At 64.3% G+C, this 110268-nt stretch carries 124 protein-coding genes and 1 tRNA gene (2 of these 125 only partly in view); 68 read left to right on the forward strand and 57 right to left on the reverse strand.

Translation table 11 applies throughout. The features are described from left to right. The 11 genes from ABT375_RS11495 to ABT375_RS11545 all read right to left on the reverse strand — a co-directional run. Positions 1-434: the 5' portion of an SIR2 family NAD-dependent protein deacylase gene (locus ABT375_RS11495; RefSeq protein ID WP_416462503.1), read on the reverse strand. Its footprint begins 427 nt before the window's first position; only the first 434 of its 861 coding nucleotides appear in the window; the start codon lies at positions 432-434; its stop codon lies off the left edge, out of view. Beyond that, positions 434-1510 carry a DUF262 domain-containing protein gene (locus ABT375_RS11500; protein WP_416462504.1) on the reverse strand — a complete coding sequence of 359 codons (1077 nt, stop codon included), beginning with the start codon at positions 1508-1510 and terminating at the stop codon, positions 434-436. Before ABT375_RS11500 ends, ABT375_RS11495 begins: the two co-directional genes overlap by 1 nt. 2 nt (positions 1511-1512) lie before the next feature. After that, the gene (locus ABT375_RS11505; protein WP_416462505.1) at positions 1513-1968 is read right to left on the reverse strand and encodes a hypothetical protein; all 456 of its coding nucleotides are present in this window, start codon (positions 1966-1968) and stop codon (positions 1513-1515) included. Then, a complete protein-coding gene (locus tag ABT375_RS11510; RefSeq protein ID WP_416462506.1) occupies positions 1968-4046 on the reverse strand; it encodes an AAA family ATPase in 2079 nt (692 codons plus the stop codon). The genes ABT375_RS11505 and ABT375_RS11510 overlap by 1 nt, the downstream gene beginning before the upstream one ends. A gap of 3 nt (positions 4047-4049) precedes the next feature. Further along, the gene (locus ABT375_RS11515) at positions 4050-4277 is read right to left on the reverse strand and encodes a hypothetical protein (RefSeq protein ID WP_137785133.1); all 228 of its coding nucleotides are present in this window, start codon (positions 4275-4277) and stop codon (positions 4050-4052) included. Between the two features lie 6 nt (positions 4278-4283). Further along, positions 4284-6458, reverse strand: coding sequence for a DEAD/DEAH box helicase family protein (locus ABT375_RS11520; protein WP_416462507.1), 2175 nt, complete (start codon positions 6456-6458; stop codon positions 4284-4286). Beyond that, on the reverse strand, positions 6455-7291 hold the full coding sequence (locus tag ABT375_RS11525; RefSeq protein ID WP_416462508.1) for a phosphoadenosine phosphosulfate reductase family protein: 837 nt from the start codon (positions 7289-7291) through the stop codon (positions 6455-6457). The genes ABT375_RS11520 and ABT375_RS11525 overlap by 4 nt, the downstream gene beginning before the upstream one ends. Further along, positions 7288-10617, reverse strand: coding sequence for a hypothetical protein (locus tag ABT375_RS11530; protein WP_416462509.1), 3330 nt, complete (start codon positions 10615-10617; stop codon positions 7288-7290). The genes ABT375_RS11525 and ABT375_RS11530 overlap by 4 nt, the downstream gene beginning before the upstream one ends. Beyond that, the gene (locus ABT375_RS11535) at positions 10614-11537 is read right to left on the reverse strand and encodes a DUF4007 family protein (RefSeq protein WP_416462510.1); all 924 of its coding nucleotides are present in this window, start codon (positions 11535-11537) and stop codon (positions 10614-10616) included. Before ABT375_RS11535 ends, ABT375_RS11530 begins: the two co-directional genes overlap by 4 nt. Next, a complete protein-coding gene (locus ABT375_RS11540; protein ID WP_416462511.1) occupies positions 11488-12759 on the reverse strand; it encodes a cysteine desulfurase family protein in 1272 nt (423 codons plus the stop codon). The genes ABT375_RS11535 and ABT375_RS11540 overlap by 50 nt, the downstream gene beginning before the upstream one ends. Before the next feature lie 101 nt (positions 12760-12860). Continuing rightward, on the reverse strand, positions 12861-14042 hold the full coding sequence (locus ABT375_RS11545) for a Fic family protein (RefSeq protein ID WP_416462512.1): 1182 nt from the start codon (positions 14040-14042) through the stop codon (positions 12861-12863). A gap of 145 nt (positions 14043-14187) precedes the next feature. Here ABT375_RS11545 and ABT375_RS11550 point away from each other — a divergent pair, with 145 nt between their 5' ends. The 14 genes from ABT375_RS11550 (at position 14188) to ABT375_RS11615 (ending at position 27321) form a co-directional block, all read left to right on the forward strand. Then, a complete protein-coding gene (locus ABT375_RS11550; RefSeq protein ID WP_416462513.1) occupies positions 14188-15186 on the forward strand; it encodes a nucleotidyltransferase domain-containing protein in 999 nt (332 codons plus the stop codon). Positions 15187-15347: 161 nt separating this feature from the next. Next, positions 15348-17372 (forward strand): conjugal transfer protein TraG, encoded by a 2025-nt coding sequence (locus ABT375_RS11555; RefSeq protein ID WP_416462514.1) that lies wholly within the window; start codon positions 15348-15350, stop codon positions 17370-17372. Positions 17373-17379: 7 nt separating this feature from the next. Next, the gene (locus tag ABT375_RS11560; protein ID WP_416462515.1) at positions 17380-17784 is read left to right on the forward strand and encodes a CopG family transcriptional regulator; all 405 of its coding nucleotides are present in this window, start codon (positions 17380-17382) and stop codon (positions 17782-17784) included. After that, positions 17784-18800, forward strand: a complete 1017-nt coding sequence (gene trbB, locus ABT375_RS11565) for a P-type conjugative transfer ATPase TrbB (RefSeq protein WP_416464890.1) — start codon at positions 17784-17786, stop codon at positions 18798-18800. Before ABT375_RS11560 ends, trbB begins: the two co-directional genes overlap by 1 nt. A gap of 1 nt (position 18801) precedes the next feature. Further along, positions 18802-19137, forward strand: a complete 336-nt coding sequence (locus ABT375_RS11570; RefSeq protein WP_062731517.1) for a TrbC/VirB2 family protein — start codon at positions 18802-18804, stop codon at positions 19135-19137. Further along, positions 19134-19394: a conjugal transfer protein gene (locus tag ABT375_RS11575; protein ID WP_416462516.1), complete on the forward strand. Its 261-nt coding sequence runs from the start codon at positions 19134-19136 to the stop codon at positions 19392-19394. Before ABT375_RS11570 ends, ABT375_RS11575 begins: the two co-directional genes overlap by 4 nt. Further along, entirely contained in the window at positions 19388-21826 is a 2439-nt protein-coding gene (gene trbE / locus ABT375_RS11580; RefSeq protein WP_416462517.1) for a conjugal transfer protein TrbE, read from the forward strand. The genes ABT375_RS11575 and trbE overlap by 7 nt, the downstream gene beginning before the upstream one ends. 5 nt (positions 21827-21831) lie before the next feature. Then, entirely contained in the window at positions 21832-22578 is a 747-nt protein-coding gene (gene trbJ, locus ABT375_RS11585) for a P-type conjugative transfer protein TrbJ (protein WP_416462518.1), read from the forward strand. Between the two features lie 111 nt (positions 22579-22689). Further along, positions 22690-23994, forward strand: a complete 1305-nt coding sequence (trbL, locus tag ABT375_RS11590) for a P-type conjugative transfer protein TrbL (RefSeq protein ID WP_416462519.1) — start codon at positions 22690-22692, stop codon at positions 23992-23994. Between the two features lie 19 nt (positions 23995-24013). Continuing rightward, complete coding sequence (gene trbF / locus ABT375_RS11595) at positions 24014-24814, forward strand: conjugal transfer protein TrbF (protein WP_416462520.1); 801 nt, start codon at positions 24014-24016, stop codon at positions 24812-24814. Then, entirely contained in the window at positions 24811-25668 is an 858-nt protein-coding gene (gene trbG, locus ABT375_RS11600; protein ID WP_416462521.1) for a P-type conjugative transfer protein TrbG, read from the forward strand. Before trbF ends, trbG begins: the two co-directional genes overlap by 4 nt. Continuing rightward, complete coding sequence (locus ABT375_RS11605) at positions 25665-26900, forward strand: TrbI/VirB10 family protein (protein WP_416462522.1); 1236 nt, start codon at positions 25665-25667, stop codon at positions 26898-26900. The genes trbG and ABT375_RS11605 overlap by 4 nt, the downstream gene beginning before the upstream one ends. Before the next feature lies 1 nt (position 26901). Then, positions 26902-27117, forward strand: coding sequence for a DUF2274 domain-containing protein (locus ABT375_RS11610; protein WP_416462523.1), 216 nt, complete (start codon positions 26902-26904; stop codon positions 27115-27117). Positions 27118-27123: 6 nt separating this feature from the next. Then, a complete protein-coding gene (locus ABT375_RS11615) occupies positions 27124-27321 on the forward strand; it encodes a helix-turn-helix domain-containing protein (protein WP_416464891.1) in 198 nt (65 codons plus the stop codon). Here ABT375_RS11615 and ABT375_RS11620 read toward each other — a convergent pair. Further along, entirely contained in the window at positions 27318-28553 is a 1236-nt protein-coding gene (locus ABT375_RS11620; protein WP_416464892.1) for a tyrosine-type recombinase/integrase, read from the reverse strand. The two genes, ABT375_RS11615 and ABT375_RS11620, sit on opposite strands and share 4 nt — an antisense overlap. A 173-nt stretch (positions 28554-28726) precedes the next feature. Beyond that, a tRNA-Leu gene (locus ABT375_RS11625) sits at positions 28727-28813 on the reverse strand. A 130-nt stretch (positions 28814-28943) separates the two neighbouring features. Here ABT375_RS11625 and ABT375_RS11630 point away from each other — a divergent pair. The 3 genes from ABT375_RS11630 (at position 28944) to ABT375_RS11640 (ending at position 30917) form a co-directional block, all read left to right on the forward strand. After that, a complete protein-coding gene (locus ABT375_RS11630) occupies positions 28944-29711 on the forward strand; it encodes an alpha/beta hydrolase (RefSeq protein WP_224546339.1) in 768 nt (255 codons plus the stop codon). Further along, positions 29711-30583 carry a tetratricopeptide repeat protein gene (locus ABT375_RS11635; protein WP_416462524.1) on the forward strand — a complete coding sequence of 291 codons (873 nt, stop codon included), beginning with the start codon at positions 29711-29713 and terminating at the stop codon, positions 30581-30583. The genes ABT375_RS11630 and ABT375_RS11635 overlap by 1 nt, the downstream gene beginning before the upstream one ends. Positions 30584-30671: 88 nt before the next feature. Continuing rightward, positions 30672-30917 (forward strand): hypothetical protein, encoded by a 246-nt coding sequence (locus ABT375_RS11640; RefSeq protein WP_235955024.1) that lies wholly within the window; start codon positions 30672-30674, stop codon positions 30915-30917. Between the two features lie 21 nt (positions 30918-30938). Here the strand turns inward: ABT375_RS11640 and ABT375_RS11645 are convergent, their stop codons facing one another. Next, complete coding sequence (locus ABT375_RS11645) at positions 30939-31646, reverse strand: SIMPL domain-containing protein (RefSeq protein WP_416462525.1); 708 nt, start codon at positions 31644-31646, stop codon at positions 30939-30941. A 104-nt stretch (positions 31647-31750) separates the two neighbouring features. Here ABT375_RS11645 and ABT375_RS11650 point away from each other — a divergent pair, with 104 nt between their 5' ends. The 3 genes from ABT375_RS11650 to ABT375_RS11660 are packed head-to-tail and all read left to right on the forward strand — an operon-like array spanning position 31751 to position 33379. Further along, complete coding sequence (locus ABT375_RS11650; protein WP_416462526.1) at positions 31751-32185, forward strand: VOC family protein; 435 nt, start codon at positions 31751-31753, stop codon at positions 32183-32185. Positions 32186-32190: 5 nt separating this feature from the next. Beyond that, entirely contained in the window at positions 32191-32925 is a 735-nt protein-coding gene (gene gloB / locus ABT375_RS11655) for a hydroxyacylglutathione hydrolase (protein ID WP_416462527.1), read from the forward strand. A gap of 52 nt (positions 32926-32977) precedes the next feature. Beyond that, the gene (locus tag ABT375_RS11660) at positions 32978-33379 is read left to right on the forward strand and encodes a hypothetical protein (RefSeq protein WP_261935972.1); all 402 of its coding nucleotides are present in this window, start codon (positions 32978-32980) and stop codon (positions 33377-33379) included. A gap of 6 nt (positions 33380-33385) precedes the next feature. Here ABT375_RS11660 and ABT375_RS11665 read toward each other — a convergent pair whose 3' ends face one another. From ABT375_RS11665 to rpmF, 5 genes are all read right to left on the reverse strand, one after another. Beyond that, entirely contained in the window at positions 33386-33736 is a 351-nt protein-coding gene (locus tag ABT375_RS11665; RefSeq protein WP_224546354.1) for a MerR family transcriptional regulator, read from the reverse strand. 82 nt (positions 33737-33818) lie between these two features. Then, positions 33819-34115, reverse strand: coding sequence for an integration host factor subunit alpha (gene ihfA, locus ABT375_RS11670; protein WP_224546356.1), 297 nt, complete (start codon positions 34113-34115; stop codon positions 33819-33821). Between the two features lie 107 nt (positions 34116-34222). Then, positions 34223-35191: a beta-ketoacyl-ACP synthase III gene (locus ABT375_RS11675; protein WP_261935971.1), complete on the reverse strand. Its 969-nt coding sequence runs from the start codon at positions 35189-35191 to the stop codon at positions 34223-34225. Then, on the reverse strand, positions 35188-36246 hold the full coding sequence (gene plsX / locus ABT375_RS11680) for a phosphate acyltransferase PlsX (RefSeq protein ID WP_416462528.1): 1059 nt from the start codon (positions 36244-36246) through the stop codon (positions 35188-35190). Before plsX ends, ABT375_RS11675 begins: the two co-directional genes overlap by 4 nt. Positions 36247-36279: 33 nt before the next feature. Then, positions 36280-36459 (reverse strand): 50S ribosomal protein L32, encoded by a 180-nt coding sequence (gene rpmF, locus ABT375_RS11685; RefSeq protein ID WP_066606737.1) that lies wholly within the window; start codon positions 36457-36459, stop codon positions 36280-36282. A gap of 245 nt (positions 36460-36704) precedes the next feature. Here rpmF and ABT375_RS11690 point away from each other — a divergent pair, with 245 nt between their 5' ends. Beyond that, complete coding sequence (locus ABT375_RS11690; RefSeq protein ID WP_224546362.1) at positions 36705-37136, forward strand: MAPEG family protein; 432 nt, start codon at positions 36705-36707, stop codon at positions 37134-37136. Here ABT375_RS11690 and ABT375_RS11695 read toward each other — a convergent pair whose 3' ends face one another. From ABT375_RS11695 to ABT375_RS11715, 5 genes are all read right to left on the reverse strand, one after another. Continuing rightward, positions 37137-37796: an MBL fold metallo-hydrolase gene (locus tag ABT375_RS11695; RefSeq protein ID WP_416462529.1), complete on the reverse strand. Its 660-nt coding sequence runs from the start codon at positions 37794-37796 to the stop codon at positions 37137-37139. 38 nt (positions 37797-37834) lie between these two features. Further along, positions 37835-38263 carry an RrF2 family transcriptional regulator gene (locus tag ABT375_RS11700; RefSeq protein ID WP_088184139.1) on the reverse strand — a complete coding sequence of 143 codons (429 nt, stop codon included), beginning with the start codon at positions 38261-38263 and terminating at the stop codon, positions 37835-37837. Between the two features lie 86 nt (positions 38264-38349). Continuing rightward, a complete protein-coding gene (locus ABT375_RS11705) occupies positions 38350-39393 on the reverse strand; it encodes a glycerophosphodiester phosphodiesterase (protein ID WP_261935968.1) in 1044 nt (347 codons plus the stop codon). Further along, positions 39390-39746, reverse strand: coding sequence for an ArsC family reductase (locus ABT375_RS11710; protein WP_224546372.1), 357 nt, complete (start codon positions 39744-39746; stop codon positions 39390-39392). The genes ABT375_RS11705 and ABT375_RS11710 overlap by 4 nt, the downstream gene beginning before the upstream one ends. Before the next feature lie 15 nt (positions 39747-39761). Then, on the reverse strand, positions 39762-40142 hold the full coding sequence (locus tag ABT375_RS11715) for a RidA family protein (RefSeq protein WP_416462530.1): 381 nt from the start codon (positions 40140-40142) through the stop codon (positions 39762-39764). A 154-nt stretch (positions 40143-40296) separates the two neighbouring features. On the opposite strand from ABT375_RS11715, the gene ABT375_RS11720 reads away from it, so the two are divergent. Next, positions 40297-40593 (forward strand): hypothetical protein, encoded by a 297-nt coding sequence (locus ABT375_RS11720; protein ID WP_287386391.1) that lies wholly within the window; start codon positions 40297-40299, stop codon positions 40591-40593. Between the two features lie 175 nt (positions 40594-40768). Beyond that, complete coding sequence (locus ABT375_RS11725; RefSeq protein WP_416462531.1) at positions 40769-41290, forward strand: thermonuclease family protein; 522 nt, start codon at positions 40769-40771, stop codon at positions 41288-41290. Positions 41291-41297: 7 nt separating this feature from the next. Here the strand turns inward: ABT375_RS11725 and ABT375_RS11730 are convergent, their stop codons facing one another. The 6 genes from ABT375_RS11730 to ABT375_RS11755 all read right to left on the reverse strand — a co-directional run bounded on the left by ABT375_RS11730 (position 41298) and on the right by ABT375_RS11755 (position 44506). Continuing rightward, on the reverse strand, positions 41298-41912 hold the full coding sequence (locus ABT375_RS11730; protein ID WP_416462532.1) for a glycine zipper 2TM domain-containing protein: 615 nt from the start codon (positions 41910-41912) through the stop codon (positions 41298-41300). Between the two features lie 294 nt (positions 41913-42206). Then, positions 42207-42398, reverse strand: coding sequence for a hypothetical protein (locus ABT375_RS11735; RefSeq protein WP_416462533.1), 192 nt, complete (start codon positions 42396-42398; stop codon positions 42207-42209). A gap of 35 nt (positions 42399-42433) precedes the next feature. Beyond that, positions 42434-42700: a hypothetical protein gene (locus tag ABT375_RS11740; protein WP_416462534.1), complete on the reverse strand. Its 267-nt coding sequence runs from the start codon at positions 42698-42700 to the stop codon at positions 42434-42436. Positions 42701-42767: 67 nt separating this feature from the next. Continuing rightward, positions 42768-43301, reverse strand: a complete 534-nt coding sequence (locus ABT375_RS11745) for a hypothetical protein (protein ID WP_416462535.1) — start codon at positions 43299-43301, stop codon at positions 42768-42770. Beyond that, positions 43298-43438, reverse strand: coding sequence for a hypothetical protein (locus tag ABT375_RS11750; RefSeq protein WP_416462536.1), 141 nt, complete (start codon positions 43436-43438; stop codon positions 43298-43300). Before ABT375_RS11750 ends, ABT375_RS11745 begins: the two co-directional genes overlap by 4 nt. 15 nt (positions 43439-43453) lie before the next feature. Next, complete coding sequence (locus ABT375_RS11755; protein WP_416462537.1) at positions 43454-44506, reverse strand: ribonucleotide-diphosphate reductase subunit beta; 1053 nt, start codon at positions 44504-44506, stop codon at positions 43454-43456. 102 nt (positions 44507-44608) lie between these two features. On the opposite strand from ABT375_RS11755, the gene ABT375_RS11760 reads away from it, so the two are divergent. Continuing rightward, a complete protein-coding gene (locus ABT375_RS11760) occupies positions 44609-44854 on the forward strand; it encodes a DUF2171 domain-containing protein (protein ID WP_416462539.1) in 246 nt (81 codons plus the stop codon). A 46-nt stretch (positions 44855-44900) separates the two neighbouring features. Here the strand turns inward: ABT375_RS11760 and ABT375_RS11765 are convergent, their stop codons facing one another. After that, the gene (locus tag ABT375_RS11765) at positions 44901-46841 is read right to left on the reverse strand and encodes a ribonucleoside-diphosphate reductase subunit alpha (RefSeq protein WP_416462540.1); all 1941 of its coding nucleotides are present in this window, start codon (positions 46839-46841) and stop codon (positions 44901-44903) included. A gap of 502 nt (positions 46842-47343) precedes the next feature. On the opposite strand from ABT375_RS11765, the gene ABT375_RS11770 reads away from it, so the two are divergent. From ABT375_RS11770 to ABT375_RS11805, 8 genes are all read left to right on the forward strand, one after another. Then, the gene (locus ABT375_RS11770) at positions 47344-47988 is read left to right on the forward strand and encodes a glutathione S-transferase family protein (RefSeq protein ID WP_416462542.1); all 645 of its coding nucleotides are present in this window, start codon (positions 47344-47346) and stop codon (positions 47986-47988) included. Positions 47989-48077: 89 nt separating this feature from the next. Then, on the forward strand, positions 48078-49598 hold the full coding sequence (locus tag ABT375_RS11775) for a fumarate hydratase (protein ID WP_416462544.1): 1521 nt from the start codon (positions 48078-48080) through the stop codon (positions 49596-49598). 51 nt (positions 49599-49649) lie between these two features. Then, complete coding sequence (locus tag ABT375_RS11780) at positions 49650-50084, forward strand: hypothetical protein (protein WP_416462546.1); 435 nt, start codon at positions 49650-49652, stop codon at positions 50082-50084. Between the two features lie 139 nt (positions 50085-50223). Beyond that, on the forward strand, positions 50224-50460 hold the full coding sequence (locus tag ABT375_RS11785) for a hypothetical protein (RefSeq protein ID WP_261935962.1): 237 nt from the start codon (positions 50224-50226) through the stop codon (positions 50458-50460). 54 nt (positions 50461-50514) lie between these two features. Next, a complete protein-coding gene (locus tag ABT375_RS11790) occupies positions 50515-51570 on the forward strand; it encodes a DUF3667 domain-containing protein (protein ID WP_416462548.1) in 1056 nt (351 codons plus the stop codon). Positions 51571-51601: 31 nt separating this feature from the next. Then, positions 51602-52519, forward strand: a complete 918-nt coding sequence (locus tag ABT375_RS11795; protein ID WP_416462550.1) for a DMT family transporter — start codon at positions 51602-51604, stop codon at positions 52517-52519. 97 nt (positions 52520-52616) lie between these two features. Beyond that, a complete protein-coding gene (locus ABT375_RS11800; RefSeq protein ID WP_416462552.1) occupies positions 52617-53978 on the forward strand; it encodes a methyl-accepting chemotaxis protein in 1362 nt (453 codons plus the stop codon). A gap of 781 nt (positions 53979-54759) precedes the next feature. Continuing rightward, entirely contained in the window at positions 54760-55977 is a 1218-nt protein-coding gene (locus ABT375_RS11805; protein ID WP_416462554.1) for an MBL fold metallo-hydrolase, read from the forward strand. Between the two features lie 3 nt (positions 55978-55980). Here ABT375_RS11805 and ABT375_RS11810 read toward each other — a convergent pair whose 3' ends face one another. The 6 genes from ABT375_RS11810 to ABT375_RS11835 all read right to left on the reverse strand — a co-directional run bounded on the left by ABT375_RS11810 (position 55981) and on the right by ABT375_RS11835 (position 59214). Next, on the reverse strand, positions 55981-56508 hold the full coding sequence (locus tag ABT375_RS11810) for a hypothetical protein (protein WP_416462556.1): 528 nt from the start codon (positions 56506-56508) through the stop codon (positions 55981-55983). A gap of 65 nt (positions 56509-56573) precedes the next feature. Next, positions 56574-57080 carry a DUF3617 domain-containing protein gene (locus tag ABT375_RS11815; protein ID WP_224546394.1) on the reverse strand — a complete coding sequence of 169 codons (507 nt, stop codon included), beginning with the start codon at positions 57078-57080 and terminating at the stop codon, positions 56574-56576. A 99-nt stretch (positions 57081-57179) separates the two neighbouring features. Then, positions 57180-57473 carry an HNH endonuclease gene (locus ABT375_RS11820; RefSeq protein WP_224546395.1) on the reverse strand — a complete coding sequence of 98 codons (294 nt, stop codon included), beginning with the start codon at positions 57471-57473 and terminating at the stop codon, positions 57180-57182. Continuing rightward, positions 57451-58365, reverse strand: coding sequence for a hypothetical protein (locus ABT375_RS11825; protein ID WP_416462558.1), 915 nt, complete (start codon positions 58363-58365; stop codon positions 57451-57453). Before ABT375_RS11825 ends, ABT375_RS11820 begins: the two co-directional genes overlap by 23 nt. Before the next feature lie 8 nt (positions 58366-58373). Further along, the gene (locus tag ABT375_RS11830) at positions 58374-58922 is read right to left on the reverse strand and encodes a DUF3617 domain-containing protein (protein ID WP_416462560.1); all 549 of its coding nucleotides are present in this window, start codon (positions 58920-58922) and stop codon (positions 58374-58376) included. Positions 58923-58995: 73 nt separating this feature from the next. Further along, positions 58996-59214, reverse strand: a complete 219-nt coding sequence (locus ABT375_RS11835) for a hypothetical protein (RefSeq protein WP_416462562.1) — start codon at positions 59212-59214, stop codon at positions 58996-58998. Between ABT375_RS11835 and ABT375_RS11840 the strand changes: the two genes are divergently transcribed. The 5 genes from ABT375_RS11840 to ABT375_RS11860 all read left to right on the forward strand — a co-directional run bounded on the left by ABT375_RS11840 (position 59173) and on the right by ABT375_RS11860 (position 62657). Beyond that, complete coding sequence (locus ABT375_RS11840) at positions 59173-59439, forward strand: DNA/RNA non-specific endonuclease (RefSeq protein ID WP_416464893.1); 267 nt, start codon at positions 59173-59175, stop codon at positions 59437-59439. The two genes, ABT375_RS11835 and ABT375_RS11840, sit on opposite strands and share 42 nt — an antisense overlap. A gap of 195 nt (positions 59440-59634) precedes the next feature. Then, entirely contained in the window at positions 59635-59853 is a 219-nt protein-coding gene (locus ABT375_RS11845; RefSeq protein WP_315975795.1) for a hypothetical protein, read from the forward strand. Positions 59854-59893: 40 nt separating this feature from the next. Then, positions 59894-62077, forward strand: coding sequence for an excinuclease ABC subunit UvrB (uvrB, locus tag ABT375_RS11850; protein WP_416462564.1), 2184 nt, complete (start codon positions 59894-59896; stop codon positions 62075-62077). A 110-nt stretch (positions 62078-62187) separates the two neighbouring features. After that, positions 62188-62439, forward strand: a complete 252-nt coding sequence (locus tag ABT375_RS11855; RefSeq protein ID WP_416462566.1) for a type II toxin-antitoxin system HicA family toxin — start codon at positions 62188-62190, stop codon at positions 62437-62439. Beyond that, entirely contained in the window at positions 62436-62657 is a 222-nt protein-coding gene (locus ABT375_RS11860) for a type II toxin-antitoxin system HicB family antitoxin (RefSeq protein ID WP_416462568.1), read from the forward strand. Before ABT375_RS11855 ends, ABT375_RS11860 begins: the two co-directional genes overlap by 4 nt. A 122-nt stretch (positions 62658-62779) precedes the next feature. On the opposite strand, the gene ABT375_RS11865 is transcribed toward ABT375_RS11860, so the two are convergent. The 3 genes from ABT375_RS11865 to ruvA all read right to left on the reverse strand — a co-directional run bounded on the left by ABT375_RS11865 (position 62780) and on the right by ruvA (position 66344). Beyond that, positions 62780-64522: an AMP-dependent synthetase/ligase gene (locus ABT375_RS11865; protein WP_416464894.1), complete on the reverse strand. Its 1743-nt coding sequence runs from the start codon at positions 64520-64522 to the stop codon at positions 62780-62782. Positions 64523-64716: 194 nt separating this feature from the next. Beyond that, positions 64717-65739: a Holliday junction branch migration DNA helicase RuvB gene (gene ruvB / locus ABT375_RS11870; protein WP_224546401.1), complete on the reverse strand. Its 1023-nt coding sequence runs from the start codon at positions 65737-65739 to the stop codon at positions 64717-64719. Beyond that, positions 65736-66344 carry a Holliday junction branch migration protein RuvA gene (gene ruvA / locus ABT375_RS11875; RefSeq protein WP_224546402.1) on the reverse strand — a complete coding sequence of 203 codons (609 nt, stop codon included), beginning with the start codon at positions 66342-66344 and terminating at the stop codon, positions 65736-65738. Before ruvA ends, ruvB begins: the two co-directional genes overlap by 4 nt. A 141-nt stretch (positions 66345-66485) precedes the next feature. Between ruvA and ABT375_RS11880 the strand changes: the two genes are divergently transcribed. Beyond that, positions 66486-67061, forward strand: coding sequence for a peptidase S14 (locus ABT375_RS11880; protein WP_224546403.1), 576 nt, complete (start codon positions 66486-66488; stop codon positions 67059-67061). A gap of 40 nt (positions 67062-67101) precedes the next feature. After that, a complete protein-coding gene (locus ABT375_RS11885) occupies positions 67102-67728 on the forward strand; it encodes a DUF1345 domain-containing protein (protein WP_224546404.1) in 627 nt (208 codons plus the stop codon). 3 nt (positions 67729-67731) lie between these two features. Here ABT375_RS11885 and thiL read toward each other — a convergent pair whose 3' ends face one another. Genes thiL through mnmA form a run of 6 tightly spaced genes read right to left on the reverse strand, consistent with a single transcriptional unit; the run spans position 67732 to position 72481 of the window. After that, on the reverse strand, positions 67732-68646 hold the full coding sequence (gene thiL, locus ABT375_RS11890) for a thiamine-phosphate kinase (protein ID WP_224546405.1): 915 nt from the start codon (positions 68644-68646) through the stop codon (positions 67732-67734). Positions 68647-68699: 53 nt separating this feature from the next. Further along, a complete protein-coding gene (gene nusB / locus ABT375_RS11895) occupies positions 68700-69146 on the reverse strand; it encodes a transcription antitermination factor NusB (protein WP_224546407.1) in 447 nt (148 codons plus the stop codon). A 9-nt stretch (positions 69147-69155) separates the two neighbouring features. Next, positions 69156-70451 carry a histidinol dehydrogenase gene (gene hisD / locus ABT375_RS11900; RefSeq protein ID WP_416462572.1) on the reverse strand — a complete coding sequence of 432 codons (1296 nt, stop codon included), beginning with the start codon at positions 70449-70451 and terminating at the stop codon, positions 69156-69158. Beyond that, the gene (hisG, locus tag ABT375_RS11905) at positions 70441-71103 is read right to left on the reverse strand and encodes an ATP phosphoribosyltransferase (RefSeq protein WP_416462574.1); all 663 of its coding nucleotides are present in this window, start codon (positions 71101-71103) and stop codon (positions 70441-70443) included. Before hisG ends, hisD begins: the two co-directional genes overlap by 11 nt. A gap of 55 nt (positions 71104-71158) precedes the next feature. Then, positions 71159-71326, reverse strand: coding sequence for a hypothetical protein (locus ABT375_RS11910; RefSeq protein WP_416462576.1), 168 nt, complete (start codon positions 71324-71326; stop codon positions 71159-71161). 33 nt (positions 71327-71359) lie between these two features. Further along, entirely contained in the window at positions 71360-72481 is a 1122-nt protein-coding gene (mnmA, locus tag ABT375_RS11915; RefSeq protein ID WP_416462578.1) for a tRNA 2-thiouridine(34) synthase MnmA, read from the reverse strand. Positions 72482-72644: 163 nt separating this feature from the next. Here mnmA and ABT375_RS11920 point away from each other — a divergent pair, with 163 nt between their 5' ends. The 3 genes from ABT375_RS11920 (at position 72645) to ABT375_RS11930 (ending at position 73823) form a co-directional block, all read left to right on the forward strand. Beyond that, positions 72645-72941 (forward strand): hypothetical protein, encoded by a 297-nt coding sequence (locus ABT375_RS11920; protein WP_224546416.1) that lies wholly within the window; start codon positions 72645-72647, stop codon positions 72939-72941. A gap of 106 nt (positions 72942-73047) precedes the next feature. After that, entirely contained in the window at positions 73048-73347 is a 300-nt protein-coding gene (locus ABT375_RS11925) for a DUF1153 domain-containing protein (RefSeq protein WP_056690643.1), read from the forward strand. A 221-nt stretch (positions 73348-73568) separates the two neighbouring features. Then, on the forward strand, positions 73569-73823 hold the full coding sequence (locus ABT375_RS11930; RefSeq protein ID WP_224546418.1) for a GlsB/YeaQ/YmgE family stress response membrane protein: 255 nt from the start codon (positions 73569-73571) through the stop codon (positions 73821-73823). A gap of 60 nt (positions 73824-73883) precedes the next feature. Here the strand turns inward: ABT375_RS11930 and ABT375_RS11935 are convergent, their stop codons facing one another. Further along, a complete protein-coding gene (locus ABT375_RS11935; RefSeq protein WP_261936675.1) occupies positions 73884-74132 on the reverse strand; it encodes a GlsB/YeaQ/YmgE family stress response membrane protein in 249 nt (82 codons plus the stop codon). 242 nt (positions 74133-74374) lie between these two features. On the opposite strand from ABT375_RS11935, the gene ABT375_RS11940 reads away from it, so the two are divergent. From ABT375_RS11940 to ABT375_RS11950, 3 genes are all read left to right on the forward strand, one after another. Then, positions 74375-75547 carry an efflux RND transporter periplasmic adaptor subunit gene (locus ABT375_RS11940; protein ID WP_416462581.1) on the forward strand — a complete coding sequence of 391 codons (1173 nt, stop codon included), beginning with the start codon at positions 74375-74377 and terminating at the stop codon, positions 75545-75547. 147 nt (positions 75548-75694) lie between these two features. Next, positions 75695-78859 (forward strand): efflux RND transporter permease subunit, encoded by a 3165-nt coding sequence (locus ABT375_RS11945; protein WP_416462583.1) that lies wholly within the window; start codon positions 75695-75697, stop codon positions 78857-78859. Between the two features lie 56 nt (positions 78860-78915). Continuing rightward, the gene (locus tag ABT375_RS11950) at positions 78916-80181 is read left to right on the forward strand and encodes a DUF445 domain-containing protein (protein WP_416462585.1); all 1266 of its coding nucleotides are present in this window, start codon (positions 78916-78918) and stop codon (positions 80179-80181) included. 124 nt (positions 80182-80305) lie between these two features. On the opposite strand, the gene ABT375_RS11955 is transcribed toward ABT375_RS11950, so the two are convergent. Further along, positions 80306-80890 (reverse strand): hypothetical protein, encoded by a 585-nt coding sequence (locus ABT375_RS11955; protein ID WP_416462586.1) that lies wholly within the window; start codon positions 80888-80890, stop codon positions 80306-80308. A gap of 214 nt (positions 80891-81104) precedes the next feature. Between ABT375_RS11955 and ABT375_RS11960 the strand changes: the two genes are divergently transcribed. The 7 genes from ABT375_RS11960 (at position 81105) to ribH (ending at position 86336) form a co-directional block, all read left to right on the forward strand. Continuing rightward, positions 81105-81809, forward strand: coding sequence for an energy transducer TonB (locus ABT375_RS11960; RefSeq protein ID WP_261936674.1), 705 nt, complete (start codon positions 81105-81107; stop codon positions 81807-81809). A 30-nt stretch (positions 81810-81839) separates the two neighbouring features. Beyond that, positions 81840-82238 carry a hypothetical protein gene (locus ABT375_RS11965; protein ID WP_261935938.1) on the forward strand — a complete coding sequence of 133 codons (399 nt, stop codon included), beginning with the start codon at positions 81840-81842 and terminating at the stop codon, positions 82236-82238. A 48-nt stretch (positions 82239-82286) separates the two neighbouring features. Beyond that, the gene (locus ABT375_RS11970) at positions 82287-82799 is read left to right on the forward strand and encodes a hypothetical protein (RefSeq protein WP_261935937.1); all 513 of its coding nucleotides are present in this window, start codon (positions 82287-82289) and stop codon (positions 82797-82799) included. Next, a complete protein-coding gene (ribD, locus tag ABT375_RS11975) occupies positions 82796-83803 on the forward strand; it encodes a bifunctional diaminohydroxyphosphoribosylaminopyrimidine deaminase/5-amino-6-(5-phosphoribosylamino)uracil reductase RibD (protein WP_261936673.1) in 1008 nt (335 codons plus the stop codon). The genes ABT375_RS11970 and ribD overlap by 4 nt, the downstream gene beginning before the upstream one ends. Positions 83804-83935: 132 nt before the next feature. Continuing rightward, the gene (locus ABT375_RS11980) at positions 83936-84550 is read left to right on the forward strand and encodes a riboflavin synthase (RefSeq protein WP_416462589.1); all 615 of its coding nucleotides are present in this window, start codon (positions 83936-83938) and stop codon (positions 84548-84550) included. A gap of 70 nt (positions 84551-84620) precedes the next feature. Next, positions 84621-85901 (forward strand): 3,4-dihydroxy-2-butanone-4-phosphate synthase, encoded by a 1281-nt coding sequence (gene ribB, locus ABT375_RS11985; RefSeq protein ID WP_224546429.1) that lies wholly within the window; start codon positions 84621-84623, stop codon positions 85899-85901. A 12-nt stretch (positions 85902-85913) separates the two neighbouring features. Next, the gene (gene ribH / locus ABT375_RS11990) at positions 85914-86336 is read left to right on the forward strand and encodes a 6,7-dimethyl-8-ribityllumazine synthase (protein WP_169572860.1); all 423 of its coding nucleotides are present in this window, start codon (positions 85914-85916) and stop codon (positions 86334-86336) included. A 57-nt stretch (positions 86337-86393) separates the two neighbouring features. On the opposite strand, the gene ABT375_RS11995 is transcribed toward ribH, so the two are convergent. Then, positions 86394-87488, reverse strand: coding sequence for an alkene reductase (locus ABT375_RS11995; protein ID WP_416462591.1), 1095 nt, complete (start codon positions 87486-87488; stop codon positions 86394-86396). A 68-nt stretch (positions 87489-87556) separates the two neighbouring features. Between ABT375_RS11995 and ABT375_RS12000 the strand changes: the two genes are divergently transcribed. The 5 genes from ABT375_RS12000 (at position 87557) to ssb (ending at position 91972) form a co-directional block, all read left to right on the forward strand. Then, positions 87557-88438: a DMT family transporter gene (locus ABT375_RS12000; RefSeq protein WP_416462593.1), complete on the forward strand. Its 882-nt coding sequence runs from the start codon at positions 87557-87559 to the stop codon at positions 88436-88438. A gap of 9 nt (positions 88439-88447) precedes the next feature. Then, positions 88448-89110 carry a COQ9 family protein gene (locus ABT375_RS12005; RefSeq protein ID WP_416462595.1) on the forward strand — a complete coding sequence of 221 codons (663 nt, stop codon included), beginning with the start codon at positions 88448-88450 and terminating at the stop codon, positions 89108-89110. Positions 89111-89197: 87 nt separating this feature from the next. After that, positions 89198-89467, forward strand: a complete 270-nt coding sequence (locus tag ABT375_RS12010; RefSeq protein WP_224546436.1) for a FeoA family protein — start codon at positions 89198-89200, stop codon at positions 89465-89467. Beyond that, entirely contained in the window at positions 89464-91323 is a 1860-nt protein-coding gene (feoB, locus tag ABT375_RS12015; protein ID WP_416462597.1) for a ferrous iron transporter B, read from the forward strand. Before ABT375_RS12010 ends, feoB begins: the two co-directional genes overlap by 4 nt. Before the next feature lie 67 nt (positions 91324-91390). Beyond that, a complete protein-coding gene (gene ssb, locus ABT375_RS12020; RefSeq protein ID WP_416462599.1) occupies positions 91391-91972 on the forward strand; it encodes a single-stranded DNA-binding protein in 582 nt (193 codons plus the stop codon). A gap of 76 nt (positions 91973-92048) precedes the next feature. Here ssb and ABT375_RS12025 read toward each other — a convergent pair whose 3' ends face one another. The 3 genes from ABT375_RS12025 to ABT375_RS12035 form a co-directional block, all read right to left on the reverse strand. After that, complete coding sequence (locus ABT375_RS12025) at positions 92049-92924, reverse strand: UTP--glucose-1-phosphate uridylyltransferase (RefSeq protein ID WP_416462601.1); 876 nt, start codon at positions 92922-92924, stop codon at positions 92049-92051. A gap of 169 nt (positions 92925-93093) precedes the next feature. Then, positions 93094-93522 (reverse strand): hypothetical protein, encoded by a 429-nt coding sequence (locus tag ABT375_RS12030; RefSeq protein ID WP_066607502.1) that lies wholly within the window; start codon positions 93520-93522, stop codon positions 93094-93096. 199 nt (positions 93523-93721) lie between these two features. Beyond that, positions 93722-93895 carry a DUF1674 domain-containing protein gene (locus ABT375_RS12035; protein WP_082679177.1) on the reverse strand — a complete coding sequence of 58 codons (174 nt, stop codon included), beginning with the start codon at positions 93893-93895 and terminating at the stop codon, positions 93722-93724. Between the two features lie 88 nt (positions 93896-93983). Here ABT375_RS12035 and htpX point away from each other — a divergent pair, with 88 nt between their 5' ends. The 6 genes from htpX to ABT375_RS12065 all read left to right on the forward strand — a co-directional run bounded on the left by htpX (position 93984) and on the right by ABT375_RS12065 (position 99605). Further along, the gene (htpX, locus tag ABT375_RS12040) at positions 93984-94913 is read left to right on the forward strand and encodes a zinc metalloprotease HtpX (protein ID WP_416462603.1); all 930 of its coding nucleotides are present in this window, start codon (positions 93984-93986) and stop codon (positions 94911-94913) included. Between the two features lies 1 nt (position 94914). Further along, positions 94915-95229, forward strand: a complete 315-nt coding sequence (locus ABT375_RS12045) for a hypothetical protein (RefSeq protein ID WP_224546443.1) — start codon at positions 94915-94917, stop codon at positions 95227-95229. A 25-nt stretch (positions 95230-95254) separates the two neighbouring features. Then, positions 95255-96547, forward strand: a complete 1293-nt coding sequence (locus tag ABT375_RS12050) for an RsmB/NOP family class I SAM-dependent RNA methyltransferase (RefSeq protein WP_224546444.1) — start codon at positions 95255-95257, stop codon at positions 96545-96547. A gap of 51 nt (positions 96548-96598) precedes the next feature. After that, the gene (locus ABT375_RS12055; protein ID WP_224546445.1) at positions 96599-97090 is read left to right on the forward strand and encodes a diguanylate cyclase; all 492 of its coding nucleotides are present in this window, start codon (positions 96599-96601) and stop codon (positions 97088-97090) included. 89 nt (positions 97091-97179) lie between these two features. Continuing rightward, the gene (rpe, locus tag ABT375_RS12060) at positions 97180-97842 is read left to right on the forward strand and encodes a ribulose-phosphate 3-epimerase (protein ID WP_261935930.1); all 663 of its coding nucleotides are present in this window, start codon (positions 97180-97182) and stop codon (positions 97840-97842) included. Beyond that, positions 97839-99605, forward strand: a complete 1767-nt coding sequence (locus ABT375_RS12065) for a heparinase II/III family protein (protein WP_224546447.1) — start codon at positions 97839-97841, stop codon at positions 99603-99605. The genes rpe and ABT375_RS12065 overlap by 4 nt, the downstream gene beginning before the upstream one ends. 57 nt (positions 99606-99662) lie before the next feature. Here the strand turns inward: ABT375_RS12065 and ABT375_RS12070 are convergent, their stop codons facing one another. Both ABT375_RS12070 and ABT375_RS12075 read right to left on the reverse strand, forming a co-directional pair. Next, a complete protein-coding gene (locus ABT375_RS12070) occupies positions 99663-99872 on the reverse strand; it encodes a hypothetical protein (RefSeq protein ID WP_416462606.1) in 210 nt (69 codons plus the stop codon). Between the two features lie 186 nt (positions 99873-100058). Then, entirely contained in the window at positions 100059-102017 is a 1959-nt protein-coding gene (locus ABT375_RS12075) for a S9 family peptidase (RefSeq protein WP_416462608.1), read from the reverse strand. A gap of 156 nt (positions 102018-102173) precedes the next feature. On the opposite strand from ABT375_RS12075, the gene purH reads away from it, so the two are divergent. The 5 genes from purH to ABT375_RS12100 all read left to right on the forward strand — a co-directional run bounded on the left by purH (position 102174) and on the right by ABT375_RS12100 (position 108114). After that, on the forward strand, positions 102174-103763 hold the full coding sequence (gene purH / locus ABT375_RS12080) for a bifunctional phosphoribosylaminoimidazolecarboxamide formyltransferase/IMP cyclohydrolase (RefSeq protein ID WP_416462610.1): 1590 nt from the start codon (positions 102174-102176) through the stop codon (positions 103761-103763). Positions 103764-103938: 175 nt separating this feature from the next. Then, entirely contained in the window at positions 103939-104271 is a 333-nt protein-coding gene (locus tag ABT375_RS12085; RefSeq protein WP_224546454.1) for a UrcA family protein, read from the forward strand. A 180-nt stretch (positions 104272-104451) separates the two neighbouring features. Beyond that, positions 104452-105975, forward strand: coding sequence for an NAD(P)/FAD-dependent oxidoreductase (locus tag ABT375_RS12090; RefSeq protein ID WP_416462612.1), 1524 nt, complete (start codon positions 104452-104454; stop codon positions 105973-105975). A 5-nt stretch (positions 105976-105980) separates the two neighbouring features. After that, positions 105981-106379 (forward strand): GtrA family protein, encoded by a 399-nt coding sequence (locus tag ABT375_RS12095; protein ID WP_416462614.1) that lies wholly within the window; start codon positions 105981-105983, stop codon positions 106377-106379. Further along, positions 106357-108114, forward strand: a complete 1758-nt coding sequence (locus ABT375_RS12100; protein ID WP_416462616.1) for a hypothetical protein — start codon at positions 106357-106359, stop codon at positions 108112-108114. The genes ABT375_RS12095 and ABT375_RS12100 overlap by 23 nt, the downstream gene beginning before the upstream one ends. On the opposite strand, the gene msrB is transcribed toward ABT375_RS12100, so the two are convergent. The 3 genes in view from msrB to ABT375_RS12115 are tightly spaced (at most 19 nt apart) and all read right to left on the reverse strand, a layout consistent with a single transcriptional unit that may run on beyond the window. Then, positions 108101-108577, reverse strand: coding sequence for a peptide-methionine (R)-S-oxide reductase MsrB (gene msrB / locus ABT375_RS12105; RefSeq protein ID WP_416462618.1), 477 nt, complete (start codon positions 108575-108577; stop codon positions 108101-108103). The two genes, ABT375_RS12100 and msrB, sit on opposite strands and share 14 nt — an antisense overlap. Positions 108578-108596: 19 nt before the next feature. Then, positions 108597-109787: an ABC transporter permease gene (locus tag ABT375_RS12110; RefSeq protein WP_416462620.1), complete on the reverse strand. Its 1191-nt coding sequence runs from the start codon at positions 109785-109787 to the stop codon at positions 108597-108599. After that, positions 109784-110268 carry the end of an ABC transporter ATP-binding protein gene (locus ABT375_RS12115; protein WP_416464895.1) on the reverse strand. 505 nt of this gene lie beyond the right edge of the window, so 485 of the gene's 990 nt are visible here — the last part of the coding sequence; its start codon lies beyond the right edge, outside the window; the stop codon is at positions 109784-109786. The genes ABT375_RS12110 and ABT375_RS12115 overlap by 4 nt, the downstream gene beginning before the upstream one ends.

Raw genomic sequence — 110268 nt, forward strand, 5'->3', positions numbered from 1 at the left:
TCCTTGAACGTACACACGGTAACATCCGGATCGTTCTTGCGGAACGTCCGTTCGATCAAAGTGTCATAGTTGGTGGTCAAAACAAATTGGAGCTGAGCTAGCTTGGCCATAGCCTCGTGCAACTCGGTCGGAGCGGGCTTCGAGTCGACAAAGACGCGCCGAATGAAGCCGGCAAAAAAGCTGCCGAGATCGGTCTTGAGGCCGGATGCCGCCATCAAGTAGCGGCCCTGATCAATCAGGGACTCATAGTCGGAAACTTTCTCATCGGAGATACCGACATTGTCTTTTGCTTCCGCGACCATTTGACGAAGAAGGTCGCCCCATTGCGGCAAGCCCGCTCCGACTGACGCGCCAGCACCGACGAGCAGGCCGCAACGCCCCTTGGCATATTCCTGCAGGAGTGAGCCGGGGATAGTGCCAGGGTCGAAAGCCACTATCGCACCTCCACACGTCGGAAGAACTTCGCGAGCGCCTTGTTCCGCTTTTGAAGGCTGGCGGCCTTGGCGCCTTCGGTTCGGAAGGCGTAAAGATAGTCATAGAGCGCACGATCGTTGGGCGCAGCGTCGCGCCTCCGACCGTTCAGAAGCAGATCGGGTTCGGACGTATATTGCTGCCGCCGCTCCTCGAATGCGTCATAGGCAATCGTAAATCGAGTGATGTCGATCGCCTTGCCGGCCGCCTGATACTGCATGATCAGCAAGAGCAGATCGACGAAGATCCATTTTCTGATGATTCGATAACCGGTCTCCTGATCGACTTCGGCCAAGATGTTGAGCGCCGCGCCCACCTTGGCCGACAGTGCCGTGATCTCGTCCATCGGCTTGGCGTTATATTCGCGCTGTAGTTCGCGCAGATCAGGCGATTTCATGTCGCGGGTACCATTGCTGGCGCCGATCGCAAATGCGTAGGTCGCGAAATCGAAGTGGCGGGTTCGATCGTCCTTGATCCTGGTGCCAGTGAAGAATTCGTGAGAGGTCGCCATTAGCTGGATCACGTTGCGCATTGGACCCAGATCGGCATTGCGCAGCTCGGCTGGGTTGAGCGGCATACCCATTTGCAAACGTGCGAACAGTACCGTGATCTCGTCATTTGTGGATTCGACGATCTCTCCGACACCGATCTTGAACGCCTTGAACCGATCGCTCAGTGGCTTCTCGAGCTTGGCGAGTGTCTTTCCAGCGATCGCGCATCCGCCAACCGGTGGCAATGCGTCGGGACTATTCAGCGCGAAAGCCTTGGACTTGTCCGCTGCTATTGGCGCGGCAGCGAAGTCCCAAATGGCACGGAGGCGCTGCTGGCCATCGACGGCCTCATATTTGAAAAGTCCGCCTGCTGGGAGCTTGCGGAGATAAATTTTCGGGACGTCCATGTCTCGCAGGATCGAGTCGATAAGCAGGACGCGGCGTGCATCCTTCCACGCAGGGCCACGCTGCCATGCCGGATTCAAATTGATCTCCGCCTTCAGGCCTATCAGCTTTTCAATAGTCCATAGCCGCTGTTCGACTTTCATCGTCAGGCAGCTTTCTTGGTACGAAGCATGCCTTCGATTGATTCGCTGAGATAATCCAATGCGGTGTCACCTTCTCGTTCGTTGAGCAGCGCCAACAGTTCAGGCAGGCCCGCCATTGCGTATCCGCTGGCAATGCGCAGCATTTCTCCTGGCCGATCGACGATCGACACGTCACCTGTTTCACCGATCGCAAGCAGCGTCAGTGCCGTTGGCCTCCAGGGATCGGCGTTGAGAACGACGCCCTCTGCGGCTTTGTAGGACTTGCCGGCATGCGTGGTCGGTGTGAGGCCTTTCTTTACCGCTAGACAGATCGCGAAAAACCACATGTCGATATTTCGACCGAATGGCTGATGGATCGGCTGTGCGCTTTTTCCCTCTTTCTTTTGGACGAACGAGTCAAAATGCTCGCGGAAATCGTCGGGAATCATGATATCGCTGCCGGCGAATGGGTTGTGCATTACGCAGCCTCCAGCTCGGCTGCGCCGGCCGGTAGGCGCTCGCATTCGTCGCACACGGACCGATGATCGCAGGCACATTGGATCGCTCGCGCGTCCGTCGTGCCAGGGTCATTCTTGAGCATACGCGGGTAGTGCATTGGGTTAGTGATCGTGAGCACCTTTCCTGCGCGTGCGTCTAGGATCGCTTCGCAGCCGTTGATCTCGTCATGAGTGAGAAAGAGGATCAATTGGGAGCTGGCTTCTGAGGCGACGCGCACGACCTCGGTTTTGACGAACCCGCTCATCATGCCTAGCGGCGTATCGATGACATTGGGCGCTTCGACGCCACTTACTTCCGTGAGAGCCAGCACAAACGCGATAGTCAGCGCGCGGCGCGAAGCGCCGTTCAAGTCCATCGAAGGATCAAGCTTCTTATCGTTGCGTCCGTGCACGACGATGTGAAATTCAGGAGTAATCTCGGCGCGCTGGATCAGGGCATTGTCGGGATGGGCGCCGATCATTCGCCGGAAATACTGGTTCATCTTCTGCGAGACCGCCTCGACCTCGCGGGTCTTCATGATCTCCAGCGCACGCTCGACGACGCCACGAATATCGCGCGCGACGACCAACTCGCAAGTGAAGCGGCGGGCCTTATCCTCACGGGCGGACAGGGCCTGAAACTTTCGATCGAGTTCGACACGCCTTTCCCGGCGATCGCGGATTTGGTGATCAAGGCGCGCCGCGAGCGGTATTTTCTCGTCGAGACGCTGACGATAGGTATCGCGCATATCCCGTGCGCGCTGGACGTTGTCATCCTTGACCTTATCGAGGCGTGCCTCAAGGTCGGCCTCTGCTTGGCCGAGCTCTTCATAGGTCCGCTGTTCGTTGTTCCGGTCACCAAAGGCAGCTGTATACTCGTCTATCCAGGTCGATGCGGCCGGAATGAACAGCTCGCGGCCTTCGAAATACAGATCCGACACCTTGGATTTCAGCGCGTCGGCGTCCCGACTGTCCTCGATCAGCTGCTGGATATGCGCGCGACGCCGGGCACCGTCGGTCTGAGCCGCATCGAGACTCTCGCCACATATGCAATCGCTATGCTGCAGTCGGTCCTCAAGAATCGGAATGGTCTTGTTGGGGATCGCGCCCTTTTTCCGAAGATCATCCAACAGCGCACCGGCGGCTCTGAACTTGTCACCGAGCATTTCGCGCGCGAACCCTTTGCTCGAAAGAAGTGCGGCCTGGCGAAGTTCTGCCGCCCTGATTCGACCTTCGGAAGCAATCCGCTGCTTCTGAGCGCGCGCCAGTTCGATGGCGATCTCCTCGCGATTGCCGCGCTTCAACGCCTCCTGCAACTCCCGGTCGGCCTTGGTGTGAAGGTCAGTGAGATTGGCGATCTCTTCCTGCGCTTCCTTCAGCTTGCCTTCGAGTTCCGGGATCGATTGATCGATCGACTCAAGCTCGACGCGGATACGTCGCAGTTCGTCGCTCCCGGCGGCGGCGTCGGCCTTGGCGCGGACGTCACGTTCGACCTTCTTTACGTGATCGACCGCTTCTTCAAGCATCGGCAAGCCCATCAACTGCTCGATGGCCTTCTTCACTCGACGCTGCTGCTCGGTGCGAAGCCCTTCGATGAAGCTGAGCGCCCGGTCCCCGTCGGTGAAAAATACTTCGCGCAGCTCCCCGGGCATATGCACCGCAAGGTGGGCTTCGACATTCGGTACTTCCTTGGCGCCGCTGGGCAGGATTTCGTAAAGTTGCGGCACGGATCGGCTTCGGACAGCCGATCCGACATGCTCCGTCAGGCTTCGGATCAGGCGAAAGCGCTTGGCTCCAGTCTTGCCGCTTACCTCGTATATTACTTCGCAAACGGTATCAGACAGCTCGCCCGGCTTCTTGTCCATCGAGTGGGGGCTGTATCCCGATGGGAGCGCGTCCTCGCCAAACAGGCACCATTGAAGGGCGGTCAGCATCGTCGTCTTGCCGCTTTCATTCGCGGCGCGGATGACGGTAATGTTCTTGTCTGGATCGTTCGAGAATTCGAAGTCGATACCGTCGAGCAAGCGAAAGCCTTCGAAACGAGCGCGGATCAACCTCATAGCTTATCCCTCACTCGGCAGTGTGTCGCGATCGAGAAAGGTGCCGACGCGACCCACCAGGTCCCCGATCTTGGACACGATGTTCGTTCGGGCAAACTGATGCTGGCGCTCAGCTTGGAGAATCTCGGCTAGGGCTTGTTGCACCTCATCACGATAGCCCGGGCAGCGCTCTTCGACACTGCCAAGCTGCTCCATTATGATCGTGACGATCTTTTCGTCCTTATATGCCATCCTGCCTCACCCCTTCAAAAGCGCACGAAGCTCCTCGACCTTTGCGAATGGTCCCCCGGTTGCCGCCCCGTTTCGACTGAGCCGCGCGAACTCCCAGGCGCGATCCAGTTCGGAGTTAACAATCTTTTTCGCCTCCGAGTCCAGGGTTCCGCCTTCATAAGCTTCCGGCGGCAGCGCCACGAGATCGTGAATTACCGCATGTGTCTTGCCAATGGCTTTACAGGTGCGAAGCAATCGCCCGCGCCTCTGAACCCACTGGCGCCTGACTGTTGTGCTCGCGAGGATGAAGGCGCGCTCGATCTGCGGTACGTTGACCCCTTCATCGAGAACGCGCTTGGCTGTCAAAACTTGAAGATCACCACTTTGGAAGCGGCTGAGGATTCGCTGCGTCCTGACCTTGTCACCACTCTCTTCGGCAGTCAGTTGATGGAAAAGGATGCGCCGTTCATTGAGGGCAGCATTTACTTGATCGAGCTGCGCGGGATCTTTGTCGGTCGCATAGATGAGCGTGTATCGCAACGCCCTCGCATTCTCTTCGTCCAGTAATTCTCCGAGTTTGTCGAGCTTGGAGCGCGCGGTCTCCAGCACGCGCCGTCGTTTCAGAAACAAATTGTTGAGCCGATCGTCCTTTATGCCCGCCTGAATCTTCCAGGCTAGCTTCGCGATCTGTTCGCTCAGGTCACGCCAATCGGCCATTTCATCGGCACTGAGGGGGACAAAGTGGACGTGATAGTCATAAGGCGTGAGACAACGCCCGATCGCCTGCTCGAGTAGAAAGCTAAAGCAGGGATCACCGAAGAAATCGAACAGAGCTGCAGTGCCCACGTCGTCATATTGCCGGACAGGCGTCGCCGACAGTCCGAGCCGATAGTCGAAGAAGGTCGGTGGATTAGCCATAAAGCCAGCAGCGCCAAGGTTGTGACACTCGTCGGCGATCAACAGCTTTGGCCCATCATGTTTGGCGATTTGCGCGGCAAACTCGTGTGTGCAGAGGGTGTCGTTGGAGACCACGAGCGCTTCTGAAGGGCTGAGGCCCAGCCTAAGTCGTCGGCGGGCGTTGGCGATCACGCGTTCTCTGCCCTTGGCGCCGGCCTCGGCCGTGAGATCGACCGCTTTCAAGCCGAACAGGCCGATCTCGCCGCACCATTGTTGGACAAGAACCTTGTACGGGGCTGCTACCACGATCAACAACGGCCCGACTTCGGCATGAAGTTGATGCGCCCCGATCATCGCTGTCAGCGTCTTACCCGACCCTGTGCACATTTCGAGGACGCCGCGCCACCCGGTTGCGCGCCAGGCATCGACCGCTTCTCCCTGGTGGGCATATTCGCCTACGCGATATTCAAGCCACTCAGGGATCGCGAAGCGCAGAGGTTCGCGCGAGTCACTGGCCGCCAGCTCGGCCACAGACTCCTCGGGTAGTCCATGGGCCTTTCTCCAGAGCCGCCGACAATCATCTTCATCTGGCAGACGCTCGGATTTGTAATCACGCAGTAGCTGCTCTTCGAGCGCTTTGGGCAGATCTACGATCACGCAATCATTATCGCCGCCGCGCCAGAGCATTTCGAATTCTTCGGACAGGCGAGCGCAGGTTCGCGCGCCGTCGTCGCTCATCCAAGAGCGCGAAAGGCTGAGCTGCTCCCGATTTTTTCCTAAACCGGCTCCCGTCATATTGGCCGAGCCATGAAGGGCGGCGACGTCGTCGCCATCGCGGAATAACCAGACCTTTGGATGGAAGAGAGCGTCCCGCATCAGCGCGATCTGCATCTGGAGACGCCCTTGCGCGACCAACCAAGCTAGGCAGGACAATGTATGGCGGCTCAAAGCATCGGCGTCGGGCAGGCTGTCGATAATCTTCGCGCTCGCCAAACTTTCTGACGGCATCGTGCCAGCGGCTAATGCCAATTGGTCGGCGGCGGTCAGATAGGGGCTGACGATCAGCCGGAGCGGCGCCTGGGTCGAACGGAGATAGGTTGCAAGGCCCGGCGCGATTTCCGCCAGCGATTGACTTGCGAAAAAGCCGATCATTACGTCGGCACTATTGCACGAGGACAAGGCCGGCGAGATGACCCCGTTCGCCACGTCGTCTTTTGGGAGAAGATAGATGGGTTCACCGGCGCGTAGCGCATCACTCAGTCCGCGCGAGGCTGGCGTTTCATCGGTGAGTGGAAGGACGCTCACTTGTGACAAATCACGCAGCCCGCACTGACCTCGTCCACACCATAGACGTCGTCAATCGATACTTCGAGGCCATCCCGCAGGGGATTGAGCCGGCGCTTGCGACGCAATCGCTCAAGACGCTTGTCATAATCGCTTTCGATCTGCGCGACGCGTTCGGGCTGCGATAGTTCTTCAAGACTCTCGGCATCGGACCAGGTGAACGGTGATCCATGTTCGACCGCATTTTTCTCATAGGCCTTCGCTTCGGCAAATGAGTCTGGATGTTCTCGCATGAGGCGAACCCATTCGATCTTCTGCTGGAAGAAGCAGAAGGTGCATCCCGAGCGCGAGCGCCAGCTATAATAAGCGGGCTCGCCCACGCCAGACGAATCGAGCAACTCGATGACACCGGTCTTGTCGATCCCCGCCTCCCGAAGCGGGAAATGGACAACCATGTTCGCGTGCGTGGCCTGATATCCGGCTCGGTCTTCGTCCGCGCGGATGGCAACATAAGAATGGACCTTGACGCCAGCATCGAGGCTTGGGCGCAGCCATTGCTCCAGCGGCCGCAATTTCAACTGGCGTGTACACCAGCGCGTACGCGGCGAAGGCAGAAAGCTCTTATACTCGCGAAGCCAAAAGTCGAAGTCGCGGTCGGGATTGAGACGCAGAATCGGACGGCCGAGATAACCTTCGAGCCGGTCGAGGAATTCATGGACTTCCGGAAGTTCCTTACCGGTATCGGTAAAGAAATATTCTAGTTCCACCTCGGGGCGGTTCTCACGCATCCAGATCGCAAGCGAAGCAGAATCGCGCCCACCGGAGAGGCCGAGAATATGGCGTTCTATGGTCATTCAGCGGCCTCGCAATCGCCAGGCTGCGCCAGCTCAAGCCGCCTGAACGCCTCGGCAAGTGCTGCGAACTGGACACGGTAGTCGATATCATCGAGGCGAGACATAAGGTCGTCTGCCAACGCTTTTGCTTGGATGGATTCGTCGGCATTGATGTCGAAGCTGTGCACGACGGGCTCACCGCCCCGTCCCGCCACAACTAAGCTCAGCGCTTCGGCACCGGTCGAACGGCCGCGTGCGACCGCCATGGCTTCAGCTTCACGCATGCGGCGGGCAAAGCGCACGAGTTCGGCATGCGCCTTGTCGACATCCTGATCAGTCCATTGCTGGGCGGGCTTGTGTATTAGAAAGCTGCCCAGCCCCTCGACTTCCGCATAGGGATCCTGCCCGATTTCAAGCGCACCCACACGCTGGGCAAAGGCATCGAGGCGCAAGTCGCCTGACACACCTTGGACGGCTGCAGCGCGGCGCTGCAATCCCGCGAAGGATGCGATATCACAACCCAAGGCGACGGCTAGCGCTCGGCGCAATCCGTCAAGCATCGCATGATAGCCGACATCGAGTTCCAGCAGGGCTGCATGCACTGCCGCGACGCGTGCAGTAGGCGTTTTGCCCAAGAAGGTGAGGTCTTTGAAAAGCAGGCGGTGGGGGTCGTCGGCATGGAGGAGAAAGTCACGCAGTTTACGCGTATTCGCCTCGATCGAACGCGTCCGCTGCGTCCATTTCGGCAGGCTGGCAACGATGCGGACTAAGCCCTTCGCGACAAGAAGCGGGCTAGCCTCTGCGGTCGCGAGCCCGCGCTGCCTCAGAATGGACGCAAGGCCGTTCAACAACACATCCTTTTCACGGCCCATTTCGATGCGCCGCACCGTCAGTGCTTCGGGCGTCTGCAGGAGACGATCCGCCACCAATTCGTCGATCACCGGCACGAAATAGCCGTCAAGATAGACAGCAGTGCTGGATTCATTAGCCAACATCCAAGCGAATGCGAGCAGAGGCATGGCCCCTGCGCGCATGCCGATCGGCGCCTTGCTCCAGATCTCGTACAAGTCGGCGATCGTCGCATCCATCGGGAGTGCCTGCGCGGCTTCCCATACGGGCACGTAGCTTCGGCCCACTTCACTTTCATCGGGCGCGCAGAACACCCATTCATCATTATTCCCGATCCGGTGCAGTCCCGCCTGCTCCAACACTGTCGCATAAAGAGCATATTCTGGTGGGAAATTTACGAGCCCAAGCCGCGCGACGTCACGCTGACTGGTCATGGCGTGAAGCAGGGCACGAACTGCAGCCATCGCATTTGACGATGGGCGCTCGCGGTTGATCAGCTCGTTTCGGATAAGCGGAGTCTCGATGAACAGGGCGTCCGCCTCTGCTGACGCGATCGCGCTGAGTGGTGCGCCATCATATTGCCTAGCGCGGGAGCCCTGTGCATACCATTTGGCGCGATCGAAGGCGCGATGCACTTCCTGTTCGAGCGCGCTCCCGACTTCGGAGACCCGAGCAGCTACTTCGCGGCGGGCAATCATATCTCCTTCGAGCTGCGGGTTCTGCCGCGCGACACGTTCAAGTGCATCAAGCTCTGCGGCCAGTTCTCGGATCATATAGCTCGATTTGGGCAATCCGATTGTGACGCTGGCATGCTCGTCACGTCGGGCAAGCGCGATGGCGATGGCCTCAGCTTCGGCCTCCGACATCTCAGGCGGCTTAACGCCGAGGACGAGCGTTGGGTTTTTGCGCCGTGACCCGCGCCATTCCGCAAAGGCCGCAATATGGGCGCTGGCGAACGCCGCCACACGATCGCCGCGACTGGCCTCGACTGTCAATTCAATCTCGGGCAGCGGATAAATCGCCACGTCGGACCAGCGCAAATTTCCGGTGCGGTAATAATGGCGTTTAGCGACAATCGCGGGCAGGGCGAGCCGGTCGGCTAAGTCCGCGCGGCCTGATTGTGTTCTCTCAGCGGAAACGGCGGCATCGAGATCGAAATCTGATCCAGAGTATATGACAAATGCGCCCTGGTGCCGACGGTGGATCAGCACCGACCAGGCAACGAGATCCTCAAGTGCGCCTGCTACCTCACGTTCCGACATGGCGGGAACGCATGCCGCAAGCAGCAGATCGCTTCCGATTAGCCCAGTACCGGCGCCGAACAGCTCTATGACCGCAGCAGATTTTGCGACCGCGATGTGCAATGGCCCACCGCGTGCGGCCGCCCTATCGACCGCGTCCAGACTGGTCGAGAAGCGGTGGCCTTCGCTTGAGGCAAGAATGGCCGGTCCGAGATTGGAGACGAGATAATCAAAGAGCATTGCGGGATCGTAGACGCCGCCACGCGGCTGCTCATCTGCCCCAAGAAATTCCTGAAAACCAAACGGCTCTGCTGATCCAAGAAAGCCGAATACGCTCCGTTCATTCTGCCCAAAACGATGGCGCGCCAGTTGTCCGAGGAGCAACGCGACGACCGGGTGAAGCGGCCAGCATTGCTCAAGCGTGGTGGCAAGATTGGGGGACGCACTGCCACGACGCTGGAGCACTTCATGGGCGACGCGCGAAGCTAAGGGCGCCGCCGCAACGGGCGGAGCCTTGGCTGTAATCGCCTTGGAAATGAGATCGAGGGTCTCATCGGTGGCGCTTGCCAGCGGAATGTCCTGGAACCGGCCTTGGATTTTAGCCCACTCGTCTCGGGCCATGCGCGAGAGCTTGGCGGCGTAACGCTCAAATGATTGATGCAATATGCCGACGATCAAGAGGCGGCCTTGGCTGCGAGCCGAAAGTTCCGCTAGATCTTGAAGTATATGCGCGTCGCCACCGTCCAAAGCGGCGTGCTCAAGATACTTGCCAAGCTCGTCGATTATAATGACGAGACCATCAGCATCCTTGCTTAGGGCAGCTACACCGATCTGACTGACCAACCTGTCGCCATTAGGGAGATCAAACGCCTGCGCTATATCCTCGGCAAGGGCTGCGCGCCGTCCTGAGAGCGCAACGACGCGCCACCCGCGCTTTGTTCTGGGCAGGCAGGCGCCAACAATCTCAAGCGCGTCATTGTCAAATAGCGCGACCGCCGATGCCTGCGCCGCCGGGCTCTTTCCTAACAAGCCGGCGAGAACGAGCGCCGCTGACGATTTGCCACCGCCATAGGGGCCCGTCCATGTAAATGCCCCTTGGCCCGCCTGCTTAAAGGATTGCGCAAGCGTGATGAATGCTTGTCGAACAGAGGGCTGCAGGACATAGCCGTCGAGTGCCTCCGCTTTGCCGATATCAGCATCGACCCGCGCCGAGCGTGCAAAGCGGCGGGTGACGCCAACGGTTTCGGCAAGCTTCATGCCGCGCGCCTCCGGATTCCAAAGGCGTGCTGAAGTACCGCCACCTCATCGATGGCGCGGTGTCGGACGACCTGCTTCAATCCAGCGGTTTCCGACCATGCTAACGCACCGCCGGTTGTCTCACCGATACGGATCATTCGCTCGATCACACTGTCTTCGTCGAGTTTAAAGACACGCCCGGGCGAGCCGCGCCCATAACACGCAGCTTCCGCCGAGAGCGTTGCTGCCTCGCGATGGGCATCACGCCAGAAGCGATCAAGGGCGATCACGAAGACTGCGTCGGGCAGGCTAGCTTTTGGGCCGCGCACGAATTCAAAGGCATCTCCGATGGGCGATGGACGGATCAGACCAAGCTCAACGAGGATAGGTTCGATCGCATCCTCGGTCGCTCCGCCGCGTGAACGGGCGACATAGGAGCGAATAAAACAATCAACATCACGTTTGATCGTGACGGGCGCGACACGTTTCCAACCGCGTTCTTGGGCAATATCAAGAAGACCGCGCGTCAGTGCCTCGCGGTCGAATGCGAGGCTCCCGAAGACGTTGAATGCCCAATACCATGTTGTGGACATTTCAGGCGATCCGGCGAGCGCCAAATGGATCAGCCATAACGTGGCCGGATGCTCGAGATAGGGATCAAGACCGCCGTCATTAGCAAAGATTGCTGATCCGAGCGGTGATGGGAGGCATCGCATCTCCACTTCCTCAATAATACCAGTCGCCACGCTCCAATGACGCATCGCTTGCGCCATGTTTTTACCCACACCAAATCGAACGATTGCGTCAGCTGCAACGAAGATATTACGATCGGCGCCGTCTTTTACCGCCTCAAACGCCTTTTTTAGCCAGAGCGTTCTGAGAGGAAAGGTTTCATGTCCCGCAAATTGCGGGCGAAAATCCTTCGCCGTGAACCTTTCCACCGTCGCTACCCCGCTGCTGGACGCCTCCTCCAGTGGGCTTCTCGCATGAGGCTACTGCTTCTGCAAGCAATTTGGCGGCATCAATCGCGTCTGATTCGGTATGGCCTCGTCCAAAACATATGCGGAACGAAGAGGCAACATCTTGATCCGACAGGCCGAGCGCCCGCAACACATGGGATCCCTGAAGCTCGCCCGATTGACAGGCCGATCCGGTCGACAGGTGCAGATCATCGCCAAGACGCAGAACAACATCGTCAGCGTCGACGCCGTCAATCAGCAGGTTCAGACTTCCTGGCAAACGGGGCGAAGGAGCCCCATTGAGGCGCGCCGTGATCCCCAACAATCTGAGATTACTCACAAAAAGATGAGCGATTTCGGTAAGATGCCTGGCATCTGCCTCCATCCGTTCCGCCGCGATCGCTGCAGCTTTACCAAAGCCGACGATCAACGGGACGGCCAGCGTACCCGGTCGCAGCCCTTGCTCCTGTCCCCCTCCAAACATGATCGGTCGAGGCTTTAGCTCGGCTGCGGATGACACAAACAGCGCTCCGATCCCATTGGGACCGTACATTTTGTGACCAGAGAAACTCGCGAGATCGCAGCGGAGGGCAAATACGTCAAACGACACGCGTCCCACCGCCTGCGCGGCATCGACATGGAAAATTGCTCCATAATCCGCAGCTAGTTCGCCAATTTGAGCCAGCGGCTGGATGACACCGATTTCGTTGCTCGCCGCCATAACACTAATGAGGAGGACTTCTTCATCGAGCATTTCGCTCAGGACGGCGAGGTCGATAAGCCCATCTGCGGTTACGGGTATCAGTTCGTGTACGAAGCCGGCACTCGACAAGTGGCCAGCCGCTTCGAGAACGCATTTGTGTTCGATTGTCGAAGTGAGGATGCGCCGCCGAATAGACCCGGAATGGGTCGCGGCCGCTGCCGTACCAAGGATGGCGATATTATTTGCTTCGGTGGCACCAGAGGTGAAGATGATTTCGCTTGGAGCACTTCCAACCAGGTCTGCCACCCGCGCGCGGGCGACGGCCACGGCGCTCGCAGCGATCGCGCCGCCGGCATGTGCAGAATGGGCGTTCCAAGAGGTGTCCGAAAAGAATGGGATCATCGCGGCGACGACCTCAGGCGCGACCGGCGTCGTGGCATGGTAATCCAGCGAGATTGGTCCAACACGGTCTTTGCTGGAATCGCCGCGTATTACACCCATTGCCGCCCTCTTTTTCGAATGCTGTCAGGTAACACAGAGTCGCATGTTTCGCGAGATGAGGTACAATTGCGTTGGCCTGCGATTATCCAATGGCCGGCCGATCAGCCGACGGCCGGGAGGGGCGCGGTGCCCTCGCTCAATATAGCCAAATACCTTCGATAGCCGAAGACGCGGCCTCGCTTTTTGCCCGTGATCTCTTCGACCACACCCAGCCGTTCAAGATCAGCAAGGACAGCATTGACGGTGGGGGCGGATAGGCCAGTCCGCTGAACCAACTGATTGGCGCTGAGAAAGGGATTCTGTTGGAAAAGTTCGTGAACCCGCAGCGCTGAGCTGGCGCGATCGCTGTTCGCAGTGACGTTTTCCCGGTCGTCCTTGAAGAGCTCGACGATGCGCGTGGCCGCATCGAAGGCCTGGTTGGCAGTGTCGGCGACGCCGGCGAGGAAGAAGTCGAGCCAAGCCTCCCAGGCGCCGTTCTCCCGCACTTCTTGCAGCAGTCGATAATATTCGGCGCGGTGTGATTTCAAATAGAGGCTGAGGTAGAGCAGCGGCTTGCGCAGGACGCCGTTGACGCAAAGGTACAGCGTCACCAGCAGACGGCCGATGCGGCCATTGCCATCAAGGAACGGGTGAATTGTCTCGAACTGGACGTGGAGGAGGCCCGCCTTGATCAGTGCGGGCAGGCGAGATTCACTCTCGTGCATGAAGCGTTCGAGAGCATCCAGGCAGCCATCGAGTTCCGTAATCGGCGGTGGCACAAACAGCGCGTTTCCTGGGCGCGTGCCGCCGATCCAGTTCTGCGATCGGCGGAATTCGCCGGGGCTCTTGGTGCCGCCCCGGCCGCTTTGCAGCAGGCGCTCATGCATCTCTCGGATGAGACGGAGCGACAGCGGCAATTCTTCCAGCCGATCGAGCCCGTACATCATAGCGTCGACGTAGTTCGAGACCTCGCGGATATCGTCGATCGGCTGGCCAGCCTGCGCCTCGGTTTCGAAGCGGAGCAGGTCCGACAAGGTCGATTGCGTGCCCTCGATCTGAGAGGACAGCACAGCTTCCTTTCGCACGTACATGTAGAGGAAGAGTTCCTGGCGCGGCAGCAGCATGGTGATGCCGTCGAGGCGCCCCAAGGCGCGCTCGGCCAGACTGAGACGGTCGAGGAGGCCCAGCACGTCGATGGGTGGCGCAGGTGGAAGCGGTGGTGGCACGAAGGCTCGCACAACCTCGTCCGCAACGGGGGTCTCGACGAAGCGGCCCAGCCGCAGATTCGGTTCAGGATCGACCATGCGGACCCAATATGCGGAAAAGCTCTTATTTAAGCAACTGGCACTTGGCTTAATTAGCAAACAAGCTAAGGTAAGCGGGCTTAAATAAGGGAGACGAGGGGGCGATGCGCTGGCGTGTACGATATCTACGAGGATGCGCTCGTGCGTGAGGCGGGACCATCGGCGCGCCCATGCGCGCGGTCAAGGCTTGCCAAGCGCCTGGTCTCTCGCGAGAATCGCCGCCGTGCGCTCTGATGTTGATCATCTGCCCTCGGTCCAGCAAAGCGAACTGGATCGGGTGAAGCAATTGCTGATGGGCGAGTTCGCTGAGGCGACGGCCCGCGCGAACCAGCCTTGGAAAAAGAACGGGCGCATCCTCAAGGTCATCCTGTTCGGCAGCTATGCGCGTGACGATTGGGTCGACGAGCCAGAGAATGGCTATCAGTCCGACTACGACCTGCTGATCATCGTCAGCCATCCCGACCTTACCGACATTGCCGACTACTGGTACGTCGCCGAGGACAAGATCCTACGCGATACCGCGATCGCGCGGCCGGTGAACATCATCGTCCATACCCTGCAGGAGGTGAATCAGGCGCTGAGCCGTGGCGAATATTTCTGGGTCGATATCGCGCGCGACGGGATCGTTCTCTACGAGTTGCCCGGAAGTGCGCTTGCCACGCCTCAACCGCTGACCGCTGCTGATGCCTACGAGATGGCAGGCATATACCTGACAGAATGGCTACCGAGTACTGATCGGGCGTTGGCCACGGCAAAAGAACAGGCGCTGAAAGGGATTGAGGATCTCGGGTGGCGCAAAGAGGCGGCATTCTCACTTCACCAAGCGACGGAGCGGGCCTACATATGCTTCCTGCTCGTCCGCACCCTCTACTTTCCTCGCTCCCACAACATCAAATTCCTGCGGTCACTGGCGGAGTGCAGCGAGGCACGGCTGATCGAAGCATGGCCGCGCGCTACCCGGATTGACCGCCGCCGCTTCGAGCTGCTGAAGCGCGCCTATGTCGAGGCCCGCTATTCGGCGAACTACGAGATCGGCAACGACGACCTCGATGCTCTGGCACAGTCCATTCGCGCCCTTCGCGACATGATCGAGGCCGTTTCGCTCGAGCGCATCGAAACGCTCCGGATAGACGCCGGCCTCTAACAGTCGGACGACGCCTGCCAGATTGGCTCCGGTTCCGGTATCTGACCGGAACGGGCCGACGCGAGCCCATCTGCGCCCATCAGCTCCGTTCCGTTTTTCAGGCCCGTCCCCGAGTCTGAAACCGCCCCAGCCGATCCTGTTCGGCGGGCGGGAGCCTCGACGTGACACCCACCAAATTGCTCATCGGTCAGATCCTTGTCGTCTTCGCGATCGTGATCGCGGGGGTCTGGGCCGCGACGCAGTGGGCAGCGGCGATGCTCGCCTATCAGCCCGAACTGGGCCTGCCGTGGTTCCGGCTCGGCAAAATGCCAATCTACCATCCTTGGGCGCTGTTCGGCTGGTGGTATCACTATGATGCCTATGCCCCCATCGTCTTCGACAAGGCGGGCATGCTCGCCGGCGCCAGCGGCTTTATCGGCTGCGCGGCAGCGATCTTCGGCTCGATATGGCGCGCGCGCCAATCGAGCAACGTCACCACCTATGGTTCGGCGCGCTGGGCAAGCCCCCGCGAGATCGAGCGCGCCGGGTTGCATCGCGACGCCGGCGTCATGCTCGGCATGCTTGGCGGCCGCTATCTCCGCCACGACGGCCCCGAGCACATCATGGCGTTCGCGCCCACGCGGAGCGGCAAGGGCGTGGGCCTCGTCGTTCCGACCTTGCTGTCTTGGACCGGCTCAACCGTTGTCCACGATATAAAGGGTGAAAACTGGACGCTGACCGCGGGCTGGCGCGCACGTTTCTCGCACTGCTTGCTCTTCAATCCGACCGACGCCGCATCGGCGCATTACAATCCACTGCTCGAAGTCCGGCGCGGCATCGACGAAGTGCGCGACGTCCAGAATATCGCGGACGTTCTCGTCGATCCAGAAGGCGCGCTCGAACGCCGCAACCATTGGGAAAAGACCAGCCATTCGCTGCTCGTCGGCGCGATCCTGCACGTGCTGTATGCCGAGGAGGAAAAGACACTGGCCCGCGTCGCGACCTTCCTGTCCGATCCGCAGCGCAGCTTCGTCGCCACGCTCCGCCGGATGATGACCACCAATCATATCGGCGACGACAACAACCCCAGGGTCCATCCGGTCGTCGCCTCGGCCGCGCGGGAGCTGCTCAACAAGAGTGAGAATGAGCGGTCCGGCGTGCTGTCGACCGCCATGTCCTTCCTTGGCCTGTATCGTGATCCAACAGTCGCCGAGGTCACCTCGCGATGCGACTGGCGGATCGTCGACCTGATCGAGGCCGACCAACCGCTGTCACTCTATCTCGTCATTCCGCCGTCGGACATCAGCCGTACCAAGCCGCTGATCCGCCTTGTGCTCAACCAGATTGGCCGCCGTCTCACCGAGCGACTGGACCAGCCCGGTACATCCTCGCGCCGGCACCAACTCCTGATGATGCTCGACGAGTTCCCGGCGCTGGGGCGTCTCGATTTCTTCGAGACCAGCCTTGCCTTCATGGCGGGCTACGGCATTCGTGCCTTCCTGATCGCGCAGAGCCTCAACCAGATCGAGAAGGCGTATGGCGACCACAACGCCATCCTCGACAACTGTCATGTCCGTGTCGCTTTCGCGACCAATGACGAACGCACCGCCAAGCGCATTTCCGATGCGCTCGGCACCGCGACCGAGCAGCGCGCCATGCGCAACTATGCCGGGCACCGGCTTGCCCCCTGGCTCGCGCACGTCATGGTCAGCCGCCAGGAAACCGCCCGCCAACTCCTGACGCCTGGTGAGGTGATGCAGCTTTCGCCCGATGACGAGATTGTTCTCGTCTCCGGGCTCGCGCCAATCCGCGCGCGCAAGCTACGCTATTTCCGCGATCGCAACTTCGCTGCGCGCGTCGCACCCGCGCCGGTGCTGGCATCGGGCCAATATGTCGACCGCCCGAAATCGCGCAGCAACGACTGGTCCGACCAGGTGCGCGGCATCGACGCCCGCCTGCACCAGGCCGAGGATGCCGCAGGGGGCGAGGACGATGGCGGCATGCAGCAGCAACGCCATCCCGGACTTCCTGAACAAGTTTCCAAATCAACCGACGCCGCTGAAACGCGCGATCCCGAGATCGTGCCCGACGACGACGATGTCGCCGCCGACAAGCGCGCCATGGACCAGGCGCAAGGGCAGAACGCCATCGTGCGGGGCCATGCCATCAACGAGGGCGCCAAGCGCGACCTCATACCGGATTTCTGAGGCTGCGATGAAGATCCGCCAGAACCTCTATATCGACCGCGAACTCAGCGACGCGCTGGAGGCGCTCGCCGCCGGTCCGCGCGGCAACAAGAGCCACCTCGTTAATGACGCACTGAAGGACTGGCTGGCGCGCCGGGGGACCAAGGAAGTCGACGACCTCCTGAAGGTTCGCCTCGACCGTCTGACACGCGAACTCGCAGGCGCGCGGCGCGATATTGATGTGCTACTTGAAAGCCTGTCGCTGTTCGTCCGCTACCAGCTGATGGTGACGGCACCGTTGCCCGAAGCTGATGCCGCTGCCCGCGCCATCGGCCGCGACCGGTTCGAGGCGTTCGTCTCGCAGGTCGGCCGCCACATCGCTGGCGGCAAGCGCACACTCGCACCCGTCGAACCCGACGGAGGCGCATCATGATGTCCGCCCAGACGACAAGCGTCTCGGCGGAACGCCGTCGCGCCATGCTACGCACCGCGGTGGGGCCCGCTATTGCCGCCGCGCTCGCCGACCCGCGCGTCATCGAGATCATGGTCAATCCCGACGGCTCGTTGCGCGTCGATATCCTCGGCGAGGGTCGTGTCGATACCGACGTGAAGCTCGATGCGCCCCAGGTCGAGCGGATCATCCGGCTGGTGGCATCCCATGTCCGATCCGAAGTCCATGGCGACAAGCCCATCGTGTCGGCCGAACTGCCTCCCCTCGGCTCCGGCGCCGGGGAGCGGTTCGAGGGAATCCTCCCCCCGGTTTCGACCGCCCCGTGCTTTTCGATCCGCAAGCCGGCGGCCCGCATCTACACGCTGATGGACTATGTGACCGACGGCATCATGTCGGCGGAGGCAGCGCGCCTCCTCTCGCTCGCCGTCGTCGATCGCCGCAACATCCTCGTCGCGGGCGGGACCAGCTCGGGCAAGACGACGCTCGCCAACGCGCTGCTCGCCGAAATGGCGCATCTCGACGAACGGGTGATCCTGATCGAGGATACCCGCGAGCTGCAATCGCCGGCGCGCGACACCGTCGCGCTCAGGACCCGGCCAAGCTCATCCGACAAGAACACCGCCGTCACCATGGGCGATCTCGTGCGCTCGACGCTGCGCCTTCGACCCGATCGCATCATCGTCGGCGAGGTGCGTGGGGGCGAAGCATTGGACATGCTGAAGGCCTGGAACACCGGTCATCCCGGCGGGATCGCCACCGTCCACGCCAACAGTGCGGCGTCCGCGCTCTACCGGATCGAGCAGCTCATCCAGGAAGCCGTGGTCACCGTGCCACGCCGCCTGGTCGCAGACGCCATCGACATCATCGTCTTCATCGCGGGCCGCGGCACCGCGCGGCGCATCGAGACGATCGCCCGCGTCGCCGGGCTCGACCCCGATGGCGGCTACGCCGTCGTCGATCTCACCCCAACCCCAACCCCCAACAATGAAGGAGACTGACATGACCATCGTTCGTATTTCCAACCGCGACCGCTTCTTCCTCACCGGGCTGGTGCTCGGCCTGTCGATCACCATGACCAGCCGCGTCTATGCCAGCGGCGCGGGTATGCCGTGGGAAGAGCCACTCCAGCAGGTGCTGGAGTCGGTCCAGGGACCAGTTGCCAAGATCGTCGCGGTACTGATCATCATTTCCACGGGGCTTGCTCTCGCATTCGGCGAGACCTCCGGCGGCTTCCGCAAGCTCATCCAGATCGTCTTCGGCCTGTCGATTGCGTTCGCGGCGTCGAGCTTCTTCCTGTCCTTCTTCAGCTTCGGCGGCGGGGCGCTCGTCGCGTGAGCCACATCGAGGGATTCGAGGCGCCCATCCACGCCAGCCTAGGGCAAGCCATCCTGCTGGGTGGCGCGCCCCGTGGCATCGCGATCGTCAACGGCACGATCGCCGCCGCGGTCGGGCTGGGCCTGCAGCAATGGCTGGTCGGGATCGGCATCTGGGCGATTGGCCACAGTATCGCTGTGTTCGCGGCCCGTCGCGACCCGGACTTCGTGCCGGTGCTGCTCCGCCATCTGCGCCAGAAAGGATATCTGGCATGCTGAACCTAGCGGAATACCGGTCGCGCGCCGACCGGCTTGCCGACCATCTGCCATGGGCCGCGCTGGTCGCCCCCGGCGTCATCCTCAACAAGGACGGCAGCTTCATGCGGTCCTTCGCCTTTCGCGGTCCCGATCTCGAAAGCGCGACCGAAGCAGAACTGGTTTCGGCCTGCGCACGGGCGAACAATGTGCTCAAGCGGCTCGGCTCGGGCTGGGCGCTGTTTTTCGAGGCCGAGCGGCGGGATGCGCTTGGCTATCCCGAGAGCGCCTTTCCCGACGCAGCGTCCGGGCTCGTCGAGCGGGAGCGGCGCGCCGGGTTCGAAGCCGAGGGCCAGCATTTCGAGAGTGTCTATCACGGCACGCTGGTTTGGTTGCCACCCGCCGACAGCAGCGATGCGGCGGGACGGACGCTGGTCGAGCGGCCCGACGACGCGAAGGGTCGGGACTGGCACGCCAGCCTCGTCGGCTTTATCGCCGAGACCGATCGTGTGCTCGACCTCCTGTCGGGCTTCATGCCCGAGGTGCGGCCCTTAAGCGACGCCGAGACGCTGACCTATCTCCACGGCACCGTTTCCAGCCGCCGCCATCCGGTCGCCGTGCCGGAGACACCGATCTATCTTGATGCGCTGCTAGCCGACACGCCGCTGGTGGGTGGGCTGGAGCCCATGCTCGGCGACCGCCATCTGCGCACGCTGACGGTGCTGGGATTCCCGAACCTCAGCCGGCCCGGCATCCTCGACGTGCTCAACTTGTCAGATTTCGGCTACCGCTGGGTTACGCGCTTTATCGCGCTCGACAAGACAGACGCTACAAGCGCGCTGACGAAGATCAGGCGGCAATGGTTCAACAAGCGCAAATCGATCACCGCGCTGCTGCGCGAGGTTATGTACAACCAGCCCGTCCAGCTTCTCGACACCGACGCCGACAACAAGGTGGTCGATGCCGATCTTGCGCTGCAGGCGCTCGGCGGCGATCACGTCGCTTTCGGCTATCTGACGACGACAATCACGGTGTCGGACGTCGACCGCACCCGCGCCGAGGACAAGGTCCGCGCGGTCGAGCGGATCATCAACGGCCTTGGTTTCACAGCGAAGCGCGAGGGCGTCAACGCGGTCGAGGCGTGGCTGTCGTCGCTGCCCGGCCAGGCCTATGCCAATGTGCGCCAGCCGCTGGTCCATACCCTCAACCTCGCTCATCTCATGCCACTGTCGTCAGTCTGGGCAGGTCCGACGGAAAACAGGCATCTCGGCGGGCCACCGCTGCTCTATGCCCAGACCAGCGGATCGACCCCGTTTCGCCTCTCGACCCATGTCGGCGATGTCGGGCATATGCTCGTCGTCGGCCCGACTGGCGCGGGCAAGTCGGTGTTGCTGGCGCTTATCGCGCTCCAATTCCGGCGCTATCCCGGCTCCCAGCTCTATATCTTCGACAAGGGCTATTCAGCGCGAGCGGCCGTGCTGGCGATGGGCGGTGCGCATCATGCGCTGGGCCTCGGAGCGGACAGCGGCGACACCCTGGCATTCCAGCCGCTGCGCCGAATCGACGATGCCAGCGAACGCAGTTGGGCGGCGGAATGGATCGCGGCGCTGCTGGCCCACGAGAAGGTTATGGTCACCCCCGAGGTGAAGGACGCCGTCTGGTCGGCCTTGGGCAGTCTCGCATCGGCACCCCCGGAGGAGCGCACGCTGACCGGGTTCGCCATGCTGCTCCAATCGAATGCGCTGCGCACTGCGCTCACCGCCTATACGCTCGACGGCCCCTATGGCCGACTTCTCGACGCGGCGGAACAGCATCTCGCACTCGCAGACGTCCAGTGCTTCGAGACCGAGGCGCTGATGGGACAGGCTGGCGTGGTCGCCCCGGTGCTGACCTATCTCTTCCACCGGCTCGAGGAGCGTTTCGACGGTCGGCCAACGCTGCTGGTGCTCGACGAGGCCTGGATCTTCCTCGACCATCCGCTTTTCGCCGCGCGCATCCGCGAATGGTTGAAGACGCTCCGCAAAAAGAATGTCGCGGTGCTGTTCGCGACGCAGAGTCTGGCGGACATCGCCGACAGCAGCATCGCGCCCGCCATCATCGAGAGCTGCCCGCAGCGCATATTGCTGCCGAACGACCGGGCGATCGAACCGCAGTCGCGCGCCGCCTATGAGCGGTTTGGCCTCAACGACCGGCAGATCGAGCTGATCAGCCGCGCCACGCCCAAGCGGCATTATTATCTGCAATCCGCACGCGGCAACCGCCTGTTCGAACTCGGCCTTGGCCCGATTGCGCTCGCGTTGTGCGGCGCGTCCGATCCCGCGACGCAGGTACGAATCGACGCTCTGCTGGCTGAGCACGGCCCCGAGGATTTCGCGGCCCGCTTCCTTGAAGGAGCCGGCCTCGACTGGGCCGCCGAGCTCCTCCCCGACTTTCCCGTCCCCCAAGCCAAGGAGTAAAAGCCATGCCCGCATTTCCCCTCCGCAAATACATCACAGCCGGTGCGCTCGGTATCGCTGCCGCGGGTGCTGGCCTTGTCGGCACCCTGTTGCCGAGTACGCCCGCGCGTGCGATCGTCGTGTTCGATCCCAGCAACTACAGCCAGAACCTGCTCACCGCCGCGCGGACCCTCCAGCAGGTCAACAACCAGATCCGCAGCTTGCAGAACCAGGCACAGAGCCTGATCAACCAAGCGAAGAATCTCACAACGATCAGTTTTCCCGAGATCCAGGCGATCACCCAGACGCTTCAGCAGATCGACCAGCTGATGGGACAGGCGCAGGGCATCCAGTTCCGCGTCGACGGTCTCGACCAGCAGTTCCGTGCATTATTTCCGCAGGGCTTCAACCAAGCGATGACCATGAACGGCCAGGTTGCAGCCGCGCGGACACGGCTCGACACCGAGATGGTAGCCTACAGACAGACGATGGGCGTGCAGGCGCAGGTCGTCGAGAATGTCCAGGATGACGCACAGACCCTAAGCGGCATCGTATCGCGAAGTCAGGGCGCCGAAGGCGCGCTGCAAGTCAGCCAAGCCACCAACCAGCTGCTCGCGCTGACCGCCAAGCAGCAGTTCCAGATCCAGAACCTGATGGCGGCACAATATCGGGCGCAGGCAATCGAGCAGGCGCGCCGCGCACAGGCCGAGATCGACGCGCGCGCCGCAACCACCAAGTTCCTCGGTTCCGGCTCGGCCTACACCCCCCAATAGGCCCGAGCCGGTGCGCGGGCAGCGGCGAATTCGCCTCTTCGCCGCTGCCGCCGCGGGGTTCGGTCCCGCTCCCCAGATCGGACCCCGCGGCTTCATTTCCAGGATTTCCTTATGAACGACCTGAACGTCATCGACCGGTTCCTGCAGACCTTCATCCGCTACATCGACAGCGGGTTTGGGCTGCTGGGCGGCGACGTCGCCTTCCTGACCACGACCCTGATCGGCATCGACATCACGCTTGCCGGGCTATTCTGGGCGATGGGCGGCGAGCAGGATGTGATCGGGCGTTTCCTGCGCAAAATCCTCTATGTCGGCGCGTTCGCCTTCATCCTGAACCGCTTCTCGACCCTGGCCGACATCATCTTCAACTCCTTTGCGGCGGCCGGCCTGACCGCGGGCGGCGGCACGCTCTCGGCGGACGATCTCCTGAAACCCGGCCGCCTTGCTGGCACAGGTTTCTCGGCAGCCTGGCCGCTCCTCGAACAGGTGTCGAAACTGATGGGTTTCACCAGCTTCTTCGACAATTTCCTGACCATCATCGTGCTGCTGTTTGCCTGGGCGATCGTGATCATCGCCTTCTTCATACTCGCCGTGCAGATGTTCGTGTGCATCGTCGAGTTCAAGCTGACGACGCTTGCGGGCTTCGTGCTGGTGCCCTTCGCGCTCTGGAACCGGACCAGCTTCCTCGCCGAGCGCGTGCTGGGCAACGTGGTGAGTTCCGGCATCAAGGTGATGGTTCTCGCCGTCATCGTCGGCATCGGCTCGAATTTCTTCAATGAGTTCACCGCTGCCCTGCAGGGCCAGGAACCCGACATCGGGCAGGCCATGAGCCTCGTGCTGGCGTCGCTCACGCTGTTCGGCCTCGGTATCTTCGGTCCCGGCATCGCCTCGGGCCTTGTCGCCGGTGCCCCGCAGCTCGGCGCGGGTGCAGCGGTCGGCACGACGGTCGGCGCAGCCGGTATCGTCGCGCTGGGCGGCGGCGCCGCCATGGGGGCAGCTCGCGCCGCTGGTGGCGCAGCACTCGGTGCAATCCGGGCCGGCACGACGATGGGGTCGGCGGCCTCCACCTCCTACCAGCTTGGCCAGACCGCGGCCGGATCTTCGAGCGTCGGCGCCGGCATCGGCGGCATGGCACAGGCGGCCGGCAACGCTGCCCGCCAGAAAGCATCGACGGCGCTGGGCTTGGGCCAGGCCGCCGAGCGCGGTCGTGACGCCGCCTGGGCCGCCCTCAACGGCGGAGCCAATTCGAACGGATCATCTTCGGGCACTGCCGCCGACGGCGCTCCCTCCTGGGCGCAGTCGCTGCGCCGCCAACAGGACTCCCGCCACCACCGCCACGTCGCGCTTCAGACGCTGAAGGAAGGCGATCGTGGCGGCGCATCCGCCACTCCAGACATCAAGGAAAGGGAAGATTGAGCCATGATCTTCATACCGCATGTTTTTTAAGCGCGCCGTCCAGCGCTACGCGCAGACGCCTGAACCCGAGACGCCCTATCAACGCGCCGGCCAGGTCTGGGATGACCGTATCGGGTCCGCCCGCGTCCAGGCCCGCAACTGGCGGATGATGGCATTCGGCACACTGTCGTTGTCGACCGCCATGTCAGGTGCCCTCATCTGGCAGTCGCTGCAGAGCCGGGTCACGCCCTATGTCGTCGAGGTCAATCGCCTGGGCGAGGCCCGGGCGGTGACTGAGGCCGAAGCGGGCTATCGCCCCACCGATCCCCAGATCGCCTGGCATCTGGCGAAGTTCATCGAGAATGTCCGTGGAGTCTCGCTCGATCCAGTGCTGATGCGCCGCGACTGGCTCTCGGCCTATGACTTCACCACGACGCGGGGGAGCCAGTTCCTTGGCGACTATGCCCGCGCCGCAGACCCCTTCGCCAGAATCGGCGAGCGCACTGTGTCAGTCCAGGTAACCAGCGTCGTCCGCGCATCCGAACGGTCGTTTCAAGTGAAATGGACCGAGACGGCCTATGAGCGTGGGAGTGAGGCGGGTTCCTCGCACTGGACCGGCATCTTGACGATCCTGACTAAGCCGCCGGTATCGGCCGATACGCTCCGCAGGAACCCGCTTGGCATCTACATCGACGCGATCGACTGGAGCCGCGAACTCGAGCCCGCGGCGTCGACTGCTGCCGCGCGTACCGCGCAACCGCCCAGCAACGTGCCGCTCGGCTCGCCGCTCGACCCGAACCTTGCCGCTCAACCTACCGTCAATACGGAGACCCAGCCATGACCCGAACTCTCACAACCACGTTGCTGTCGCCTTGCTTCATCCTTCTCGCCGGCAGCGCAGGGGCGAGTCCGCCGATCCGCAACGCGTCGCGCGAAGTCGCGCCGGTCGCCATCGCCAACCGCGCGGCGACGATCGAGCCGACCGCGCAGGGGTTCATCAACGCCGTCCAGGTCTATCCTTTCACCGACGGCGCGATCTATCGAGTCATCACCGCACCGGAGAGGGTGACTGACATCGCGCTGCAACCAGGCGAGACGTTGGTCGCTGTGGCAAGCGGAGACACGGTGCGCTGGGTGATCGGCGATACCACCAGCGGGTCGAGCACGGAGAAGCGGACCCATATACTGGTGAAGCCATTCAGTGCCGGCCTGTCCACCAATCTCGTCATCACCACGGACCGGCGCAGCTATCATATCGCGCTTACAACCACGGCGAAGACGGCGATGGCCGCGCTATCCTGGACCTATCCCCAGGATGCGCTGATCGCATTGAAGCGGGCCACCATTGCGGCCGAAGCGGCCGCGCCGGTCGCAGCCGGGATCGAGGTCGAACAGCTTCATTTCAACTATGCCGTATCGGGCGATCGACCGGCCTGGCGGCCGCTTCGTGCTTTCGACGACGGCCGCCAGACCTTCATCGAATTTCCCGCGACGCTGGCCGTCGGCGAGGCGCCGCCGATTTTCCTGGTGGACGGGAAAGGCGAGGCCCAACTCGTCAACTATCGCGTGAAGGGCCACTTTTACGTCGTCGATCGCATCTTCGACGTCGCCGAGCTTCGTCTCGGCACGAAGCACCAGCAGATTGTCCGGATCAGCCGGGTTGCGGACGGCGCGCCCAAGCGGAGGGGATCATGACCGTCGAGGCGGCAGCCCCAACGGCGACCGAGACCCCCGCCGTACCTGGCAAGGTGGACCCGGAAACGCTCGCGCTACGCGCCCAGCCTGCGCGGGCGATCCGCTTCAAGCGGGGCACCGTGGTGGTGATCGCGGCGCTCGGCTCGATCAGCCTGATCGCGACAGCCTGGGTCGCGCTGCGGCCGTCGGCATTGCACCTCGCTGGACAAGCCGACGACCAGACGGTCGTGGCGAAAGCGCCGACCGATACATTGAGCCGCTTGCCGGGCAGCTATGGCGACGTGCCCAAACTCGGACCGCCCCTGCCGGGCGATCTCGGCCGACCCATCCTCAATCATCAGCGTGCGATGGGCATTGAGCCGACGAACGGCGAAGCTGGTCGCGCGGACCAGGCCGCCGCGACCGAACGCGATCGACGGGCTGCGGAGTTAAGGGCGGCGCGGGAATCTGGATTACTGGTGCAATCTGGCATTCGCAACGATCCGACCCGCGTCGCTGATGCGACACTATCTTCTCCCCCGGCAGCGGCAGCGGCTGCGGAGCAGGCGCGGCTCGCGATCGATCCTGATCGTGATCCTAATGCGCAGCAGCGCAAGGCCGACTTTGTCGCGGCGCGCGACACTGGCGGCGATGTTAACGAGCATCGGCTGAGCCCGTCGGCGTCGCCGGACCTGCTGTCCGCTGGTAGTGTCATCGCGGCAAGCCTGATCACCGGGCTCAGGTCCGACCTTCCCGGCCTCGTCACCGCCCAGGTCACAGAGCGGGTTTTCGACAGCGCGACGGGCAGCATTCTTCTCATTCCGCAGGGCGCGCGGCTGATCGGCAATTACGACAGCGTGGTCGCTTTTGGGCAGAAGCGCGCACTGATCGTGTGGCAGCGGATCATCCTGCCGGACGGCAGTTCGATCCGGCTCGACAACGTGCCCGCAACTGACCCTTCAGGCTATGCAGGGCTTGCCGATAAAGTCGATTTCCACACCTGGACGCTACTCAAGGGCGTCGCGATTTCGACATTACTTGGCGTGGGGGCGAATGTCACTTTCTCGGGAGAGAGCGATCTCGTCCAGGCGATCCGTCAATCCACGCAGCAGAATGTGTCCCGCGCAGGAGACCAGATCACATCCCGCAACCTGCAAATCCAACCGACCATCACGGTCCGGCCCGGCGCGGCCGTTCGGCTAGTTGTGCACAAGGATCTCATTCTCGCACCTTGGCGAGAGAAGGAGCGCTGAAATGACCGACCTCAAATTGCCCAAGCTTCCCGATCGCAATCCGGTCAAACTCAGCATTGCTGTCATGCCGGACCTCCATCAGGCCTTGATCGACTATGCCGCGCTCTACGCAAAGACCTATGGTCGTGACGAGCCGGTTGCCGAGCTGATCCCTGCCATGCTCGCGGCCTTCCTCGAAAGTGACAGGAGCTTTGCGCGAAACAGGACGAAGCGGTGATCTATGATGCACAGTAACAATCCCCAAGAAGGGGCTGTCCTCATAGAGCCTCTGACGGTCCGCATCTCTACGGCGGTCCAGCTCACCGGTATCAGCCGCTCACGTCTTTACGAGCTGATCCAGTCTGGTGAGTTGGAAACCGTCAAGGTAGGGCGATCCACGCTGATCCCATATAAGAGCCTGAAAGCCCTGACCGGCGTCTAGCCTGGCGTGCCTCTGCCTTTACCAAAGTTCGGCCGCAGGATTCTCGCGCCGTCCCTCAGCTGGTCGAGATAGTCGGACCAGTGCTGCATCATGCGCACCCGTTCATCCCAATATTCACCGCGAGTGTAAGCACGGCGCACCATCGAAGTGTCGAGGTGGGCCAACTGCTTCTCGATGGCGTCCGGGTTCCAGATGCCCATCTCGTTGAGCAGGGTCGCAGCCATCGCGCGAAAGCCGTGCGCCGTCATTTCTTCCTGGCTATAGCCCAGTCGACGCAGTGCCGCGTTGATGGTGTTTTCCGACATGCACTGGCGTGGTGACCGGAACGACGGAAAAAGATACCTTCCGTCGCCTGTCAGCGGACGGAGTTCTTCCAGTAGCGCCATCGCCTGTTGCGACAGCGATACACGGTGCGGACGGCGCATTTTCATCTTTTCCGCCGGGAGCGACCAGACGGCGTCGTGCGTATTGATTTCCTCCCACTCTGCCTTGCGCAACTCGCCCGGCCGGACGAACAGATGGGGTGATAACCGCAAAGCGATCGCGGTGATTTCGTGACCTGTGTAACCGTCGATCGCGCGCAGGAGCGCGCCAGCCTCCTTGGGCGTCGTGATCGCGGCGAGATGCCGGACCTTCGGGGTGATGAGCGCGCCACGCAGGTCGGCCGCGACATCGCGATCCGCCCGAGCGGTCGCGATTGCATAGCGAAAAACCCGACTGAGCACGCTGCGCATCCGGCGTGCACTTTCGTAGCGGCCGGTCGCTTCTACCTTGCGCAGGACGGCCAGGACTTCCTGCGGTGATATCTTTGAGACAGGAAAGCTGCCGATCATGGGATAGGCCATGCCGAGCAGCCAGCGAATCTTGTCGAGCGTGATCGGCGCGCGACCCTCCCGCTCATTCTTCGCCACCCATTCTTCGGCGATCGTCTTGAATGTGTTGTCTGCGGCCACCTTGCGCGCAAGTGTGTCGCTCCGCTTCTCGGCGGCGGGGTCGAGCCCGGCGGCGATCTGCTCCCTTGCTACGGCGCGCTGCTGACGCGCCATAGCTATCCCTACCTCGGGCCACGCGCCAAAATAGAGCGTCTTCTGTCGACCGAGGTGCCGGTAGTTCATGCGCCAGAGTTTCGTACCGTTCGTCTGGACGATGAGATACAGCCCATCGGAATCGGCCAGTTTATAGGCCTTGTCCCGGGGCTTGGCGTTGGTGATCTGGATATGATTCAGTGCCATGATGGTGCCAGCTCCAAAGGGCTCTCCGGCACCATCAAAAACACCATCATTCTGATGGTGCTGTTGACGGATTCGGGTGGATGAGCCCGGATTCCATTTGGCGATTTTCACTGAAAAAATGCTGTAAAACCAGCTGCTTGCTGGACCTTCCCGGACGTCGCCGGAAAGGCCTCTGGTGCCCAGAAGAGGACTCGAACCTCCACGACCTTGCGATCGCCAGCACCTGAAGCTGGTGCGTCTACCAATTCCGCCATCTGGGCACGGGGTAGGAGGGCGCCTCTAACCGGGTCCCCCAATGCTGTCAACGCATTGTCTCCAATATTTTTCTCGCCATCGCAAAAAGCCGGTCTAAGGCGGAATCGTCGTCGCAAGATCATGAAGGATGCATCCGTGAACGCTATTCCCGCCACCCCGCCCGCGCTGTTCGCCCGGCCTGACGGGCTGCGCCTGGCCTATCGGCGACAGGGTGGCGTCGGACCGACGATCGTCTTCCTGCCCGGCTACATGTCCGACATGGAGGGCAGCAAGGCGGTCGCGCTGGAGCGGTGGGCCACAGAGCAGGGTCGCGCGATGCTGCGGCTGGACTATGCCGGTTGCGGCGCCAGCGAAGGCCGCTTTGTCGACGGGACGCTAGCGAGTTGGCGCGACGATGTGCTGTTGCTGCTGGACGCATTGACGCAGGGGCCGGTGGTGCTGGTCGGATCGTCCATGGGTGGGTGGCTGGCGTTGCTGGTGGCACTTGCACGGCCGAACCGCGTGGTGGGGGTGGTCGGCATCGCCGCCGCGCCCGACTTCACCGAATGGGGCTTTACCGACGCGGACAAGGCGCTGCTGACGACCGAGGGGCGGATCGAGGAGCCGTCACCATATAGCGAAGACCCTTATGTCACGACGCTGGCCTTCTGGCAGTCGGGGCAGGCATTGCGGCTGCTGGAGGGCGAGATCGCGATCGATTGCCCGGTGCGGCTGCTCCACGGTCAGCAGGACAAGGACGTGCCCTGGTATGTGGCGGTGAAGGCGGCGGCGCGGCTGCGTTCATCGGATGTGCAGACGTTGCTGATTAAGGACGGCGACCATCGTCTGTCGCGCGACGGCGACATCGCCCTGTTGATCCGCACCGTCGCCAGCCTGTTGGCCCAAATTGTGGATACCCATTGATGCTCCTTTTCCTGCCGATCCTGCTCCAGGCCTATGATCCCGAGATCGAGGCGGTGATGAACCGCAGCCGCAAGGAGAAGCAGGAAGAGCGCGCCGCTGCAGCGGCGGCGGCGGCGTCTCCTGCGGCGACGGCCCCGGCGCGGGCGGATGGGAAGATCCCCGTTCCCGCCAAATTCGCCGCGCCCTTCCAGGCGTGCCTGGACCAGGCGATCGAATCGCCCGACGCCGGGATCGCCTTCGCCCAGAAATGGCGGATCGACGGCGGCAGCTTCTATGCGCGCCATTGTATGGGCTTCGCCTATGCCCGGGCGGAGCGCTGGACACCCGCGATCGTCGCCTTCGAGCAGGCGGCCGAGGAAGCCGAGCGCAGTGGCGAGATGGTGGAGGCGGCGCGGCTCTGGGCGCAGGCCGGCAATGCCGCGATGGCGAGCGGCGACCTGCCCAAGGCGCGGGGCGATTTCGATGCGGCGCTGGCGCGCGGACTGCCCGACGGGCTGGAAAAGGGCGAGGTCCATCTGGACCGGGCGCGGGCGCTGGTAGCGCTGAACGAGCCGGATGCGGCGCGCGATTCGCTGGACATCGCGCTGGTGCAAGCGCCCAAAGATCCGCTGGCCTGGCTGTTGTCGGCGACGCTGGCGCGCCGGTCGGGCGAGATGAGCCTGGCGCAGGCGCATATCGCGCGCGCGGTGCAATTGTCGCCCGACGATGCCTCCGTGGCGCTGGAGGAGGGCAATATCGCGGTCCTGACCGATCATGCGGATATTGCGCGCGCGGCCTGGGTCCGAGCGATGAGGCTGGCCCCGGACGCGCCGCCCGGCAAGGCGGCGGCGGACAATCTGTCGCGGCTTCCGGTCGCCCAGCCTGCACGTTAAGATCACCAGCAAGACTTTGTAACGGAACCGCTTTCGCCTTCGCCCCGTTCGCTCGTCCGTAGCGGGGTTGCGTGAAGGAGACGGCGAGTTGGACAGTTATTGGAAGAAAAGCGCGGCGATCGGCCTGCTGCTGGTCGGTGCGATGGCGACCACCGCCTGTTCGCGCGGCGCCACGCGCGGCGGCCTGATCGGCGGTGCCGGCGGCGCGGTCGTGGGCAGCGCCACCGGTCTTGGCACAGTGGAAGGCGCGGCGATCGGTGGCGCCGTCGGCGCGGTCATCGGCGACAAGGACGATCGCTGTTCGCGTCGCGACCGTCGCCGGGGCCGGTGCTGAGACAGCGGGTGAGGCTGGCCGTTATTTTAGGTAGAAGTCGACGGTCGTGACGACGCGTACCTTCTTGTAAGGCGTGTCGCTCGATCCGTCGCCGCCTTCGCCATCGCGGGCGTCGATCGAGAAATAGCCCTGGGTGGCGCTCTTGATGCCCCCTACCCCGGACCCTGAATCCTTGGCGAACTGTTCGGCGGCGGCGCGCGCGTCACGGGTGGCGGCGGCGACCATGTCGGGCTTCACGTCGTTCAGCTTGGTGAAGCTATATTTCATGCCGGACCCTTCCTGCAGCGTCACACCGCGACGGACGAGATCGAATTGCTGCGCCACCGCCTTTTGCGCGCGGGCGATGTCTGTCGTGCGGAGCAGCATCCGCTGGGTAATGGTGATATTGTTGACGCCATTGTTGAGATATTGGTTCACCCCCGCGCCGGTCGGGGTCAGTTCGCCCGGTTTGAAGCCAAGGCCAGTGAAATAGGCCTGCAATTCCTTGGTGTTATTATCGATTTCGGCGCGAACGGTCGGCAGTTCGAAGCCGGTCGCCGAATAGCTGATCGACCAGGTGGCGAGGTCCGCCGTCACATCCTTTTCCGCTAGGCCGCGCACCGTGACCGATCGGTCCGCCGCCTTGGCCCGTTTCAGCCCGTCGCCGAGCAGATAGCCGCCCGCGATCGTCCCGAACGCCAGCAGCGCCGCGCCGCCCAGCAAAACCTTGTCCCGCATTTCCAACGCCATTGTCTGCTTCCCTCTTCCGTCCGGTGATGCGCGACCTTATCTTGGGTACACAGCTACGATCGCCGAGATGAACCGTTGCTTTATAGCGACGAACGGAGAAAGACTTGCCCAAATTTCTGCATAGCATGATCCGCGTCAGTGACGTCGGCAAGAGCATCGCCTTTTTCGACCTGCTGGGGCTGAAGGAGGTCAAGCGCTTCGACAGCGAGCAAGGGCGTTTCACGCTGGTCTATCTCGCCGCGCCGGGCGACGAGGACGCGCAGGTCGAACTGACCTACAATTGGCCACCGGCCGATGGCAGTGCAGCCGAAACCTATGATGGCGGGCGCAATTTCGGCCATATCGCGTATCAGGTCGAGAATATCTACGACACTTGCCAGCGGCTGATGGACGCCGGCGTCACGATCAACCGGCCGCCGCGTGACGGGCATATGGCGTTCGTGCGGACGCCGGACGCTATTTCGATCGAACTGTTGCAGGACGGGCGGCTGGAACCGGCCGAACCCTGGGCGTCGATGCCCAATATCGGCGTCTGGTAAACGCCATGCTGGAGGTTGTCCGCATCCCCGTGCTCAACGACAATTATGTCTGGCTGCTCCACGACGGGGCAAGCGACGAAACCGTCGCCATCGATCCGGCGGTGGCGGAACCGGTGTTGCAGGCGGCGGCCGCGCGCGGCTGGACCATCGGCCAGATCTGGAACACCCATTGGCATGGGGACCATGTCGGCGGCAATGCGGCGATCAAGGCGGCGGCAGAGGCATGGGGTGGATGCATCATCACCGGCCCGGCGGCAGAGGCCGAGAAGATCGGCACGCTGGACCGGACGGTGGTCGAAGGCGACAGCGTGCGGATCGGCGACCATGTCGCTGCTGTGATGGCGGTGCCGGCGCATACGGCGGGGCATATCGCCTATCATCTTGCCGACGATCAGATCCTGTTCGTGGGCGACACGCTATTCGCCATGGGCTGCGGCCGGCTGTTCGAAGGAACGGCGGCGCAGATGTTCAGCAATATGGCACGCTTCGCCGCGCTGCCGGACGACACGATCGTCTATTGCGCGCATGAATATACGCTCTCCAACGGCCGCTTTGCGCTGGGCGTGGAGCCGGGCAACGCCGCGCTGGCACGACGGGTCGCGGCGGTGGAGGCGGCGCGGTCGCGCGGCGAGGCGACGGTGCCGACCAGCATCGGGCTGGAGCGGGACACGAATATCTTCATGCGCGCGCGCAATGTGGCGGAACTGGCCGAACGGCGCGCAGCGAAGGACGCCGCCTGACGGTTTTTGCGCTATGGCGGCGTCCTAGATGCGGAGATGATGGAGAATCGCGATGCGCGGATGGATTGGGATGGCGCCGCTGCTGCTGGCGGCCTGCACCGGCAGCTATGAGCCGACGCCGCTGACCGACAAGCAGGCCACGAAACTCGACAAGGCGCTGGCTGGCAAGGTGGCGGGCGAGAAGGTCAGTTGCATCAATCGCGAACCGCAGACCAACCTGACGGTCATCAGCAACAATGTCCTGCTCTACAAGGTCAACCGCAAGCTGGTGTACAAGAATGACCTGATCGGCAGTTGCAGCGGCCTGACCTATGGCGACACGATGATCGTGCGCAGCTATGGATCGCAAATGTGCCGGGGCGACTTCACCACCACCGCCAATTTGCAGACGGGCATCACGACCGGCGCCTGCGCGCTGGGCGACTTCATACCCTATCGCGCACCGAAGCCATAAACAGGGTCAGTCGCCGATCGCTCTGGCGAGGGCGGTACGGACGGCCATAAGGCGGGCCAGAAGGTCCGAAGGATCCAGCGGCGCAGCCTTGACGACGGGCATGGCGGGCGCATGGCCATTGCCATCCACCAGCGCCTTTTGCGCGCCCTTGACGGTGAAACCCTCGACATTGAGCAATTGGTGGATGCGGCGCGCAAGCGCGACGTCGGTGGGCCGATAATAGCGGCGGTTGCCCGATCGCTGTAGCGGACGCAGTTGTGGGAAACGCGTTTCCCAATAGCGCAATATATGCTGGGGAAGACCAAGCTCGCCGGCCAGCTCGCTGATGGTCAGAAATGCACCCTCTGCCTTTTCCATGACAGCGATGTTGCACCCATAATCGACCGGACGTCAACTATGGTAAAGCAATGGTAATGCTGGAAAAGCGGCCAGCCGCACTTTAAACTGCGGCGACCCGGTCGCGCATCGTCTGGCTGGCGCGGAAGGTGAGTACCCGACGCGGTTCGATCGGCACTTCGACGCCGGTCTTGGGATTGCGGCCCATACGTTCCGTCTTGTCGCGCAGGACGAAGGTGCCGAAGCTGGAAATCTTCACATTCTCCCCGCGTTCGAGCGCGCAGGACATATGTTCGAGGATCGATTCGACCAGCGCCGCGGCTTCCGCCCGCGACAGGCCGACATGGCGGTTCACGCTTTCAGCCAGGTCCGCCCGCGTCAAGGTTGCATTGCCGGTCATCGAACATCCCCACTTCATGGCCCCAGCGACCATCTTCGCGGATGATCTGTCTGAAATGTGATCGATTCGCAGCGCTTTGGCAAGCGCCGCCTATCCTGCGTGCAGGCCTAGAGCCGCAAGACGCACGCGCCCCAGGTGAAGCCGCCGCCCATCGCTTCCAGCACGACCAGATCGCCCGTCTTGATCCGGCCGTCCCGCACCGCATGGTCGAGCGCCAGCGGCACTGACGCGGCGGAGGTGTTGGCGTGACGATCGACCGTCACCACCACCCGGTCGGGCGACAATTTGAGCTTGCGCGCTGTCGCGTCGAGAATGCGGGCATTGGCCTGGTGCGGCACCAGCCAGTCGATCTCGTCGGTGGAGAGGCCCGCAATGTCCATCACTTCCCGCAGTACCGAGGCGAGATTGACCACGGCGTGGCGGAAGACTTCCTGGCCGCGCATCCGCAGCTTGCCCACCGTCTGGGTCGTGGACGGGCCGCCGTCGACATAGAGAAGCTGGTTGTGACGGCCATCGGCATGGAGCTTGGCGGCGAGGATGCCCCGCGCGCCGTCCGCGCTCTCCTCCGCCCCCAGCACCACGGCGCCAGCGCCGTCGCCGAACAGGACGCAGGTCGTGCGGTCTTCCCAGTCGAGGATGCGGCTGAAGGTTTCCGACCCGATCACCAGCGCACGGTTGGCCGCGCCGGATCGGATCATGCTGTCGGCCACGGTCACGGCGTAGAGAAAGCCCGAACAGACCGCCGCGACATCGAACGCCACGCAATCGTCGATGCCCAGTGCCGCCTGCACCTTGGTCGCGGCGGCCGGGAAGGTCTGGTCGGGGGTCGCCGTCGCCAGGATGATGAGGTCGATATCCTGCGCGGCGATGCCCGCCGCTTCGATCGCCTGACGCGCAGCGTCGGCGGCCAGGCTGGCCGTAGTTTCGCCTTCGCCCGCGATATAGCGGTTGCGGATGCCGGTGCGCTCGACGATCCATTCGTCGCTGGTGTCGACGGTCTGCGCCAGTTCGGCATTGCTGACCGCACGAACGGGCAGGGCCGAGCCCGTGCCGAGCAGGATGGAGCGGCGGATCACTTGACGGGCTGCTCCAGCTTGGACGCGGCGGCCGACAGCGACTGGATGCCCGCCATGTCGGCGGCGATCCGGCGGGTGATGTCTTCCTCCAGCAGGCGCGCGGCGACATGGACGGCGTTGGCCACGCCCTTGTCGTTCGCGCTGCCATGACTCTTCACGACCACGCCGTTGAGACCGAGGAAGACCGCGCCATTGTGGTTGTTGGGGTCGAGATGATGCTTTAGCAGGTGCATGGCGGGCTTGGAGATCAGGAAGCCAATCTTCGAGCGGATCGAACTGGTGAACGCCTTGCGCAGCACATCGGTGACGAAACGGGCAGTGCCCTCCGCCGTCTTGAGCGCGACATTGCCGGAAAAACCGTCGCACACGATCACGTCGGCGTCGCCGCGCGCGATCTTGTCGCCTTCGGTGAATCCGTCGAACTGGAGCGGCAGAGTCTTTGCGCTACGCAGCACGGCGGCGGCGTAGCGAATCTCGTCGGTGCCCTTGAGGTCTTCGGTGCCGATGTTGAGCAGGCGCACGCGCGGCCGTTCAAGGTCGAAGGCGATGCGCGAATAGGCCGCGCCCATTACCGCGAACTGGACGAGGTTGCGGGCGTCGCACTCGGTATTGGCGCCCAGGTCCAGCATGACGACGTCATTGTCGCCCAGCGTCGGCAGCAAGGCCGCCAGCGCGGGACGATCGACGCCCGGCATGGTGCGCAACGCCAGCTTCGCCATCGCCATCAGCGCGCCGGTATTGCCGGCAGACACGGCCGCGCCCGCCTGACCCGATTTCACGGCGGCGATCGCCATGCTCATCGAGCTGCTCTTCTTGCGGATCGCCACGCTCGGCTTGTCGGAACCCGCCACGACGGTGTCGGCATGGACGATTTCCGACGCAGCGCGCAGGTTGGGGTGATGATCGAGCGCAGCCTTGATCTGCGTCTCGTCGCCAAACAGGGTGAAGCGCAGCCCGTCATGACGGTGGCGGGCCAAAGCCACGCCTGCCATCATCACGCGCACACCTTCGTCCCCGCCCATCGCGTCGATTGCGATTCGCGGCTGACTGGACACTCAGATCACCCCTTTGCGGAGATGGGGATGGGCTTACGCCCCGACGGCGACGATTTCGCGGCCGTTATAATGCCCGCAGGCGTCGCACAGATTGTGGGGACGCTTCAGCTCGCCGCAGTTGGAGCATTCCTGAAATGCTTCGACGCGCAGCGAATCGTGGCTACGGCGCATGCCGCGCTTGGAGGGGGACGTTTTCCTTTTGGGGACAGCCATGTCGGCACCTTGTTCCGTATAATATCAAGTTGTACGACCGGCCAGTTCCGAACAGAAAAGCTGACGCCAACGGCGCCGCAGACCCATGCGGCCCGGGTGATCGCGAAGCCCTGCGCCTATAGCGCTTTTTGTCGGGGGTGCAAGGCTTTCCTTTCCCATTGGCCTTTCCCATTGGCCTTTCCCTTTGACCTTGCCCGGTCGTCCATGCCGTCTAGGATATGGCGCCTGAAACGAGGGGATATTCCATGCTGCTGCCGATCACCCTGACCTTTGCCGCGGCCTGCGCGCTGCTCAACCTGTGGATCGCGACTCGCTGCGCGCGCATTCGCATCGCCGACAAGGTGATGCATGGCGATGCGGGCAACAGCCTGCTGGCGCGGCGGATGCGCGCCCATGCCAATTTCGTGGAATATACGCCGATCGTGCTGATTCTCTTCGCGCTGGTCGAACTGGCCGTGGGCGCGTCGCTCTGGCTGTGGATCGGCGCACTGGTCTATGTGGTGGCGCGGGTCGCCCATGCGTTCGGCATGGACGCCGACCAGCCCACGGTCTGGCGCGCGGGCGGCGCGCTGCTGACCTGGGGCGTGATGGTCGCGATGGCCATCACCGCGCTGACGATCGCCTATAGCGCGACGCGGGCAATGCCCGTGCCGCCGGCAATGGCGGCTCGGGGGTAATTATCCCGCCAGCACCGAATCGGCGACGAACGGGTTGGTCCGCCGCTCATGGGCGAAATTGCTCATCTGGCCATGGCCGGGCACGAAGGCCGTCTCGCCGCCCAGCGGCCACAGCTTGCCCGTAATGGCGTCGATCAGATGCTGATGATTGCCGCGCGGAAAGTCGGTGCGGCCGATCGATCCCTGGAACAGGACATCGCCAACGATCGCCAGCTTGCTGGGCGCATGGTGGAAGACGACATGGCCAGGCGTGTGGCCGGGACAGTGATAGACATCGAAGATCAGTTGGCCGACCGTCACCTGATCGCCGTCGACCAGCCAGCGATCGGGTTCGAAGCTCTCGCCGGGCAGGCCCCAGCGCTCCCCATCCTGCGGCAGCCGGTCGATCCAGAAACGATCATGCTCATGCGGCCCCTCGATCGGGACATTCAGGTCGCGCGCCAGCACGCCAGCCTGTCCGCAATGGTCGATATGACCGTGGGTGACGAGGATCTTCTCGATCGTCACACCATGTTGCTGCGCCGCCTTCCTGAGCACCGGCAGGTCGCCACCCGGATCGACGAAGGCGCCGCGCATCGTTGCCGTGCACCAGAAGAGGGTGCAATTCTGCTGCAACGGGGTGACGGGGATCAGGACGGCTTTGAGCGGCGGGGTGGTCATGCGGCTGATGTGGCGAAGGTAAGGCGCAAGCGCAAGGCTCAGGCCGCGTCGTCGGTCACCGCAAACGGCTCCGCCAGGCTGATGCTGTCCAGCACCTTGGCGGTTTCGTCGCGGACGCGCAGCATCACGCGGTGCAGGCGGCATTCCGATTCGGGCAGGCAGTTGGTGCAGCTTTCATGCGCGAACCGGCTGGCGCAGGGGGTGAGCGCCAGCGAGCCGCGGGTCAGCCGGACGATGTCGCCATAGCTGACGTCCACCGGCGCCAGCGCCAGCCAATAGCCTCCATCCCTGCCCCGCTGCGTCGCGACCAGTCCTTCGCGCGACAGTTCGGACAGGATCACGGTCAGGAATTTGGATGGGATATTCTGGCGCGTCGCGATTTCATTGAGGGGTACCGGACCCTGGCGGTAGCGATCGGCGAGATGCTGAAGCGCACGGATGGCGTAACGGGTCTTCTGGGACAACATGGGTCCGTTATTCGCCCGCGCACCCGCTTTGGCAAGTCAAGCGAGGCGAGAGAGAAAGAAGTTTTCGCTTGGCGCGCCATCGCCGATCAGGGTGCGGTGGCGGACAGAGCCGCGCGCGCCTGCCCGGGAAAGTCGCTGAACAGGCCATCGACCCCGGTGGCGGCGATGGCACGGACCCAGCCGGCGAAGTCGCCGCGACCCTGCGGATCGTCGGGGCGCTGATATTGGGCGGGCAGGAAGCTGTTTTCCATCCGCAGCGTCCAGACATGAACCTGCAAGCCCGCATCATGGGCGCGGCCAACCAGCGCGGTCGGGCCTTCGGGCGCGATGATCAGCGCCGCCGAAGGCCCGATGCCATCGGCGTAGGTGGCGATCTCCGTCAGGCCCTGGACCGTCAGCATGTCCGCATAGCTGGTGCCGGGCAGGTCGGCCGGGCCGCCCTCCGCGTCGACCAGTTGAATCAGGCGCAGCCGGGTCGCGGCGCGAAGGGCCTTCAGATTGCCGACCTCGAACGACTGGATGAAGACCGGGTCGGCCTCGCTTTGATAGCCGTAGCGGCCGAGCAGATCGAGCAGCGCGGCCTGATGCGGCAGCCCCAGCCCCGCGAAATAGCCGGGATGCTTGGTTTCGGGATAGAGGCCGATGCGGCGGCCGGTTTCGGCCTCCTTCGCGCGGACCAGCTTCAATATCTCCTCGAAGGTCGGGATTTGATAAAGGTCGTCGAAACGCCGATTGGCCGGGCGGACATCGGGCAGCCGTTCGCGCGCATGCAGCGTGCGCAGTTCGGCGAGGGTAAAATCCTCGGTGAACCAACCCGTCATGGCGACCCCGTCGATCGTCTTCGTCGTCTTGCGATCGGCGAATTCAGGATGCTCGGCGACATCGGTGGTGCCGGCTATCTCATTTTCATGCCGGGCGACCAGCACGCCGTCCTTGGTCAACACCAGGTCCGGCTCGATATAGTCGGCGCCCTGATCGATCGCCCGCTCATAGCTGGCGAGCGTATGTTCGGGCCGTTCGCCGCTGGCGCCACGATGGGCGATCAGGATCGGTTCGGCCTGAACCGCAGAGAGGGGAATGAGGCTCATCAACAGATACAGTCCGATGCGCGCCAGCCCCCGCCCGATCATGCCTTCACGCCCTGTAGTGCATTTTCATAGGTCGTCGCCTTGAACCCGACGAGAGTTTCGCGGCCGGTGTCGAGGATCGGGCGCTTGATCATCGAAGGGTTGGTGATCATCAGCAGGATCGCCTTGTCCGCATCGATATGCGCCTTGTCCCCGGCGTCCAGCGCCTTGAAGGTGGTGCCGGAGCGGTTGAGGATGGTTTCCCAGCCATGTTCCATCACCCATTCTTCCAGCTTCGCCTTGTCGACGCCGGCGACCTTATAGTCGTGGAAGCTGTAGCTGACCCGCTCATTGTCCAGCCAGTTGCGGGCCTTCTTGATCGTGTCGCAATTTTTGATGCCATACATGGTAATCATGATGCGGTGCTCCTGTTACCCTTTGAAGGCGGTGACTTCGATTTCGATCTTCATCTCCGGCTTGACGAGGCCAGCGATGACGCAACTGGCCGCGGGGCGGATGTCGCCGAACACAGGGCCGGCGATATCGCCCATCACATCCCAATAGGCCGCGTCGGTGATATAATAGGTCACGCGCACGACGTCGGAGAAGGAAAAGCCCGCATCGTCCAGTGCCTTGCCGATGACCTTGAGCGCATTGCGGCCCTGTTCAACCACATCTTCGGGCATCGTCCTGGTTTCGGGATCGGTGCCGGTGGTGCCGGCGACGAAGCACCAGTCGCCCTGGACGACGGCGCGCGAATAGCCGACCTGCGCCTCGAAGGGCGAGCCGGAGGAAATGAGCTGGCGGGGCATGGGAGATTCCTGCTGCAGTGCGAAAGGATCAGAGCGGCCTTTGCCTCCTTGACGAAAGACTGTCCAGTCATTTCCGGGCCAGTCATTTCCCCGGAACGGCGGGCGCGCAAGGCCGTTGGGGAAGGATCGGGCATCAGGCCCAAGGAGACGTATGATGGACCGCCCTACCCCCGACCGCGAACTGGAAGACAATAAGGAACAGGCCGAAGCCGGCACCCAGGCGCAGGATGTCGCGGATGATGCGCGGGCGCGCTCCACCGACCTTGCCGAAGAAAGCGAACATGGCGGGCGTACCAACCCGGCGCAGATCATCCCCGACGACACGCCCGACCTGGTCGACAAGATGACCGAGATGGACCGGTCCGGCCGGATCGACATGGACGCCTATGCCGGCGAGCCGCAAATGGACGATGAGGAAGATGAGATGGGGCCGACCGAAGAGGACGAATAGCGCTGGGCGCTGGCGACGGTGTTCATCCTTTAAGCGCCGTTTCGGATGATCCCGGCCGGGATGATAGTGCGCCGGTCCATGGCGTTGACCGGCGTCAAATCGGATCGTCGCCGGATCGGTGAAAAGCTGGATCGGCTTTAACGCCCTGTTTGTCGGACGCTCGCTAGAGCGGGGCATGGCGAGACAGAAATATGCGCGTGGCCGGCAGGTCCGGTTGGGATTTAGCGGGCCGGCGCTTCTCTATATGCTGTGCCTGGGCTTGCTGCTTGGCTGGTATGGGCCGGACTGGATCGCGCGGATCGACCTGCCTCCGATCGCTGCGCCGGCGCCGGAGGTTGCGGCCGACGGCCTGCGGGCCGATTTCGCCTTCTGCCATAGCGGCGGCGGGACCAATTGCGTTGTCGATGGCGACACATTCTGGTTCCGCGGCGAGAAATATCGCATCGCCGACATCGACACGCCCGAAACCCATGGCCCGCGCTGCCTGGCGGAGGGCGAACTGGGCGCGCGTGCGACACGGCGATTGCAGGCGCTGATGAATGAAGGGGCTTTCTCGCTGGAAAGCGGCGATCGCGACAGCGACCGCTATGGCCGGGCCTTGCGGGTGGTAACGCGCGGGGGCCAGTCGATCGGCGAACAACTGGTCGCCGAAGGACTGGCCCGACGCTGGGATGGCAGCCGCCACCCCTGGTGCTAGTGCCGACTTAGCGGCAGTTGACGCCGCCGCGGTCGATCTCGCGACCCAGCAGCGCGCCGGCGCCGCCGCCGATCAGGATGCCCGCGACATTGGACTGGCCACGGTCGATCTGGCTGCCGAGGAGGCCGCCCAGAGCTGCGCCCACGATCAGGCCGGTGGTGCCGTCCGACCGGCGGCAATAATAGCGGTCGTCATAGCCGCGGTAGATGCGAGTGCGGCGATCGACCCGGATCGGGGCGTAGCCGGTGCGATAATAGCGGTCGGGCCGATAGGAACGACCGTAGCGCGGATCGGGACGGTTCCAGTCATAGCTGTAGACCGGACGGCCGGGACGGCGATAGTCGGCGCGACGATTGTCCGCGCGGCGATCATGGCGCCAATCGCGGCGGTCTTCCCGGCGATCCTGCCGGAAATCGCGACGATCGGCGCGACGATCCTGGCGGAAATCGCGACGGTCCTCGCGCTTTTCCTGGCGAAATTCGCGGCGATCCTCGCGCCGTTCCTGGCGATGCTCGCGATTATGCTGGCCGGGCTGGGCGAAGGCGGGGGTTGCGGCGACGCCGGTCAGGGCGATTGCGCCGAGCGACAGGGCGGCGATGGCCTTGTGCAACGAAAATCTCACGGGTGGGACTCCTTCCCTCTGGGTATCGTGGCGGTAGAACCCGCGAGATTAGGGGATGTTGCATGAACGGAACAAAACGCGTCGTTCAGTCCGGAGACAGGGACGAAAAGCGGCGACGCGGGCATCCGGAACTTCCGGAACTTCATGCCTGTCGCCCATGGTAAGTTTTTTGCAGGACGATTTCCCCCTCGCACGGCGGGATGCGGCCTGACGATGCGAAGGAACGGGCAGAGCATAGCGTAGCGGCGGCATGTAGGACAGCGCGGACGGGATCGGACGGATGCGCCAACGGCGTCAGAGCGCGTTGGCGAGGGCGGCGCGCTGGTCGTTGGTGAGGCCGTCGGCGGCAGCGTTGTCGTCCTGCGCGCCGGGACTGTCGTCGCCGGAGCCGACGAACTGGATGGCGGTCAGGATCACCAGCAGCGCCCAGAGCAGCGCGAACCAGCGGCTGGTGAAGATCGAGCGGAGGCGGACGCCGAAGAACATGGCGCGCAGGATAAGCGAGCGGGGTTAAGGAAGCTTCACCCCGGCGACGCGGTCCTTTGCGGGATCGGGGCCGGATCGGGGGCGGCAAAGGTGATCGGGCTGGTCAGCACGACCCGGTCGAGCCGCGTGGCGCTCATGCAGCGATGACACCAGCACTGGTCGAAGACGACCTCCAGCACCCAATGCTGCGCCGCCATGTCCCACGCCGCCCAGGCGTCGCGCGTGACATGGTCGCTGCCGCAGACATTGCAGATATAGCTGTGATGGCGGGATGTGTGAGGGGGCGGGGCTGGCGCGGTCATGGGGCGAGCATAAAGCGATTCGCGCCGTTTTGGCGCGAGATGGGTCCGTTATGGAGTAAATAAACTATCAACTCTTGCTTAGCTTATCGTCCATAGTAATCCATTTTTTTGGAGGGATATCCATGAAATGCCGCATAAAGTATCTAAATTTTGATATGAATATAGTTTCACCATAAGGATGACCTCTAGAAATGTCTTCTTCATTCCTAGAAACAACATCCAAAACACGAAGAATTGGTGGATTATCCCTATCAATTCTCAATTTTCGCTCTTTGTAAACATCCTCCACAAAACCGGATGGCTTCGATTTTACGAGGTCGCAATATAACTCATAGTACCTTGATCTCTGCTGCGCATACAGTCTTGCTCGTTCTGAAAATCCTACGACGTTGTCGAGAGCAGAAACTACAGCAACGATAGCTGTCAACCAAGCAGCGACATGCGGCATATTAGCTATGATAGTAACAAAAGCCGAACTGCCTGCTATCGTATTTATAAACAAGCTCAACCTGTGAAGACCATCAAAAAACCTTTGACGCTTTCCACAATATCTAATTAGCCGAGAAAGGCTAAATTCGGTTTTATAGCGAGGGTCGCTCATTTTTTGCTTGGTGGAGAATCTCGATCTGGCAACGTATTTTCAGTTCTTCCGGGACGGTCATTACTATCTCTTTTTCCGTAATCCCGATCGTTATCCTGCCAATCACGTCGATCTTTTTCCCTGTTATGGTCAACCATGATAGTTTCCTTTCTTTACTCCGCCGCGATGCCCGCCGCCTTGAACATGTCCGGGTCGGTGTCGTCGGTGTTGGCCGCGTCGCTGCCCTTGATCTTCTGGCGACGGTCGAAGGCCTCCCAGACGTCGTTCCACTGGCCGCGCGTCGCGCCCTTCGAATATTCGGTCGCGCGGGTTTCGAAGAAGTTCGCGTGCTCCACGCCGTTCAGCATCGGCGCGAGCCAGGGAAGCGGATGCTCGTCGATCATGTAGATGGGCTTCAAACCCAATTGTCCCAGGCGCCAGTCGGCGATGTAGCGGACATATTTCTTGATGTCCTTGGGCGTCATGCCGGGCACCGGACCCATTTCGAAGACCAGATCGACGAACGCATCTTCGATCCGCACCGTCTTCTGGCACATGTCCATGATATCGTCCTTGACCGCCGGGGTCAGGCAGTTGCGTTCCGCGCAGAAGGCGTGGAACAGCTTGATGATGCCTTCGCAATGCAGCGTTTCGTCGCGGATCGACCAGGTGACGATCTGCCCCATGCCCTTCATCTTGTTGAAGCGCGGGAAGTTCATCAGCATCGCGAAGGAGGCGAAGAGCTGCAACCCTTCGGTAAAGCCGCCGAACATGGCGAGCGTGCGGGCGATATCCTCGTCCGTGTCGACGCCGAACTGTTGCAGATAGTCGTGTTTGTCCTTCATCTCCTTATACTGCATGAAGGCGCTATATTCGCTTTCGGGCATCCCGATCGTGTCGAGCAGATGCGAGTAGGCGGCGATGTGGACGGTTTCCATGTTGCTGAACGCGGTCAGCATCATCTTGACCTCGGTCGGCTTGAACACGCGGCCATATTTTTCGTGGTAGCAATCCTGCACTTCCACGTCGGCCTGGGTGAAGAAGCGGAAAATCTGCGTCAGCAGGTTGCGCTCATGATCGGACAGCTTCTGCGCCCAGTCGCGGCAATCCTCACCCAAAGGCACTTCCTCGGGCAGCCAGTGCAGCTGCTGCTGGCGCTTCCAATATTCATAGGCCCAGGGATATTCGAAGGGCTTGTACACCTTGGAGGCTTGAAGAAGAGGCATGGGACGGAACTCCGGGCGAAATCGTTACGAATGAAGGGCGGTTGCAACCCGGGCGGGGACGGGACGTTGAGACGTCGCTACCCCCCGCACAGGAGAAATATCATGGTCGACCTCAGCAGCATTCAGGAACATGCCGAAGTGATCGGCGCCGATGGCGTCCATGTCGGCACCGTCGACCATATGGACGGTGACCGGATCAAGCTGACCAAGAAGGACAGCGGGGAGGGCAGCCATGCAGGGCATCATCATTATATCAGCCAGGGCCTGATCGCGGCAGTCGAGAACGATGGCACCGTGCGGCTTTCCGCCAATGCCGACGTCGCGGTGACGTTCGAAGAAGAAGCCTGAATGCGCGGGCGCGGCGGCATAGGCCGTCGCGCCCGGCGTCAAACCCTTATTGACAGGCGAGGCACTCGTCATAGTCGGTGGTCTCGCCGATTTCGAACTTGGGTGCGTCGATCGTATTGTCGGCCTCCACGCCGCCGGCGAAGCCCGCGCGCTGGACCGATTTCGACCGCAGATAGTAGAGCGACTTGATGCCCAATTCCCAGGCGCGGAAGTGGAGCATGAGCAGATCCCATTTTTCCACATCGGCCGGGATGAACAGGTTCAGCGACTGCGCCTGGTCGATATAGGGCGTGCGGTCGGCGGCCAGTTCGAGCAGCCAGCGCTGGTCGATTTCGAAGCTGGTCTTGAACGTGTCCTTTTCTTCCTGGCTCAGGAAGTCGAGATGCTGGACCGAGCCGCCCTTCTCCAGGATCGAGTTCCACACCGCGCTGCTGTCCTTCGCCTTGGCGACCAGCAGCTTTTCCAGATAGGGATTCTTGATCGAGAAGCTGCCCGACAGCGTCTTGTGGGTGTAGATGTTCGCCGGGATCGGTTCGATACAGGCCGACGTGCCGCCGCAGATGATGGAAATCGACGCGGTCGGCGCGATCGCCATCTTGCAGGAAAAGCGCTCCATCACGCCCTGATCGGCGGCGTCGGGGCACGGGCCGCGTTCCTGCGCCAGCATCATCGACGCTTCGTTCACCTGAGCGTTGATATGCTTGAAGATGCGCAGGTTCCACGACTTGGCCATCGCGCCTTCGAACGGAATGTTGCGCGCCTGCAGGAAGCTGTGGAAGCCCATGACGCCCAGACCCACCGAGCGTTCACGCATCGCGCTGTACTTGGCGCGCGCCATTTCGGGCGGGGCGCGGTCGATATAATCCTGCAACACATTGTCGAGGAAGCGCATGATATCCTCGGCGAAGGTCGGATGATCCTTCCACTCGTCCCAGGTTTCCAGGTTCATCGACGACAGGCAGCAGACCGCCGTGCGATCATTGCCCAGATGGTCGCGACCGGTGGGCAGCGTGATTTCCGAGCAGAGGTTGGAGGTCGATACCTTCAGCCCCAGTTCGCGATGATGTTTGGGCATCATGCGGTTCACCGTGTCGTTGAACACGATATAGGGTTCGCCGGTCGCCAGCCGCACTTCTACCAGCTTCTGGAACAGCGCGCGGGCGTTGACCGTGCCCCGGATCGACTGATCCTTGGGGCTGCGCAGATGGAAGTCCGCGCCATCGCGCACCGCTTCCATGAACTCGTCGGTCAGCAGCACGCCATGATGCAGGTTCAGCGCCTTCCGGTTGAAGTCGCCGCTGGTTTTGCGGATTTCCAGAAACTCCTCGATCTCCGGGTGGGAGACGTCGAGATAGCAGGCGGCAGAGCCACGGCGCAGCGAACCCTGCGAAATCGCGAGGGTCAGCGAATCCATCACCCGAACGAAGGGAATGATGCCGCTGGTCTTGCCGTTCAAACCGACCGGTTCGCCGATGCCGCGGACATTGCCCCAATAGGTGCCGATGCCGCCGCCGCGCGAGGCGAGCCAGACATTCTCGTTCCAGGTGTTGACGATGCCTTCCAGGCTGTCGTCCACGCTGTTGAGATAGCAGCTGATCGGCAGGCCGCGCCCGGTGCCGCCGTTCGACAGGACCGGCGTCGCGGGCATGAACCAGAGGCGCGAAATATAATCATAGACGCGCTGGGCATGCGCGGCGTCGTCGGCATAAGCGGCGGCGACGCGGGCGAAGAGATCCTGATAGGATTCGCCAGGCAGCAGATATCGGTCGTTCAGCGTGTCCTTGCCGAACTCCGTCAGCAGCGCGTCGCGCGACGGATCGGTCGTGACGGCGAAGCGCCGCGCCTGCACGGTCGAGGAGGTCAGCACCTCCGGCTCCGCCCGCGTTTCCACGGGCGCGGCCGAGGCCTGCGCCTTCATATCATCCAAAAGATCGTCCATCACAGTCGCCACGTCGCCAGCACCTTGTCCACTATCCCGAAAATCCATGCGAGCCCCCGATGTTCCTGTTCCGTTCGATTCGGTCAAGCGGGTCGCGACAAGCCGCGCATCCTAGCATGAACCGCACCACTCCGGGGACGGAAAAGGGCCCAACCGAGCAATCGCAGGGACAAAAATCCCCCCCGCACCGGAAAATCAGCCAGCGACGCAATCACAATCTGTTGGGTAACCCCCGTTAACCCGATACCACAGATAGTGCCATAGCCGGTTGCAGGCGCAAGAGGGTAAATGACAATTGAAAGACTCGGTTCGTCGCCGATCGGAGTCATTTCACCGCCTGGCACGCGGGCGACGCATGGACTTGCCTTGCCCCCAAAAAAGGCAAGGGGGATATGCAGGCTGAAAAATAAATTTCGCTTGTCAGCCAAATTCAGACGAAGGTCTAAAGGCTTGCGACCCTCGATCGCCAATGCCGCCCGTCATGGCCGGGGCGCGCTATGCCGGATATGGCCAGATGCGCAGGATGCTGCGGATGTGCGGAGGATGTTCGATGATTCTCTATTACCACCCCCTCTCCTCCTATTGCTGGAAGGTGCTGATCGCCTTCTACGAAAATGGCGCGCCCTTTGCGGGCCGGATGCTGGAGGATGGAGAGGTCGCGCAGGAGTGGATGGCGCTGTGGCCGATCGGCAAATTCCCGCTGCTGCACGATCCGGCCAGGAACGCCACGATCGGCGAGGCGAGCGTCATCATCGAATATCTCGCCCAGCATGAAGCCGGCACCTTTCGCCCCATCCCCGCCGATCCCGACGCGGCGCTGGAGGTGCGGCTGATGGATCGATTGTTCGACAATTATGTGATGGCGCCGATGCAGGCGATCGTGGCCGACCGGCTACGGCCCGAAGAACAGCGCGACTCGTTGGGCGTGACGCAGGCACGCGATTTGCTGGCCAAGGCCTATGCGCTGATCGAGGCGCGAATGGCCGGGCGGCGCTGGGCGGTGGGCGAAGCCTTCACCCTGGCCGACTGCGCCGCCGCCCCGGCGCTGTTCTACGCCGACAGGATCGTGCCGCTAACGCCGGACTTTCCGGGGCTGGCGGCCTATCTGGCGCGGCTGGAGGCGCGACCGAGCGTCGCCCGCGTGCTGGAGGAGAAGCAGCCCTGGTGGCACCTCTTCCCCTTTGCGGACGGCTGATGCTGGACTTGGGGCCGATTACGCACTAGCCGCTGCCCCTTGCAGGGACCGGCCGTGCAGAGGCTGGCCGCACATAAGGACCAGGGTAGATGACGCTCATCAAAACCGCCGACCTGATCGAGAGCGTCGCCGACGCGCTCCAGTTCATCAGCTATTATCATCCGATGGATTATATCCGCGCGCTGGGCAAAGCCTATGACGCCGAAGCCAATCCGGCGGCCAAGGACGCCATCGCGCAGATCCTGACCAACAGCCGCATGTGCGCGGAGGGGCATCGCCCGATCTGCCAGGACACCGGCATCGTCAACATCTTCATCAAATGGGGCATGGACTGCCGCCTGGACGATAATAGCCGTTCCATGCAGGAGGTCGTCGATGATGGCGTGCGCAAGGCCTATCTGAACCCCGAAAACCGCCTGCGCGCCTCGATCCTGCGCGACCCGGCCTTCGCCCGCCAGAATACCAAGGACAATACGCCCTGCGTGCTGAACGTGGAAATGGTGCCGGGGAACACAGTGACGGTAGACGTGGCGGCCAAGGGCGGCGGCTCGGAGAACAAGACCAAGTTCAAGATGATGAACCCCAGCGATTCGATCGTCGACTGGGTGCTGGAGATGATCCCGCAGATGGGCGCGGGCTGGTGCCCGCCCGGCATGCTGGGCATCGGCATCGGCGGCACCGCGGAAAAGGCGGTGGCGCTGGCCAAGGAAAGCCTGATGGAGCCCATCGACATGGGCGAACTCAAGCTCCGCGGGCCGCAGAACAAGATCGAGGAGATGCGGATCGAGATTTTCGACAAGGTCAATGCGCTGGGCATCGGCGCGCAGGGCCTGGGCGGCCTGTCCACCATCCTGGACGTCAAGATTTACGACTATCCCTGCCATGCGGCGGGCAAGCCGGTGGCGATGATCCCCAATTGCGCCGCCACCCGCCACGCCCATTTCACGCTGGACGGCTCCGGCCCGGCCTATCTGGAAGCTCCCAAGATTTCGGAATGGCCGCAGGTCGACTGGAAGCCGAGCAAGGAAGCGATCAGCGTCGACCTCAACACGCTGACGCCCGAAATCGTGCAGAGCTGGAAACATGGCGACCGGCTGCTGCTGAACGGTAAGATGCTGACCGGGCGTGACGCCGCGCACAAGCGGATCAAGGACATGCTGGCTAAGGGCGAGAGCCTGCCGGTCGATTTCAAGGGCCGCGTCATTTATTATGTCGGCCCGGTCGATCCGGTGCGCGACGAAGTGGTCGGCCCGGCCGGCCCGACCACCGCGACCCGCATGGACAGCTTCATGGACATGATGCTGGAACAGGGGCTGCTGGGCTGCGTCGGCAAGGCCGAGCGCGGCGTGGCGGCGACGGAAAGCATCGCCAAGCATAAGAGCGCCTATCTGATGGCGGTCGGCGGCGCGGCCTATCTGGTCGCGCGCGCGATCAAGGGCGCCAAGGTCGTCGGCTTCGAAGATCTGGGCATGGAGGCGATCTACGAGTTCGATGTCCAGGACATGCCGGTGACCGTGGCGGTCGACAGCGAAGGGCAGAATGTCCACCGCCTCGCCCCGCTGGTGTGGCAGGAAAAGATCAAGCGCGAGAAACTGCTCGAAGGCGCGTGACTTTCCCACCCTCCCCATTGCATTATGGGGAGGGTTATGAAGGGGACACGCATGTCGCGGATGAACGGATTTCGGCTGACGCTGGCCATCATGGGCCTTTGCCTGAGCGGCGGGGCGATGGCGCAGGACACCAACGACATGGCCGCCATGATGAAGGCGCTGGGTGGGGGCCTGTCAGGCAAGGCATTGCGCACCGCCATCGACAAGGCGGCCACTTTTCCGCTGGGCAGCCAGGACAATCCGGTTCGCGCCAACGGCCCGGAAGGCCAGAGGGCCTATCTGTCCCGGCTACGATGCGCCGATGGCAAGGCCCCTGCTTTCGCGCGCGGCGGATCAGTGGGGATGGGCGTATTCGGCTATATCGTTGATGTCTATGGCGTGACCTGCCCCGGCAGCCAGGCCGAGCAAGTCTATATTGACATGTATCATCGTCATAGGGAAGACAGTGCGCCGCCGGGCTTTACCATGGCGCGGCCGATCGCCTGACAGGATATCGGAACCCGCTGCTGCGCAAGGCCAGACCGTCCAACTATCTGATTGATGCGGATCAAGACGGCGCGCGACCCGGGAACTCCGGTTCGTGCGCCGCATTCTTTTCGGCACCCCTCATGCCGGAGCATGTCCCATGTCCTTCACCCAGCTCGACCCGCCCCTACCCGTCCATGTAGAAGGCAAGGGGAAGGGCTATGCCCTGGCCGTCATCGATTATGGGCAGGAACATAATCTGATCTGGGTGACGGGCCTGAGCGATACCGGCGAAATCTGGTGCGCGCCCAATCCGCTGGTACGGCTGGAGGCGAACTGGACGATGGGACGGCAGGGCCTGCCGCATGGCCTGCCGCCGGGCACCAAGCCGAGTTGATATCGACGCAAGCCGTCTGGTGTCCGCCCCATAGCCCTGATATCCTCCGGTCCCATGACGGGGGAAATCGAAGCGGCGGGTGATGCGATCACCGGGGGGATGCTGGCGCGCGCGGTGGAGCCGGGCCATGGGGAGGCCCATGCGGCCGGCCATGGCGCCTGCCGCAATTGCGGCGCGACCATTCACGGCAATTATTGCGCACAATGCGGGCAGGCGGCACATCTGCATCGCAGCTTCGCCGCGATCGGCCATGACCTGGCCCATGGCGTGCTGCATTTCGAGGGCAAGATCTGGACCACGCTGCCCGAACTGGCGCTGCGGCCGGGCCATCTGACGCGGCGCTATATCCATGGCGAGCGGGCGAAATTCGTGTCGCCCTTCGCCCTGTTCCTGTTCAGCGCCTTCCTGATGTACGCGATCTTCTCCTTCACCAGCCACGGCCCGGAGGACAAGGCGCAGGGCGTCAGGATGAACAAGGAAGCGCAGGCCGAGCTGCGCAAGGAACAGGACAAAGCCGACGCCGACATCCGCAAGATCGAGGCGAAGCTGGCGCAGCCGGGGATTTCGGCCAGCCGCAAGGAGGCCTTGACCGAAAATCTGGCGGAGGCGCGGGAGGAGCGCGACGGGCTGACGCTGGCGAGCGGCATCACCAATTCGCTGCGGGGCGAAGGCATGAGCGGCGGGGTGGCGCAGACCGTGGGCAAGACCATCAGCGCCGCGGCCAAGAATCCTGAATTCGCTTATTACAAGCTCAAGGCCAATGCCTATAAATTCTCCTGGGCGCTGATCCTGATTTCGCTGCCCTTCATCTGGCTGCTCTTCCCGTTCAGCCGCCGCTACAAGATGTACGACCATGCGATCTACATCACCTATTCGATCGCCTTCATGTCGCTGCTCTTTTCGCTGTCGATGATCCTCACGACCGTCCATGCGACCAGCGGGCTGGTGACGCTGGCGCTGCTGCTCTTCGCCACCTGGCACATGTATCGCCAGTTCAAGGACGCCTATGCCCTGTCGCGCATGGGCGCATTGTGGCGACTGCCCCTGCTCTACGGCTTCGCCTGCGTGTCGCTGTCGCTGTTCTTCACCTTCCTGGTGATGATGGGGTGACGTGGGGGCGGGACGCGCTATAGCGCCCGCGATGATCACATCCCCGATCTGGTTGCCCGCGACGCTGGTCGCCGGGGCCGTGCAGGCGTGGCGCACCGCGATCCAGCGGCGCGTCAGCCACAGCCTGTCGATCAATGCCGCAGGGCTGGTGCGCTATCTGTACGGCATCCCCTTCACCCTGCTGCTGCTGGGCGGCTATGCCCTGCTCTTCGCTGCGCAACCGCCGGCGATCGAGGCCGATTTCCTGCTCTTCTGCGTCGGCGGCGGGCTGGCGCAGATCGTCGCCACGAACTTGCTGATCGTCGCGTTCCACCATCGCAATTTCGTCGTCGGCACTGCCTATTCCAAGACCGAGGCGGTGCAGGGCGCCGTCCTCTCCTTCCTTTTGCTGGGGGAACGGCTGCACCCGCTGGCCTGGGCCGGGATCGGCTGCGGCGTGATCGGGGTGATGCTGCTGTCCACCGGGGGCAGGCGGATGGGGCCGGGGGATTTTCTGCGCGCGCTGGGGCAACCGGCGGCCAAGGCCGGCATCGCGTCGGGCTTCTTCTTCGCGCTGACCGCGATCGGCATCCGCCGGGCGACGCAGGCGGTGGGCGGGGACGACCGCATTCTCGCCGCGCTGCTGGTGCTGGTCGCTACGGTGCTGGTCCAGACGCTGATGCAGGGCGCCTGGCTGATGGCGCGCGAGCCGGGCGAGATGCGGCGGGTGCTTGCAAGCTGGCGGGTATCGGGTCAGGTTGGCCTGCTGTCCGCGCTGGGCAGCGCCTGCTGGTTCACCGGCTTCGCCACCGCACCGGTGGCGCTGGTGCGGATCGTGGGCCAGGTCGAAGTCGTCTTCACCATGGCGTTCGGCCATTTCTACCTGAAGGAGCGGATGCGGCGGAGCGAGGCGGCGGGCCTGCTGCTGGTGGTGAGCGGCGTGGCGCTGGCGCTGGCGGGCGCGCTGTGAGCCGCGCGCCCCAGCGCTAAGCTTTCCTTTACCATGGCCTGCTAGCCCTTCCCATGTGGGAAAAGAAGCGCACTCCGAGAACGTCGCCCGAGCGGTGATGAAGGTCGCCAAATTGTCTGGCGACCTGGGCATCCGCACGCTCGATCTGCAAGCGGACATCAGCGAACTGGCCGACCGGGTGACGCACCAGGCCCGCACGATCGAGGCGATCAGCGGCGCGGCGGCGCAATTGTCGCGCGACGGCGACAGCGTGGCGATGGCAGGCCAGGAAGCGCGCGCGCAGGCGGTGGCCGCCCGTGGCATCATCGACGATTCGGGGCGGCAACTGTCCGCGGCCAACCATAATTTCGTCGATCTGATCGAACAGGTGAAGCAGGTCCACAGCCGGCTGGACGGTTTCGGCGAGGCGCTCAAGACCGTGGCCCATGTCACCAGCGTCATCAGCGGCATCGCCAGCCAGACCAATCTGCTCGCGCTCAACGCCACGATCGAGGCCGCGCGCGCCGGCGATGCGGGGCGCGGCTTTGCCGTGGTCGCGTCCGAGGTCAAGAAGCTGGCGCAGGAGACGGCCACGGCGACCCACACGATCGAACAGTCGATCGCGGCGCTGACCGGCGAGGCGGGCGGGATGCTGGCCAGCATCACCCATGGCGCGCAGACCGCCCGCACCGCGCTCAACGACACCAAGAATATCGAGACGCTGGTCGATCGGCTGGGCACGCTGATGCAGGGCCTGTCGCACAATAGCGAGGCGGTGGCCGAGCGCATCGCCTCGATGGTGGGTTCCGCGGGCGAGATTCGCGGCGGGCTGGCGGCGCTCGCCAGCACGTCCACCGACAATGCCGACGGGCTGCAGCGCCTGTCGGGCCGCGTTTCCACCGCCAGCGACGACACCAACGAACTGCTGCAATATCTCGCCGAAAGTGGTGTCGATATTCCCGATTCGCCCTATATCCGCTTCAGCCTGGAGAGCGCGCAGCAGGTCAGCGACGCGATCGAACGCGCGATCGACGAAGGCAGGATCAGCGAAGCGGCGATCTTCAGCGACTATTATGCGCCGATCACCGGCACCAACCCGCCACTCTTCACCCATCCGGTGCAGGATGCGATGCTGCCCGCCGCCCGCGCCGCGCAGGAAAAGGCGCGCGGCTTTCCCGGCCTGTTCGGCATGACCTTCACCGATCGCAACGCCTATGGCGCGGTCGCCATGCCCGAACGCGCGCAGCAGCAGCGCCCCGGTGACGAAACCTGGAACCTGGAATATGCGCGCCAGGGCGTAATCTTCGATTTCCCCGATACGCGCGAACAGGCGAAGATCACAAAACCCTTCTGCATCAAGGCCTATCGCCGCCTGACCGCGCAGGGCGACGTCATCCTGTTGAAACAGGTGATCGCGTCCATCCATGTGAAGGGCCGCCATTGGGGCATATTGCAGATGGCCTATCAGGACCAGAGCTGAGGCAGCGGGCCAAGGGTTGCACGCGTTGCAGCGTATTGGGGGCGTCAGCGCACGACCAAAAGCAGCCGTTGCAGAAGTCGATCGGTTCTCCTGACAACGGACATCAAGTAGGGTCAGTGAAAACTTGCACAGCAGGAAGGCCTACCCAACCGCTACCACAGACTTCGGGAGCTACAATTCTGATCCGGTGTAGGCCTTGTCGCCTAAGCTCCTTCGCAACAAGGCTGGCTCTTAAGCGTGCCAATTTTTTTGGATCAGACGCCCCGCTCTCGATCTGGGAACAAATCAATATTCGACCGCGATAGCGCCAGTTTGGTTCACTGGCGTATTCGATGAAGTTATGCGATTCTTTGACAAATAGCTCGAACTGGCTCGCGGATTTTCCATCCGGCTCAGTGGAATTGGCGTTAAATGTGATCACTGTAATGGGGGGATCAACATGATAAATCGGCACCCCTGACGAGGTTTGACCGAGCAGGCTGAGAGCTAGCAGTATCATGAGAGAACTCTACTTCGTCATCACCGCCTCTACTATCGAATTCCTCTGGCGCAACCTCAATCCAGACCATCCCCTACCCACCCCCTTTTCGTCATTCCCGCGCAGGCGGGAACCCATCTCCCAACCTCTCGACACGGCCCGAAGGCTGGAGATTGATCCCCGCCTGCGCGGGATGACGGTATAGGGATGGGGCGTCCCCTTCCCACCCATAGGCGACCTTCCGCCCTTGCCCCATCCTCGCCTTGCGCTATGTCGCTGGAAATCATCAACGCGGGAGCAGCCATGGGTCGCCTTGTCAGCATCGTCCAGGGGGTAGGGATCGCGCTGCTGTTCGCCGTCATCGGCCTGTGCCTGGCGATCACATGTCTGCCGCCCTTCCTGGACCGCATCTATTATCAGGGACCGGTGAGCCGCCATTATGACGGCGCGCATTTCTTCAATCCCGATGGCGCGATCGAAAGCCCCGCCCCGCCCGGCATCAGTCGGCAGGGATTCATCGCGCGCTGGCTGATCGGCCATGACGACCGGCCGGAATGGCCGCTGGGGATCGCGGTCAAGCCCGCGCGTCCCGCCCCCTTCGCCGCGCCGCGGGGCATGGTGGCGACCTGGGTCGGCCATGCGACCGTGCTGGTGCAGGCGGCGGGGCTCAACATCCTGACCGATCCGATCTGGTCCGACTATGCCAGCCCCCTCCCCCCGCTCGGCCCGAAGCGGATTGCGCGGCCGGGCATAAAGTTCGACGACCTGCCGAAAATCGACCTGATCCTGCTCAGCCACAATCATTACGACCATATGGACCTGCCCACGCTCAAGCGGCTGTGGGAGCGGGACCGGCCCAAGATCGTCACCAGCCTGGGCAATGACACGATCCTGAAGGCGCACGGCATTCCGGCGACGGCGCTGGACTGGGGCCAGTCGGTCAGCGGCGCGGCCTTGAACGGACTGGCGCCGCAAGCGGTGATCCAGTGCGGCAGTTACGAACATTGTCCCGACTATCAGGTGCATGTGACCCGCAACCATCATTGGGGCAGCCGCTGGGGCACGGACCGCAACCGGGCGCTCTGGTCGAGCTTCGTGATCGAAACGCGGGCGGGCAATATCTTCTTCGCCGGCGACACCGGCGCGGGCGACATGGGCTGGCCCATGCAAGCGCGGCGCTATGGCCCGATCCGGCTGGCATTGATCCCGATCGGCGCATTCCGGTTCTGGAAGGGGCAGATGCAGTCGGACGCGCATATCGGCCCATTGCAGGCGGTGGACGTATTCCGGCGACTGGGCGCGTCGACCGCGATCCCGATCCACTGGGGCACGTTCCGCCTGTCCTACGAACAATGGGACACGCCGCCCCGGATGCTGGAACTGGCGCTGCGCTGCGCGGGGATCGCGCGCAAGCGCTTCGCCCCGCTGCGCATCGGCCAGTCGCTGCCGGTGCCGACCGTCAGCCCGGTGCCGATCGGGCCGAAGCGATGCGACGAACGGGCGATCCGGGCGCTGGAATGAGGATCAGCAGTTCCCGGTGCGTTCGATCGTGCGGCGCAGGCGGATGACGGCGCTATGGGTGTTGCCCGACGGTTCGGGGATGCGCGCGATGCTCTGGATGTCGAGGCGGATATAGGTCGCGCCCATCGCGTCTTCGACCCGGACGGTCGGGGTCACCGCGGTCGCGCCCCAAGTGCGCGGCGCGCAGCGGGCAAGGCCGGATACGCTATGCCCTTCCAGGGTCCATTCCTCCACGCTGCAATCGGGCAGGCGCGCCGCGATCAGCCGGGTCGCCTCGTCCCGATTGCGCAGCCGCGGTTCGCCGCACAGCTCCTCCGTCCAGGTCGCCTGCGCCAGTTGCGCGTGCAGGCCTGGCGGCACATCCTCCAGCGGCACCGAACGATCGTCCAGCGTCACCCCGATCGCCCGCGTCTCGTCGCGCCAATGGCCCAGGCGCGGCGGATTGTCGGGATCGTCCACCTGGCGCGCGCAGTCCGTCAGGGCGCCGGTCGCCAGCAGCCCTGCCATCAACGTCCATCCGACCCGCCGCATCGCCCTTCCCCTCATCTGGCCGATGCACAGTGGGGGCGGGCGATTACCGAAAGCCTAACGGGCCGTCAGCCGGCCTTGGGACAATCCCCCACCCGCTTGCCGGTGACGTCATGCGTCGTGCGCAACACCGCGCTGCCACCCTGCATCTTGGTCATCGTGGTGCCCAGGGTCAGCGTGTCGGCGGTATAATTGCCCTCCACCACGATTTCCGAGGTGCCGGTCCCGGCGGTGCAGGACAGGGTGGCGATCAACCGCCCCTTGCGCACCATCTGGTCCTTGTAGCTGCAGGCCGTGCCTTCCTTGCCCGCCAGCGCGTTCGCGTCGGGCAAGCCCTTTGCGTCCACGGCGATGCACAATTTCTCCTCGCCGATCTGCTTGAGCGCCGCCTGATATTCGGCGGGCGTGACGGTGGGGGTGTTGTAGCCGGTGGTCTTGCGGGTGATCGTCCATTCGCCCGCCTGCATCAGCACCGGCGCTTCCTCCGCCTGGGGCGCGGGGACCGGATCGCCGCCACAGGCGCCAAGGCCGAGGGTCAATCCGAGCGGCACCGCCGCCAGCAGTTTCATGCGCATATCCTCGTCCCCTGTTTTTGACGCCGTTCTCTGATCGGAACGGCAGGAGGCTCTACCCGCCGACGCCAAAGCGCAAGCGGAAATGACGCCTGCGCGCGATTATCGGCGGCGGTGGGTGGGGGCGTGGAAATCGGCTGGCTTGTCGGCGACCCAGGCCAGGAAGCGGGCGATGGCGGGATGCGTGCGCAGGGCGGCGGCATCGCCATAGGCGCGTGCCAGATCGGCGTTGGGCAGGGTCGCGTGAATGACGCGATGACAGATCGGATGGAGCGGCACCGTGTCGCGCCCGCCCCGGCTTTTGGGCAGCGGATGGTGCCACTCTACCCGGCGGCCCAGCGGACGGGCGCAGAGCCAGCAGGCGGCCGGCGCCTCAGTCGGCAGGGCCGGTCCCATCCTCGTCCACCAGCGCCTTCACCAGATGGCCGCGCTGGCTGCGGCCGAACCGGTTGAGCGGCAGGTCGTACAGTTCGATCAGAAAGCGCCGGTCCCAATCGGTAAGATTGCGCGCCCGGTCCTGTAGCGCGAACAGGTTGAGGACGGACGGCACCGGCGGCTGCGCCTTGCCCCGCACTTCGGCCAATCCGACGAAGGCGGCATAGTCGGCGGCGGCATTGAGCGACACGCCCTCCGCGCGATGGACATCGATGACGACGGTCGCGGCTGACAGGATGCGGACCGCCTGGGTACGGATCAGGCTGGAGGCGAAGGAGCCGCCCATCGGCACGCCGTCGGGCAGCATGGAAGACCCCGATTCGCTATTGCCGCCCGTGACCGGAGACGGGGTCGCCCCGGTCATTGCGCCGTCGCCCGACCCGATACCGATCGTATACCACCAGCGGATCGGCGCATCGCTTTCCAGCAGCGCGCGGCGTTCCGGCCCCTCCACCTGCGCCATGCGGCTGGGACGCCTGTCGTTGATGATGGCGACCATATCCTTGCCATCGCTGACGAAGGCGACCAGCAAATTGGTGTCGCAATCCGTCTTCGCCAGCGGCGCGCCGATCGTCCTGATGGTCGCGCGCAGCCGGTCGGTCACGATCCGGCCATGATCCGGCGACAGGCCCATCACCTTGGGGCAGATGCCTTCCACCCAGCGGGCGACGCTGCGGTCGCCCTGCACAACGCCCAGCTTGCGCACGAAATCATTAGCCTTGGCGCGGACTTGCTCGCGGGTCAGGCGCTGGCCCTCGACCACGATCATGTCGCCATCCTGGGCCGGCTGGGCCGAAGCGGCGGCAGGCGGCAGCCCGGCGAGCCACAAGGTGGCGGACGCGCAAGCCGCCAATCGCCGTCTCATTCGCCCTGCGTGCAACGGTCCGCGATCCATTTGCCCTCCGACCGGGCGGTCATCGCCATGGTCATGCCCTGCGGGCCGCCCACCATCTTCATATCCATGTCCATCGCATAGGTTTCAGGCGCATAGGTGCCGGACATGGTCGCGTTCATCGTGCCGCCCTGCGACTTGCACGATACCTGCCCCTTCACCGTGCCGCCCTTCGCCTCGAAGCCGCCATAGGTGCAGTTCTTATTCTCCTGTCCGGCGAACATTTCCCCGCTCGGATTGGCGGCCTGCTCAGGCGTGACGCAATATTTGAGCGATGTCTGGTTCATCGCGCTCTTCATCTGATCCTTCATGTTCGCCGGGGCGCCGGGCATGTTGCCAAGGTCCAGATCCTTGACAGTGAAGCGGCCCTCCCACTGGCCGGGCCTGAGTTGCACCTTATCGACCTGCGCCTTCACCTGCTGCTTGCTCATGGCGTCGGTGGCTGCGATCTCGCCCGTCTTGTCGCCGGGCTTGTCGCTACAGGCGGCGACGCTGGCGGTCACCAGCAGGAGTGTCAAAAATGTCCGGCGCATCATCATTCCTCCCTGTTTCCGTGTTCTTACGCCGATCATAACAGCGCCACGCGCAGGTTCAATGACGGGACGCAAGGGTTGTTTGTTCTTTATTTGTTCCTATTAGCCTGCTATAGCAACGGCGTCGAGCTTTAGGGAGAGTTTTGATGCGGCGGACTTCGCCGGGCGAACTGGCGTCTTTCAGGCACAGGCTGGCAAGCCCGACCGGCGTGGCAACGATGATGGGGGTCATTTCATCGCTGCCCGCTTCAATGGCCCCAGCGACCGCTTCAACCATGTCGCCCAGAATGCGAACTTCAATCGCGGCAGCTATCGCGTCATGGAAGATTCATGGGCCAAGGAATTGCACGCCGGGCATAAGGTGTTCGTGGATATCGAACCGCTTTATGAAGGAACTTCGCAACGGCCCTATCACCTTATCGTCGCATGGTACGTCGATGGTAGAAAGTCCTTCAAAGAATTCCCGAACGAAGCGAAAGGCGCCGAAGATGCCAAAAGATAAGTTCGACATTCTGGGACCGCTTTACAACGAAATCGGCGTGGAGCTGTTCACCTCGTCGGCGGCGATCCCGATGGCATTTTCCTCTACGTGGAAGTCGGTGACCGATGGATCAGCCCCAATGTCTTCAAGGATGAAGGACATCAGATCCGGAATATCGACGGTAGCAGGCTTCTTTCCGATCTTCTTTGGGAAGCCTTGTCCGCTGAGTCGGAGGAAGGCGGGATCAAGCGCTGGTCGATCCTGGAATATGAGATCAAAGATGGAAAGTTCGAGATCAACTACCGCTATCCCGACGAGGTGGATGTCGAAGTGATCGATGACGAACGCCGCCAGACCGCCCTACGCGCCCGTTTCGGCGACAAGCCGGTGGTCTATCCGCCGATGCCCAAGACCGCGTTTGAACTGAAGCCCTGATCCCGATTGCGCCTGCGCGCAAAGGCACCATATTCGTCCCATGGCCATTCAGATCCGCACCACGCTCGATGAACCGGAAACCGGGGAAGGATTCGTGCCCCATCGCCCGGCCCGCCCCGAAAAGAGCGAGGGCGGCCGGCCATTCACCCTGGTGAGCGATTACGAGCCCTCGGGCGACCAGCGCACGGCGATCCCCGAACTGGTGGAGCAGGCGCTGGCCGGTGAGAAGGACCAGGTGCTGCTGGGCGTCACCGGCTCCGGCAAGACCTTCACCATGGCCAAGGTGATCGAGGCGTTGCAGCGGCCTGCGCTTATATTGGCGCCGAACAAGATTCTCGCGGCGCAGCTCTATGGCGAGTTCAAGAGCTTCTTCCCAGACAATGCGGTCGAATATTTCGTCAGCTATTACGACTATTACCAGCCCGAAGCCTATGTCGCGCGGTCGGACACCTATATCGAGAAGGAATCCAGCGTAAACGAGAGCATCGACCGGATGCGCCATTCGGCGACCCGCGCGCTGCTTGAGCGGGACGATGTCATCATCGTCGCGTCCGTTTCCTGCCTCTATGGCATCGGATCGGTCGAAACCTATTCGGCCATGACCTTTTCGATGAAGAAGGGCGGGATCGAGGACCAGCGCGAGATCATCCGCAAGCTGGTCGCGCTCCAGTATAAGCGCAACGATGCGGGCTTCGCGCGCGGCAATTTCCGCGTGAAGGGCGACAATCTGGAGATTTTCCCATCCCATTATGAGGATACCGCCTGGCGCATCAGCTTCTTTGGCAACGAGATTGAGGAGATTGTCGAGTTCGATCCCTTGAGCGGCAAGAAGGTGGCGAGCCTCGACTATGTGAAGGTCTTTCCCAACAGCCACCATGTGACGCCCGGCCCGACGCTGAAGCAGGCGATGGAGGCGATCCGCTTCGAACTGACCGAGCGACTGAAGGAACTGGAGGCGGAGGGCAAGTTGCTGGAGGCGCAGAGGCTGGAGCAGCGCACCAATTTCGACCTGGAGATGATCGCGGCCACCGGCAGTTGCGCGGGGATCGAGAATTACAGTCGCTTCCTGACCGGTCGCCTGCCGGGCGAGCCGCCGCCGACCCTGTTCGAATATCTGCCCGAAAATGCGCTGCTGTTCGTAGACGAAAGCCACCAGACCGTGCCGCAGATCGGCGCGATGGCGCGCGGCGACCATCGGCGCAAGATCACGTTGGCCGAATATGGGTTTCGCTTGCCCAGTTGCATCGACAACCGGCCGCTGCGCTTCAACGAATGGGACGCGATGCGGCCGCAGACGGTCAGCGTATCGGCTACCCCCGGCCCGTGGGAGATGAACCAGACCGGCGGCGTGTTCAGCGAACAGGTGATCCGCCCCACCGGCCTGATCGACCCGCCGGTCGAGATCAAGCCGGTCGAGGACCAGGTCGACGACCTGATCAACGAATGCCGCAAGGTGACGGCGCAGGGGTATCGCACGCTCGTCACCACCCTGACCAAGCGGATGGCCGAGGATTTGACCGAGTTCATGCACGAGGCGGGGATCAAGGTCCGCTACATGCATAGCGACGTCGAGACGCTGGAGCGTATCGAACTGATCCGCGATTTGCGGCTGGGCGTCTATGACGTGCTGATCGGCATCAACCTGCTGCGCGAAGGGCTGGACATTCCCGAATGCGGGCTGGTCGCGATTCTGGACGCGGACAAGGAAGGATTCCTGCGCTCCGAAACCTCACTGATCCAGACGATCGGCCGCGCGGCGCGTAATGTCGAGGGGCGGGTGATCCTCTATGCCGATCGCATCACCGGCAGCATGGAGCGCGCGCTCAACGAAACCGGGCGGCGGCGCGAGAAGCAGGAAGCCTATAATCTGGAGCACGGCATCACGCCGACCACGATCAAGCGCAATATCGGCGACATCATCGCCCATGTGTCGAGCCGCGATCAGGTGACGGTCGATACCGGGCTGGACGATCGGCCGCATCTGGTGGGCCATAATCTGCGCGCCTATATCGAGGATCTGGAAAAGAAGATGCGCGCGGCAGCGGCGGACCTGGAGTTCGAGGAAGCCGGGCGGATTCGCGACGAGATCAGGAAGCTGGAAGCGGAGGAGCTTGGGCTGCCGGCACATGAGCAGGTTGCCGCGCCGCGCGGACGCGCGACCGAGGGCAAGCCAGGGACGCGGAAATTGCGGTACGGGAAGGTGCAGAAGAAGTTCGGGCGATGATTTGGCGAATGAGAAGCTTTGGCTAACTCTGACTCGAATGATTGCTTAGATAACGCTGGACAGCGGACTCCCAAGGACTCCTAATTGGTGTCTAAGTTGGGGATGCTATCGTGGTCAAACCTGCCAAAATCCTTGAGCGCCTTCTCCAAGGACAGCGGTCGCTCTCTTTTCGCGATCTGGAAAAGCTGTTGCGTGCGCTTGGCTTTGAACTGGATCGCACAACCGGCAGCCATCGCCAATATGTGCATCCAAAAGTGCCGCGCTCACTCCCGGTCCAGCCTGATGGCAAGGACGCAAAGCGCTATCAAATCCGGGAATTGCTTGAACTGGTAGAAGCCTACGGCCTATATATAAAGGAATGAACGAGCCGCATTATCATATCAACCTCTTCTGGTCCGCAGAAGATGCATGTTGGATCGCGGACGTGCCCGATCTCAAGCCTTGTTCAGCCCATGGCGATACGCGCGCCCAAGCCATCGCCAATATCAATGATGCGATCGAAGGCTGGCTTGCCGTGGCACATGACCGCGGTTTTCCGATTCCCGAAGCGCGCTATCGCCCGGCGATCTACGCCGCTTGATGCTTAGCTGAATAGCAAACGCAGCGTTTTCCCGCGAAGGCAGGAGCCTAGCTGGAGCGGCGGGACTGGGTTTCTGCCTTCGCAGGAACACGGCACGCCAAAATCCTGCGCCGCCTGATCCCTCACCCCTTATACAGCGCGTCCAGCCTATCCGCATAGCGTTTGCGGATCACATGGCGGCGGATCTTCATCGACGGCGTCATTTCCTCATTTTCGATCGTGAAGGGTTCGTCGGCCAGGATGAAGCGGCGGACGCGTTCCAGCACCGACAGGTCGTCATTCACCCGGTCAACCGCCGCGCGAAGCGCCGCCATATAGGCTGGGTTCTTCTCTACGTCCTCGACCGCCACGCCCTGCGCCGCGGCCCATTCGCGGGTCCATTCGGCGTCGGGTACGACCAAGCCGACCAGATGGGGGCGGCGGTCGCCATGGACCATCGCCTGGCCGATCTCGCTTTGCAGCGTCAGCATCCCCTCGACCTTCTGCGGCGAGACATTGTCGCCCTTGTCGTTGACGATCAGATCCTTCTTGCGGTCGGTGATGCGGATGCGGCCCTTGGCGTCGAACTCGCCAATGTCTCCGGTGTGGAGCCAGCCGTCCTTCAACGCCTTTTCCGTTTCCGCCGGGTTGCGCCAATAGCCGTGCATGACCAGTTCACCACGCACCAATATTTCGCCGTCATCGGCGATCTTTACCTCCACCCCGTCGAGCGGCGGGCCGACCGTGTCCATCGCGATGCCGGCTGCGGGGCGGTTGCAACTGACCACCGGGCCGGCCTCGGTCTGGCCGTAGCCCTGCAACAGCGTCAGCCCCATGGCGTGGAAGAAGAGGCCGACGTCTGGATTGAGCGGAGCTCCGCCCGACACCAAAGCCTTCATCCGCCCGCCGAAACGCGCCCGGATTTTGGGGATCAACGTGCGCGACAGCAGCGCCTTCATCGGCAGATCGAGGATCGATCCCCTGCCCGCCTGCTCCTTTGCCGCGATGCGCAGCGCCTGGCCGAGCAGATAGGTCGGGAATTTGCCCTGTTTCTCGATCGACTTGATGATGCGGGTGCGCAGCACTTCGAACAGGCGCGGGACGACGACCATGATGGTCGGGCGAGCTTCCTCGATATTGGAGGCGAGCTTTTCCAGCCCTTCCGCATAATAGATCTGCCCGCCCAGCAGCATAGGCAGGAACTGACCGCCGCTATGTTCATAGGCGTGGGACAGCGGCAGGAAGGACAGGAACACCTCGTCATCCCAGCCGAAATCCTCCGCCACGACCTTGCCTGCGCCCTCCACATTGGCGAGGATCGCGCCATGATGTTGCATCACGCCGCGCGGGGCGCCGCCGGTGCCGCTGGTGTAGATGATGCAGGCCTGATCGTTGCGCGTTGCGCTCTGGGCGGCCGCGATCGCGCCCACGTCGGCGGGATGCGCGGCGAGCAAGTCGCTCCACAAATGGCAGGCGCATGTCCCCTGCGCGCCGCGGAGCGGCTCCATGCCGATGATGAAGCTGGCCTGCGACCGGACGACCGCGGGCATCAGCGCCTGCGCCAGCTTGGCGGTCGACACGATCACCGCGCGGGCGCCGCTGTCTGTCAATATATGCTGGTGATCGCGCGTCGTGTTGGTGGTGTAGGTCGGCACGGTGATGCACCCCGCCGCCATGATCGCCAGGTCGGCGACGCAGAATTCGGGCCGGTTTTCGCTGACCAGCATCACCGGATCGCCGGGCTTCAGACCCTGCGCCTTCAAGGCGGCGGCGAGCGACGCGACCTGGCGCGCGATCTCTGCCCAGCTCTGGCTGTGCCAGGTGCCGCCGCTCTTGCGCCAGAGAAAGGGCGCGTCGCCCTTTTCCTGGGCGCGGGCGAAGAACATGGTGACGAGGTTGGGAAATTTCTCGATGGCCCTCAAGGCTCGACTCCTGCGGTTTCCGGCGCATCTGATGCGCGCCTGAATGTCCATTGTTTGCCGCATTTCCAAAGTCGCCGGACGAAGCCCCGGCTCGGAAATGCTCCTGGCAAGGCTATAACGGTGCCTTGCCGTAACGGCCAAGAGGTTTGAAGGGTTTCCTAGTCGAAAAGCCCGTTCTGGACATCCTGCGGCGGATTGAGGCCCAGATGCTTCCAGCCGGGACCATTGAGACAGCGGCCGCGCGCCGTGCGGGCGATGAGGCCGAGCTGGATCAGATAGGGCTCGACCACTTCCTCGATCGTGTCGCGCGCTTCGGAAAGACCCGCGGCGAGCGTTTCGACGCCGACCGGCCCGCCGCGATAGATATCGGCGATCATCATCAGGTAACGGCGGTCCATCAGGTCGAGGCCGAGATGATCGACCTCCAGCCGCATCAGCGAGGCGTCGGCAACCTTCGCGTCGACCGCGGCCACGCCCGCGACATTGGCGAAATCACGCACCCGGCGCAGCAGGCGACCGGCGATGCGCGGGGTGCCGCGCGATCGGCGGGCGATCTCGACCGCGCCGTCGGATGTGATGGCAAGGTCGAGCAGCCGCGCGGCGCGGCGCACGACCAGTTCCAGTTCGTCCACCGTGTAGAATTGCAATCGCACCGGGATGCCGAATCGGTCGCGCAGCGGCGTGGTGAGCAGCCCCTGCCGCGTCGTCGCCCCGACCAGGGTGAAGGGCGGCAGATCGATGCGGACCGAGCGGGCGGACGGCCCCTCCCCGATCATCAGGTCGAGCGCGCGATCCTCCATCGCGGGATAGAGAACTTCCTCGACCGCGGGATTGAGCCGATGGATTTCGTCCACGAACAGCACGTCGCCCTCGTCCAGATTTGTGAGCAAGGCAGCCAGATCGCCCGACTTGGCGATCACCGGGCCGGAGGTGGCGCGGAAACCGACGCCCATTTCCTTGGCGACGATCTGCGCCAAAGTGGTCTTGCCCAGGCCCGGCGGCCCGAAGAACAGCACATGGTCGAGCGCATCGCCACGCGATCGGGCCGCCTGGATGAAGATACGCAGATTTTCGCGCGCGGCCTGCTGGCCGATAAATTCGTCGAGCGATTTCGGGCGCAGCGCGGCATCGACATCCTCGGGACGACGCGCGGGGGTGATGAGGCGGTCGTCGTCCGTCACTTCGCCGCCTTCCGCAACGCCAATCTGACCAGCGCGTCGAGGCTGGCATTGTCATCCAGTTCCTCTTCGGCGGCGGCGACGGCGGTGCTGGCCTCATGCGGCTTGAAGCCCAGATTCTGGAGCGCGGACAAAGCGTCGGCGGCGAAGCTGCCGCTCGGGAGCGCCACTACGCCGCCGATGCCGATCGGACTGCCGGCCGGGGCCGTGCCGATCTTGTCCTTCAATTCATTGACGATGCGCTGGGCGAGTTTCGGGCCGACGCCGTTGGCACGCGCGATCATCGCCTTGTCCCCCATCGCCACGGCGCGGTGCAGCTCCAGCGGTTCGAGCGCGGAGAGGATCGCCAGCGCGACGCGCGATCCCACGCCTTGCACATGGGTGAGCAGCCGATACCAGTCGCGTTCCTCGGCGCGGGCGAAGCCGACCAGCCGGATCGAATCCGCCGCGACCAGCATTTCGGTGTGGATCGTCACCGCCTCGCCGACCGGCCCCAGGGCCGCCAGCGTGCGCGACGACGCGCCGACCAGATAGCCGACCCCGCCCACGTCGATGACGGCGTGGTCGATGCCCGTGCTGTCCAGCAAGCCCTTGAGTTTCGCGATCATCTGCCCTGCCCTTCGGCGTCCCGCCCTATGGTCATGATCTGTTCTTTACAGCCTGTCGCGCCCCGCGCCAGTCAAAAGCGCGGCACCTTTTGCTGTCCCGTGCGTAGAGCAGCGCAACCTCACCCACTTAAGGACCTATGGATGCTGATGACGGCCCCGATGCTTTCGCCGAAGGATTTCGAATTTCCTGCGATCATGCTGTCGGGCGTGGTCGACCATGGCATGTATCTGCATTTCAAGAACTGCCTGTCCACCGCGCCGCAACAGGGGCTGGTGGTGGTGGAACTGGCCACGCTGGGCGGCGATCCGGAGATCGCCCGGCTGATGGGCGAGGATATTCGCTTCCATTCCGAACTCTATCCCGACCGGCGGCTGGTGTTTCTGGGCCGGACCGCGGTCTATTCGGCGGGCGCGACCTTCATGAGCTTCTTCGCGACCGAGAACCGCTATCTGACGCGCGGCACGCGGCTGATGATCCACGAACGCGTCATCACCAAGAATATCCAGCTCGCCGGGCCGCTCTCCACCTGCATCGCGACCCTGAAGGCGACGCTGAACGAGATCGAATCGTCGATCGCGATCCAGAATGAGGGGTTTGCGAACCTGATCCTGGGGTCGCAGGTGACGATGGAGCAACTGCTCCAGCGGGCGCCGGAAAACTGGTATATGGAGGCGAACGAGGCGCAGGCGCTGGGGCTGATCGCGGCGGTGCTATAAGCGCTTGCCAGATGGCGCGGCTGCGCCTTTGATGCGGGCCATGCGGTCCTCGTCCCTCTTCCCCTGGCGCTATGGCATGTTCCTGGTGCTGCTGGCGCCGGCCGCGCCACTGGCCTTGTGGATGCCCTGGCATGAAGCGGTGATGGCGGGGTTCGACCTCGCCGCCCTTGCCTTCATGATCTCGGTCGTGCCGCTGATCGATGCCGATGCCGCGTCGATGCGGCGCAAGGCCGCGGCGAACGACGCCAACCGGGAACTGATGCTGTTGCTGACCGGGATCGTCAGCCTGGTGATCCTGGTCGCGGTGGGAGTGGCGATCAGCCAGCATGGCGGGCCGAACGGGGCGATGATCGCGCTGCTGCTGGCGACTTTGCTGATCGCCTGGCTGTTTTCGAACCTCGTCTATGCGATGCATTATGCGCATATCTTCTATCTGCCCGACAAGGTGGGGAAGGACCGGGGCGGGCTGGATTTCCCGGACGAGGACGAGCCGGGCTATTGGGATTTCCTCTATTTCGCCTTCACGCTGGGCATGACATTCCAGACGTCCGACGTGTCGATCACGGCGACCGCGATGCGCCGGACGGTGTTGTTCCAGTGCCTGGCGGCCTTCCTGTTCAACCTCGGCATATTGGCTTTCACCATCAATGTGCTGGGCGGCGGCTGAGACTCAATCATGTTCCCAACCCAGACTGTCGGGCAGCGGGATGACTGCGCCGTCGATCTTGAGGGTCAGGCCTGAACCCGTCGCGACATGGCCGACCGGGATGGCGCGCACCGGCGGCGCCAGCCCCGGCGGCAGGGTGAAGAGCAGTTCATAATCGTCGCCCGCGCGCGCCGCGGCGATCTGGACCGCGGTGCTGGCGCCGCGCACCCGCTCCAGCGCAGGGGACAGCGGAATGTGGTCGATGGTGATCGCGACGCCGCTCGCTTGGCCCATGCGCGATGCGTCGATCAGCAGGCCGTCCGACACATCCATCATCGCGGTCGCATGGGGCGCGAGCAGCGCGCCTTCGGCCAAGCGCGGGCGCGGGCGGCGATAGGCCTCCACCAACGGCCCGGTCGCTGCCGGATCGGCGCTGGCGAGGGCGAGGCCAATGCCAGCGTCGCCGACCGGGCCGGTGAGATAGAGCCGGTCGCCCGGCTGCGCCCCGTTGCGGGTGGGGACGGCACCAGTCGCCTCGCCGATCGCGGTCAGGCTGTAGCTGCGGGCCGATCCGGCGGGCATCTTGACCGTGTCCCCGCCCAGCAGCGGCATGGCGTGGCGGTCGAGCGCCTCGCCCAGCCCCGCGACGAAGGCCTCATCCCACGCATCGTTGCCGGACAAGGCGTAGTTCAGCAGGCAACCGACCGGCTTCGCGCCCTTGGCGGCGAGATCGGACAGATTCACCGCGGCGAGTTTCCAGCCGATGTCGGCGGGCGGATCGGCGGGAAGATAGTGGACGCCCTCGACCATCGTGTCGCTGGTCAGGATCAGGCGGGCGTCGCCGACCGGCAGGATGGCGACATCGTCGGCCAGCCCCTGCGCCGCGGGGTCGTTCGCCAGCAGGCGCAACAGGGTGAGGAAGCGGGATTCGCCGGACATGGCCGATGCCTAGCCGATCAGCCTGCTCCTGCCTACGCAGGAGCCTGCCACGCTTATTTCCGCACGTCCTTCGACACGCCGTCGAGCAGGCCGTTGACGAAGCCGGATTCGCGCTTGTCGTAAAAGGCGTGGGCGACGTCGACATATTCGCTGATGACGGTGCCGGTGCCGACATCCTGCCGCGCGAGCAGCTCATAGGTGCCCGCGCGCAAGATCTGGCGCATCGGCTTGTCGAGCCGGTCAAGGCTCCAGCCGCTCGACAGGCGGGCGGCGATCAGCGCGTCGATCTCATCGCGGCGCTTGTCCACGCCGGTCACGACATCGTCGAAGAACGGCTCCTCCGCCGGGGCGTAGGTGACGTCCTCGATCGTCGCGCCCAGCCGATGCTGGTGGAATTCATGCAGCAGCACATGGACGGGCGTGCCCTCCATTTCGAGCTGGTAGAGCGCCTGGACCGCGGCAAGGCGCGCGGCGGAGCGGGATTTGGAGCGGTCGTTCATGGGATATTCCTAATGATGTTTGAGGCGCAGCGCCACAGAAGCGGCATGCGCGGGCAGCCCTTCCGCCTGCGCCAGCGCGACGGCGGCGGGGCCGATCGCACGAACTGCGGCGGCGTCCAGGCTGAGAAAACTGGTGCGCTTCATGAAATCGAGCACCGACAGGCCCGATGAGAAACGGGCGCGACGGCCGGTGGGCAACACATGGTTCGGCCCGGCGACATAATCGCCCACCGCTTCGGGCGTCATGCGGCCGAGGAAAACCGATCCGGCATGGCGGACCTGCGCGAAATAGCGATCGGGATCGTCCACCGCGAGTTCCAGATGTTCAGGCGCGAGCCGGTCGACCAGCGGCATGGCCTCGTCCAAGTCGCAGACCAGGATGATCGCGCCATTGGCGTTCCAGCTGGTGCGGGCGACGGCGCTGGTGGAGAGCGCCGGGATCTGGCGATCGACCGCTTGCGCGACGGCATCGGCGAAGGCCGCGTCGTCGGTGAAGAGGATCGACTGGCTGGTCGGGTCATGTTCCGACTGGCTGAGCAGGTCGGCGGCGGTCCATTCCGGGTCGTTCTTGCCGTCCGCGACGACGACGATCTCGGACGGGCCGGCGACCATGTCGATGCCGACCACGCCGTAAAGCTGGCGCTTGGCTTCGGCGACCCAGGCGTTGCCGGGGCCAGTGATGACGTCCACCGGCTTGATCCGATCGGTGCCATAGGCGAGCGCGGCGACGGCCTGCGCGCCGCCGACCCGCCAGATTTCCTCGATCCCGGCGATCTGCGCGGCGGCCAGGACGAGCGGGTTGATTGCGCCACCCGGCGTCGGCGTCACCATGGCGATGCGGCGGACGCCCGCAACCTTGGCGGGGATGACGTTCATCAGCAGCGAGCTGGGATAGGCGGCGCGGCCGCCCGGCACATAGAGGCCGGCAGCGTCGACCGCACTCCAGCGCGCGCCGAGGCGGACGCCGGCGCTGTCCACGCCGTCGCTGTCCTGCGGGCGCTGCTTTTCGTGATAGGTGGTGATGCGCGCGGCGGCGAGTTCGAGCGCGTCGCGCAATTCCGTGGAGAGGGCGTCCAGCGCGGCGCGGGTTTCCGCAGGGGTCACGGCCCAACCGCTGACGTTCAGGTCGTGGCGGTCGAACCGCTGGGTATAGTCGGCGAGCGCGGCGTCGCCCCCGGCGCGCACAGCTTTCAGGATCGCGGTGACGTCCCGCGAGACATCCTCATCCGCTTCGCGACGCGCATCGACCAGGGCGGCGAAGGCGGCGGCAAAACCGGCGTCGCGGCTGTCGAGCCTAAGCGGCATCCTGCACCCCCACGGCGGCGCGGAACGCCTCCACCAGCGGCGAGAGTTCCGCCGAGCGCATCTTGTAGGCGGCGCGGTTGACGATCAGGCGGGCGCTGATCTGCATGATGATGTCGGTTTCGACCAGGCCATTGGCCTTGAGCGTCGCGCCCGACGACACAAGATCGACGATGCGGCGAGACAGGCCGAGCGAGGGAGCCAATTCCATCGCGCCATTCAGTTTCACGCATTCGGCCTGCAACCCGCGCGCTTCATAATAGCGGCGGGTGAGGTGCGGATATTTGGTGGCGACGCGGACATGGCTCATCGCGGCCTGATCCTCGTCCGCGGCGTCGACCGGCTCGGCGACCGACAGGCGGCAATGGCCGATATCGAGGTCGACCGGCGCATAAAGTTCGGAATAGCTGAACTCCTCGACCACGTCGGAACCGACGATGCCGATCTGCGCCGCGCCATGGGCGACGAAGGTGGCGACGTCGAACGCGCGCACCCGGATGATCGACACGTCGGGCCGGTTGGTGGCGAAGCGCAGCGCCCGGCTCTTCTTGTCGTGAAACTCCGCCTCCGGTTCGATACCGGCTTTGGCGAGCAGGGGCAGCGCTTCATCGAGGATGCGGCCCTTGGGGATGGCGAAGGTGAGCGGGCGAGTCATGACGCGCGGGCCTTACGCGCGGGGGCGCGAAAGGGCAAGGTTTCTGGCTCTATTGCTAGGGCTGCGTGATGGACAGCTCCAACGGTGCAGCTGCATCGACAAACAATCTGGTGCCATCGTCAAATTCGATCAGAACTTCATGCTCTCGGAAGCGCAATACTCGTACCACAACTCGACCGAGGAGCATTGAGGTCGCGCGTTCTTCCTCTTCTTCCAATGTCATTCGGATATCCCGCTCCCTCCTTGCGAGGATAAGTCAGGCCGCTTCCGCCATCGCCGCCTGGGTGCTGGCGATCCAGCCGCCGCCCAATATGCGTTCGCCCGCGTACAACACCGCCGCCTGCCCCGGCGCGACGCCATATTCGGGGGCGTCGAAGAGCAGGCGATCGCCCTCCAGCCGCGCCGGGACGGGCTTCGCCATGGAGCGTACCTTGGCGGTCAGCGGGCCGGTGAAGTCGCCGCCCAGCCAGTTGATGTCGCTCAACGCCGCGCCCGATACCGCCAGCGCCGCCCGCGGTCCCACGATCACGCGCTTGCCCGCCGCATCCAGACGCACGACATAGAGCGGGTCGGGCTGGCCGCCGATATCCAGCCCCTTGCGCTGGCCCACGGTGAAATGGATCATCCCCTTGTGCCGGCCGAGCACCCGACCGTCGATATGGACGATGTCGCCACCCTCGTCCGCATCGGGACGCAGCTTGCGCACGATCTTGGCATAGTCGCCGTCCGGCACGAAACAGATGTCCTGGCTGTCGGGCTTCAACGCCACCGAAAGACCCAGTTCGGCGGCAATTTCGCGCACCTGCAGCTTGGGGAGACCGCCCAGAGGGAAACGCAGATAGTCGAGCTGCGCCTGAGTCGTGGCGAACAGGAAATAGCTCTGGTCGCGGGCGGGATCGGCGGCGCGGTGCAGTTCCGCGCCAGCCACGCCCTCGACCCGCTGTACATAATGGCCGGTAGCCAGGCAGTCGGCGCCCAGGTCGCGCGCGATCTGGAACAGGTCGGTGAACTTCACCCCCATATTGCACTTCACGCAGGGGATGGGCGTGCGCCCGGCCATATATTCATCGGCGAAGTCGGCTATCACCGAATCGCGAAAGGCCGTTTCATAATCAAAGACATAGTGCGCGATGCCGATCCGGTCGGCGACCGCGCGGGCGTCGCGGATATCCTGCCCGGCGCAGCAGCTCCCGGTGCGGCCGACCGCCGCGCCATGGTCGTAAAGCTGGAGCGTCACGCCGATCACTTCGGCGCCGGTCTTGGCGGCGAGCGCGGCGACGACGCTGCTGTCCACCCCGCCCGACATGGCGACGACGATGCGCCGCTCGGCGAGCGGGCCAGAAAGCTGGAATTGGGGGAGCTGAAACTGAGGCTGCATGGGCGGCCCTATAATGCAGCGACGGCCGCGGCGCAAAAGTTAACAAAAGGTAGCGCCGCTTTGCCCATAATCGGGACGGATCGACGCGAAACGGGGGCCGGACGAGTCACGAAAGCGTCTTCGAGTTTACCGACCCTTATTCATTACCCCCTACACAGGGGGCATGGATCTGAGTTTCCTTCGGGGTGGCGGGCTGAAGCCCGGCACTCCCAGACCCCTCAGCCGGCCGCGCGTGCCGGCCTGGCCGTTTCTGCGGGCCGCTACGGCGGCGGCGCAGGCGGCCAGTCCGACCGCGCAGGCGGTGGCGGGCGTCCTGCGGGGGCAGGGCGGAAGCGACGACTGGATCCAGGAACTGGCGGGCATTTTCGCGCCACGTTCCGGCGGCAAGATCGAAGCCGTGCGTCTCGCGGGAAGTTTCAACCCGTTGATCGCGAGCCGTTTAGCCAGGGGGCAGGAATGATGAAGGCAGTGTTTACCGTGGCGCTTTAGCCGTTCTTCAGGGCTGAAGCAGATAAGGGTTTCACTGTTGAATTCGGTAACGCCAGTGCCGCACTTTGAGGGTAAGAATGATCGAGAACCAGAAAATCAAGCCGGCTCAGGTCGTCGGGCCACTTGGGGAACCCCTGACCCTGGACAGCCTGCCGCCGGCCGACACCACACGCTGGGTGGTGCGGCGCAAGGCGGAAGTCGTCGCAGCGGTGAATGGAGGCCTGCTGAGCGTGGATGAAGCGTGCGCGCGCTACAATCTGACGCTGGAGGAATTTGCCGGCTGGCAGCGGGCGGTCGACCGGTCGGGCATGCATGGCCTGCGCGTCACCCGCATCCAATATTATAAGTCGCTCTACGAGCGTCAGCAGAAATACTGACCGGCGATCACGCTGTCAGGATGGAGCCAAAGGGCCGCCGGATGCAAATCCGGCGGCCCTTTGGCTCTGCGAGCGGGAAATCGACCGCCGGGGGCGTTCAAACGGCGCAAAGCCAAGATGGTTTCCAGTCCGGAATCATTTTTACACCCATGGAACGGGACGCTCTCTCCTCCGTTGAATGCAGAACCCAACCCGCTGGGGGCGTGGTCAAGGAGAGTAATATGGGCATCATCTTGTGGCTTATCGTCGGCGGCATCATCGGCTGGCTCGCCAGCATGGTCATGCGCACCGACGCACAGCAGGGCATCCTGCTTAACATCGTGGTCGGCATCGTCGGCGCCTTCATCGGCGGCCTGATCTTCAGCGGCGGATCGATCAACCAAGGGCTGACGCTGTACAGCTTCCTGGTGTCGCTGGTCGGCGCGATCATCCTGCTGGCGATCGTCAATCTGGTTCGCCGCGGGTCGATGCGTTAAACGCAAATCCCGCTCAACCAAAAGGGTCGCGCCACGGCGCGGCCCTTTTTTTGCGTCCACTCAGCGGCGCGCCGCGAAAAACCGGTAGAGCGCCAGCACCGCGATCGCGCCGACGATGGCGGCGACGAAGCCAGCGCGCTCGCCGGTCGCATAAAAGCCGGCAAGCCGACCGACGAACCCGGCCAACAACGCCCCGGCAATGCCCAGCAAGATGGTGACGACGCAGCCGCCCGGATCACGGCCGGGCATTATCAGCCGCGCGATAGCGCCTGCAAGCAGGCCGACCACGATCCATCCCAGCAAGTCCATGGCGCGCTCCTCGGCGGCGGGTGCCGCGCGGGCGATCATTGCGCCACAATCCTGAGCCTTTGGCAAGTCAATGTGGTCCAAGGGGAGGGATGACAACGACATATCGCCATTCCGGCCCTTTCCATCGCGCATAATCGCTTTGCCGTCCGCCTTTGAACCATGATATTGGGGGTTGAGAGCGGTGCTATATTCATATAACACAGTTGCCGAAATGGCGATGCGCCGGAGAGACGAGAAGCGGCATGAATTACGAAACCCAGCTGGTGGGCGACTCGATGGTCGTCATCGACGAAGATGAGGCGCGCCGGCGGCGCAAACGCCTGCTGCTGATCGGCGGCGGTGTGGCCGTTCTGCTGGTCGCCGCGGCCGCCTGGATATCGATGCGCGGCGACACCGCCGCCGCCCCCACCGCTCCTGCGGCGCAGGTGCCGGTCGTGACCGTGATCCGCCCCGGCCAGTCGGTCGTGTCGCGCACCGTGAGCGCGACGGGATCGCTCGCGGCGCGGATCGACATGCCGGTCGGCGTTGTCGGCGAAGGCGGCATGGTCACGCGGGTTTTGGTGCAACCGGGCGACTGGGTACGCGCTGGCCAGCCGCTGGCGATCATCGAACGGTCGGTCCAGGTGGAACAGGTGCGCTCGCTCGCCGCGCAGGTGGACGTGGCCCGCGCGGACGCCAAGCTCGCCCAGGCCCAGCTCGACCGCGCCAAGGCGCTGGTCAGTCGCGGCTTCATCAGCGCCGCCGACATCGATCAGCGCACCGCGACCCGCGATGCGGCGGTGGCGCGCGTGAACGTCGCCGCGGCGCAACTCGCCGAACAGCGCGCCCGCACCGGGCGGCTGGACATTCGCGCTCCGGCATCCGGCCTTGTCCTGACCCGCGCGGTCGAGCCGGGCCAGATCGTCCAGGCGGGCAGCGGCGTGCTCTTCCGTTTGGCCAAGGATGGCGAGATGGAGTTGCAGGCGCAGGTGGCCGAGGGTGATCTGGCGACGCTGCGTCCGGGCAACAGCGCGACCGTGACGCCGATCGGCCATAGCGACCAGTTCGCCGGGCGCGTGTGGCAGGTATCGCCGGTGGTCGATCCCCAGATGCGCCAGGGCATCGCCCGCATCGCCATCGCCTATAATCCGGCGATCCGGCCGGGCGGCTTCGCCTCCGCGACCATCACCAGCGGATCGGGCAGCGCCCCCCTGCTGCCCGAATCGGCGGTGCAGAGCGACGCCAAGGGCAGCTATGTCTATGTGGTCAACGCCAAGAATCAGGTCGAGCGCCGCAGCGTGAGCGTCGGCCAGGTGTCCGACGCCGGCGTTGCCGTGACCAGCGGCATCGACGGCACGGAAAGCATCGTCACCTCCGCCGGCGCTTTCCTGGCGCCGGGGCAGAAGGTGAAGCCGGAATTGTTGAAAGGCCGCTAGGAAACGGCGCGGCCGACGCCGGCCGCGCGCGTCCCCCGGACGGCAGAATGCGCGCCATGGACGCGCCGAACAGGTCGAAGGGACGCGCTGCTGCGTCCGGCACAGGTTGGACGGACGCGCCAGCGCGTCCGGTGAAGGAAGCCCGTCATGAATTTTCGTAACATTTCCGCATGGGCGATCCGCAACCCGGTGACGCCGCTGGTGCTGTTCGCCGCGTTGATGCTGGCGGGCATCGTCAGCTTCATGCGCATGGACGTCAACAACAACCCCGACATCAGCTTCCCGATGGTCAGCGTCACCGTATTACAGCCGGGCGCGGCGCCGACCGAGCTGGAGACGCAGGTCACCCAGCGGGTCGAGGCGGCGGTGCGCGGCATCAGCGGCGTCGACGAAATCACCTCCTTCGCGTCCGAAGGCCGGTCGCTGACCAATGTCCAGTTCCAGATCGGCACCCCGGTCGATCGCGCGGTCAACGACGTCAAGAACGCCGTCGACCAGATCCGCAGCGACTTGCCCGACGGCATTTTGGAACCGCAGGTCCAGCGCATCGACATCGATGGCGGCCCCATCGCCTATTTCAGCGCCGAGGCCACCGACATGACGCTGGAGGAACTGTCCTGGTATGTCGACAATACGGTCGCCAAGCGATTGCTGTCGGTCAGCGGCATGGCGGCGGTCAATCGCGGCGGCGGCGTCAGCCGCGAAATCCGCGTCATACTGGACCCGGCCAAGCTGCAGGCATTCGGCATCACCGCGGCGCAGGTAAACGCCCAGTTGCAACAGGTGAACCTGAACGCGGCAGGCGGTCGCACCGAAATCGCCGGCGCCGAACAGTCGATCCGCGTGCTGGGCAACGCCCGCAACGCCCGCGACCTGGGCGCGACCCAGATCGCGATCAGCGGCGGCCGCACGGTCAAGCTGGCCGACATTGCCGACGTGCGCGACATGTATGCCGAACAGCGCAACCTGTCGCTGATGAACGGGCGGCAGGTCACCAGCTTCAGCATGGAAAAGGCCAAGGGCTCTTCCGACGTCACCGTCTACGACAATGCGATGAAGGTGCTGGACAAGCTGAAGGTCGAAAATCCCAAGGTCCAGTTCAAGGAACTCTACACCAGCGTCGGCTATACCAAGGAACAATATCATTCGGCCATGGCCGCGATGATCGAGGGCGCGGTGCTGGCGGTCGTCATCGTCTTCCTGTTCCTGCGCGACTGGCGCGCGACGATGATTTCGGCGCTGGCGATCCCGCTGTCGGCGATCCCGACCTTCTGGTTCATGGAGATGATGGGCTTCACGCTGAACGGCATTTCGCTGCTGGCGCTCAGCCTGGTCGCGGGCGTGCTGGTCGACGACGCCATCGTGGAGATCGAGAATATCGTACGCCACATGCGCATGGGCAAATCCGCCTATCAGGCGTCGATCGACGCGGCGGACGAGATCGGCCTGGCCGTGCTGGCCACCACCATGGCGATCGTCGCGGTATTCCTGCCGGTTGCGCTGATGCCCGGCATATCGGGCCAGTTCTTCATCCAGTTCGGGATGACCGTGGTCGTGTCGGTGCTGATGAGCCTGGCGGTCGCCCGCCTCATCACGCCGATGATCGCCGCCTATTTCCTCAAAGCCCATGGCGAGGAAAGCCATGGCGAAGGCTGGATGATGGACCGCTATATGAGCGTGCTGCGCTGGTCGCTCGACGAGCGCCGGGCGATCGCCCATCGCGCGCGGGGTGGCTGGCGACGCTTCACCGGCATCTTGCTGGATCACAGGATGTGGACGGTGGGAATCGGCTTCCTGGCGTTCATCGCCACCATCGCCGCCTTCGCGACGCTGCCGATGACGTTCCAGCCGACCACCAACACCGATTTCAGCCAGGTGAAGATCGAAACGGTGCCGGGCAGCACGCTGGCGCAGACGACCGCCATCACCCGCAAGGTCGCGGACATGCTGGCGGCGGATAGCGACGTCGTGGAAGCCGCTTTCGCCGATATCGAGCCGACCACCGCCGACATCTTCCTGACGCTCAAGAAGACGCGACCGATCAGTTCGGTCGATTGGGAACGCAAGATCGCGCCGCAATTCCAGACCATCGCCGACGCGCGGGTCAATTTCCAGTCGCAGTCGGGCGGCGGCTTTGGCCGCGACATCATCATGATGTTCGGGTCGGACGACCCGGAAAAGCTGGAACGCACGGCCAACCAGCTCGTCGCGGAGATGGCGCGCATCCCAGAACTGCGCGCGCCGCGCGTGCAGGGCGACATGCAGCGGCCCGAAATCATCATCACGCCACGCCTCGACCTGGCCGCCAGCCTGGGCGTGACCACGGCCGCGCTCAGCCAGTCCATCCGCATCGCGACGATCGGCGACATCGACCAGAACAGCGCCAAATTCTCGCTGTCCGACCGTCAGATCCCCATCCGCGTGTCGATCGCCGAGGATAGTCGGAAGGATATCGCGACGATCCAGAACATGCCGGTGCCGACCGTCAGTGGCGGATCGGTGCCGCTCAAGGTCGTAGCCGACATCCATTTCGGCGCAGGGCCGACGCAGATCCGCCGCTACAACCAGATCCGCCGCATCGTCGTGGGCGCGGACCTGGCGCCGGGCATCGTCACCAGCCAGGCGACGCAAAAGATCAATGCACTGCCGCTGATGAAGGCGATCAATGAGGGCAAGATTCAGGGCGTCCAGAAGATCAATGCCGGCGACAGCAAGTTCCAGGCGGAAATGCTGACCAATTTCATGATCGCGGTCGCATCCGGCATTCTGCTGGTGCTGGCGGTGCTGGTGCTGCTGTACAAGCGGATCATGCCGCCCTTCGTCAACCTGGGCTCGTTGCTGCTCGCTCCGCTGGGCGGCGCGCTGGCGCTGCATATCGCCGGAGAACCCATTTCCATGCCGGTGCTGATTGGCCTGCTGATGCTGCTGGGTATCGTCGCCAAGAACTCGATCCTCGTCATCGACTTCGCACTGGAGGAGATGGAGAAGGGCGTGCCCAAGTTCGACGCCATCGTCGATGCCGGGCACAAGCGCGCCCAGCCGATCGTCATGACCACGGTTGCGATGGTCGCGGGCATGGTGCCGACTGCGCTCGCTTTGTCGGGCGACGGTGCCTGGCGCGCGCCGATGGGCATCACCGTGATCGGCGGCCTGCTGCTGTCGACGGTGCTGACGCTGGTGATCGTGCCGGCGACCTTCAGCCTGGCGGTCGGGATCGAAAGCTGGATCGGACCGCGGCTGGGCCGGGGCCTGCTGACCTACAAGGCGGGCGACGACAAGGACCGGCCGGGGCATCCGCACCCCGCCGAGTGAGGCCGGTAAAAGAAGGCTTTGCCTGAACGAAACGGCGGCGTAACCGTTGGACGGCCATGACGCTGCTTCGCATCCCCCGGCCCAAAGGCGAATTCGCACCGCACCCCGCGCGGCGGATGCGGCTGGTGGCGACGGGGATGCTGGTGGCGATGGCGGTGGTGTTCATCACCGCGCGCGCCACCGTCCACCTCCACCCCGCCATCGGCTTCGTCCAGGCCTTTGCCGAGGCGGCGATGGTCGGCGGGCTGGCCGACTGGTTTGCGGTCACCGCCCTGTTCCGGCACCCGATGGGCCTGCCCATCCCGCATACCGCCATCATCCCGCGCAACAAAGACCGGATCGGCGACACGCTGGCCCTGTTCCTGCGCGACAATTTCCTGACCCCCGCCGTCGTCGCGCGGCGGATGCGCGGCATGGACGTCGCCGCCGCCGCCGGCCGATTCCTGGCCAGTCCGTCCGAAGGCGACGGGCGATTGCGCGAGGGTGCGTCACGGCTGGTGGCCGACATATTGGAAGCGCTGGACCAGGAACGGCTGGGCGGCATGGTCAAGGGCGCGATCGGCCAGCGGCTGCGCGCGATCAACGTCGGCCCGCTGGCGGGGCAGGCGATCGAGGCGGCGATGCGCGACGGTCGCCATGCCCCGGTGATGGACGGCATCATCCATTGGGCCGACCGCACGCTGGAAGCGAACGAGCATCTGATCCGCCAGATGGTGCAGGAAAGGGCGGGCAAGGTGCTGCGCTGGACCGGTCTGGACGAGAATCTGGCCAACGCCATCCTGTCGGGCCTGCGCAAGATGCTGGCGGAGATGGCCGCCGATCCGGGCCACAGCCTGCGCCTGAAGGCGGAAGAAGGCATGGCCAAGCTGGCCTTCGACCTGCAGTTCGACCTGGAGATGCAGGCCAAGGTCGCCAAGATCCGCGACGAGATCGTCGATAATCCGGCGATGCAGCGTTGGATCGAGGGGATGTGGGAACAGGCGCGCGCCGGCCTGCTGCGCGCGGTGCGCGATCCGGGCAAGGCGATGGCAGGGCGACTGGGCGAAGCCCTGCGCCAGCTCGGCGGCACGTTGCAGCAGGAAGCGCGGTTGCGGCTGGTCATCAACCGCTTCGTACGTCGCGCCGCGGTGGGCGCGACCGCCACCTATGGCGACGCGATCGTGCGGCTGGTCAGCGACACGGTGCGCGGATGGGATGCGGGCACGGTCACCAGCCGGCTGGAAAATGCGGTCGGGCGCGACCTGCAATATATCCGCGTCAACGGCACGCTGGTCGGCGGGCTGGTCGGCCTGGCGATCCATACGGTCGATCGGTTTTTTTAGGAGGGCCGTACTGTCCTGGCATGCGCTTCGGCCGATGTGCCGGGGCGCGTCGGGCCAAACGACACGCCCCGGCGGAACCGGCCGCGCAGAGGAGAGAGAGGCGGCCGATTCCTGACTGGCAAACTCAGTCTTCGCGACGCGCCTCGCCACCGGGCGGCGGGGGCAGTTCGTCTGCGGTCAGCACGCCATCGCCGCTGCGGTCCTGATCGGCGAACAGGGCAAGCGCGGGGGCGAGAAATTCGGCGCGATCGATCTGGCCATCGTCATTGCTGTCCTCGGGCCAGGGCATGGCGCGGCCTGGCGGCGGCGGTGCCGCATCGGCGCGATCGCCGCGAGGCGGACGGCCACCGGGCGGCGGACCGCCTGCGCCACCAGGGCCTTCTCGACCACCACCGGGACCGCCATGCCTCTTGCCGGACCCGCCTTCTTTCCCGGTGCTGTCCTCTGCAGGGGCGCGCGCCTGCCGCTCATGGCCCAACATCCGCTGCATCGCCTGAACCGGCACCAGCCCGTCGCTGTCCTGGTCCATCAGGCCGAAGCGGCGCTCCATATAGGCGCGCATCTCGTCGCGGGTGATCCGGCCGTCGCCATCGGCATCGGCGGCCCAGGGACCGGTTTCGGGAGCAGCGGGCGGCTGCGCCGGAAGCGGCGCAGAGGCCAGAAGCGAGACAGCGAGCGAGACAGTAGAAAGGCAATGACGCAAAGGCATGGAGGCTCCTGGAAGCGGGATTCCCCTTCTCCTCGCACCTGCGCTTTGCCGCCATATGTCGCGATGCAGCGGCAATGTTGCAGACCGTAAAAAATGATGTTGCAACATATCATTAAATGATGTTGTATCATGTCATCGACGAAGACTGGTTCGGGCAAGAAGAGCCGGCATCGGCGAGAGGATGCGACAGACGAGGAGCGAGACGATGCGACTCATGACCCTATCGGCAATGGGACAGACTATAGCGAATCGGACGACGGACGCGGGCGGGCCATCGCGCTATGGCGCCGGGCGCAAATCGCCGCTGGGATTGGGCGGCACGGTGGCGGTCCATGCGCTGCTGATCGGCGCCTTCCTGTTGATTCCCAAGGAGGTGATCCAGTTCGTCACGCCCACGCCACCGATCATCACCTATCCGGTGACGGAAGATCCCCCGCCACCCGAACAGACGCCGGAATCGCAGGTCGATGCCAAGCTTCCGACCCAGCCCCAGCCGCAACGGCCCACCGCCACCGATCCCGAAATCATCCTGCCTAAGGGCGATCCGGTGGTTATCGGCAGCACCGACAGCGGGCTCGATCCGGTCAAGCCGATCATCCTGCCTCCGATCGATCCACCCCGCCCGCCGGTGCTGACCGAACCGGCGATCGATCCCCGCGCAATGGGCGCGTTCCAGCCCGACTATCCCGGCGCGATGATCCGGCAAGGGCTGGAAGGCACAGTGACGGTGCGCGTCACCATCAGCCCCGAGGGCCGCGTCACCGCGATCGAGAAAGTCTCCGCCACGGACGAGAGCTTCTGGGTGGCGACCCAGCGCCACGCCCTGCGCAAATGGCGCTTCCGCCCCGCGACCCGCGACGGCGTGGCGATCGGTTCGACCAAGATATTGACGGTGCGGTTCACCCTGACGGAGCGATAGGGGAAGGCCGCCGCGATAAGCCCATAGCTGGTGATGGGCCAGTACCGTAAAGGGGAAGATATGCGCTACCTTCTTCTTCCCCTTTCCTGCGCCGTGGCAGGCTGTGGAACGTCCACGGTGCCGGTCAGTGGCTATCTGGCGCAAGTCGGCCGCGTCGGCGTCTTCTCGGCCGATGCCCGGTTCACGGACTGGGCTATGGTCGAGGATGGGCCGGATACTTATCGGAACTTCGCAAGGAAAAGTTGGCAGGCGGGCGCGCAAGGTAGATGCGGCCTGTCGCTGTGGCGGATCGCTGGCACCGGCCAGCGAAAAGGACGCGGTGTCAAGCTTGTGACGATCACCGCCTTTTCCCGGATCGACCGGGATCAGGCAAACCAGATCGCGCGCAAATCCGCACACCCCACGCTTATGACCGTCGATTTCTGCTGAAAGCGACCTCTCGACATTACGCTTCTCCGCTCAATGAAGGGACGCATCATGGACCATTTTGCATCTGCGCCCGCCCTGTCCTATAAGGGCGGCATGGCGATCTTTCCCCGTCCCGTTTCCCCCAAAAATGCGCTTGGCGATTTCTGGGGCTATTTCAAGCAGCAGCGGCAGCATAAATGGCCGTTGCTGGGCGTGTCCGTTGCGCTGACCTATGTCATCATCTGGACGTTCGTGGTCGATGCGAACACCAACACGATGCCGACGCGCAACAAGATCATCTATGTCCAGAGCTGGGACGCGAACCGGTCCGACGCCGCGATCATCCTGCAGCAGAAGATCGACTTCGCCAAGCGGGAGGCCGCGCTGCAGAAGCAGCAGAAGAAGATGCAGGGCTTCGCCGACGCCTTCGGCATTGAATGGCGCGACGAGGAAGCCCGCAACACCGCCCGCCGGAAGGAAGCGGTCAAGCAGATCGACGCGCTGCTGGACGAGCGACTGGCCAAGGCCGAAGCGACCGAGAAGACGCCGATCGTTGCGCCGGCGGGAGCCGCCCGGCCCTGAACGACGCGTCCCCACACCCACAGGTAACGCCCGCTCAGGATCGGCGCTATATGAGCGCCGCCATCGCTCTGTCGGGGCGCGGGCGCGGCCTTTCCACCCCCAATCCCAATGTCGGCTGTCTGATCGTCCACGATGACAGGATCGTGGGGCGCGGCTGGACCCAGAAGGGCGGCCGCCCCCATGCCGAGGCGCAGGCGCTGGACCAGGCGATGGACCGGGCCGCCGGCGCGACCGCCTATGTGACGCTGGAGCCGTGTTTTCATCTGTCTCCGCGTGGGCCGCGCTGCGCCGACCTGATGGCGCGCGCCGGCATCGCCCGCATGGTAATCGCCCTGCGCGATCCCGATCCGCGCACCGACGGACAGGGTGCGGCCTGGCTGCGCGACCGGGGCGTCAAGGTGGAGATGGGCCTGATGGCGGACGACGCCGCGCGCGCCATGGCCGGTTTCGTGCTGCGCCAGACGCTGGGGCGGCCGCATGTTACGCTGAAGCTCGGCCTCTCGCTCGACGGGCGAATCGCGCTGGCGGACGGATCGAGCCGATGGATCACCGGGCCGGACGCGCGCGCCCATGCCCATATGGAGCGGGCGCGGCATGACGCCATATTGGTGGGCGGCGGCACCTTAAGGGCGGATGCCCCGAAGCTGGACGTACGGCTGGCGGGGCTGGAAGCGCGGTCGCCGCGCCGCGTGCTGATGAGCCGGGGCGATGCGCCGGATGGCTGGACGCGGATCGGCGCGCCGGAGGAGATTGCGGCGCTGGAGCGGGTCGATCATCTGCTGGTGGAGGGCGGGGCGGAGACGGCCGCCGCCTTCCTGCGCGCCGGGCTGGTCGACCGGCTGCTGCTCTATCGCGCGCCGATCGTCATCGGGTCGGGGCTGGCCGGGATCGGCGACATCGGGCTGTTCGATCTGGCCGATGCGCATGGCCGCTGGCGCATGACCGACAGCCGTGCGCTGGGGGTCGATCGGCTGGAGGTTTACGAGGCGGTTCGGAGCGCTTAGATCAGCCCCAAACTCACCCGTTCGGGCTGAGCGAAGTCGAAGCCTATCACTGAGCGAAGCGAAGTGGCCTCCCATGGTCGGCCGCACCCTTCGACTTCGCTCAGGGCGAACGGAAGATTGGATTGGGGCAACATGTTCACCGGCATCATCACCGACATCGGGACCATCCGCAGCCATGAACAGCGCGGCGACCTGCGACTCGTCATCGGCAGCGCCTATGATATGGACGGCGTCGCCATCGGCGCGTCGATCGCCTGTTCGGGTGCCTGCCTGACGGTGGTGGAAAAGGGTGTGGACTGGTTCGCGGTGGACCTGTCGGCCGAAACGGTCGCGCGCACCGCGCCCGGCCTGTGGGACGAGGGCGGCCGGCTGAATCTGGAACGAGCGCTCAAGGTCGGTGACGAACTGGGCGGGCATATCGTGACCGGCCATGTCGACGGCATCGGCCATCTGGTGTCGGCGGTACGCGAAGGCAATTCGACCCGGCTGACGATCAAGGCGCCCGCCGACCTCGCCGCCGCAATCGCCGCCAAGGGATCGATCACGCTGGACGGCATTTCGCTGACGGTCAACAGCGTCGACGACCAGGCCGACGGCAGCGTGCATTTCGGATTGAACATCATCCCGCACACCGCCGCCGCGACCACGCTGGATGCGCTGCCGGAGGATCGGACCTTCAATCTGGAGATCGACGTGCTGGCGCGGTATCTCGACCGGATGCAAAGCCTTCGCAACCGCAGCATGTGATTATAGCTTGAATTAATCACACTACAGTGTGATATGCGACGCCATCCCGCTTGTGGGAAGGAGTCGTTCCATGTCCTCTGCCCTTATCGATACCGTCCGCAATCTCGTCACCGACGGCGGCATGTCCCGTTCCGGTCTGGCGCGCGCCGCCGGGCTGCACGCCAATTCGCTGCGCAAGCTGGGCGAAAGCGACTGGAACCCGACTGCCGACACGCTGGGCAAGCTGGAATCCTACCTGCTCAAGCGCGAGGGCGGCACCGCGCTCGCCAGCCCGGAAGAAATCATCAACGAAGCCCGCAACGGCCGCATGTTCATCCTGGTCGACGACGAGGATCGCGAGAATGAGGGGGACCTGGTGATCCCCGCGCAGATGGCGACGCCCGACGCGATCAATTTCATGGCCACGCACGGCCGCGGCCTCATCTGCCTGGCGCTGACCAAGAGCCGGACCGAGGAACTGGGCCTGGACCTGATGAGCCGCAACAACGGCACCCGGCATGAAACCGCCTTCACCGTGTCGATCGAGGCGCGCGAAGGCGTGACGACCGGCATCAGCGCGGCCGACCGCGCCCGCACCGTGTCCGTGGCGATCGACGGGTCCAAGGGCAAGGTCGATATCGTCACGCCCGGCCATGTCTTCCCATTGATCGCCAAGGATGGCGGCGTGCTGGTGCGCACCGGCCATACCGAGGCGGCGGTGGACGTCGCGCGGCTGGCCGGCCTCAACCCGTCGGGCGTCATCTGCGAAGTGATGAAGGACGACGGCACGATGGCGCGTCTCGACGACCTCATCCCCTTCGCCCAGAAACACAAGATGAAGATCGGCACGATCCGCGACCTGATCGCCTATCGCCGCCGCCACGACCATATGATCGAGCGGCGCGCCGAAACCAGCTTCGACAGCCGCTGGGGCGGCGACTGGAAGGCGATCAGCTTCTATAACAAGGCGACCCAGACCGAGCAGCTGGTGCTGCAGAAGGGCCATGTCGATCCCGACAAGCCGACGCTGGTGCGGATGCATCAGATGTCGCCGCTGAGCGACACGTTCGGCAAGCTGGGCGCGCGCGCCGGCCTGCTGCCCCGATGCATGGAAATCATCGGTGAGGAAGGCGCGGGCATCATCGTCATCCTGCGCGGCGACGAACCCGACATGCTGACCCGGATGCTACAGCATAATGCCGGCATCGTGCAGGGCGACATGGATGAATTGCGCAACTATGGCGCGGGCGCGCAGATCCTGGCGGATCTGGGCGTGCACGACATGATCCTGCTGACCAACAGCCATCACAGCCTGATCGCGCTTGACGGCTATGACCTGGCCGTGGTTGGGCAACGTCCGATCGAGCTGTAAGGACATATCATCATGGCAAAATTCCTGATCGTCGAAGCTCGCTTCTACGACCATCTGAACGACCTGCTGATCGAAGGCGCCAAGGCCGCGCTGGACGAGGCCGGCCACAAATATGAGGTGGTGACGGTGCCGGGCGCGCTGGAAATCCCCGGCGCGATCGCGCTGGCGGCGGAAAGCGGCCGCTATGACGGCTTCGTCGCGATCGGCGTGGTGATCCGTGGCGAAACCTATCATTTCGAAGTGGTGTCGAACGAAAGCGCGCGCGGCCTGATGGCGCTGAGCATGGATGCGATCGCGATCGGCAACGGCATCCTGACGGTCGAGAATGAAGCGCAGGCGCTGACCCGCGCCAAGCCGACCGAAAAGGACAAGGGCGGCGAGGCGGCCAAGGCGGCGATCGCCATGCTGGCCCTGCGTGAACGCTTCGGCATGTGACAATGGAAAAGGGGACTCTTTGCGGAGCCCCCTTTTGCTTCGGCAGTCGATCGATGTTCAGGCGTCGGCCTTTTCCTCCGCCAGCGTCGGATAGTCGGTATAGCCTGCGGCGCCTGGACCGTACCAGGTCGTCATCGGCTGCAGCGGATTAAGTGGCGCGCCAAGGCGGAACCGCTCCACCAGGTCGGGATTGGCGAGCAATGGTCGCCCGAAGCTGATCGCATCGGCCAGGCCGCTGTCGAGGTCCGCCTGGGCGCGGTCGATGTCATAATCGCTGTTCAGGATCAGCGGCCCCTTGAAATGCCGGCGAATGAGCGGCGACTGGCGCGGCACGTCGGTCCGGCCGAAGGTGCCGTCCGGCCCCGGCTCCCGCAATTCCAGCGAGGCGATGCCGATCGCGTCCAGTACAGCGGCGGCATGGGCGAACAGACTGGCGGGGTCGCTGTCGTTCACGCCCTGGCTCTCGCCATTGGGGGACAGGCGCACCGATACCCGATCGGTGCCGATCGCATCCACCACCGCCTGGGTCACTTCCGCCAGCAGCCGCACGCGATTTTCGACGCCGCCGCCATATTGGTCGGTGCGGAAATTGGCGTTGTCGCGCAGGAACTGGTCGATCAGATAGCCGTTCGCGGCATGTATCTGGACCCCGTCGAACCCGGCAGCGATCGCGTTGTGCGCGGCGCGGACATAAGTGTCGATCAGGCCAGGAATTTCGTCCAGGCCGAGCGGCCGTGCGGTTTCGAACGGCTTCTTGCCCTCATAGCTATGCGCGTCGCCGGCGGTTGCAGTCGCGCTGGACGATACCGGCTGTTCGCCCGTCACGCTGCTATGAACCTGACGCCCCATATGCCAGAGCTGGACGATGATCCGTCCGCCCGCATCATGGACGGCTTGCGTCACCGGCCGCCATGCGGCAACCTGCTCGTCGGACCAGATGCCCGGCGCATAGGGCCAGCCCAGTCCCTGGCGCGAAATGCCGGTCGCTTCGCTGATGATCAGGCCCGCCGAGGCGCGCTGTCGATAATAGTCCACCATGATCGGGGTGGGCACATGGTCGCGGGTGGCGCGGCCGCGGGTCAGCGGGGCCATCAGGATGCGGTTGGGCGCATCGACGGCGCCGATCTGGACGGGATCGAACAGGGTCGTCATGAAATCTCCTCCATCATAGTTGCAATTTGCAACGGGACTTGATGCGTAAAGCCAGCTAGGGAGCCGGCATGTCGAGTTCAACCCCCGTCGCGCGGATCGATATGCCGCGCCTCGCCTTTCCGGCGCTGGTGCTGGCCAATCTGATTTTGCCGCTGGGTCCGGTGCTGGTGCGCCTGTCCGATGTCGGACCGGTGGCGGCGGCCTTCTGGCGGCTCGCGCTGGCCCTGCCCTTCCTGCTGCTGCTGGCGCGACCAGGCATCCGGCGCACGCCGCCGACGCGGGGCGAATGGATGGCTTTGGTGCTGGCGGGCCTGGTCTTCGCCGCCGACCTCGCCGCCTGGCATGTCGGCATTCTCTATACCAAGGTCGCCAATGCCACGATCTTCGGCAATATGAGCGGGCTGTTCCTGCCCGCCTGGGGCATGCTGGTGCTGCGCCAGAAACCCCGCGGCCTGCAAGCGGCCGCGCTGGCGCTGGCGGGCGCCGGGGCGCTGGTCATGATGGGCGGCAGCTATGAGCTGTCGATCGGCAATCTGAAAGGCGACCTGCTCTGCCTGGTCGCAGGCATCCTCTACACCGCCTATCTGCTGATCGTGCAGCGGGTGCGCGGGCGGCTGGACAGCTGGTCGGTGCTGACGGTGTCGAGCGTGGTGAGCGCGCCGGCGCTGCTGCTATGCGCGCTGGCGCTGGGTGAAAAGGTGATGCCGGGCGACTGGACGCCGTTGATTGTGCTGGCGCTGTCGAGCCAGCTGATCGGCCAGGGGCTGCTGACCTATGCGATCGGCTGGTTCTCCCCGCTGGTGCTGGGCGTCAGCCTGCTGCTGCAGCCGGCGGTCGCGGCGGCGCTGGGCTGGCTGCTGTTTGGCGAATGGCTCAGCCCGATCGACATGGTCGGCACGGCGGCGGTCGCGGCGGCGCTGGTGCTTGTGCGCCTGCCGTCGCGGGCCTAGATACGCTTTATGAGCGAAACATCGGACCGCACCCTCGACGAAATCCGCGCGCTTCTGGCTCCGGCCCTGCCGCGCCACGCCGCCTTCGATGGCTGGCGGCCTCCGGCGGTGGCGATGGCCGCGGCGGAACAGGGCATCGATGCGGACATCGCCGCCCTCGCCTTCGCCGATGGCGCGATCGACATGATCGACGCCTGGTTCGCCAGCATCGATGCGCGCATGGTCGAGGCGCTGCCGGCAGATGCGCTGGCGGCGCTGTCGATCCGCAAAAAGATAATGGCGCTGGTCGAAGCGCGACTGGCGCTGCTGGCGCCCGATCGGGAGGCGCTGCGCCGCGCGATCGCGATCCTGGCGCTGCCGACCAACGCGGTCCGCACTGGAAAACTGGGCTGGCGCGCGGCCGACGTCATGTGGCGCGCGGCGGGCGATAGCGCCACCGATCTGGCCCATTACAGCAAGCGCACGACCTTGACCGCCGTCTATGCCGCCACCCTGCTGGTGTTCGTGGATGACGAGAGCGAGGACCATGCGGACAGCCGCGCCTTCCTGGCCCGCCGGATCGAGGATGTGATGCGCTTCGAAAAGTTCAAGGCGAAGGTCAAGGGCGCGGGCGGTGGCGAGCGGCTGAGCCTGTCGCGCTTCATCGGCCGGCTGCGTTATCCCGCGGTGTGATCTGCCGTGGCCGCAGGCGATTCGCGCTGGTCATTTGGTAAAGGTATTGATAGTCACTCGCAGAAATAGCCTGCGAGTATCATCCCCTTGCGTTTGACCGACCTGCCGTTGCGCCAGCCCGCCTATGTCGACCTGATCGACTGGTCCGCCATCACCCCGTCCGAAGGCCAGCGCCTGCGCGAATTCGGTCTGTGCGAAGGGGCGAGCGTGGAGGCGCTGCACCATGGCGGCATGATCCTGAAAGGCCCGATCGCCTGCCGCATCGGCCGCATGACCATCGCCATGCGGCGCAGCCATGCCGCCGCGGTGACGGTACGCACCGGACCGGAGGCTATTGGGCCGGAGAAGGCCGCATGAGCGCGCTGCCGCTCGTCGCGCTGGTCGGCAATCCGAATGCCGGCAAGAGCGCGCTGTTCAACGCCCTGACCGGCGCCCGGCAAAAACTGGGCAATTATCCCGGCGTCACGGTCGAGCGCAAGGCGGGGCGGCTGGCCCTGCCCGACGGTCGCCCGGTCGAACTGGTCGACCTGCCCGGCACCTACAGCCTCGACCCCAACAGCCCGGACGAACAGGTCACGCGCGACGTCGTGATGGGCAAGCAGGCGGGCGAAAAGCGGCCCGATGCGCTGGTGGTCGTGGTCGACGCCGCCAATCTCGACAATCATCTGCGCTTCACGCTGGAATTGCTGGCGCTCGGCCTGCCGACCGTCGTCGCCCTGAACATGGTCGACCTTGCCACCCGCGACGGGCTGGAACTGGACGCCACCGTGCTGTCGCGCGAACTGGGCGTGCCGGTGATATCGACCGTGGCGGTGCGCAAGCGTGGTCTCGACCATCTGCGCCAGGAATTGGAAGGGGTGCTGAACGGCGCGCCGCCGACCTATCCGACCGGACCCGAACGGGGCTTCGACGCGGTGCGCAAGGAGGCCGGCCGCATCGCCCGCGCCGCCATCGTGCGCGAAACGCCCTCGCGCCGGCTGACCGCCGCAGTCGACCGGGTGGCGCTGCATCCCGTTTTCGGGCTGCTGCTGCTGCTCGGCCTGTTGTTCGTCATGTTCCAGGCCGTCTATAGCTGGTCCGAAGCGCCGATCGCGATGATCGAGGGCGTGGCCGAAGCCATGGCCAATATGGTGCGCGGCGCCCTGCCCGACGGCATCTTCCGCTCCTTCCTGGTCGATGGCGTCATCAACGGCGTCGGATCGGTGGTGGTGTTCCTGCCGCAGATCCTGATCCTCTTCTTCTTCATCCTGATGCTGGAAGCGACCGGCTATATGGTCCGCGCCGCCTTCCTGATGGACGGCTTGATGGCCAGGGTCGGCCTGTCCGGCCGCGCCTTCATCCCGCTCTTGTCCTCCTTCGCCTGCGCCATTCCCGGCATCATGGCGACGCGGACCATCGCCGACCCCAGGGACCGGCTGACCACGATCCTGATCGCGCCGCTGATGACCTGTTCGGCGCGACTGCCGGTCTATGCCGTCATCATCGGCGCCTTCATCCCCGCGCGCGACGTGTTTCCGGGCGTCGGCCTGCAGGGCTTCGTCCTCTTCTGCCTCTATCTCGCCGGTATCGTCGGCGCGATGCTGGTGGCGCTGGTGCTTCGCCTCACCGTGACCAAGGGCGCAAGCGGCGGCTTCCTGATGGAAATGCCCAAATATCAATGGCCCCGGCCGCAGGATATCCTGCTTGGCCTGTGGCAGCGCGCGGTGATCTTCCTCAAGCGCGCCGGCACGATCATCTTCACCTCGACCGTGATCCTGTGGCTGCTCCTGAGCTTCCCGCGCGTGCCCGACGGCGATCCCACCAGCCAGGTCGACCATTCGATCGCCGGCCGGATCGCCAGCGGCCTCAACGTCATACTGGAGCCGATCGGCTTCAACCGCGACATTTCGCTGGCGCTGATCCCGGCGATGGCAGCGCGCGAGGTCGCGGTGTCGGCGCTGGCCACCGTCTATTCGATCGACGCGGGCGATGACGAGGCGCTGCTGGAACGGAGTCTCGGCGACCGGCTGAAGGACCAGTGGCCGCTGCCCACCGCGCTCGCCTTCCTCGCCTGGTTCATCTTCGCGCCCCAGTGCATATCCACCATCGCCGTGACCCGGCGCGAGACGAACGGCTGGAAATGGCCGTTGTTCATGGTCGGCTATCTATTCGCGCTGGCCTATGTCGCAGCGGGCATAACCTACTGGACCGCGACGGCGTTGGGTTTGGGATAGCTTCTTCCGCCTAGACGGCGAAAGCGGCGAGTCTATAAGAGCGGCTTTATAAGCTTTCGGAGGAATCATGGCAGGGTCTGTCAACAAGGTCATTCTGGTCGGCAATCTGGGCGCCGACCCGGAGGTCAAGAGCTTCCAGAATGGCGGCAAGATATGCAATCTGCGCATTGCGACGTCCGAAAGCTGGAAGGACCGCATGACCGGGGAGCGCAAGGAGCGCACCGAATGGCATAATGTCGTGATCAACGGCGAAGGCTTGGTCGGCGTGGCCGAGCGCTTCCTGCGCAAGGGCAGCAAAATCTATGTCGAGGGCCAGTTGCGTACCCGCAAATGGCAGGACCAGTCGGGCAACGACCGCTACACGACCGAGGTGGCGCTGTCGGGTCCGGGCGCGGTGCTGACCATGCTGGACGGCGCGCCGGGCGGCAGCCAGGGCGGCGGTGGCCGGTCGCAGCAGGGCGTGAGCGACTGGCAGGGCGGGTCGAGCGGCTTTGGCGGCGGCGACTATGACGATTTCGGCGGCGGCGCCGGTGGTGGCCAGGGCGGCGGCTTTGGTGGCGGACGCTCGCAGGGCGGCGGCGCGGCTGGCGGCGGCCGGGCGGGCAGCCCCAATTTCGACAATGATCTGGACGATGAAGTGCCGTTCTGAGCGCATCGCCTATAGCCATGAAAAAGGGCGGCTTCCCATGGGAAGCCGCCCTTTTTCATGGCCTGTCCTGCGTCGGTCAGCGCGCCAGTTCTTCCGTCGCGAAGGCGCGGATATGCGCGCCCAGATCGTCCCGCTCCAGCGCCAGCGCCAGATTGGCCTCGATATAGCCCGCCTTCGACCCGCAGTCGAAGCGGCGGCCGTCGAAGGTCACGCCGTGGAAGGGCTGGCTGCCGATCAGCGACGCCATCGCATCGGTCAGCTGGATTTCGCCGCCCGCGCCCTTTTCCTGCGTTTCCAGGATCTTCATGACTTCGGGCTGGAGGATATAGCGGCCCGGCAGGATCAGGTTGGACGGCGCAGTACCCAGCTTGGGCTTTTCGACCAGGCCCTTCACCTCGGTCAGCACGCCGTCGCGCGCGCCCGGATCGATCACGCCATAGCTGGGCGTCTGGTCCATCGGGATTTCCAGCGCGCAGACCAGATTGCCGCCGACCTTGTCATAGGCGTCGACCATCTGCTTCATGCACCCCTGTCCCGGCGCGCCCTTCATAAATTCATCGGGCAGCAGGATGGCGAAGGGTTCGTCGCCGATGATGTCGCGCGCCACCCATATGGCGTGGCCCAGACCCAGCGATTCCTGCTGGCGCAGGAACACCGCATTGCCCGGATCGAGCCGCGTCCCTTCCAGCGCCGACAGATCCTTGCCGCGCTCGCGCTGCAACGTCTCGCATTCGAAGGCGATGTCGAAATAATCCTCGATCGCGCCCTTGCCGCGACCGGTCACGAAGATGAACTGCTCGATCCCCGCTTCGCGCGCCTCGTCCACCGCATATTGGATCAGCGGGCGATCGACCACCGGCAACAATTCCTTTGGCACCGCCTTGGTGGCGGGCAGGAAGCGCGTGCCAAGGCCGGCGACAGGAAAAACGGCTTTACGAATCGGCTTGGTCAAGTTGGAATCCCCTTCACGCGGACGCGATCGGGCCTTGGATTGCCGCCCGTGCAAAAAAGGTCAAGCGTCGCGCGCGCGTTAGCATATTCTAGCGTCGGCGGAACGGCCGAAGACGCAAAAAACTAAGATGGAAGGGGCCGCGACCGATCAAGGCCGACCGGTCACCGCCCTATACGGCGAGAAGACGGCTGGCGACACCTTCCAGCGCCGCGATTTCGCCATCGAGATGGTCTAACGCGACGTGCTGGATATTGTTGCGGCTGTCGCGACAGGTGAAACCGCCTGATTCGGGCTGATGAAAACCCTGGATGATGAGCGCGCGGAAGCGATCGATCCGCTGCATGTCGCGCTCGATCGCGGAAATCTCGGTCAGCGCGCTGGCGTTGCGCCGGTCGCGCATCGCCACCATCGTGCGCAATTCGGTCATCAGCTTGGCCATGCTTGGCCGGGTTCGGGCGCCCACGGTGCGCACGTCACCCATGGCGTCGCGCAACAGCCCGATCTTCGCCTCCAGACTCTGCTCCAACATCGTCCAGGCGCACACCAGCCGCCCGACCGCGCAGAGCAGCGCCGCATCTTCCGGCGCATAATCCGACACCGCCCGCACATTCACGTCAGAAACCAATTGCACGCCCACGCCCCAATATCTCCTCTTGGCCCAAGGCTTCAGGCTTTGAGCGGGAAAAGGCCAGAGCGGGGCGCTTGGCTCCCCGCAGCGGCGGCACGGGCCGTCGGCAGCCGTGCAAAATCGGCGGCGAGCCGAGACGGGCCAGCAGGATCAAGGATTTAGAACCAACTCAGAAATCGATCGCGATGCCCTTCCGTTCCCAATCGCCATAACGGACCGGACTCATCGCCTCGTCATGGGGCGTGGGCTGGTCCAGCGGATCGGGCTGCGGCACCGGCGGGCTTTTGGAGAGGTGCGCGGGCGGCTTCACATGTGCGGGGCGCTTGCCGTTGAAGGTTCCCATGGTGGCGGCCTTTCGATTGCGAAGGGGCGACATCACCCCCATATTCAGGACTGACAGGCTATCTGGGCCGACAAGGAGGCAAGTGCAAGTGAATGGCATGAAGACGACCATGCTGCTGGCGACGCTGACCGCGCTGTTCATGGCGCTGGGCTATACGCTGGGCGGCAGCGGCGGGGCGGTGATCGCGCTGCTGGCGGCGGCGGGCATGAATCTCTTCACCTTCTGGAACGCCGACAAGATCGTGCTGCGGATGCATGACGCGCGCGAGGTCGATGCGCAAAGCGCCCCCGATTTCTACAATCTGGTGCGTGACCTGGCGCAGCGGGCGCAACTTCCCATGCCGCGCGTCTATATCATCGACCAGGACGCGCCCAACGCCTTCGCAACCGGGCGCAACCCGCAAAACGCCGCCGTCGCCGCCACCAGCGGTCTGCTGGCGACGTTGAGCCGCGACGAGGTGGCGGGCGTTATGGCGCATGAACTGGGCCATGTGCAGAATCGCGACACCCTCATCATGACGATGGTCGCGACGATCGCGGGCGCGATATCGATGCTGGCCAATTTCGGCCTGTTCTTCCGCGGCGGCGACCGGGAAAGCGGCCATGCCAATATGATCGCCAGCCTGATGGCGGTGGTCGTCGCTCCCTTCGCCGCGATGATCGTGCAGATGGCGATCAGCCGCACCCGCGAATATGGCGCCGACCGGGCCGGAGCGGAAATCAGTGGCGATCCCCATGCCCTCGCCTCCGCCCTCGCCAAGATTGCCGGGCAGGCGCAACGCATCCCCAATCCGGTGGCGGAGCGCAATCCGGCCGCGGCGCAGCTTTATATCGTGCCGACCCATGTCAGCGAACTCTTCTCCACCCACCCTGCCACGGAAAAACGCATCGCCGCGCTGCAGGATATGGCGGCGGAGATGGGCGCGCCCGCGATGACGCCCGCGCCGCGCGCCTCCGCGCTTTCCCCGATAGCGCCGCCCCCACGCCGCCGCAGCGCGCTCGACCCGCACGGGCGCTAATATGGTCGACGAAATCGGCGAGGTCGTCGTCGATGTGGCGGGCGCGGTCCTGCGCCATGCCGGTGGCTTTGTCGTCGATCTGACCGTCGATCATGTCTTTTCCCGTCACACCGCACGCTTCTTCCATGGCGTGGGCCGGCGGCTGATCGCGGTGGTGACGGTCGGGCGCTGCCGCATTCCTTCCTCGCTGCGAACCGTGCCCAAGGGCGTGTCCGCACGCCCGCGCCGGTCGGACTGGCTGGCGCTCTGGGTCGGCATATTGTCCTGGATCGCGCTGTTCCTGGGGCTGGGCTTTGGCGTCTCCCATTTTCTTTGATGGCGAAAGCGCGTAGGGGCCGCCCATGTCCCGCCGTCCCGCAATCCGCCCCGAAGATGTCCCCGGCCTGCCCGCCCGCCGCGCGGCGCTCAAGCTGCTCGATGCGGTGCTACGCCGGGGCGATCCGCTGGAACTGGCGCTGCATGGCGCGGCGCAGGGCTTGCCGCCTGCCGATCGCGCGCTGGTCCATGCGATCGCGGCCGAAACGCTGCGGCACCTGCCCGATCTCGACGCGCTGATCGACGGCGCGACCAAGCAGATTTTGCCGCCTGATGCGAAGGCGCGGATGGTGCTGCGCATCGCGCTCGTCCAGACGCTGGTGCTCGACACCCCGGCCCATGCCGCCATCGCCACGGCGCTGCCGCTGGTCGATGGCGGGCCGCGCAAGCTGGTCCATGGCGTGTTCGGCACGGTGACGCGCGGCGACCCCGCCCTGCCCTCGCCCCCGACCCTGCCCGCGCAGGTCGCCGAACGCTGGAGCGCTCAATGGGGCGAGGCTATGCCGCAGGCCGCCGCCCACGCCTATGCGATCCGGCCGCCGGTCGACATCAGCCTGCGCGATCCGGCCGAGACAGCGACATGGACAGCCCAACTCAATGGCACGTCCTTCGCCCCCGGCCATGTGCGCCTGTCCGAAAGCGCGGCCATACCCGCCTTGCCCGGCTTCGCGGAAGGCGCCTGGTGGGTGCAGGATATCGCCGCCGCCTGCGCCGCGCGCCTGCTGGGGCCGGGCGACGACCGTGCCGTGCTGGACCTGTGCGCCGCGCCGGGCGGCAAGACGATGCAGCTGGCCGCGGCCGGCTGGCGCGTTACCGCGATCGACCAGTCAAAGAAGCGGCTGGAGCGGCTGACCGAAAATCTCGCGCGCACCAGCCTGACCGCCGAGGTTACGACCGCCGATCTGCGGACATGGGAGCCGGATGCACCGGTGGACGCGATCCTGCTCGACGCGCCCTGCACCGCGACCGGCATCTATCGCCGCCATCCCGACGTGCTGCACCGCATCGGCCCGCGCCAGATTGCGGAGATGGCCGAGGTGCAGGGCGCACTGCTCGCCCGCGCCGCCGACTGGCTGAAGCCGGGCGGCCGGCTCATCTACGCCACCTGTTCGCTGGAGCGGGCCGAGGGCGAAGAACAGGTCGAACGCTTCCTGGCCGCCCGTCCCGACTGGATGCTGCTGCCGGTCGAACCCGGCGAAACGCCCGAGGGCATCGCGCCTGCGGAGCAGGGCTGGTTGCGGACATTGCCGGACACGCTGGCAGCCGAGGGCGGCACGGACGGATTTTTCATCGCGAGGCTTGCAAAGAAGGCGAACTAAGCCTTAACCATGAGGAGCTTAGAGAGGATTTTCCCGCGTTAAAGGTGCCCTGTGCGTCCGATCGAGCCTCTTCCTCTGAATCATAGCTGGCCGCTCTACGACCTGCGGGAACATCTTGCGCCGGTGCTGCTCGATTCCAGCATCGCCCGCAACGATGCGGCGCTGGCGGAACGCGGGCTTGGGTTGTGGCATTGCAACCTGGCCGACAACGCACTGAGCTGGACCGCCGGAGTCTATGACATATTCGGGCTGGAACGGGACAGTGCGGTCTCGCGTCCCCTGTCCGTCTCACTCTATGCCCCGGAATCGCGCGACGCGATGGAGCGGTTGCGCGCCTACGCCATCCGCCACAAGCGCGGCTTCACCCTCGACGTCGATATCAACCAGATCGACGGCGCGGGCCAATGCGCCATGCGACTGATCGCCGCGCCGGTGCTGGACGATGACGGGATCGTGGTCGGACTGCATGGCGTCAAGCAGTTGCTGCCCCGCGGCGCGCCCGCATCCCAACGGCTGGACCCCACGATTTTCGTAATGCTCTGACGGGCAGCGGATGCCTGCCGGAAACAATCGCGAATCGCCTGCAAATGTCCGTTGCCCTCGCCTGCGGTGGCGATTAAGGCGAACGGTTAATGACCCGTTCCATTCTCATCTCGCCCTCCATCCTCTCCGCCGACTTCGCCCGCCTGGGCGAGGAGGTCCGCGCCATCGACGAAGCGGGCTGCGACTGGGTGCATATCGACGTCATGGACGGGCATTTCGTCCCCAATATCACCATCGGCCCGAACGTGGTGAAGGCGCTGCGCCCGCACACGACGAAGGTCTTCGACGTCCATCTGATGATCTCTCCGGTCGATCAGTATCTCGAAGCCTTCGCCGCCGCCGGGTCCGACATCATCACCGTCCATCCCGAAGCCGGGCCGCACATCCACCGTACCGTCCAGCATATCAGGTCGCTGGGCGTGAAGGCGGGCGTGGTGCTGAACCCCGGCACCCCGGCCAAGATGCTCGACTATCTGATCGATGACGTCGATCTGATCCTGGTGATGAGCGTCAACCCCGGTTTCGGCGGGCAGAGCTTCATCGAAAACCAGCTGCGCAAGATCGAAGCGATCCGCAAGATGATCGACAAGTCGGGCCGCGATATCCATCTGCAGGTCGACGGCGGCATCGATTTCACCACCGCGCCCAAGGCGATCGACGCGGGCGCGGACGTTCTGGTGGCCGGCACCGCCACCTTCCGTGGCGGCCCCTCCGCCTATGCCGACAATATCAGGAAGCTGCGGGGCGGGTGAACGACTATCGGCGCATCGCCAGCCGCTCCACCCCCGACGCTGCACCGGAAGCCGGCGACGATGGCATAGAGCAAGGCAAGCGTCTCATCCGCGTCGCGGATGACAAGGGGCTGTCATTGGCCCAGAAGATCGCCAATCAATTCTATCTACTCAGCTGGAAGACGCCGATCCACGGCCGCAAGCTGCGCGGCAAATATCCGCTGAAGCTGCTGGCGGTGCCCGACGACGCCATCCCCGGCGACGGCCGGGCAGGCGCGGCGATGCGGGCGGGTTATTTCCTGTTCCGCGGCCACAAGCTGCCGGTCGATGCGCTCGATTTCGCCAAATTGTCGGTCGGCCCGGCCTTTGCCGACTATCTCCACGGCTTCCGCTGGCTGCGCGACCTTGCCAGCAGCGCGACCCGCGAACAGGGTGCGCCGATCGCCGAAAGCATCATGCGCAAATGGCTGGCGGCCCATCACGAAACGCCCAGCGAACCGGCCTGGCGCGCGGACAATGCCGGCTGGCGGCTGCTCTTCTGGACCGCCCACGCGCCGCTGATCCTTTCGTCCAGCGACCTCGTCTATCGCTCGCTGGTGCTGAACTGCATCGCCCGCACCGCGCGCCACCTCGACCGCAGCGCCGACAAGGCGCCGATGGGCCTGCCCCGGCTGGTCGCCTGGTGCGGCATCGTCGCCGCCGCGCTGCTGATCCCCGGCGGGGCGGCACGCAAGCTGTTCGGCGAAGCGGGCCTGAAGCGCGCGATCGACAGCGGCTTCCACCCTGACGGCGGCATCGTGTCGCGCTCCCCGCTGGCGCAACTGGAAGCGGTGATGCTGCTGTCCATGCTGCGCGCCGTCTATGACGTGCGGCGTGAAGCCCCCCCGGCCTGCCTGACCGAAGGATTGAACCGCGCGGTCCCGGCGCTGCTGGGCCTCGCCCATGGCGATGGTGGCCTGGGCAACTGGCAAGGTTCCGGCGCGATCGACCCCGACCTGGTGTCCGCCGTGGTCGCGGCGAGCCAGGTGCGCGCCCGACCGCTGCGCCAGGCGCGCGACTGGGGCTATCAACGGATCGCAGCGGGATCGACCGTGCTGCAGATCGACGCTGCCCCGCCCCCGGTCGCGCGCCTCGCCGAGGCGGGCTGCGCATCGACCGGCGCGATCGAGATAAGCGACGGCCCTCTGCGGCTGGTGGTCAATTGCGGCGGCGCAGCGCTGGAAGGGGCGTGGATACCGTCCGACCTGGCCCAGGGACTGCGTACCACCGCGGCGCACAGCACGCTGATCCTCAACGACAATAATTCGACCGCGCTGCTGCCCGACGGGACGCTGGGCAAGGGCGTGACCGAGGTCGAGCTGAACCGGCAGGAGCTGGACAATGGCAGCCGGCTGGACCTGTCGCATGACGGCTATGTCCGACGGCTGGGCTATGTCCACCGCCGCCTGCTGATGATGAGCGGCGACGGCAAGGAGATCCGCGGCGAGGATATGCTGACCCCGGCGCAGCGGCGGCGCAAGCCCGCGAAACAGCCGGTACAACTGCGCTTCCACCTCGCGCCGGGCGTCGAGCCGACGCTGACGGCGGACAGCCAGGGCGCACTGCTGCGCATCGATCTGGGCGCACTGTGGCAATATCGTACCGGCGCGGGCGTGCTGAGCATTGAGGACAGCCTGTGGGTCGACGGCGACGGCCGCCCCCATCCGACCAAACAACTGGTCGTGACCAGCGAAGCGCTGCCCGGCGGATCGAGCATCGGCTGGATTTTCAAGCGGGTCGGTTAGGCCGGTTGGGTTATGGGCCGGCTGGAAAGACCAAATCTGGTGGCGAGCCGACGTTCGTCAGTCGTCTAATTCGAGGCGTATGCACGCGCGAAACACACCCCCGTCGATGTCTTGACGATGCCATATCTCGACGACGTTGTAGTACACGAAGTAGCCCGGCTGCGTGTCGCGAGCGAGATATTCGCCAATACGAGGCAGAAAATCAAAATCCGCAGTGAAAAGCGGTTCCAAAGCATCTCTGTCGTCGAAGGCTTCTACAATGGGCATGTAGGCATTCTACGTGGACGCGCGAACGTCCGCAATTGGGCGATTGTTGCCGAATGATTTTTACCGCACAGCGGCAGCTATCGCCGGTCATCTCTCCAAAAGCCGATATTCCGCAATCCACCCAAATCGGCCATATCTCTGCAGGTTCACAATCGAGAGCCGGGCACCTTGCCTTAACGCATCCTGTCACTGCCCCGCAGCGGGCTTCAAATATCTGTCGAACCACGCCACCGTCCGCGTCAGCGAATCCAACTGGTTTTCGCGCTTCTGGAAACCATGGCCCTCGGCGGGGTAGAAGATGGTTTCGACCACATTCCCCTTCGCCTTCAATATGTCATGCACTTCCTGCGCCTGCCCGCGCGGCACGCGAATGTCGTTTTCGCCCTGGATCGTCAGCAGCGGCGCTTTGGCGGCACGGATATAGGTGAGCGGCGACGCCGCGTCATAGACTTTGGGGTCGCTTTCCGGCGTGCCGAGCAGTCCGCGCTGATAGGCTTTCAACTCTTCGTCCTGGTCGCGATACATGGTGCGCCAGTTGATGATGCCGAACCATTGCACCGCAGCCGCGAATTCGTCGGGCGCGCGGCCGATCGCCATCAGCGTCATGAAGCCGCCATAGCTGCCGCCGAAGATGCCGACGCGCTTGGCATCGACATAGCCGGTCTTCACCAGGAAATCCTTGGCCGCGATCGTGTCTTTCAGGTCGCCGCCGCCCAGATCCTTGTAATTGCCGTCCTGGAACGCCTTGCCATAGCCGGTCGAGCCGCGGAAATTGGGCTGGATCACCACATAGCCGCGGCTGGCGAAGGCGGTGGCGTAGCGGCTGTAGCCATCCTGCGCCTGCCCGGTGGGGCCGCCATGGGGCAGTACGATCGCGGGATTGCCGCCGTCGCGCTTCAGATTGGCGGGCATGGTGACGATCGCGCTGACCAGCGTGCCGTCGAAGCTCTTGTAAGTGACGACGGTCGATTTGGGCAGCACGTCGGGCTGGAGGCTGGCGATGGCGAGTTGGGTCGCGGGCCGCGACGCGCCGGTCGCCAGATCGTAGAGATAGAGGTTGGCCGGCGAATCCGCGCCCGAATGATTGACCATCAATGTGCGGCCGTCGGGCGATCGCGGTTCGCGGCCGACGGGATAATTGACGCCCGGCGGGATCGGCAGCGCAGTTTCCGCGCCGGTCGCCAGATCATAGGCGTAGAGCGTGCTGCGCGTATCGGCATTGGTGCCGAAGATCAGCGTCTTGCCGTCGCGGGTGAAGAGGCTGGCGGTCTGCTCCCATGGCGTCGGTTTCAGCCAGGTCCAGCGTTTGGCGGCGACATCATACAGCCCGGCATGAATCTGGCCGGTGCCGACGTCGGTGTTGACCGCGATCCATTTGCCGTCGGCGGTCGCGTCCGCCGCATCATAGACCGTATCGGCCTTGGCGATCAGCTTGGTCGCGGCGGCGCTCGCGACGTCGATCCGCCACACTTCGCCCACCTTGGAATCGATACGGTCGCGATTGGCGATCAGCGCCTTGCCGCCATCGATCCAGGCGATCGGCGTCCAGCCATATTGCGGGTCGGCCTCCTGCGTCAGCACACGCACCGCGCCGGTCGCGTCCATCACCGCGACATTGGTCTGCCCCTGCGACTTGAGCTTGGTCGACAACGCGACCAGCCCGCCGACCGGGCCGGGCAGCATCCCGCTCTCACGCCGGTCGGGCGTGTTCGTCAGATTCTCGACCGCGCCGCCGTCCACCGACACGCGATAGATGTCGCTATATTCGTTGCCGCCGACATCCTGCTGGAAATAGACATAATGGCCGTCCGCCGATGCGGTGAGACCGGTCTGCGCGTCGTCGGACTGGGTGAGCTGGACCGGCCAGCTACCCGCCGTGTCGGTCCGCCAGATATTGGTGCGCCCGGTCAGGTTGGTCGCGACGAAAATCTGCTTGCCGTCGATGCTCCACGCCACGCTGCCCAGGGTGCGCGATGCGCCGATGTCCGCCACCGGTACGGCGCGCGCCTTGGGATTGACGGGCGATTGCAGGCTGGCGGGATCGGTGACGGGGCGGTGGGGGGTGGCGATCTGGGCGATGGCGGGGTGCGCGGCGGGCAGCGCCATGAGCAACGGCAAGGCGGTGGCGGCAAGCAGACGGCGCATGGTGACTCCCCCAACTGTAATAGCGTGGCAGGACACTATCGACGCGGTGTCCCAAGCCAAGCGGAATCGCGCTTTCGCACTGTATTTTTACGCTGCCGGGGCTTATGGGGCTGGCGCAAAGCCGTCCTGCCCTTTGCCTGTAGAAAGCCCCTGTCCATGACCGACGTCCCCATCAAGCGCGCCCTCCTGTCCGTGTCCGACAAGGCCGGTCTGATCGAACTGGGCCGGGCACTGGGCCAGCATGGCGTCGAACTGGTGTCGACCGGCGGCACCGCCAAGGCGCTGCGCGAGGCGGGGCTGGACGTGAAGGACATCTCCGACCTCACCGGTTTCCCCGAAATGATGGACGGCCGCGTCAAGACGCTGCACCCCAAGGTCCATGGCGGCCTGCTCGCCGTGCGGGGCAATCCCGAGCATGTCGCATCGATGGACGAACATGCAATCGGCGCGATCGACCTGGTGGTCGTCAATCTCTATCCCTTCGCTGCGACCGTTGCCAAGGGCGCCGAGCGCGAGGAGATCATCGAGAATATCGACATCGGCGGTCCGTCGATGGTGCGCTCCGCAGCCAAGAATCATGAGAGCGTTGCCATCGTCACCGATCCGGCCGACTATGCCCGGCTGATCGCCGAGATGGCGGAAAAGGGCGGCGCGACCAGCTACGATTTCCGCCGGATGCTCGCGGCCAAGGCCTATGCCGCCACCGCCGCCTATGATTCGATGATCGCCAGCTGGTTCGCCTTCGCCGACCAGGGCACGATGTTCCCCGACACGCTGGCGGTGGCGAGCACGCTGGGCACGCCCCTGCGCTACGGCGAAAATCCGCACCAGTCGGCCGCGCTCTATCTGCCCACCGGCCCGTCGGCGAAGGGCATCGCCCAGGCGCAACAAATCCAGGGCAAGGAACTGAGCTACAATAATTATAACGACGCCGACGCCGCGCTGGAGCTGGTCAGCGAGTTTCGCGACGGCCCGCCGACCGTGGTGATCGTCAAGCACGCCAACCCCTGCGGCGTGGCGACCGGCGAGACGCTGATCGAAGCCTATGAGGCCGCGCTCGCCTGCGACAGCGTATCGGCCTTTGGCGGGATCATCGCCGTCAACCGCCCGCTCGACGGCCCGACCGCCGAAGCGATCAGCGGCATCTTCACCGAAGTCGTCGCCGCGCCCGACGCGAATGACGAAGCCAAGGCGATTTTCGCCAAGAAGAAGAATCTGCGCCTGCTGCTGACCGGCGACCTGCCCGATCCGGCCCGCCCCGGCCTGCAGATCAAGAGCATCGCCGGCGGCCTGCTGGTCCAGAGCCGCGACAACGGTCAGGTGACGGAAGATGCACTCAAGCTGGTCACCAAGCGCGCGCCGACGGGGCAGGAGCTGAAGGATTGCCTCTTCGCCTGGACCGTCGCCAAGCATGTGAAGTCGAACGCCATCGTCTATGCCAAGGACGGCAGCACCGCCGGTGTGGGGGCCGGCCAGATGAATCGCCTGGAATCGGCGCGGATCGCCGCGTGGAAGGCCAAGGACGCCGCCGAAAAGGCCGGCTGGGCCACGCCGCGCACGATCGGGTCTGCGGTCGCTTCCGACGCCTTCTTCCCCTTCGCCGACGGCTTGCTGGCGGCGGTGGAAGCCGGCGCCACGGCAGTGATCCAGCCGGGCGGGTCGATCCGCGATGACGAGGTGATTGCGGCCGCGGACGAGGCCGGTCTGGCGATGGTCTTCACCGGGATGCGCCACTTCCGCCACTAAGGTTGATGCGGGTGCGAAGCCAATCCCTTCGCACCCGCAAAATCGCGGAAAACCGCCAATTTTTATCAATTGGCCTCTTTTCATCCGCACCGGCAAGGCCTATTTAGGACAAGACCCTACTTCCACGTCAGACGTGGGGCAGACAATTAGAAAACATGTTCGACAGGAGACTTGGATGACCAGAAAGACGTGGGTGGCGCTGGCCGCCACGATGGCCCTTGCGCTGCCCGGCGTGGCGAGCGCCGGCAGCAATGACATGGATGTGATCGTGGACGGCCATGCCGGCACGGAAACGCGCACTCTCGCCGTGTCGGTGGCCGACCTCAACCTCGCCAGCACCAACGGCATGCGCCGCGCCGATTCGCGCCTTGTCCGCGCCTCCAAGCAGGTGTGCGGCTGGGTCAACGGATCGATCCTGCCCGCGACCGACGATTATCGGAGCTGCTTCGGCAGTGCGATCGACGGCGCGCGCAGCGACCTTAGTACGCTGGCCCAGCGCCGGAGCTGACATCATAGCGCCTTCCCCGCACGAAGGGGAACTGCAGGGGGCCGCTCGACGCAAGTGGGGCGGCCCTTTGTCATGTCGGGCATCCGGCGCACGCCACATGCTTACCGTGCATTAACCACTCCTTAGAGGATTTCCTTCACTCCGGCAGGCACGAACGATCTTTCGGGGGAATAGCCTGCCATGCCGCGTACCGATCAAAGCGTCGACGTTGCCATCATCGGCGCCGGCCCTGCGGGCCTGACCGCCGCCTATTTGCTGACCAAGCAGGGGCTGCGCGTCACGGTGATCGAAAAAGACCCGGTCTATGTCGGCGGCATCAGCCGCACGGTCGAGCTGGACGGGTTCCGATTCGATATTGGCGGGCATCGCTTCTTTTCCAAGTCACAGCAGGTCGTCGACCTTTGGAACGAGATATTGCCCGACGACTTCATCCAGCGTCCGCGGATGAGCCGTATCTATTATGAAGGCAAATTCTACAGCTATCCGCTGCGCGCGTTCGAGGCGCTGTGGAATCTGGGCGTCTGGCGCTCCACCCTGTGCATGGCGAGCTTCGCCAAGGCCAGACTGTTCCCCAATCGCAACGTCCGCTCCTTCCAGGACTGGACCGTCAACGCCTTCGGCCACAAGCTCTTCTCCATCTTCTTCAAGACCTACACCGAAAAAGTGTGGGGCATGCCCTGCGACGAAATGTCGGCCGACTGGGCGGCGCAGCGGATCAAGGGCCTGTCGCTCTGGGGCGCGGTGGTCGACGGGCTGAAGCGCTCGCTCGGCCTCAACAAGCGGCCCAATGACGGCATGGCGACCAAGACGCTGCTGGAGACGTTCCGCTATCCGCGCCTTGGCCCCGGCATGATGTGGGAAGCCGCGCGCGACCGGGTGGTCGAGGGCGGCAACCAGATACTGATGGCGCACAGCTTCAAGCGGCTGGAGGAAGATCAGGCGAACGGCGCATGGCGCCTGGTGGCGCAGGGGCCGGAGGGCGATGTCGTCATCAACGCCGCCCATGTCATCTCGTCGGCGCCAATGCGCGAACTGGCCGGGCGCATCCACCCGCTGCCTGACACGCTGCCCCAGGCGATGGACCTCAAATATCGCGACTTCCTGACCGTCGCGCTGATGGTGAAGGGAGAGGATATCTTTCCCGATAACTGGATCTATATCCACGACAGCAAGGTGCAGGTCGGCCGCATCCAGAATTTCCGTAGCTGGTCGCCCGAAATGGTGCCCGATCCCTCGCTCGCCTGCGTGGGCCTGGAATATTTCTGCTTCGAGGGCGACGGCCTCTGGGCCGCGGCCGATGCGGATCTGATCGCGCTCGCCACCCGCGAGATGGCGCAACTCGGCCTGTGCAGCCCCGACGATGTCGTCGGCGGCGCCGTGGTGCGGCAGGAGAAGGCCTATCCCGTCTACGACGACGACTATGCCGCCAATGTGCTGGCGATGCGCAGCGAACTGGAAGCGCGTTATCCGACGCTGCATCTGGTCGGCCGCAACGGCATGCACCGCTACAACAATCAGGACCATGCGATGATGACGGCGATGCTGACCGTGCGCAACATCGTCGCGGGCGCGCGCGTCCATGACGTGTGGCAGGTCAATGAGGATGCCGAATATCATGAGGCGGGTGAAGAAGGCCAGGACGCCGACACGCAGGCCGCGCTAGCCAGCGTCCGCGCCGTGCCATCGCGGCTGAAGGCCGCCTGATCCCCATGGCGGAGCGGATTGGCGCGCTGGTCGCGCGGCTGATGTTCGCCCGCTATCTGCTGGCGAGCATCGCTGCGCTGGCAAGCGACTTCGCCACCTTTCTGGCGCTGGATCATAGCGGCGCCTGGCCGGTGGTCGCGGCGCTGGGCGGCTACACGGTCGGCCTCATCGTCCATTGGATGATCTCCGTCCGCTTCGTCTTCGACCTGGGGGACGGCCCCACGCACGGCCAGCGCCTCGGCTTCATCGCCAGCGCGATGATCGGCATGGGCATCACCATGGCGCTGGTCGGCGCGCTCAGCGCTCTTGGCCTGTCGCCGGCCCTCGCCAAGCTGGCGTCGGTCCCGGTCAGCTTCCTGTCCGTCTATGCGATCCGAAAATATGGCATATTCGCGCGCGGCTGACGCGCCGCGCGCCGCGCTGTCGGCGCTGCTCGCCTGGCTGCTGTGCAGCATGGCGATGCTCTGGCTGTTCCACGGCGATTTTGCCACACTTGCCTTTCGCGATCCCGACGATGCGATGCGGCTGGCGCAGATACGCGACTGGATCGGCGGGCAGTCATTCTGGGACGTCAGCCAGCACCGGGTGAATCCGCCCGTCGGCGGGCCGATGCACTGGTCGCGGATCGTCGATATGCCGATCGCGGCGCTGATCCTGCTGCTGCGGCCGATGATCGGCTTGGGCAGCGCGGAACTGGTCGCCTGCGCGGTCGTGCCATTATTGCTGCTCGGCGCACTGACCGCCGCGCTGTTCGTCGCGGCGCGGCGGGTAGCGGGTCGCGGCATCGCCTTGCTCGGCGTCGCCCTCCTGCTGACCAGCCCCAGCATATTGGTGCAGTTCACGCCGCTTCGGATCGACCATCATGGCTGGCAGATCGCGCTGGCGACGCTGGCGCTGTGCGGCGCGCTCGATGCGCGGCCGGCGCGCGGCGGGATCGTCGCGGGTCTCGCGCTGGCGCTCTGGCTGCAGATTTCGAGCGAGGCGCTGCCGTATGCGGTGCTGTTCGCAAGCGCCTTCGCCCTGCGCCACTGGATGGCGCGCGAGCAGGCGCCCCGCTTCATCGGCTTTGCGGCCGCGCTGGGTGGGGCCGCGCTCATATTGCTGGCGCTGCTGCGCGGGCCGCAGGCGCTGTTCGATGGAAAGTGCGACGCGCTGTCCTTCGTCTATCTCTGGCCGCTGGTGGCGCTGGCCCTGACGACGGCGATCGCGGCGCGACTGATCGGCGCAGCGACCGCAGGCCATCGCCTGGGCATTGCCGCGATGGGCGGCGGCGCGGCGCTGGCGACCTTCCTCGTGACCGGCGGGCCGTGCCTGTCGGGCGACCCCTTCGCCGCGTTGGGGCCAATCGCCTACAAGCTCTGGTATCTGCAGGTGATGGAGGGACGGCCGATCTGGGAACAGAGCCTGTCGATGCAAGGGGTGATCCTGCTGCCCTCGCTGCTGGGGCTTTATGCCAGCCTGATCGCCGCACGCGCGCACCGGGGCGATGCGCGGATGCGCTGGCTGGTGCTGGCGCTGCTGCTCGCCGGGTCGACCTTGGTGGCGCTGCTGGTGATGCGGGCGCTGTCGGTCGCCCATGTCTTCGCGCTGCCGGGCATCGCCTGGCTCGTGGCGCGGCTGTTCCTCAAAGTGCAGGCGTCGCGCGCCGCGCTGGTGCGGGTGACGGGATCGGTGGGGCTGGTGTTGCTGACTCCGGCGGGCCTGTGCGCCGCCTGGGTGGCGGTGGCGGCCAAGCCCGAACCGGCCAAGGCGGCAAGCGCCAACTGCCGCGCCGCCAGCGTGCTGGCGCCGCTAAAAGCGCTACCGCCCGCCACCTTGTTCGCGCCGCTCGACCTTGGCCCCGACATCCTCGTCCAGACGCGCCATAGCGTCATCGGCACCGCGCATCATCGCAATGCGGCGGGCATTACCGCGGTGATCGAGGGGTTCGTCGATGCGCCGGCCCAGGCCCGCGCCGTCATCGCGCGGACGAGCGCGGCCTATGTCGTCACCTGCGAAGGACTGACCGAATATCGGCTTTATGGGCAAGAGAATGGACAGGGTCTGGCGGCGCTGCTGGCAAAAGGATCGCCGCCCGACTGGCTGCAGCCGCTCCCCGCGAAAAGCCCGCTCCGCATATGGCGGATCAGGCGGGACTGAACGTCATCGCCACGCCGTTCATGCAGTAACGCTTGCCGGTCGGCCGCGGCCCATCGTCGAACACATGGCCCAGATGGCCGCCGCAACGCGCGCAATGGACTTCGGTGCGGGCATAGCCCAGCAGGCCGTCGCGACTGGTGCCGACCGCCCTGGGCAGCGGCGCCCAGAAACTGGGCCAGCCGGTGCCGCTGTCGAACTTGGTCCTGGAACTGAAAAGCTTCTGGTCGCAGCCGGCGCAGGCGAAGATGCCGGCGCGATGCTCGTCGTTGAGTGGACTGCTGCCGGGATATTCGGTCGCCTGCTGGCGCAGCACCTTATAGCCCCAGGGGCTGAGCCGCTTCTTCCATTCCGCATCGCTCAAGGCGAAAGGATAGGCCGCCTGCGCCTCTTCGGGCAGCAATTGCCACAAGGCCAAAGCCACTGCGCCAGTCGTGACGCCACCCAGGAAATGCCGTCTGTCCATCCCGCCGGACGTACGCGCCTCAGCCTGTCGCGGGCCTGAACAGCCGCTTCCACCAGCGGCCGCCCGACTGCATGACATGGCGGCGGAACAGCAGCACGCCGACGCGGATGATGAGGGCAACGAACGCCCCCTGCCAGACCAGCGCCACCAGATGCGGCCAGATCGCCCCGTCCTGCGCCGCGCGGGCGATCATCGCGAAGGGCGAACTAAACGGGAAGATGCAGGCCGCGACCTCCGCCGGCGATCCCATATGGTCCACCGCATAGCTGGCGAAGAAGAAGATCAGCATCTGCCCCATGGTGACCGGCATGTTGAGCGTCTGGACCTCGCGCACCGTCGCGGCCTGCGCGCCGATCCCCAGGAACAGCGAGCCGAGCAGCGTGTAGGCCATCGCGAAATAGAGCACCGCCAGAAGCAGGAACATCGGCCAGCCCACCGCCGGCGCGGGCAGCGCCCCGCCGCCGCCATGCAGCGCCAGGAAGATGGCGAAGGCGGTCCCGCCCCAGAAGGCGATGCCCACGAAGCTCATCGCCAGCATCGCCATCAGCTTGCCGAGGAAGATCGCGTCGATCGGTACGGCGGCGGCAAGAATCTCGATGATCTTGTTGGTCTTTTCCTCGACCAGGTTGGACAGGATCATGCCGGCGAGCAATATGGTGAGGAAGAACATCACCACCTGCGCCGCCCGGCCGATCAGCAGCCGCGCCTGCGCCTGTGCGCCCAGGCTGGTGGTCACTTCCTGTCGTTCGACGGTGACGAAACGGAGCGTGCGCTCGGCCAGCGCGGCTGTGGACAAGAGGCTGATGTCGCCCTGCAACTTGTCCAGATCCTCCACCTTGCCGGTCAGCACGGGGTGCAGCAGCGAGCCGGACAGGATCGCCACCACTTCGGAATCCGGCCGGGCGAGCTGGACGCGCGGGCTGGGGCTGGCGCGTGCGGGGCGCAGGCGCGGCAGGGTCTGGTCGCCCATCCGCTCGGCCAGCCGGTCGTGCGCCCGCTCCAGCGCTGCCGTGTCCGCTGCGGACATGGCGACACCGACGACAGGACGCAGGTCGGTGCTGGAAATCTTGTCGCCCAGGCCGCCAAAGGCGAAGCCGATGAGGATCGGCAGCAACGGCCCCAGCAGGAACAGGATGAAGGTGCGCGACAGTACGACCGCGGTGAAATCCCGCCGGGCGATGACCAGCGCCGCGCGGAGCAATTCCCTCATGCGTCCTCCTCCGGCGCCGGCTCGCCCTGCATCTGTTTGGCGGCGGCCGCCCCGGCGATCGCGACGAAGGCGTCGTGCAGGCCGGGCCGCTCGATCGACAGGCTCTCTATGCCCGCCTGTCCGTCGAGCAGCGCCCGCAGCAGCGGTTCTATCCCTTCGTCGGGCAAGGCGAAATGCCAGGCGCCGTCCTCCGCCACCGTATCGGCCGGCAGCGCGCGCCGCCAGGCGCCATCGCTGACGCGCGTGCGCAGCCGCACCTGCGGGCGCAACTGGTCGCGCGCCTCCCCCGGCGTCCCTTCGAAGCGGATGCGGCCGCCCGCTACAATGGCGATCCGCTCGCACAATCGATCGGCGTGGGCGATGACATGGGTGGAAAAAAGGATGGTGACGCCCTGGCGTGCCTGCTCCCGGATCAGCGCCTCCAGCTTTTCCTGGTTGATCGCGTCCAGCCCGGAAAAAGGCTCGTCCAGCACGATCAGCC

This window comes from Sphingomonas sp. VDB2 (assembly GCF_047946695.1).
Lineage (GTDB): Bacteria > Pseudomonadota > Alphaproteobacteria > Sphingomonadales > Sphingomonadaceae > Sphingobium > Sphingobium bisphenolicum.

Coding starts and splice junctions, on each gene's coding strand:
- ABT375_RS11500 (WP_416462504.1), bottom strand. CDS start 1,510: ATGAAAGTCGAACAGCGGCTATGGACTATTGAAAAGCTGATAGGCCTG.
- ABT375_RS11505 (WP_416462505.1), bottom strand. CDS start 1,968: ATGCACAACCCATTCGCCGGCAGCGATATCATGATTCCCGACGATTTC.
- ABT375_RS11510 (WP_416462506.1), bottom strand. CDS start 4,046: ATGAGGTTGATCCGCGCTCGTTTCGAAGGCTTTCGCTTGCTCGACGGT.
- ABT375_RS11515 (WP_137785133.1), bottom strand. CDS start 4,277: ATGGCATATAAGGACGAAAAGATCGTCACGATCATAATGGAGCAGCTT.
- ABT375_RS11525 (WP_416462508.1), bottom strand. CDS start 7,291: ATGACCATAGAACGCCATATTCTCGGCCTCTCCGGTGGGCGCGATTCT.
- ABT375_RS11530 (WP_416462509.1), bottom strand. CDS start 10,617: ATGAAGCTTGCCGAAACCGTTGGCGTCACCCGCCGCTTTGCACGCTCG.
- ABT375_RS11540 (WP_416462511.1), bottom strand. CDS start 12,759: ATGGGTGTAATACGCGGCGATTCCAGCAAAGACCGTGTTGGACCAATC.
- ABT375_RS11545 (WP_416462512.1), bottom strand. CDS start 14,042: ATGGTCGATCCTGAACCGAATCTGCGGCTGGGCCGCTTCGTCGAGACC.
- ABT375_RS11560 (WP_416462515.1), top strand. CDS start 17,380: ATGAAGATCCGCCAGAACCTCTATATCGACCGCGAACTCAGCGACGCG.
- trbB (WP_416464890.1), top strand. CDS start 17,784: ATGTCCGCCCAGACGACAAGCGTCTCGGCGGAACGCCGTCGCGCCATG.
- ABT375_RS11570 (WP_062731517.1), top strand. CDS start 18,802: ATGACCATCGTTCGTATTTCCAACCGCGACCGCTTCTTCCTCACCGGG.
- trbE (WP_416462517.1), top strand. CDS start 19,388: ATGCTGAACCTAGCGGAATACCGGTCGCGCGCCGACCGGCTTGCCGAC.
- trbJ (WP_416462518.1), top strand. CDS start 21,832: ATGCCCGCATTTCCCCTCCGCAAATACATCACAGCCGGTGCGCTCGGT.
- trbL (WP_416462519.1), top strand. CDS start 22,690: ATGAACGACCTGAACGTCATCGACCGGTTCCTGCAGACCTTCATCCGC.
- trbF (WP_416462520.1), top strand. CDS start 24,014: ATGTTTTTTAAGCGCGCCGTCCAGCGCTACGCGCAGACGCCTGAACCC.
- trbG (WP_416462521.1), top strand. CDS start 24,811: ATGACCCGAACTCTCACAACCACGTTGCTGTCGCCTTGCTTCATCCTT.
- ABT375_RS11605 (WP_416462522.1), top strand. CDS start 25,665: ATGACCGTCGAGGCGGCAGCCCCAACGGCGACCGAGACCCCCGCCGTA.
- ABT375_RS11610 (WP_416462523.1), top strand. CDS start 26,902: ATGACCGACCTCAAATTGCCCAAGCTTCCCGATCGCAATCCGGTCAAA.
- ABT375_RS11615 (WP_416464891.1), top strand. CDS start 27,124: ATGCACAGTAACAATCCCCAAGAAGGGGCTGTCCTCATAGAGCCTCTG.
- ABT375_RS11620 (WP_416464892.1), bottom strand. CDS start 28,553: ATGGCACTGAATCATATCCAGATCACCAACGCCAAGCCCCGGGACAAG.
- ABT375_RS11635 (WP_416462524.1), top strand. CDS start 29,711: ATGCTCCTTTTCCTGCCGATCCTGCTCCAGGCCTATGATCCCGAGATC.
- ABT375_RS11645 (WP_416462525.1), bottom strand. CDS start 31,646: ATGGCGTTGGAAATGCGGGACAAGGTTTTGCTGGGCGGCGCGGCGCTG.
- gloB (WP_416462527.1), top strand. CDS start 32,191: ATGCTGGAGGTTGTCCGCATCCCCGTGCTCAACGACAATTATGTCTGG.
- ABT375_RS11660 (WP_261935972.1), top strand. CDS start 32,978: ATGCGCGGATGGATTGGGATGGCGCCGCTGCTGCTGGCGGCCTGCACC.
- ABT375_RS11665 (WP_224546354.1), bottom strand. CDS start 33,736: ATGGAAAAGGCAGAGGGTGCATTTCTGACCATCAGCGAGCTGGCCGGC.
- ihfA (WP_224546356.1), bottom strand. CDS start 34,115: ATGACCGGCAATGCAACCTTGACGCGGGCGGACCTGGCTGAAAGCGTG.
- rpmF (WP_066606737.1), bottom strand. CDS start 36,459: ATGGCTGTCCCCAAAAGGAAAACGTCCCCCTCCAAGCGCGGCATGCGC.
- ABT375_RS11690 (WP_224546362.1), top strand. CDS start 36,705: ATGCTGCTGCCGATCACCCTGACCTTTGCCGCGGCCTGCGCGCTGCTC.
- ABT375_RS11695 (WP_416462529.1), bottom strand. CDS start 37,796: ATGACCACCCCGCCGCTCAAAGCCGTCCTGATCCCCGTCACCCCGTTG.
- ABT375_RS11700 (WP_088184139.1), bottom strand. CDS start 38,263: ATGTTGTCCCAGAAGACCCGTTACGCCATCCGTGCGCTTCAGCATCTC.
- ABT375_RS11705 (WP_261935968.1), bottom strand. CDS start 39,393: ATGATCGGGCGGGGGCTGGCGCGCATCGGACTGTATCTGTTGATGAGC.
- ABT375_RS11710 (WP_224546372.1), bottom strand. CDS start 39,746: ATGATTACCATGTATGGCATCAAAAATTGCGACACGATCAAGAAGGCC.
- ABT375_RS11715 (WP_416462530.1), bottom strand. CDS start 40,142: ATGCCCCGCCAGCTCATTTCCTCCGGCTCGCCCTTCGAGGCGCAGGTC.
- ABT375_RS11720 (WP_287386391.1), top strand. CDS start 40,297: ATGGACCGCCCTACCCCCGACCGCGAACTGGAAGACAATAAGGAACAG.
- ABT375_RS11725 (WP_416462531.1), top strand. CDS start 40,769: ATGGCGAGACAGAAATATGCGCGTGGCCGGCAGGTCCGGTTGGGATTT.
- ABT375_RS11735 (WP_416462533.1), bottom strand. CDS start 42,398: ATGTTCTTCGGCGTCCGCCTCCGCTCGATCTTCACCAGCCGCTGGTTC.
- ABT375_RS11740 (WP_416462534.1), bottom strand. CDS start 42,700: ATGACCGCGCCAGCCCCGCCCCCTCACACATCCCGCCATCACAGCTAT.
- ABT375_RS11745 (WP_416462535.1), bottom strand. CDS start 43,301: ATGAGCGACCCTCGCTATAAAACCGAATTTAGCCTTTCTCGGCTAATT.
- ABT375_RS11750 (WP_416462536.1), bottom strand. CDS start 43,438: ATGGTTGACCATAACAGGGAAAAAGATCGACGTGATTGGCAGGATAAC.
- ABT375_RS11755 (WP_416462537.1), bottom strand. CDS start 44,506: ATGCCTCTTCTTCAAGCCTCCAAGGTGTACAAGCCCTTCGAATATCCC.
- ABT375_RS11760 (WP_416462539.1), top strand. CDS start 44,609: ATGGTCGACCTCAGCAGCATTCAGGAACATGCCGAAGTGATCGGCGCC.
- ABT375_RS11765 (WP_416462540.1), bottom strand. CDS start 46,841: ATGGATTTTCGGGATAGTGGACAAGGTGCTGGCGACGTGGCGACTGTG.
- ABT375_RS11770 (WP_416462542.1), top strand. CDS start 47,344: ATGATTCTCTATTACCACCCCCTCTCCTCCTATTGCTGGAAGGTGCTG.
- ABT375_RS11775 (WP_416462544.1), top strand. CDS start 48,078: ATGACGCTCATCAAAACCGCCGACCTGATCGAGAGCGTCGCCGACGCG.
- ABT375_RS11780 (WP_416462546.1), top strand. CDS start 49,650: ATGTCGCGGATGAACGGATTTCGGCTGACGCTGGCCATCATGGGCCTT.
- ABT375_RS11785 (WP_261935962.1), top strand. CDS start 50,224: ATGTCCTTCACCCAGCTCGACCCGCCCCTACCCGTCCATGTAGAAGGC.
- ABT375_RS11790 (WP_416462548.1), top strand. CDS start 50,515: ATGACGGGGGAAATCGAAGCGGCGGGTGATGCGATCACCGGGGGGATG.
- ABT375_RS11795 (WP_416462550.1), top strand. CDS start 51,602: ATGATCACATCCCCGATCTGGTTGCCCGCGACGCTGGTCGCCGGGGCC.
- ABT375_RS11800 (WP_416462552.1), top strand. CDS start 52,617: ATGAAGGTCGCCAAATTGTCTGGCGACCTGGGCATCCGCACGCTCGAT.
- ABT375_RS11805 (WP_416462554.1), top strand. CDS start 54,760: ATGGGTCGCCTTGTCAGCATCGTCCAGGGGGTAGGGATCGCGCTGCTG.
- ABT375_RS11810 (WP_416462556.1), bottom strand. CDS start 56,508: ATGCGGCGGGTCGGATGGACGTTGATGGCAGGGCTGCTGGCGACCGGC.
- ABT375_RS11815 (WP_224546394.1), bottom strand. CDS start 57,080: ATGCGCATGAAACTGCTGGCGGCGGTGCCGCTCGGATTGACCCTCGGC.
- ABT375_RS11820 (WP_224546395.1), bottom strand. CDS start 57,473: ATGGGACCGGCCCTGCCGACTGAGGCGCCGGCCGCCTGCTGGCTCTGC.
- ABT375_RS11835 (WP_416462562.1), bottom strand. CDS start 59,214: ATGGTTGAAGCGGTCGCTGGGGCCATTGAAGCGGGCAGCGATGAAATG.
- uvrB (WP_416462564.1), top strand. CDS start 59,894: ATGGCCATTCAGATCCGCACCACGCTCGATGAACCGGAAACCGGGGAA.
- ABT375_RS11860 (WP_416462568.1), top strand. CDS start 62,436: ATGAACGAGCCGCATTATCATATCAACCTCTTCTGGTCCGCAGAAGAT.
- ABT375_RS11865 (WP_416464894.1), bottom strand. CDS start 64,522: ATGTTCTTCGCCCGCGCCCAGGAAAAGGGCGACGCGCCCTTTCTCTGG.
- ruvA (WP_224546402.1), bottom strand. CDS start 66,344: ATGATCGCGAAACTCAAGGGCTTGCTGGACAGCACGGGCATCGACCAC.
- ABT375_RS11880 (WP_224546403.1), top strand. CDS start 66,486: ATGCTGATGACGGCCCCGATGCTTTCGCCGAAGGATTTCGAATTTCCT.
- ABT375_RS11885 (WP_224546404.1), top strand. CDS start 67,102: ATGCGGTCCTCGTCCCTCTTCCCCTGGCGCTATGGCATGTTCCTGGTG.
- thiL (WP_224546405.1), bottom strand. CDS start 68,646: ATGTCCGGCGAATCCCGCTTCCTCACCCTGTTGCGCCTGCTGGCGAAC.
- nusB (WP_224546407.1), bottom strand. CDS start 69,146: ATGAACGACCGCTCCAAATCCCGCTCCGCCGCGCGCCTTGCCGCGGTC.
- hisD (WP_416462572.1), bottom strand. CDS start 70,451: ATGCCGCTTAGGCTCGACAGCCGCGACGCCGGTTTTGCCGCCGCCTTC.
- hisG (WP_416462574.1), bottom strand. CDS start 71,103: ATGACTCGCCCGCTCACCTTCGCCATCCCCAAGGGCCGCATCCTCGAT.
- ABT375_RS11910 (WP_416462576.1), bottom strand. CDS start 71,326: ATGACATTGGAAGAAGAGGAAGAACGCGCGACCTCAATGCTCCTCGGT.
- mnmA (WP_416462578.1), bottom strand. CDS start 72,481: ATGCAGCCTCAGTTTCAGCTCCCCCAATTCCAGCTTTCTGGCCCGCTC.
- ABT375_RS11920 (WP_224546416.1), top strand. CDS start 72,645: ATGGATCTGAGTTTCCTTCGGGGTGGCGGGCTGAAGCCCGGCACTCCC.
- ABT375_RS11925 (WP_056690643.1), top strand. CDS start 73,048: ATGATCGAGAACCAGAAAATCAAGCCGGCTCAGGTCGTCGGGCCACTT.
- ABT375_RS11930 (WP_224546418.1), top strand. CDS start 73,569: ATGGGCATCATCTTGTGGCTTATCGTCGGCGGCATCATCGGCTGGCTC.
- ABT375_RS11935 (WP_261936675.1), bottom strand. CDS start 74,132: ATGGACTTGCTGGGATGGATCGTGGTCGGCCTGCTTGCAGGCGCTATC.
- ABT375_RS11940 (WP_416462581.1), top strand. CDS start 74,375: ATGAATTACGAAACCCAGCTGGTGGGCGACTCGATGGTCGTCATCGAC.
- ABT375_RS11945 (WP_416462583.1), top strand. CDS start 75,695: ATGAATTTTCGTAACATTTCCGCATGGGCGATCCGCAACCCGGTGACG.
- ABT375_RS11950 (WP_416462585.1), top strand. CDS start 78,916: ATGACGCTGCTTCGCATCCCCCGGCCCAAAGGCGAATTCGCACCGCAC.
- ABT375_RS11955 (WP_416462586.1), bottom strand. CDS start 80,890: ATGCCTTTGCGTCATTGCCTTTCTACTGTCTCGCTCGCTGTCTCGCTT.
- ABT375_RS11960 (WP_261936674.1), top strand. CDS start 81,105: ATGACCCTATCGGCAATGGGACAGACTATAGCGAATCGGACGACGGAC.
- ABT375_RS11970 (WP_261935937.1), top strand. CDS start 82,287: ATGGACCATTTTGCATCTGCGCCCGCCCTGTCCTATAAGGGCGGCATG.
- ABT375_RS11980 (WP_416462589.1), top strand. CDS start 83,936: ATGTTCACCGGCATCATCACCGACATCGGGACCATCCGCAGCCATGAA.
- ribB (WP_224546429.1), top strand. CDS start 84,621: ATGTCCTCTGCCCTTATCGATACCGTCCGCAATCTCGTCACCGACGGC.
- ribH (WP_169572860.1), top strand. CDS start 85,914: ATGGCAAAATTCCTGATCGTCGAAGCTCGCTTCTACGACCATCTGAAC.
- ABT375_RS11995 (WP_416462591.1), bottom strand. CDS start 87,488: ATGACGACCCTGTTCGATCCCGTCCAGATCGGCGCCGTCGATGCGCCC.
- ABT375_RS12000 (WP_416462593.1), top strand. CDS start 87,557: ATGTCGAGTTCAACCCCCGTCGCGCGGATCGATATGCCGCGCCTCGCC.
- ABT375_RS12005 (WP_416462595.1), top strand. CDS start 88,448: ATGAGCGAAACATCGGACCGCACCCTCGACGAAATCCGCGCGCTTCTG.
- feoB (WP_416462597.1), top strand. CDS start 89,464: ATGAGCGCGCTGCCGCTCGTCGCGCTGGTCGGCAATCCGAATGCCGGC.
- ssb (WP_416462599.1), top strand. CDS start 91,391: ATGGCAGGGTCTGTCAACAAGGTCATTCTGGTCGGCAATCTGGGCGCC.
- ABT375_RS12035 (WP_082679177.1), bottom strand. CDS start 93,895: ATGGGAACCTTCAACGGCAAGCGCCCCGCACATGTGAAGCCGCCCGCG.
- ABT375_RS12045 (WP_224546443.1), top strand. CDS start 94,915: ATGGTCGACGAAATCGGCGAGGTCGTCGTCGATGTGGCGGGCGCGGTC.
- ABT375_RS12050 (WP_224546444.1), top strand. CDS start 95,255: ATGTCCCGCCGTCCCGCAATCCGCCCCGAAGATGTCCCCGGCCTGCCC.
- rpe (WP_261935930.1), top strand. CDS start 97,180: ATGACCCGTTCCATTCTCATCTCGCCCTCCATCCTCTCCGCCGACTTC.
- ABT375_RS12070 (WP_416462606.1), bottom strand. CDS start 99,872: ATGCCCATTGTAGAAGCCTTCGACGACAGAGATGCTTTGGAACCGCTT.
- ABT375_RS12075 (WP_416462608.1), bottom strand. CDS start 102,017: ATGCGCCGTCTGCTTGCCGCCACCGCCTTGCCGTTGCTCATGGCGCTG.
- purH (WP_416462610.1), top strand. CDS start 102,174: ATGACCGACGTCCCCATCAAGCGCGCCCTCCTGTCCGTGTCCGACAAG.
- ABT375_RS12085 (WP_224546454.1), top strand. CDS start 103,939: ATGACCAGAAAGACGTGGGTGGCGCTGGCCGCCACGATGGCCCTTGCG.
- ABT375_RS12090 (WP_416462612.1), top strand. CDS start 104,452: ATGCCGCGTACCGATCAAAGCGTCGACGTTGCCATCATCGGCGCCGGC.
- ABT375_RS12095 (WP_416462614.1), top strand. CDS start 105,981: ATGGCGGAGCGGATTGGCGCGCTGGTCGCGCGGCTGATGTTCGCCCGC.
- ABT375_RS12100 (WP_416462616.1), top strand. CDS start 106,357: ATGGCATATTCGCGCGCGGCTGACGCGCCGCGCGCCGCGCTGTCGGCG.
- msrB (WP_416462618.1), bottom strand. CDS start 108,577: ATGGACAGACGGCATTTCCTGGGTGGCGTCACGACTGGCGCAGTGGCT.
- ABT375_RS12110 (WP_416462620.1), bottom strand. CDS start 109,787: ATGAGGGAATTGCTCCGCGCGGCGCTGGTCATCGCCCGGCGGGATTTC.